Raw genomic sequence first — 115,343 nt, forward strand, 5'->3', positions numbered from 1 at the left:
CACCGGCAGGACGGTGGTCCCGATCGCGGTCAGCTCGCGGACGATGGCGGTGAGGTCCGCGGCGACGTTGTCCGGGTTGAAGTCCGGGCGGAGAGTGTCGTTCATGCCGACTACGACCAGGGCGACGTCCGGGCGGTGGGCGATCGCCAAGGGGAGCTGCTCGGTGCGGACGCAAGCCATGCGGGCACCGGTGAAGGACGGGTTGAGGTAGCCGGTTTCGTCGATGCCGAGTGCTTCCGCGACCAGCGGGCCTACGCCGCGCCATCCGCCGCGGTTGGGGAGGGGATCGCCCAGGCCTACGGCGGTGGAGTCGCCGAGGATCACCAGGCGTTCGGCTCGGCGAGGGGACGGCTGAGGGCGGACGGGGGCCGGGATTGGCTCTGGGGCCGGGGTGACTCCGACGCTGATCACGGTCACGCCCAAGACCATCCGGTATGGAGGCTCACCGCTGGTGATGGGGAGGTAACGCGGTATGGACGGAGGTGGGAACTTCCGGTACTCGGGGTCTGGTTTGGGTGGTTGGGGCGGGTCTGGGCCTGGGTCTGCTCGTCGCCTGGCGGCGACGTTGCAGGTGGGTGGTGCGGTGGGGCACCCCGAAGCTGATTGTGCTGACGGTTCGGGGGTGCTTGTCAAGGCGGGAAAGATGCCTTGACAAGCACCCCCGAACCGCAGGGAGGCTTCGTATCGGGGTGCAGGGCGGGGGCTGGCTGCCTGGATCGGTGGGTGCGTTGGTTGCGGTTGGTGGTGGGTGTGCGCGGCTTGAGTAGGTGGTTACGTCGGGTTCGCGAGGTGCGGTTAGCGGCGATGGGGCCGGTCCGTGAAGGGGCCCTTCACGGACGGCGGAGGGCGGTGAGGTCTCAGCGGAAGGCTGGGTAGAAGGCCAGGTCAGCGTGCGGGCCCAGGCGGGCGGCTAGGGCGGCGGCGACTCGGGTGGAGTGTTCGGCGACTTCGGTCAGGCGCGAGTAGCCGGCGTGCCTCGCCAGTTCGCGCCACCAGGTGACCAGGGCGGCCTCGCGGCTGACTGGGGTGGCGTGCCTGGTCAGGTCCAGGTGCGGCAGCAGGTCTCGGGTGATTTGCCAGACTTGCAGCATTTCGCTGATGGTGAGTTGCTTCGCCAGTTCGACGTCGTCGGCGAAGGAGGGCCATACGTCGACGATTTCGGCTCGCCAGGCGGCGATCATCGCCTCGCTCATGCCTGCGGGCAGCGCCATCGCGCGCGGGTCCGACACGAACGGCAGCCGGAGGCAGGAGGCGTCGACCAGTGCCGTCCGGACCCGGCCGCGTTCGAAGTCCAGGAAGCGGACTCCGGAGCCGGTGACCAGGTTGTTTTCCGGGGACAGCTCGACCGGGCTGAACGCGCGGAAGGCGGCCGACCGGGCTTGGGCGATGGCTTCGGCGACGCGTTCGCGCACTGCTTCGGGGACCGGCACGTCGAGCAGCTCGGAGAGGAGTTCTTCGACGTCGTCGGCCAGACCCGCCAAACCGTCGTTGTCGGTTCGGACCGGGCCGCCCAGGCGGCGCAGCAGGGCGTTGAAGTCGGCTTCGCGGCTGGCGGTGCTGGCGTGCAGCCGGCCCAGCGAGCGAGCCCAGGACAGGAGTGCTCGTTCGGCTGCCCGGGAGTCGCGGGCGGTCAGCTTGTCTTGCAGGGTGGGTGCGCGGCCCAGGTCTTCGATCACCAGCACGCGGTGGCCGCCGTCGTGGGCGAGGAGCTCCGGGCACATCCGCTCGTCCGGAGCCAGTGCGGTGAAGAGCTGGTAGCTCACCGCTTCCTGGGCGAACGGATCGGGCCGGCCGGCTTCCGGCGGGTCCGGATAGTGCTTGACCACCAGCGTGCGCGGCAGCGCGAACGAGGACGACACGACGCGTGCCCGGACGACCGTCGCCGGGCCGCTTCCGGAGAGGTGCTCGGGCGAGACCAGCGTGATCGCGCTCCCGAACCGGCGCGTGAGCACCGCCTCGCCCGCCGCGACGGCCGCGGCGACGGCGAGTTCCCCGGCTTCCGCCCGGACTCCAGCGTCGCCGGCGGAGGAGGTGTCGACTGTCATTGTCACCGACCCTACTCGTGACTGAGCAACCATGACCACAACGTTCCGGGCGCCGGGACGCGCCCGGAATCACCCACGGGAAAGCGGACGCAACAACGCCGCGGAACGTTGCTTGCGTCGGCGAAGGATCAGCACAATGGCCGCAGCAAGAACGATTCCGAAGAGGTTGACCAGCAGCTGCAGCACCGAAAAACCGGCCCGGTCCCAGCGCCCGGCGACCGCCGCGACCATCGCGTAACCGGCCGCGGGCACCGTCGTCACCGAAATGAACACGCCGACGAGCGCGGCCGATTTCGCCGACGTCATCGCGAGCATTCCGGCTGCCCCGGCGAGCAATGCCACCACGAACGACGCGGGTCCGACCTGATACACGAAATCGACCTGATGATTGTTGACGATCGCGTGCGGGTCGAAGAGGCCGGCCCAGCTGCCGAGCAGCACGCCGAGCAGCGTGATGGCCATGGCGACCGGGAACCCGCCGACCAGCGCGACCGCGGCCCGGCGCACCAGGTCCCAGCGGCGCAGCACGACGCCGACCGCGATCGCGGCGAGCGGGCCGAACTCGGGGCCCACCACCATCGCGCCGACGATCGTGACCGACGAGTCGGTGAGCACGCCGACCGCGGCGAGCAGGCACGCGAAGGCGAGGAACGCCTGGAAGGTGGCGTTCCACCGCGATTCTTCGCCGGTGCGGCCGAGCAGCTCCTGCCACACGACCGCGTCCGCGCCTTCGCCGGGAGCGGCTTCCTCGGCCGCGTCGGCGGCATCGGACAGCGCTGTGTCCAGCGATTCCATGGTGATGCCGCCGCTGCGGTCGAGACCGAGCTCGCACAAGGCGTCGACGATGTCGTCGGCCGCTTCCCGCGCGACGTCCGCCTCGATGAGGTCGCCCTCCGGCGAGACGGACGCCCCGCGGTGCACGATCAGGTGGGCCGCGCCCGGGTGGGTGCGCAGCAGCTCCAGCGTCTCGACAGTGTGCTCCGGCGGGCAGATTGCCCTGAGGTGCAGCACTAGCCCACCCCGCCCCGCCAGCCGCCCTCAACGGACATGCTGCGCGTGGCCACTACTTTTCCTGTGCAGCAGCCGGTTTGTTCTGCGGGACAGCCGGTTTCGCGTCGATCCCGGCTTCCTTGCGCTGCTGCGCGGTGATCGGCGCGGGCGCCGCGGTGAGCGGGTCGTAGCCACCGCCGGTCTTCGGGAACGCGATCACGTCGCGCAGCGAATCGGCCTTGGCCAGCAGCATCACGATGCGGTCCCAGCCGAACGCGATGCCGCCGTGCGGGGGCGCGCCGAACTGGAACGCTTCGAGCAGGAAGCCGAACTTCTCCTGCGCTTCCTCCTCGCCGAGGCCCATCAGCGCGAACACGCGCTTCTGGACGTCCTCGCGGTGGATACGGATCGAGCCGCCGCCGATCTCGTTGCCGTTGCAGACGAGGTCGTAGGCGTAGGCGAGCGCGTTGCCCGGGTCCTGCTCGAACTTGTCGATCCACTCCGGGGTCGGCGAGGTGAACGCGTGGTGCACGGCGGTCCACTTGCCGGAGCCGACCGCGACGTCGTCGCCAATGTCCTCGACCGGCGCGAACAGCGGCGCGTCCACGACCCACACGAACGACCAGGCGTCCTCGTCGATCAGGCCCAGCCGGCGGCCGATCTCGTCGCGCGCGGCGCCGAGCAGCGGCTGAGCGGCGGAAACCTTGCCCGCGGCGAAGAAAATGCAGTCGCCCGGCTTCGCACCTGCGGCTTCCGCGACGTTCGCGCGCTCGGTCTCGGACAGGTTCTTGGCGACCGGGCCGCCGAGCGTGCCGTCCTCGTTGACCAGGACGTACGCCAGGCCCTTGGCACCGCGCTGCTTCGCCCACTCCTGCCAGGCGTCGAGCTGACGGCGCGGCTGCGAAGCGCCGCCCGCCATGACGACCGCGCCGACGTACGGGGCCTGGAACACGCGGAACGGCGTGTCGGAGAAGAAGTCGGTGAGTTCGGTGATCTCGAGGTCGAAGCGCAGGTCCGGCTTGTCGGAGCCGTACTTCGCCATCGCCTCGCGGTAGGTGATCCGCGGGATCGGGGTTTCGATCTCGTGGCCGATCAGCTTCCAGAGCGCCTTCACGATGGCTTCGCCGACCGCGATGACGTCGTCCTGCTCGACGAAGCTCATCTCGATGTCGAGCTGGGTGAACTCGGGCTGCCGGTCGGCGCGGAAGTCCTCGTCGCGGTAGCAGCGGGCGATCTGGAAATAGCGTTCCATGCCGCCGACCATGAGCAGCTGCTTGAACAGCTGCGGCGACTGCGGGAGCGCGTACCAGGAGCCGGGCTTGAGCCGCGCGGGCACGAGGAAGTCGCGGGCGCCTTCCGGGGTGGAGCGGGTCATCGTCGGGGTCTCGATCTCGACGAAGTCCTGCGCGTGCAGCACCTCGCGCGCCGTGCGGCTGACCTCGCTGCGCAGCCGGATCGCGGCCGCCGGACCGCTGCGGCGCAGGTCGAGGTAGCGGTACTTGAGCCGGACCTCCTCGCCGACGTCGACCCGGTCGTCGATCGGGAACGGCAGCGGAGCGGCCTCGGACAGCACTTCCAGCTCGGTGGCCAGCACCTCGATCTCGCCGGTGGCGATGTCCGGGTTCGCGTTGCCCTCGGGACGCCGCGACACCTCGCCGACGACCTTCACGCAGAACTCGGAGCGCAGCGCGTGCGCGCGCTCGGCCATCTCGCCCTCGCGGAACACGACCTGCGCGACGCCGCTGGCGTCCCGGAGGTCGATGAAGATGACTCCGCCGTGATCGCGCCGCCGCGCCACCCAGCCGGTGAGGGTGACGGTCTGACCGGCCTGTCCGGCACGCAGAGTGCCGGCTTGATGAGTGCGGAGCACTGCGACTGCTCTCCCTAGGTCCACGAGGTTCGGGTGCGGCGGGTGTGCGGGGTGAGCCGAACACGCATTTCGCCGGATACAGAGGCTAACGAACCCGGTGCTGAGGGGTGCGGGCAGGTTTGGGTCGGGGGCGACGGGGGTTCGGTTCGGGAGGGCTCGGTGGTGGGTGGCGGCTCGGTGGTGGGCTGGCTCGAGCCGTGGCGCGGAACGACGGCGGGTTCGGGCGGCAGTGCGGGCTGGCGAGTGCGGGTTGCGGGCTGATTCAGCGGCCGTTGCTGAGATGCAGCCCGACGATCGGTCGCGCGACGGGTTGGGGGGCATCGAGGGCTCGCCTCACCAGGCGCTCCCTGGACAGTTGCAGTCGGGCGCTTCCCGCTTCCGACGGAAGTCTGGCCGCTGCGGGTCACAGCAACCGCAGCTGTTCTGCCTCCTCCGTTCGTTGCGCTGGTACCTCAGTCCCCGCCTCCCCTGACGGGTCCGGGTCCGGGTTCGTCCGGGTTTCCGAATGCGCTCGAGGCGCCCGAGGGTCCAGGCCGTGCCGCCGCAGCAACGGGCCGACCACTGTGGCCAGTCGTTCTCGGTAGCCGCGGTCGACGTAGCTTCCTCGGGCGTACAGGCGTCGGTAGCGCGGCGCCAGTTCCGGGTACTCCCGTTTCAGCCACGCGGCGAACCACTCCCGCGCGCCTGGTCGGAGGTGCAGGGGCAGCACCGTCACCCTGGTGGCTCCGGCTTCGGCCAGTTGGGCGAAAAGCGGGTCCAGGGCCTCGGGCGAATCGGTCAGGTACGGCAGCACCGGTGCGACCATCACCGAGCACGGCAGACCCGCCGCAGCGGCCTTGCGGATCAGGTCCAGCCGGGCTCGCGGGGTCGGGGTGCCGGGTTCGAGTCGCCGTTGCAGGTCGCCGTCCAGCAGGGCCAGCGACACGGCCAGGTGGACCGGGACGTCCTTTCCCGCCGACTCCAGCAGCGGCAGGTCCCGGCTCAGCATGGTGCCTTTGGTGAGGATCGACAGCGGCGTCCCGGAGTCCGCGAGGGCGCGGATGATTCCGGGCATCAATCGATACCGCCCCTCGACGCGCTGGTACGGGTCGGTGTTCGTGCCCATCGCGACCGGTTCGCGTTGCCAGCTCGGCCGTTTCAGTTGCGCCGCCAGCACTTCCGGCGCGTTGACCTTGACCACGACCTGGGTGTCGAAATCCCGGCCGGCGTCGAAGTCCAGATACGTGTGGGTGTTCCGGGCGAAGCAGTTGTGCGACACCATGCCGTCGGCGATGAAATCGCCGGTGCCCGTCGTGATGTCGAACAGCGGCAAGTCCACCCCCGTCGGCGCGACGCTCGTGACGGTGCGCCGGACGCCGCCGATCACGGTGCCGTCCAGTGAGCGTTTCCATGCGACCGCCGGGTCGACCAGGTGCAGGAACCGCAGCACCTCGCCGGTGCCGCCGGTGAGCCGCGCTTGCCTGCGGCCGGGGTGCTGACGGTGGCCGACGGTGTCGTAGCTGAACGAGAACCGGTCCAGTGCGGCGAACAGCATGTCCACCACTTCGTTCTCGTCGTGCGCGATGGAGAGCGTGCCGCGCCGGTAGCCGCCTGCGAGGTCAAATAGCCCGGCCAAAAATCCACGAGCCCAGTGGGCGTCCGGCTCCCGGGGGATCCGCATGAAGCCCACTGACGAGCCGAAGTCGGGCAGGTACGTCAGTGCTCGCGTGGCGGCGTCGGATTCCGCGGCGAACCCGCCTGAGCGCAGCATGCCGCACAGATACCCGGCCCGGTAGCCGAGCGTGTCGTCCGGCGTGCGGACGAACCGGCCGCCGCCGACCAGTTCTGTGCCCGGTTCCAGATGCGGTCGCTGCGCGGTGCCGAGTATGCTGCCGGTGACGTACTTCCAGCCGCGCGCGCTGAGGAACCGGTGGTCCGGCCCGGCGACGATCCGCGTGCCGTCCTCGAGCGTGACGCGGTACGCCGGGCGCACCGTGGTCCAGTGCGCGAGCACCTCGGTGGGCACGAGCCTGCGCGCGACGCCGTGTCCGCGCGTGCCCATGATCCGATCGCCCACGCGCAGTTCGGCGATCGGCTTCGTGCGGCCGTCCGCCATCAGCACCGGCGTGTCGCCTTCGAGGCAGTACGTGCACGCGTGCGAGCACCCGCGATACGGGTTGACCGACCACCGGAACGGCACCGCGGACGATTCGGGCACCCGGTTCAGGACGGACCGGGCCCGCACCTCGTGAAAGGTGACGCCGTCGAACTCCGGCGGCCGCACCGAGCGCACGAAATCTCCGAAGGCACCGAGACCCGGGAGTGCCGGCTCCTCCTTCCCCGCTCGCAACTGTTCCCAACGCACCCCTACAGTCGAACACATGTTCTAAAGCACTGTCAAACATATGTTCGAACACCCCTCGAACGAGCGAGGCCGGACTCAGCCGGAGAACCGCTCCAGCGCCCGGATCTTGTTCGTCGCGTCGAGGGCCGCCACCTTGTACGCCTCGGACAGCGTCGGATAGTTGAAGACCGCGTCCACCAGGTAATCCACCGTGCCGCCGCAGCCCATCACCGCCTGGCCGATGTGCACGAGGTCAGTCGCGCCGGTGCCGAAAACGTGCACTCCCAGCAACTTCCGGTCCGTCGTCGACACCAGCAGCTTCAACATCCCATAGCTGTCCCCGGAAATCTGGCCGCGCGCGAGTTCCCGGTACCGCGCGATGCCGACCTCGTACGGCACCGACGAAGACGTCAGCTGCGCCTCGGTCGCGCCGACGTACGAGATCTCCGGGATCGTGTAGATCCCGATCGGCTGCAACGCGCCGATGTCGTTCGCCGGTTCGCCGAACGCGTGATATGCGGCGAGGCGGCCCTGGTCCATCGACGTCGCCGCCAGCGCCGGGAATCCGATCACGTCACCGACCGCGTACACGTGCTCGACCGACGTCCGGTAGTGCTCGTCGACCTCCAAGCGGCCGCGCCGGTCCGCGCTGAGGCCCGCGTTCTCCAGCGCCAACGCGGCCGTCATGCCCTGCCGTCCCGCCGAGTACATCACCGCGTCCGCCGGGATCCGCTTGCCGCTGACCAGCGTCGTCACCGTGGCGTCGTCGGAGATCGCGACGTTCGCGACCTTCTCCCCGAACCGGAACGTGACGCCGAGGTCGCGCAGCTGGAACTTCAGCGATTCCACGATCTCCGGATCGCAGAAATCGAGCATCTGGTCGCGCTGCTCGACCACGGTCACCCGCGAACCGAGCGCGGCGAACATCGACGCGTACTCGATCCCGATCACCCCCGCGCCGACCACGACCAGCGAGGACGGGATCGCCTCCAGCGCCAGGATCTCGTCCGAGTCGAGCACCCGCGCGGCGTCGAAGTCGACGTGGTCCGGGCGGGCGGGACGGGTGCCGGTCGCGATCACGACGTAGTCGCCGGTGATGGTGCGCCGGTCGCCGCGGTGTTTGCCGTCGACCAGGACGGTGTGCGGATCGGCGAACGAACCGACGCCGCCGATCAGATCGACGTGGTTGCGCAGCAGCTGCGCGCGCACCACCTGGACTTCGCGCCCGATGACGTGCTGCGTGCGCGCCATCAGGTCGGCGATGGTGATGTCCTGTTTCACCCGGTAGCTCGCGCCGTACAGCTCGCGCTGGTTCATCCCGGTCAGGTACAGCACGGCTTCGCGCAGCGTCTTCGACGGAATGGTGCCCGTGTTGACGCACACGCCGCCGACCATGTCCTGCCGGTCGACGACGGCGACTTTCTTCCCCAGTTTCGCCGCCGCGATGGCGGCTTTCTGCCCTCCCGGGCCCGAGCCGATGACGATGAGGTCGTACTCGTATTCGCTCACGGCCCTGAGCCTGCGCACCCGCGCCGGTCAGCGCAAGTCCTCACGAGCGCAGGGCGCCCCGGCGGCGGTGCAGATCGGTGACCGATCCGAGCGCGGCGTCCAGTTCCTCGCGCAGCAACGCGGCCTGCTGCGCGGCGACATCCTCCCCCAGCAACGCCGCGAGCCGTCCCTCCCCAAGCAACTCCAGCGCCTCCCACGGCGACGACGCCAGCTGTCCGCTCAGTGCACCCGCGTCAGGTGGCGACAGCTGTTCGGCCAGGCCAGCGGTACCGGCGGCGAGCAGCGCGGCGACGACGAGGTGCGGCTGCGCGTCCGCGCCGGCGAAGCGGAACTCCAGCCGCGGCGCGGACGACGTCCCGCACAGCCGGATCGCGGACGTCCGGTCGTCCGGCCCCCACCGGAGTTCGCGCGGCGAGAACGGCGCGGTGCGCAGCCGGACATAGCTGTTCCACGTCGGAGCCCACACCGCCGACAACGCACGCGCATCCCGCAGCACTCCGGCCAGAAAAGCGCCCAGCGCGAACGGAAATCCCACCGGACCATCCGAAGTGGACAATGAGAGATGGACGTGGCACGAATTCCCCTGACCAGGTTCCGGCGCGGCGAGATAGTCGGCCTGGACACCGTGCTGGGCGGCCGCCTGCCGGGTCGCCATCTGCAGCAGCAACGCGTCGTCGCAGGCCGCGAGCGCGTCACGATGCCGCAGGACGACCTCGTACTGCCCCGGATGGCACTCCGCCCGCGCCGACTCCACACCGAGACCGGCCGTCGCGGACCGCAGGTCCGCCAGCAGCGGCGCTAGGCGTTCAGTGCCGCCGACCGCGTAGTCCACGCCGTGTCCGGTGAGCGGGTCCCCTTCCTGCGTACGAAAAACCACCTCGTGCTCGATCCCGATCGACGGAACCAGCCCGTGCTCCTCCAGCCGCGCCAGCTGGGCCCGCAACACCGTCCGCGGCGCGAGCCCGGCCGGTTCTCCGGTCGGAAACTCCGCGTCCCCGACGACCGCCCACGTCTGGTCTCCGAGCGGAAACGCGGTCGCCGCGTCGAGCCGCACGCGCAGGTCGCCGAACCCGCCGAGGTACGGCTTCAGCGGGCCGACCTCCGGCAACGGCTCGCGCTCGGGCGTCCACGCGAAGACGTAGCTGCACACGCCGTATCCGCTGTCCAGAACCTCGGCGGCGAACGGTGCGGCCAACTCGACCGCCGCGAACCGCGCGTGCGGGTCGGGCACCAACAGCACCAGCCGAGCACCGTCCTCGGCCAGCACTCGACGCAGCACCTCCGCGGCCGCCGAGCCCGCTTCGGCCCGTACGGCCAGCGACCGCGGCCCGACCGGACGGTCGAAGGGGCTCACCAGGCACCATCCGGATCGGGCGCGTGCAACGGGTTCGGCACCCGGCCCCAGCGCACATCGAATTCGTCGTCGCGTTCCACCTTGTCGAACCCCTGTCCAGCGAGATGCTCGCGGTTGAGCGTGACGCGCTCGACGTCCGGCGCGAACAGCGGGCAGGCGTCGAATCGCTCGGCCACCTCGGGGTTTTCGTCGCGGTATCGGCCGACCACCTCGCGTACCAACGTCCAGAAATCTCCGCGCGCCAGGTCGAGATCGTCCAGCAGCAGTTCGGCCCAGAACCGCAGCTGGCCGGAGAAAACCGAGCTGAACAGCGACTGCGCGAGCAGATGCGCGGGCCAGCGCAGCATGTCGGCCGCGGCGTCCGGCGGAAGATCCGCGTAGCAGGGCAGTTCCTCGTCCAGCAGGTCGACGCCCTGGGCGAAGTCCTTGATCGCGACGCGCAACGGACGGCCGTCCGCGTCCACCACGAGCACGAGGTTCTGGCCGTGCGGGCAGAAGCCAACGCCGTACTGGAGCAGCCAATGCAGCAACGGCGTGAGCAGCAAGTCGAACAGCCGTGACAGCCACGCCTGCGCGCCCTCGCCGGACTGCGTGATCAGCCTGGTCAGCACGGACTCGCCAGCGGCGTCGCGGTACGGCAGCGCGGCGAACGAGATCGCCTGCTCTCCCTCGGCGAGCCGGGCGACGAGCGGCTCACGCCACAGCGCACCGAGCGTTTCGTGGAAACGGTACGGCAGTTCCTCCAGCGAGCCGAACAACGGGTGCCGGACCGACACGCTCGCGACCTCGCCCGGGAGCTCGAAGCGGTACTTCTCGGACAGCAACGGATCCGCCGCGTCAATGCGGCGCAGCCATTCGGTGACCGACGGTCCGGCAAGCGTCGCGGCGGAGTTCAGGCCGCGGTAAACGAGCGTGTTCCGGACGGAGACCGCGGTTTTCACATCGCGCCGGTCCGGGCGCGAGCGGTTGGCGAGGGTCCGGACTGTCTGATGTGGACGGTAGACGTCGCTGCTCTCCCCCAGTTCGGCCATCCGGCCGGTCGCCAGCTCGGCAGCGTAGAGCGTGCCGATGATTTCGTCGGCCTGCCAAGGATGCACCGGAACCCAGACGTAGTCGTCGAGAGCGCCGAGTTGTGCTGCGCGGGCAGTGAATTCCGCACGGGTCTGGTCGTCCAGTTCCTCGCGCAGCAAAGTCTCTGCGTCGAGCCCGGCCACGCTGCGGAACTGCGCGAGATCGCGGTGCACGGCATACCAGCGCAGCCGGATGTCGGCACCGGACTCGGGCGCGTAGCGGGCGCGGTCGCGAGCGGAAAACCCGACACGGCCCTTGTTCAGCACTAGCCGGAGGTGGCCGGTGAGGTGACCGTCGGCGACGTTGTAGTCCATCGTGGACAGTGCGGCGGCGGTCGGTGCGCGCCGGAGTCGGGTCGCCTCGTTGGCGACCGTCGAGGTCAGCTCGGCGAGGACGTCGGCCAGCCGCAGGCCGGTGAGCCCAAGCTGTTCCCGCGCGTCGACGATCAACGTGCGCGGGTCGTCCGCCGGAGCTTCCACACCGTCAGCGGTCCGGATTGCGCTGCCGGGCAACACTGTCCACGACTCGAACGCGCCTCGGCGTGCTTCGAAGCGGTACGAAACGTCGCTGGGCAGGTCGAGGTGCCAGCTGCGGTGTCCGGACCGCGTGGGTTCGCCGGGCTCAGGTGCCAGCAGCGCTTCATAGGACAACTCGCCGAGCATTTTGTGCGTGACGAGCGAGCCAGCGGCCCGCCAAGCGGCGTCGTCGGTCAGGGTCACTGGTCCTCCGTCTGGTCGAGGCCGAACGTGGTGAATGCTGTCCGTTCGGGCAGGTCGTACACCGGTTTTCCGCATACCGCGTTGAGAATCGCCGCCGCCCGCCACGCGCCGAGCCCGAGATCCGGCGCGCCGGGACCGTGCGTGTGGCGTTCCGCGTTCTGCACGAACAACGGCCCCGGAACGTCGAGCTCGACGCGATAGTCGGCACCGATCACGAGCCGACCTCGCGCATCGCGGCGGACCGCTTCGCCGAGCCCCTGCAGCAAGGGTCCGGTCGGCGTTTCCGCGTAGCCGGTGGCAGCCACCACGGCCGACGTCCGGTGCGTCGCGGTCGTTCCTTGCTGGACGTGCCGCAGCCCCAGCTCGATCCCGTCGCCGACGGTCGCGGACACCACCTCGACACCCGGCGTCAGCACCGCGCCCGGCCAGCCGCCGCCGACGCTTCGGCGGTACAGCTCGTCGTGGATCTCGGCCATGGTCTCGGCATCAATGCCTTGGTACAGCTGCCATTGCGCTGGGAGAAGCCGATCCCGCACCGTTTCGGGAAGGCCGTGGAAGTACGCCGTGTAGTCCGGGGTGAACTGCTCCAGGCCGAGCTTCGAGTACTCCATCGGCGCGAACGCAGGCGTTCGCGCGAGCCAGCGCAGACCGTCCACAGTGGATCGCGAACGCAGCAGATCGAGAAAGACCTCGGCTCCCGACTGTCCCGAACCGACCACCGTCACCGACTCCGCGGCGATCAGCTCAGCGCGCCTCGTGAGGTAGTCCGCGGAATGCAGGGCGAGCACGTCGGGCGCGGACACCAAGGGCCGCAACGATTCCGGCACGCTCGGCTGGGTGCCGACCCCGAGCACGACCGCCGCCGCCAGCACCGGTTCCGCACCGTTGACAGTCAGCTCGAACGCCTCTTCCTGTTCGATCCAGTGCAAGCCGGTGACCTCGTGCCCAAACCGGCACGACGGCAGCCGGGACGCTGCCCAGCGGCCGTAGTCGTCGTACTCGGCGCGCGGCGGATGGAACCGCTCGGCGAAGTAGAACGGCAGCAGCCGGCCGCGTTCGCGCAGGTAGTTGAGGAACGAATGGCGGTTGGTCGGGTCGACGAGCGTCACCAGGTCGGCGAGGAACGGCACCTGCAGCGTCGCGCCGTCCAGGAGGAGCCCGGGGTGCCAGCGGAACTCGGGACGCGCGTCGAACAGCACGACCTCCAGCTGGTCGAGCGGATCCGCCAATGCGGCCAGCGACAGGTTGAACGGCCCGATCCCGACCCCGGCGACGTCGTAGCGCCTCACGACGCGATCGGGCTTTCCCGCGTGACGCTCGCGCGCAGGTCAGCCGCGACCGCGGCCACCGCGTCGAGCAGCGCGCGGTAGTCGGCGGGCTTGGTGTGCGGGTGCAGGAGGGTGAGCTTGAGCCAGAGCTGCGCCTCGCCGTCCGGTCCGGTCGGCAACGCACCGCGACCGATCACCGCGGTGCCGTCCTCCAGAAGCGTGCGGCGCACCTGCGCGACCAAGTCGTCCCCGGCGGTTCCCGGCAACTCGTCCGCCACCGTGGGACGGAAGACCACTGTGGACAGTTCGGGTGCACCCCACGACCGCAGTGCCGGATGGTCCTCGACCATCGCGTGCACGCCGGAAGCGTTGGCACAGCAGCGTTCCACGAGCGCACCTATCCCGGACGTGCCGAGCGCGCGGAGCGTGACCGCCATCCGGAACGCGTCCGGACGCCGGGACGTGCGCAGCGAACGGCCGAGCAAATCGGGCAGTCCGGCTTCGGTGTCGTCGTCGGCGTTGAGGTACTCGGCACGGACGGTGAGCGCCTCCAGATCAGCCTCGGCGCGTGCGGCGAAGACGCCTGCGGCAACCGGCTGCCAGCCGAATTTGTGCAGGTCAAGCGCGACCGAATCGGCCAGTTCCAGCCCAGCGACGCGGGAGCGGAGGCTTTCGCTGCAGAGCGCGAGACCGCCGTACGCCGCGTCGACGTGCAGCCGCGCTCCAGTCCGGCGGCAGATCTCGGCGATCTCTGGCAACGGGTCGATCCGGCCGGTGTTGGTGGTGCCAGCGGTCGCGACGACGACAGCCTGCGCACCGAGCGGAGCCAACGCCTCAGCGAGCGCGGACGGGACCATCCGGTCGTCCGCGCACGGCACCACGACCGGCGCGGGCAACCCGAGCAGCCACGCCGCGCGAGCGACACTGTGGTGCGAATTGGCCCCGCACACCGGTCGCGTGACTGCGGATTCCCGGGCGAGCAGGAGGCCGAGAAGATTCGATTCGGTGCCTCCGGAGGTGATGACGGCGTCCGGGCGGGCAGCGTCCGGGTAGCAGAGCCGGGCGATGCCGGTGGTGAACTCGCGCTCGATCTCGCTCGCAACCGGGGCCTGGTCCCAGGAGTCCATCGACGGATTCAGCGCGGAAGCTACGACGTCAGCGGCGACCGAGACGGCCAGCGGTGGGCAGTGCAGGTGCGCGGCGCACGCGGGATCGGCTGGATCGGCCGATCCGGCGGCGAGCAGGGCGGAAAGCTCTTCCAAGGCTTGTTCGGCGCCCACTCCGTGCCGCGGGAGCCCGGATGATTGCGCCCGGGCGAGGGCTGCCGCCACCGCGGCCGGGCCGCCAGCCGGAACCGGACCGCCGCGTTCGGCCGTGCCCGCGGCCATCCCGCGCAGCGCCGCGGGGAGAAGCTGGGCCAGCCGGTCCGCTCCGCCGGAGCCGCCGGCCAGCCACTCCGCCGAAGCCACGCCGGACCTGGGCCTGGGGGCCGTCGGCGCTGAGGGCGCATCCGCCATGGAACCGCCTTTCTTAGGGTAACCTTGCCTTACCCTGCGCAACAATACGGACACCCACCGACAGCCCGCGCGCGGGGCCAGCATGCTGGGCGAACCGGGCCTGACGGCTCGTGAAGGGCTCCTTGAGGGAATCTGATTCCCTCAAGGAGCCCTTCACGGACCTTCGCCGCAGCACAACGGCCGGTGTCCCGCCAAGGGGAGCACCGGCCGTTCCGGAAAGGTCAGCGCGCCGGGGCCAGCCCGCGCACCTGCTCGAAGACGTCGCCGCCGGTCGGCAGCACCGCGAGCACAGGCGTGGTCAGCCCGTTGTCCACATAGGACTGGATTTGCTCGCGGCACGATTCGACGCTGCCGTGGAGCACCAGCGAGTCCACGACCTCGTCCGGGATCACCTCGTTCGCCTTCTTCCGCTCCCCCGCGGCCCACGCCTCGTGCATCGGGCGCAGCTGGTCGCCGCGGCCGAGCCAGTCGTGGAACGCCGCGTACGCGGGCACCGTGAGGTACGACGAGATCAGCATCCGCCCGAGCCCGCGCGCGGCCGCCGCGTCCTCGGTGGGACACACGAAAATCCGGGCCGCCAGCTCGAGATCCGGGCCGACGACCTCGCGCACCTTCGGTACGTCCGAAGCGGCGAGCCAGTTCGTGATCGCACCGTCGGCCTCTTCCGCGGCGAAGCGCAGCATGCCCGGCCGCAACGCCGCCAGCATGATCGACGGTGCCGGATCAGCGGCTCGCTCCAACCGGAATTTGCTGACCGAGAACGTCTCGTACTCCTCGGTCACCTTCTCCCCCGCCAGCGCCGAACGCAGGAACCGCAGCGTGTCGCGCGTCCGCTGGTACGGCTCGCTGAACTCCGCCGCGTTCCAGCCTTCCACGATCACCGGCGACGAAGCTCCGATGCCGAGCACGAACCGGCCCGGCGCGAGTTCCGCCAGGGTCGACGCGCTCATCGCCAGCAGGCCCGGACCGCGCGTGTACACCGGCACGATCGCGGTGCCCAGCCGCAGCTGCGGTGCCCACTGAGACGCCAGCGCGAGCGGCGTGAACGCGTCGGTACCAGCGGTTTCGGCGCTCCAGACGTCGGTGTAGCCCAGATCCGGCAGCTCCTCGATCAGCGCCCGGTGCTCGACGAGCGGGACGCCGGTGAGCGGAATCGTCAAACCCCAACGAGACATCAGCTCTCCTTCCCGGCAGCGGCCAGTTCCCGGTGGATCCATTCGACCTGGAGGCGCATGAGGTTCTCCGCGACCTCCTCGGCCTGCGGCGTCATGTGCGTCGCGCCGGCGAGCGGCAGGAAAACGTGCGGACGGCCCTTCGCCAGCAGCGCCGAGGAAAGCCGCAGCGCGTGCGCTGGGAAGACGTTGTCGTCGGCCAGACCGTGCACGATCAGCAGCGCCCGCTCGAGCGAACCGGCGCTCGCGATGAGCGAGTTGTGCTCGTAGCTTTCCGGGTCGTCTTCCGGCTTGCCGAGGTAGCGCTCGGTGTAGTGGGTGTCGTACAGCGACCAGTCGGTGACCGGTGCGCCCGCGACCGCCGCGTGGAACACGTCCGGCCGTCGCAGCACGGCGAGCGCGGACAGGTAGCCGCCGTAGGACCAGCCGCGGATCGCGACCCGGTCCAGGTCCAGTTCGGGACGCGCCGCGGCGGCCGCGTGCAGGGCGTCGACCTGGTCGGCCAGCGTGACGTCGGCGAGCTTGCCCGCGATCTCCTTCTCCCACACCGGTCCGCGGCCGGGCGACCCGCGACCGTCCACGACCAGCACCGCGAAGCCCTGGTCGGCGAGCCACTGCGGGGTCAGGAAAGCGTTGCGGCTCTGGAGAACCCGCTGCGCGTGCGGCCCGCCGTACGGGTCGAGAAGGACGGGCAGCTTGCCCTCGTCCGCCTCGTATCCGCGCGGCAGCACCAAAGCCGCGCGCAGCCGGCGTTCGCCGAGGGTGAGCCAGGTCAGGTTCGGCACGATCTCCGGGTCCACAGTGGACGATTCGATCGAGCCCACCTCGATGCCGTCCCGCAGCACGGTCACCTTCGGGCCGCTGTGGTCGAGGCTCCACGAGGAAAGCACGGTCAGAGCCGCGCTGCCCGAACCGACGTGCACGCCGTCCGTCGCCGACAGCCGGCGCACCGTGCCGTCTTCGGTGCGGTACAGGTGCACCTGCGTCGGGTCATCTTCCGAAGCGGTGAACAGAACTTCCTCGCCGACGTGCAGCACCTGCCGCAGCTGCATCCCCGGCGGCGTGACCGGCTTGCCGTCCACCAAGAGCCGGTGATCGCCGTCGGCCGCGCTTTCCACGACGAGCTTGCCGTCCCCGGTCCACGCCGGAACGCCCTGGAAGATCTCGACCCAGTGCTCGTCGGTCTCGCTGTGCACTTCGGCGACCGAACCGTCGGACGGGTCCAGTGCCAGCACGGTGAGCCGCTTCTGGTCCCGCGGCTGCACGGCCAGCAGCGGCCGCCCGCCCGCCGACCAGTGCACGGTGACCAGGTACTCCCAGTCTCCTCGCTCCACATCGACGCGGCTGCCGTCGAGCCCCAGGACGGCCAGCGACACCTCGGCGTTCGGCGAACCCGCCGACGGATACGCCACGACGTTCGCCGGCTGCTGCGGGTTCGCCGGGTCGCCGATCGTCCAGCGCGGCACCGGACCGCGGTCCGCGCGCTCCACGATCAGGCTGCGCCCGTCCGGCGCCCACCAGTAGCCGCGCGTGCGGTCCATCTCCTCGCCGGCGATGAACTCCGCGAGCCCCCAGGTGACGTCCTCGTTGTCCTCGCCGGCGAGCACGCGGTCCTCGCCGGTCGCCAATTCGATCACGCGCAGCCGCCGCTCGCGCACGTACGCGACGTGCGTGCCGGTCGGGTTCGGCCGCGGGTCGATCACGGACCCGTCGACGAGGATCCGCGTCTCGCCGCTCGCGAGGTCGAGCGTGTACAGCTTGCCCGACAGCGTGAAGGTGACGACGGTGAACGCGTCGTCGACGCCGAAGGCCACGACGCCCCCGCCGGTCTCCCGGGCCCGTTCGCGGCGCGCCCGCTCCTCCGGCGGCAAGTCCTCGTCGCCGGACACCAGCTCGGCCGCGTCGACCAGCTTCGCCTCCTCGCCGGTCGCGAGGTCGAACGACCACAGGCTGTGCCGCGGATCGGTGCCGGTGGCGCTGCGCAGGAACAGCACCCGCGAACCGTCCGGGGCGACCCGGAACTGCTTGGGCGCGCCGAGCGTGAACCGCTGGGTGCGGGCCTGCTGGCGGAGGAACGGAACGTCGTCGAGTGCGAAATCGGTCACGACCAGCACTCTTTCAGATCATCAGGCGGGCACGCCAACACCCTGCAGCGCGGCCCGCTGCTCGTCGACGTCGAAGGCGGGCTCGGGAAACTGCGGGTCCATCTCGGTCAGCGTCTCGACCAGCAGCTCGGCGACCGCCCAGTTCCGGTACCACTTGCGGTCGGCGGGGACGACGTACCACGGAGCGTGCGCGGTCGAGGTGCGCTTCAGCACGTCGGCGTACGCCTTCTGATACGCGGGCCACTGGCGACGCGCATCGATGTCCGACGGGTCGAACTTCCACCGCTTCTCCGGCCGGTCCAGCCGCGCGGTGAGCCGGCGAAGCTGCTCCTCCGGCGAGATGTGCAGGAATACCTTCACCACCGCGGTGCCGTTGTCGGTCAGTTCCTTTTCGAACGCGTTGATCTGCGCGTACCGCTGCCGTCGCTCGGCCGCCGGGAGCTGACCGAGCACGCGCGGCACCAGGACGTCCTCGTAATGCGAGCGGTCGAAGACCCCGAGGTGGCCCGGCGACGGGAGCTTCTTGCGGATGCGCCACAGGAAGTCGTGCTTGCGTTCAGCGGCGGTGGGTTTCTTGAACCCGGCGTACTGCACGCCCATCGGGTTCACGAGGCCGAGCACGTGCCCGACGGTGCCGCCCTTCCCGGAGGTGTCCATGCCCTGCAACACCAACAGCACGCTGCGCTGACCGCCGCCAATGCCCTCCGCATACAGCGCCTCCTGCAACCCGGCGAGCTGTTCCCCGGCGGACTCGAGTTTCTTGCCGCCTTTCGCCTTCTTCTCCGGCCCCACGGGCGACGAAGCCGGGTCCGGCAGCTCGTCGCCCGCACGGAGCGCGTCGCGGACCCGGTTTCCGTTCTGCTGCTTCTTCGCCATCCCGGGACGATAACCGGACAGCAGCCGATCCCGGGGACCTCTCCGGCGTTCGGCCGGGTGTCATCCGGTCGAGCGAGCGGCGCATCGAATCGCCGGTCAGCCCCCTCGATTGCGCAACGAACGACGGGGGAAAGCAACGTTTCCCGGCTGAACTCCCCGCGAACGGCCTCTAGCCTGAACGCATGACAGCGTCCGTCCAGCCTGCCGGCACCGCGCGTCCCACCTCCTCCGACGGCTTCATCGCGCTCGACGAGCAATGGAGCACGCACAACTACCATCCGCTGCCGGTCGTGATCGCCGAAGCCGAGGGCGCCTCGGTGACCGACGTGGCCGGCAAGTCCTACCTGGACTTCCTGTCCGGCTACTCCGCGCTCAACTTCGGCCACCGCAACCCCGAGCTGATCGCCGCCGCGACCGAGCAGCTGGGCCGGGTCACGCTCACCTCCCGCGCGTTCCACCACGACCAGCTCGGCCTGTTCTGCCGTGAGCTGGCCGAGCTGACCGGCACCGAAATGGTGCTGCCGATGAACTCCGGGGCCGAGGCCGTGGAGTCCGCGGTGAAGGTCGCGCGCAAGTGGGCGTACCAGGTCAAGGGCGTTCCGGCGGGCACGGCGGAGATCGTGGTCGCCCGGTCGAACTTCCACGGCCGCACCACCACCATCGTCTCGTTCTCCGACGACGAAACCGCGCGCGCCGACTACGGGCCCTTCACGCCGGGCTTCGTCCAGGTGCCGTACGGCGACGCGGAAGCGTTGAAGACGGCCATCACGCCGCGTACGGCAGCCGTGCTGATGGAGCCGATCCAGGGCGAGGCAGGCGTCGTCGTGCCGCCCGCGGGATTCTTCGCCGAGGTACGACGGCTGTGTGACGACAACGGCGTGCTGATGATCGCCGACGAGATCCAGTCCGGTCTCGCACGCACCGGCACCGTGCTCGCGCTGGAACACGAAGGCGTCCGCGCTGACCTGTACACGCTGGGCAAGGCCCTCGGCGGCGGCATCGTCCCGGTGTCCGCTGTGGTCGGCAGCCGGGACGTGCTGGGCGTGCTGAAGCCAGGCGAACACGGCTCAACTTTCGGCGGCAACCCGCTGGCTTGCGCCGTCGGCCGCGCGGTGGTGCGGATGCTCCAGACCGGCGAGTACCAGAAGCGGTCCACCGAGCTGGGCGCACACCTGCACGAGCGTCTCGCGAAGCTGGTCGGCGACGGGGTTTCGGAAGTGCGCGGACGCGGCCTCTGGGCAGGCGTCGACATCGCGCCGGACGGTCCGACCGGACGAGCGGCGTCCGAGGCATTGGCCGGATTGGGCGTGCTGTGCAAGGAAACGCACGACCGCACGCTGCGCGTCGCGCCGCCGCTGGTGATCACCGAAGCCGAACTGGACCGCGGCGTCGACGCGATCGCTCAGGTCGTCCGCGGCTGACCTACTCGGTGACCGCCGTTTCTCCGGGCGGCGGTCACCGGATGGGCATCGCCGCGACCGTCGACCCGTCCGGCGGAGGCGGTCACCTCCATGCCGCGGCCGGTGACCGCCGTTTCTCCGGGCGGCGGTCACCGGATGGGCATTACCGCGACCGCTGCTCCGTCCGGCGGAGGCGGTCACCTCGATGCCGCGGCCGTAGTCGTCCTCGACGGACGTGGTCGGGCTCCACGTTCCGTCGTTCGCCGCCGACTGTCTCGGTGCCGTCCGCGATAAGTCCTGTGGATCTCGATGTCCCCCATTGCTTTGTGTCCCTCCGCTCTTCAGTGCCGAACCGAGGACCCGCACGCCGCCAGGACTGTGACTAGGCTTCGCCTTGTGACCGCCAGGCGAAATCTCGCCCTCTTCGCCGCGCTCAGCGCGCTCGCCACCCTTGTGTTAGGGCTGCTCGTCGCGCCGTATGCGCCCGGCGCAGTGGACCGATGGGCTGACAGGTCCGCCTCGACGCTAAGCCCGCACCTGCTCAACCTGCTGGTGCTGCCCACCGAACCGTATGTGCTCATCCCGGCTGCCGCCGTCATCGCCGGAATCTGCCTCTACCGGCGCAACCGGGTCGACGCATTGCTCGCCGTGGCAGGCCCGCTCGTCGCCATCGCGCTGAACAGCTGGGCGCTGAAACCCGCTTTCGACCGGTGGAAAGGCGGCACGCTCGTCTACCCAAGCGGCCACACCGTCAGCCTGATAGCCGTGCTCACCGTCGTAGTCCTGCTGGTCCGATTCAAAGCGGTTGCCATTGCGGTGGGCGCAGTGCTGGTCTGCTGCGCAGCCGTGGGCATGATCGGCCTCGGCTACCACTACCTCACCGACATCGCCGGCGGCGCGTGTTTCGCTCCAGCCGTCGTCACCGCGATGCGGGCGGCGCTGTCACCGCGTCGCGCGCGAGAGCCGTCAACCGGCTGATCGCGCGCAGATACTTCTTGCGGTAACCGCCGTTCAGCATCTCCTCGCCGAACAGCTCCGGCAGCGGCACGCCGGACACGACCACCGGAATCGCCCGGTCGTACAGCCGGTCCGCCAACGCGACGAGCCGAAGCCCGACCATCTGGTCCGGCACCGGCGTCACGTGCTTGAGGTGCACCCGCCGGACCCCGTCGAGCAGCTTCCCGTACCGCGAGGGATGCAGGCGCTCGAGATGCTTCGTCAACGCGCCGAATTCGTCCACAGTGGACCCTTCATGCGCGGCCGCGGAGGCATCGATCTCGTCGTCCCCGACCGGCGGCGGCGCGTCCGGAAGCCCGCGGTGCCGGTAGTCCGGCCCGTCGACGCGGACGACGCCGAACCGTCGCGACAACGCCTGGATCTCGCGCAGGAAGTCTTCCGCCGCGAACCGCCCCTCGCCGAGCTTGTCCGGGAGGGTGTTGGAGGTCGCCGCGACGTAGACGCCCGCGTCGGTCAGTTCCTGCAGCAACCGGCTGACCAGCGTGGTGTCGCCGGGATCGTCGAGCTCGAACTCGTCGATCGCCAGCAGCCGATGCTCGGACAGCCGCGCGACCGCGTTGGCGAACCCCAGCGCGCCGACGAGGTGCGTCAGCTCGACGAACGTCCCGTACGCCTTGGGCCCCGGAGTCGCGTGCCACGTCGACGCGAGCAGGTGGGTCTTGCCGACGCCGAACCCGCCGTCGAGATAAAGCCCCATCGGCCCGTCCGGAATCGCCGCGCCGCCGCCGAAAAGCGACCGCAACCGGGACTTCTTGGCCTTCGCCGCCCCGATCCGCGAAGCGAACGCCGAACACGCCTCGACCGCGGCCGCCTGGCTGGGCTCGTCCGGGTTGGGAATGTAGGTGGAAAACCGAGCCTCGCCGAACCGCGGCGGCGGCACGAGGGACGCGATCAGCTCGTCGGCCCCTAGCTCGGGAAACCGGTCGGTCAGCGCAGCGGCGGGCATGGTCGAAGAGCCTATCCGGACGACCCCGGCCGCTTCGGCGCGCCTCAGCGGGGTCAGGAGCGGCAAATCCGCCGGTCGGAGCCGCCTTTCGCCGGAGAAGGGACGGGCGAGCCGGGATGCGTGTGGCGACTGTCACCGGGCTGCGGCGCTGGTCAGGCGCTCCGGTGCCAGGCCAGGACTGCGCCGCTGCCCTGGCGCGAACGGCGAAGTGGCTCGGCCCTGCAGTACCGGATCGAGCCGCGTCGCTAGCCCGGTACTAGCGGCGGAGCAGATCGGCCCGACGCTGTCGCCCGGCAACGAGCCGCGTCGCAGGCCCCGGTGCGAGCCGACGGACTCGGCCGAGCGAGGCCGACGCTCGGCCAGCGGCCGAGGCAGCACTGTCGCCAGGCAGCCACCGCACGAGAGCCCGAATCCCGCCGACCACGGTCCGCCACGTTGCCGCGCAGCTGGAACGAGCCTCGCCACCAGCCCGACACGAGCAGCGGACCCCACCGAGCAAGGCCGGTCATCGGCATGCAGACCAGCACTGGTGCCAAACAGCTGTCGCACGACAGCCCGAATCCGCTGATGGCCGATCAACCCCGCCACGGTGCCGCCTGACCAGAACGAGCCGCGTCACCGGCCCGACGCCAGCGGCGGACCGCAACGAACAAGTCGATCGTCGGCGAACGGACCAGCAGGACTTCTGCCAAGGAGCCATCACGACGGCTCTGATCCGCTGGCCGCCGATCAAGCCCCCACGCACATCGCCGCGAGGACTGCCAGCGCCGTGGCCCGCCTACTCACCCGTTCGAGGGATGCCGCGTGAGTTTTCGCCCGGTCGGGAGGTCTTTCGAGCGGGCACGTCTCCGGCGCCGCGGGCCGCTCGCGGTGACACTGGACGCGCCATGTCCGCATACAGGGAGCGAGGAACCATGCCGAGCACGAACCGGCCCGATGTGCCCACCGCTGTCCCGACTTCCGCGCTGTCGTCGGTCGAGCCGACGGACACCGCTGGGCGCACCACGATCTCGTCGCTGGTCGTGCAGAAGATCGCGGCACTCTCGACGCGAGAGGTCGCCGGGGTGCACGCGCTCGGCGGCGGGGTGTCGCGGGCGATCGGGGCTATCCGGGACCGGATCCCGGGCTCGGGCGCGACCTCCACCGCGGGCGTCGCGGTCGAGGTCGGCGAGAAGCAGGCCGCGATCGACCTCGACGTCGTCGTCGAATACGGAGCACGGATCGCGGAAGTCGCCCGCGACGTCCGGCGCAACGTCATCACCTCGGTCGAGCAGATCACCGGGCTCGAGGTGATCGAGGTCAACATCGCGGTCAACGACATCCACCTTCCCGGCGAGGAGGACGAGCCCGAGTCGAGCCGGGTCGAATGACCGGGTCCGAAGGGCTCGCTGGCTGAGCAGCGCTGCGACGCTTCAGCCGGAACGCCTCGGGCCGCAACGGACCGGCGTCAGTCAGGCCAGGCGGTTCGAGTTCCGTAGAAGACCCAGCAGCGGCAGTCCCGAAGCGCCGCGTAAGCCGCAGCACGCGCAACGCCAAACCGAATACGAACGCACCTCACAACAGGCACCACCTCAACCGCGCAGCACGCAAATCCCAGGAGGGCGCACGTTGAACGCTACGCAGACCGGGATCCTCGCCGGGCTGATTCTCGGCTTGGCCGCCACGCAAGGGTTCACCGCCTTCCTGGTGACCTTCGCGGTCGGCATCATCGGGCTCGTGGTCGGCCGGGTCCTCGACGGCGAACTCGACCTCGGCGACCTGTTCGGGAAGGGCCGAGACAAGTGACCCGGGCGGTCGAGGCAGGGCCGTCCCGCAGCGACCTTCCGGAGCCCGCCGAACGCGGTTCGCTGACCATCGCGCACGCCGTGGTGCGCAAGGTCGCGCAGCACGCCGCCGATCAGGTTCCCGGCACGATGCTCACCGAGCGCCGCGTCGCGGGAGTCAGCACCGGGATGTCCGGCGCGTCCGCGAAAGTCGGCGGCTCGGACAACGATGTCGAGCTGTCCCTCGATCTCGCGTTGCGCTATCCGGCACCGGTGCGGGAAGTGACCGGGCAGGTGCGCGCGAAGGTCGTCGAGGAGGTCGAACGCATCACCTCCTATCACGTGCGTTCGGTCGCGGTGACGGTCACCGCGCTGCTGCCGGACGTGCCGCCGAGGGTGCGATGATGCGCATCCTCGTCCGTCTTCTGTCCACTCTGCTCGGGCTGGCAGTCGCGGCCGGCGGCGCGCTGCTGGCGCTCGAAGTCGGGTGGGCTTGGTGGCAGCCTGACAAGGAACCGCTGCTCGTGCCGTGGCCGCGGTGGAAGTCCGCGATCGCCGAACTGGACTGGACCAGCACGCCGGTGCGGATCACCGCCGGGGTCGCCCTGCTCGCCGGGCTTGTGCTCTTGCTGCTAGCGCTCGGTGCGGGCGACCGCGCGGTGCGGATGACCGATCCCGCTGACGGCATCACGGTGAACACCTCGCCGCGCGCGCTCGCGCGGCTGATCGGGCTGGCGGTGCGCGCGGAGGACAACGTGCGCGGCGCTTCCGTGACGGCCAGTTCCCGCCGGGTGCGCGTGCGCGCGACAAGCCGGCTGGAAACCGAGGAGCAGCTGCGGCCGCGGCTGTTGGAAACCGTCGCGGGGGTGCTGGACGACCTCCCGCTGCAGCGTCGTCCGAAGGTGTCCGTGGTCGTCGACTCTCCGAAGGACCGGTGATGAGCGCTTCCGCGGCGCGTCGCGCGCAAGGCCGTTCGTACAGTGCCGAGCGCACGCTGACCTCCTTGGTCGGCGTGCTCGGAGTGCTGGCTGGCGCGGGCGCACTGGTCGTCGGCATGGGATGGCTCGGGCAGTTCCGCGGGCACCGACCCGTGCTCGACCCGATCGCGCTCGGCTGGCTTCGCGACCACGCGCTGTACGCGCGGATCGGTGCGATCGTGCTCGGGGTGCTCCTGCTCGTGTTCGGGCTGTGGTGGTTTTTCCGTTCGCTGCGCCCGGAACGCCGTCCCGACCTGAAGCTCGACGAGACAATCGGCGCGGAGCTGACCGTCACGGCCAGCGCGTTGGCCGGGGCCGTGCAAACCGACGCGGAGAGCGTCGAGGGAGTTACCCGGGCTCGCGTCCGGTCGGTGGGCACGGTGGCCGAACCGGCGTTGCGGATCACGCTCTGGCTGGCCGAGGGCACGGAAGTCCGGCGCGTGTGGGAGGACCTCGACGCGTACGTGCTGACGCGCGCCAGGGAGTCGCTCGGCGTCGAGACGCTGCCGGCCGCGGTGCGGCTCGAACTCGACACGACCGGCCCGGCACGCGTGCGCTGATCCCGCGTTTCGCCCAGAATGCCCGCATGGCCCTCCCTCTGCAGGCACCGATCAAACCCATGCTGGCGAAGCCGGCGAAAGCCATTCCCGATTCCGGCGGCCTGCTGTTCGAGCCGAAGTGGGACGGGTTCCGCTGCCTGGTTTTCCGCGACGGCGACGAGATCACCCTGCAGTCGCGCGCGGAGAAGCCGCTGAACCGGTATTTCCCGGAAGTGCTCGCCGCGCTGCGGGAATCGTTGCCGGAGCGGGTCGTGCTCGACGGCGAACTGGTGGTGGCCCGCGACGGCAAGCTCGATTTCGACGCGCTGACCGAGCGCATCCACCCGGCGGACAGCCGGGTCCAGCTGCTCGCCGAGCAGTCGCCCGCGCAGTTCGTGGCTTTCGACGTGCTCGCGCTGGGCGACGAGTCGTTTGTGGACGAGCCGACGGCGGCTCGCCGGGAACGGCTCGAGGCTCTGCAAGGCATCGCGCTGACGCCGGCGACGACCGATCCGGACACCGCTCGGCATTGGTTCGAGCTGTTCGAGGGCGCCGGGCTGGACGGTGTCATCGGCAAGCCGCTGAACGAGCCGTACTCGCCGGGCAAGCGGGTTTTGTTCAAGTACAAGCATTCCCGCACCGCGGACTGCGTGCTGGCGGGCCTGCGCTGGCACGTGGACGGCGCACCGGGCGAGGCGGTCGGCTCGTTCCTGCTGGGCCTGTACGACGAGAACGGGCTGCTGCACCACGTCGGCGTGGTCGGTTCGTTCCCGGTCGCCCGCCGCCGCGAGCTGGCGCAGGAGCTCGCCCCGTTGATCACGGACGGCGAAGGGCACCCGTGGCTGGGCGACGCGGTCCGCGAAGGGCAGCGGATCCCGGGCGGTATCACGCGCTGGCGGTCTAAGGAACAGCCGTGGGTGCCGCTGCGGCTGGAGCGCGTGGTGGAGGTCTCGTACGAGCACACGGAGGGCGGCTATCCGTCGCGCTTCCGGCACACCGCTCAGTTCGTGCGCTGGCGGCCGGACCGGGAGCCGTCGTCGTGCGGCTACGCACAGCTGGACGAGCCGGCGCGGTACGACCTGTCGGCGGTGTTCCGGGGCGAGGTCGTGCGCACCCGCTGACCGGCCCCGGGCCGCCTGGACCAGCGTGGACCGGACACGCCGCACGACCCGCTCACTGGCTTCCCACACCAGGCGTGCCAAGCTCGTCCGAGAGTTCCGCCGAGCAGACGTGAGGACCAGCCCGTGCACCGCCGTTCCCCCAGCCGTTTCCGTACGCGCGCCCGGCTGGTGGCGGCGACGCTGGGAGCGCTCATGCTGGCCGGGTGCACCAGCGGGCCCTCCGTGCGGCCCGCGGTGATCGACAACGACGGGCACAACACCACCGCGCCGCCCCCGAGCAGTGCCGCGGTGCCGTTGCCGCCGCTGGCCGAGCCCAAGAAGTCCAGCCTGCGGTGGGCCAACTGCGACGCGGACACCCGGCAGCGGATGGCCGCTCCGGCGCTGCCCGATTCGCTGCACGTCAGCTGTGCGCGCATGACGTCTCCGCTCGACGCGCCCGAGGACACGCAGCATTTGCTCGCCCGCATCTTCGTGCTCAAGGCGGGCGACGGCCCGATCCCGCTCGTGGTGGTCAACGACGTCGGCGGCGAGCCCGGCTCGCTGTTCGCCGCGCGCCTGGCGACCCGCCTTCCGCCGGAATTCCTCAAGAAGTTCTCGCTGATCGGCATGGACCGGCGCGGCACCGGGCTGTCCGGCGGAGTGCAGTGCGTGCCGCTGGAAGTGCGCTCGGACCTGCTGGGCGCGGACCCGGCGGAGGGCGGCCTCGGCGAGGTGCTCGACGCGGCTCGCCGCGCCGGCCAGCAGTGCGCGCTGGACCTCGACACCGCGCAGACCGCGCTGGACAGCTGGCGCACGGCCGGGGACCTCGACCAGCTGCGCACGCAACTGGGCCTGGACCGGCTGAACGCGCTCGGCCGCGGTGACGGTTCGAAAGTGCTTTCGGAGTACACGGTGCGTTACCCGGCGCAGGTCGGCCGCATGGTGCTGGACGGCATCCCGGACCCGGGTGCCGACCGGGCCGCCGTGCTCGACGCGGTGGCCGCTGGCGCCCAGGCGACGTTCGACGCCTTCTCCGCGGACTGCGCCGCCCGCAACTGCCCGATGGGCGACGCGAAGGTCGCGCTGAAGGCGGTGACCGACCGACTCCGGACGTCCCCTGTGGACACTGACGACGGCGTGACGATGAGCCCGGGCGTGGCGACCTACGCGGTGTACCAAGGGCTCGCCGACCGTTCGAACTGGCCTGCCCTCGCCGACGCGCTGAACGCCGCGAAGAACGGCGACGTCACCGCACTGGCCGGCTTCGCCGACCCGATCGTCGCGGACGTCCGCGGCCGGACGTCGCGCATCGGCGGCACGATCGCGACCCGCTGCAACGACACGACCACCCGGCTGCCCGCCGATCAGCTGGACCGCACGGCGGCGGGCATGCGCGCGAAGTACCCGCAGTTCGGCGCGGCCGTCGCTCAGGAACTCGCGTGGTGCGGCGCTTGGCCCGTCCGCCGCGAGCCGCTGCCTCCCGCCGGTGCGCCAGGTGCGCCGCCCATTCTGGTGGCCGCTACCGCCACCGATCCGGTGACGCCGCAGGTCGGCACTACCCGGGCGGCGGACCAGCTGCCCAGCGCCGTCACTGTCACGTGGCAGGGCGTCGCGCACGGCGCGGTCGGCCAGTCCCCGTGCGTCACCGCCGCCGCACAGTCCTTCCTGATCGACGGCAAGGTCCCGGACAACGGCACTCTCTGCCCGGCCTAGGGATCGACCCGGCGAGCGAGCGCTGTTCCGCAAGCGCCTTGCGGTTTCCGCGGCGCATCGGTCTAACGGTTCCCTCTCGCCGAGAAATCGCCGCCATCCGCCCAGCAATCGGCTGATCCGGCCGAGCAATCCCCGCTGAGGTCTGAGGTGGCGGGACCGGGGCTGCCCCGCCGAAGTCGTTGCGAACACTCACCCAGTATCTCGAACACGTGTTCGAAAGCGCATCACTCGACCCAGTGGGATCCACTCCCTCATCTGAGACCGGAAATCTCACGAGGAGTGCCGAAAACCTCAGCAGCGCACCGAATTCCGCCATTCGCAATCCGGGCCGCACGCGCGTCCGAGAAACGCGGCCGGCACAGCGGCAGCCGAACCGGACCGTCCTAACGCGACACAGCGGGGCGGGCAGCTGTCCAAGCCGCCTCGATCATCCGGAAAACCTCGTCCACCGCGGCCTCCGGATCAGCCGCCTCGCGAGCCACCGAATAGGCGTCGACCACGAACCGCGCGATCGCCCGGCACGCCGTCGGAGTCCGCCCGAGCCCGGGGTCGGCCGCCATCGCCGACGCGAGCGACTCCGCGTGCCGCAGCCGCATCGATTCCTCGTACTCCCGCAGCGCGGGCGACCCGTCGATCATGCGCCAGACCGGCGCGACGCTGTCCGCGGTGCAATGCCTCACCAGCGCCTGGATTTCCTCCCGCAACGCCGGGATCAGCGACTCCGCCGACGCCTGCCGCTCAACCGCTCCCCGCAGGCTCTCCTCGAAATTCGAGTCCTGTTCGAAGACCAACGCTTCCTTCGAAGCGAAGTGCGAAAAGACCGTGGTCACCGCGACGTCCGCCTCCGCCGCGATGTCCCGGATTCCCACCTCGTCGTACCCGCGTTCGAGGAACAGCCGAAGCGCGGTGTCGGCGATCTTCCGGCGGGTCGCAGCCTTCTTGCGCTCGCGCCGCCCGGACGGCTCAGTCATCCGCGGATGCTATCAGCCACAAAACCTGGCCGGTTACCAAAAGCTAACAGTTAGCTTTTGATGGGTGCGGGAGGCTACTGCCGGTAGCCCTCGACCTCGCTCACCGGCCGGACGGAAGCCTCGTCCGGGTCGTCGTCGAACTCGACCCGGGCCCGGCGCTGCCGCAGCAGGTCCCAGCACTGGTCGAGCTCCTCCTCGGCCCGGCGCAACCGCTCCCGGTCGTCCGAGGACAGACCGGTCCCGATCGCCCGGTCCCGCAGCTGTTTCTCCTCCGCGATCAGCTCGTCGATCCGTCCCAAGATCCCGTCAGCCACGTCAACCTCCATAGAAGCGTCGGACACCCACCAGGACGCTACCGTGGCCCGGGGAATTCCCCACCTGACTCGTTCGTTGGACCAGTCATGAGCACAGTGGAACTGACCGCGGACAATTTCGACCAGACCGTGACCGACAACGAGTTCGTGCTGATCGACTTCTGGGCGAGCTGGTGCGGCCCGTGCCGCCAGTTCGCGCCGGTGTTCGAGAAGGCCTCGGAGAAGCACAGCGACATCACCTTCACCAAGGTGGACACCGAAGCCGAACAGCAGCTCGCCGCGGCGTTCGACATCCGCTCGATCCCGACGCTCGCCGTGATCCGCGACAAGACCCTCATCTACTCCCAGCCGGGTGCCCTTCCGGAAGCGGCGCTGGAGGACCTCATCCGCCAGGCCCGCGAGGTCGACATGGACGAGGTGCGCAAGGCCGCCGCCGCGCAAGAAGCCGAGCAGGCCTGAACGAGCTTCTACAGGCGCACACCCCGGGGAACACGAAGGCCCGGCACCCACCAGGGTGCCGGGCCTTCGCAGTGGTTCAGGACCGGGTGACGAGCCCGCGCAGGAAGAACGCGAGGTTCGCCGGCCTCTCGGCCAGCCGTCGCATGAAGTAGCCGTACCACTCGTCTCCGCAGGGCACGTACACGCGCATCGTCTTGCCTTCGCCGGCGAGCCGCTTCTGTTCCTCGGGCCGGATGCCGTAGAGCATCTGGTACTCGTGGTCGTCGGCCGTGCGGCCGGCGTCGGCGGCGAGCTTGCCGGCGATCGCGATCATCCGCGGGTCGTGCGAGGCCACCATCGGGTAGCCCTGCCCGGCCATCAGCACGCGCAGGCAGCGCACGTAGGACTTGTCCACCTCGGACTTGTCCTGGAACGCCACCGATTCCGGCTCGGCGTAAGCGCCCTTGCACAGCCGCAAGCGCGATCCGGGTCCGGACAGCTCGCGGCAGTCCTGCTCGGTGCGGTGCAGGTAGGCCTGCAGCACCGCGCCCACCCACGGGTACTCGGCGCGCAGCTCGCGGAGGATGCCGAGCGTCGAGTCCGTGGTGGTGTGGTCCTCCATGTCGAGCGTCACCGTCGCGCCGACCGCTTCGGCCGCCGCGCAGATCTTCCGCGCGTTCTCGAGCGCGACGTCTTCGCCGTCGCCCGGCAGGAACTGCCCGACCGCGGACAGCTTCACCGAGACGTCCGCGCCCTTGGCCAGGCCCTGTTCGGACAGCGCCGTCAGCAACTCCTCGTACGCCTGCACGGTGGCGGTGGCCTGTGCGGCGTCAGTGGTGTCTTCGCCGAGGTGGTCGATGGTGATCTTCCGGCCGTCGGCGGCCAGTTCCCGTGCGACGCGCACGGCGTCGGCGGTAGCCGAGCCCGACACGAACCGGCGCACCACGGACCGGGTGACCGGCACCGCTTCGATCAGCGCACGCATCCGCTGCGAACGAGCAGCGGCGAGCAACGGGGCACGCAGCATGGCGGTGTCTCCTTCTCAGCCCTGGTGCGGGTAGCGCACGGAGGTCGGCGGCACGAACGTCTCCTTGATCGAGCGCGGGCTCGTCCAGCGGAGCAAGTTGAAGACCGAACCGGCCTTGTCGTTCGTGCCCGAGGCGCGCGCACCGCCGAACGGCTGCTGGCCGACGACCGCGCCGGTCGGCTTGTCGTTGACGTAGAAGTTGCCCGCGGCGAACCGCAGCGCCTGCGAAGCCTTCGCGACGGCCGCGCGGTCGTTCGCGATAACGGCACCGGTCAGGGCGTACGAAGCGGTCTCGTCAACCAGCTGCAGCACGGAGTCGAAGTCAGCGTCTTCGTACACGTACACCGAAAGAATCGGACCGAAGTACTCGGTGCTGAAGATCTCGTGCTTCGGGTTCGTGGACACAAGGACGGTCGGCTGCACGAAGTAGCCGACACTGTCGTCCGCTTCGCCGCCGACGAGGATCTCGACCTCACTGTCGTTCTTAACGCGCTCGAAGAGGGCAGCGTGCTTGTCGAAGGCGCGACGGTCGATCACTGCGCCACCGAAGTGCGACAGGTCGGTGACGTCGCCGTAGCTGAGCGCGGCGGTCTCGGACGCAAGGCCGTCCTTCAGCTGCTCCCACACGCTGCGCGGCACGTACGCACGCGAAGCAGCGGAGCACTTCTGGCCCTGGTACTCGAAAGCCCCGCGGACAAGGGCGGTGCGAAGCACGTCGATGTCGGCCGACGAGTGCGCGAGCACGAAGTCCTTGCCGCCGGTCTCGCCGACGAGACGCGGGTAGCTGCGGTAGCCGGCGATGTTCGCGCCGACAGTGCCCCACAGGTGCTGGAAGGTCGCGGTGGAGCCGGTGAAGTGGATACCCGCCAGGTCGCGGTGCGTCAGCGCGACTTCGGAGACGGCCTTGCCGTCGCCCGGCAGCAGGTTGATCACGCCCGGCGGCATGCCGGCCTCTTCGAGCAGCCGCATGGTCAGGTGTGCGGCGAAGCTCTGCGTCGGCGACGGCTTCCACAGCACGGTGTTGCCCATCAGGGCGGGCGCGGTGGGCAGGTTGCCGGCGATGGCGGTGAAGTTGAAGGGCGTGATCGCGTACACGAAGCCCTCGAGCGAACGGTGCTCCATCCGGTTCCACACGCCGGGCGAGCTGGCCGGCTGCTGGTCGAGGATGCTGCGGCCGAACGCGACGTTGAAGCGCCAGAAGTCGGCGAGCTCGCACGCGGAGTCGATCTCGGCCTGCGTCGCGGTCTTCGACTGGCCCAGCATGGTGGCAGCGTTCAGCGTCGCGCGCCACGGGCCGGTCAGCAGGTCTGCGGCACGCAGCAGGATGGCCGCACGGTCGTCATAGGACAGCGCACGCCACTCCGGAGCGGCCTTCGCGGCGGCGGCGATCGCGTCGGTCGCGTCCTGCTTCGAAGCGCTCTGGATGGTGCCGAGGACGTGGCTGTGGTTGTGCGGCTGGACAACGTCGATCTTCTCGCCGCCGCCCGCGCGCTGCTCGCCGCCGACGGTGACCGTCAGGTCGACAGGAGCGGCCTGACCCAGTTTCTTCAGCGCACCCTCCAGCTCGGCGCGCTCGGCGCTGCCCGGCGCGTACGTCAGCACCGGCTCGTTCTTCGGGGCGGGGGTCTGGGTCACGGCGTCCACGGCGGCTCCCTCGTTGGCTTACACGTCGGTTGCCCGAAAGATAACTCCGCGCGGCGTTCAGGGGTTTGTTCAAGCGGCTAGAATCGACCATATGGTTTTGTCCGATCGGCCTACCCGATGACAGCCGCCGAACCGTTCGCCGGTGCCTCGCTGCGGCACGTGCTCGCCACGCTCGGCGAACCGCTCGTGCGGGTGCTCGTCGCGCCGCGCGGACTGGGCGTTCCGGTGCAGGACGTGGTGATCCTCGACCCCGAGGACCCGCCCGAACCGCACCCCGGCGACCTCGTCCTGGTGATCGGCGCGCGGGGCCGGTCGGCGGCCGCGGCGATCCGGGCGGCCGGACGCGCCGGTGCGGCTGCGGTGGCGGTGAAGGGCGAAGGCGGCACGGACGTCGCGGCGGACGCTGGCGTCGCGCTGCTCACCGTCGGTGCGGAGGCGCGGTGGGAGCAGGTCGAGGCGCTGGCGCGCGGGGTGGTCGACGCGGCCCGAGCAGGTGGCGAGGCGGAAACCGGCGAGGTGCTCGGCGACCTGTTCGCGCTGGCCCAGACGGTCGCGACACTCACCGGGGGCCTGGTCAGCATCGAGGACACCGCGAGCCGCGTGCTGGCGTATTCACGAGCCGGGGACGAGGTCGACGAGCTGCGGCGGTTGTCGATCTTGGGCCGCGAAGGGCCGGAACGGTACCTCGCCATTCTCCGCGAATGGGGCGTCTATCAGCGATTGCGGGCCGGCGAAGGAATCGTGCGCGTGGACGAACGCCCGGAGCTGGGCATTCGCCGTCGCATCGCCGCCGGGATTCACGCCGGATCGCAACCGCTCGGCACGATCTGGGTGCAGGAAGGCGCGCAGCCGCTGACCGAGCAGGCCGAGGTCGCGCTGCTCGGCGCGAGCAGAACGCTTGCCCCGCAACTGATCCGCGCACGAACCCTGCCCGATCCGCAACTTCGGCTGCGCGAGGATCTGCTGGCCGGGTTGCTGGAAGGACGCGTCGACGCCGAGTCCGTCGCGGACGACATCGGTGCGGATCCGGCGCGCCCAGCGCAGGTTTTGGCGTTCACGCTCTCTCGACAGCAGTCGGCCGCGGCTTCGGACCGGTTGCTGCGCCGGGCCGAATTGGTGCACCTGATCGCCGTGCACACGGCGGCTTACCGGCGGACCGCGCTCGTGAGCGTGCTCGGCGGCCGGGTGTATGCGTTGTTGCCGGATCTGCCGGAACACTCGGATGCCGCGGTGCTCGCGTTGGCGAAGGAAATCGTTGGTGCGGCACAGAAACATCTAGACACCCCGGTCCGCGCGGCGCTCGGCGGCATTGTGCCGAGCCTGTCGGACGCGGCGTTGTCGCGCGGCGACGCGGACCGGGTGCTCATGGCGATGACGCGCGGGCATTGGCCGTCCGATGTCGCGTCGCTGGCTGATGTCCGGGCTGACGTGCTGTTGTCGGAAGTGTTGGCCTACTTGGGAGATCAGCCCCGACTGCGCGATCCGCGGATCGCGGAACTGCGCGCGCACGACGCCGATCACGGCGACATTCTGGTGCCCGCAGTACTGGCGTACCTGAACGCTTTCGGTGACGTCCGCACGGCCGCGCGCTCGCTCAACATCCACCCGAACACCGTGCGCTACCGGGTGCGGCGGGCCTCGGAAGTGTCCGGCATCGACCTGACTGATCCGGCTCAACGGCTGCTCACCGAGTTGTTGCTGCGACTATAAATCAGGTGCCGCGAGGGTTCGTGCTCGCTAAGGTGCCGTCGTGGACCTCTTTTTCCGCTCCTGGAACGCACTTCAGCACGCCGTCAAGTCGCTGGAAGGCGGGCAGTGGCTCGCCCCGTCCGGCTGCACTGGCTGGCTGGTGCAGGACCTGGTGTTCCACCTCGTCATCGACGCGCAGGACATCCTGATCACGCTCGCGACCCCGTCGGAAGCAGAGCCGACGCACACTGCCGCCGAATACTGGGAGCTCAGCACCGACCTGCCGACCGGCACGGAACCGGAAAGCCTCTTCACCCGCCGCGCGGCGGTCAGCTACGGCACCACCGCGTGGCTGGCGCACCACTTCGACGACCTGGCCCAAGCAGCAGGTCGCGCCGCCGCGCTCGCGGACCCGGCGTCGAAGGTCGAAACCCGCGACTACGTGCTCACGGTCGCGGACTGCTTCGAGACCTACGTCGTGGAAGCCACGTTGCACCACCTGGACCTCGTCCGGAATCTGTCTGAAGTGGACGGTCCGGACGCAGACTGCCTGGCAGCGACCCGACGGACGGTGGAGACCGCACTGGGTTCACCGCTGCCGTCGGCATTGGACGACAAGAGCGCGCTCCTGGTAGCGACCGGCCGCCGTGCCGCGACCGACGAGGAGAAGGCGGCGCTGGGGTCTCTGGCAGAAAAGCTGCCGATCGTCCTCGGCTAGACCGAAAGCCGTTCCGCCGCAGGCAAATCAGCCAGCCGAGCGAGCTTAGCGAACGATTCGACGCGCGCGGCCGGGTCGTAGGTGCTGGTGCTGATGAGCAACTCGTCCGCCCCCGTCGCGGCGACCAGGTCCGCGAGGCGTGCGCCGACTTCGTCCGGAGTGCCGCTGATCTGCCCGGCCAACGTGTCGTCGAGACGGCGGCGCTCCCGATCGGTCATCGGCAGGGCCAAAATCTCGTCCGCAGGCGAAAGCGGCGGGAACACGCCGTGGCTGCGCGAGTACACAGTGGACCAAGCCTCGGGAACCAGCAGCCGCCGAGCCTCCTCCGCGGTGTCCGCCACCGCGACCGCTGTCGACACGACGACATAGGGATCGTCCACATCGGACCGGAACGTTTCGCGGTACCGCGCGATCGCCTCCGCCATCGCACGCTGGCCATGCGCCGGAGCGATCACCAGCGGCAATCCGAGCCTGGCAGCGAGATCCGCGCCCGCACCGGTCGCGAGCAAGAACACCGGCAGCGACAACCCTTCGGCCGGGATCGCGTGCACCCCGTCCTGCTCGCCGCGGAAGTACGCGAGAAGCTCGCGAACCTGGCCGTCGAAGCCGTCGGCCGCGTCCTTGCCCTGCCCGAGCGCGCGCCGCACCGGCTCGATGAACCCGACCGAGCGGCCGATCCCGAGATCGATCCGCCCGGGGAACAGCGACTCCAGAATCCCGAACTGCTCGGCAACCACGAGCGGCCGATGATTGGGCAACATCACGCCCCCGGACCCGACCCGGATCCGGGATGTCGCGGACGCGACGGCCGACGCGAGCACCGCAGGCGCGGAGCCGGCGACGCCAGGCACGCCATGGTGTTCGGAAACCCAGAACCGGTGGTAGCCGAGCGCTTCGATGTCCCGCGCGAACGCGACGGTGTCCCGGATCGCCTGCGCGGTCCCCCGCCCTCGCCGCACGGGCGACCTGTCCAGCACGGAAATCGGAACGTCCACGCTCACGGCAACGTCAACCGCACAGCCCGAATTCCCGCCCCGCTGTCCGTGAAGGGCCCCTTCACGGACTTAGATTCCCTCAAGGAGCCCTTCACGGACCGCCACCGCCGCCGCGACGCACCCCACGCGGCGTTCGGCGCGTCAGATGCACCCAACGCCAAAACCCAGCCCGCGAACCCCACGCAACCGCTCACCCGAGCCGCGCCCCCACTCACCAAACCGCAGCCAACGCACCCAACTCACCAGGCACCCACACCACCCCCGCACCCCGATACGAAGCCAAAAACACGGCGCGGGGGTGCTTGTCAAGGCATCTTTCCCGCCTTGACAAGCACCCCCGCGCCGTAGTCACACTCAGCTTCGGGGTGCCCCCACGAGACCCACCGCAATGTCGCCGCCAGGCGACGAGCCGATCAGGGCCTCCACCGCTCGCTGTAATCCGGATGATCCGCATACGGCAACGCCAGCAACCGCAACGTCAAACACCAATTCGACCCCGCCTCGTCCGCGGGCACATGACACGTCTCGCACCAATACTCGCTGCCGTACAGCGGAAACCCGGGCACCTTCTCCGACACCGTGGTCCGGTGCGCGAGCATGATCCGCCGGGTCGCCTCGATCTCGTTGATCATCTGGTTGACCACGTCGAGCTCGAGGTCGCCGAGAGAACGGACGCGCTCCTCGAGCCCGACCTTGGCCTCGCCGCGGGTGAGCGGCTCTCCGGCTTTGCCCTTCTGCACCGCTTGCATGATCAGCGCCTGCCGCTGTCCGACGCGCGCGGCGAGGAACGCGATCAGGTCGTCCACGACGTCTCCCTCCTCCGGTCCCGGCAATAGTCGCACCTCGACCCCGGCGCGTTACCAGCCAGCGGTGCCCTCCATGGTAATCGGCGGCGGAAAACTCGGCTTGAACTGCGGAAACGTACACAAAACCCGGTACCATGTTGATCACCCAGAGTGATCACACCCGGCGATCGAACGGTCACGCCTGGTCCGGTCGGGCCTTGCTCGGCTGCACCCGCTTCGGCTCGCCGGGCATCTTGGGATAGTCGGGCGGGTACGGCAGTTCCGCGCCGCCGAGGTCGCGGTCGTCGCGCTCGTACCACTCCAGCAGCGTCTCCAGGCCGAACGCCTTCTCGTCCATCGGCGCGTGCAGGTCGCCGTGCTCGGCGAGGAAACCGGGGACGGTCAGCACGTCGAAGTCGTCGGGGTCGACGTCGGCGAGCAGATCCCAGGTCAGCGGCGTCGACACGGTCGCGCGCGGAGTGCCGCGCACCGACCACGACGAGGCGACCGTCCGGTCCCGCGCGGCCTGGTTGTAGTCCAGGAAGACGCGCCCGCCGCGTTCCTCCTTCCACCACGACACCGTCGCCTTGTCCGGGATCCGCCGTTCGACCTCGCGGCCGAGCGCGATCACCGCGTGCCGGACCGCGATGAAGTCCCATTCCGGGCGGATCCGCACGAGGACGTGCACGCCGCGGCCGCCGGAGGTCTTCGGGTAGCCGGTGAGCCCGGCGTCGGCGAGCACCTCGCGGACGACGCCGGCGACCTCGACCGCGTCGGCGAATCCGGCGCGTTCCGGCGGGTCGACGTCGATCCGCAGTTCGTCCGGGTGGTCCACGTCGGAGCGGCGGACCGGCCACGGATGGAAGTCGAAAGTGCCGAGGTTGGCCGCCCAGGCGAAGACCGCGGGTTCGGTCGGGCATACCTCCTCGGCGGTGCGGCCGGACGGGAAGGTGATCCGCGCGGTCTCGAGCCAGTCCGGCGCGCCTTTGGGCACGCGCTTGGCGTAGAACCACTCTCCGGCGACTCCGTCGACGTAGCGTTTCAGCGTGGTCGGCCGCTCGCCGATCGCGCGCAGCAACGGGTCGGCCACAGCGAGGTAGTACTCTACCACCTGCCGCTTCGTGATGCCGCGTTCGGGGAAATAGACCTTGTCCGGGCTCGACACCCGGACGGTGCGCTCCCCCACCTGGTACTCGACCGGATCGCCGTTTTTGGCCATGCGGTCACCGTAGCCGCGAGTGCCGTACCGTGGCGGCGTGTCCGGGAGAACCAAGCTGATCGTCGCCTTGGCCGTGCTAGCCCTTCTCTGCGCCGCCGCGCTGTGGCTGCCGATCCCGGGACCGGCGCAGCTGCGCACCTGGGCCGCGGCGACCGGATCGATGACTCCGCTGGTACTCCTCGTGGCTTATTCGTTGCTCACCGTTGCGCCTATCCCTCGCACGGTGTTCAATCTGGCCGCCGGTTTGCTCGTCGGCAGCGTCGCGGGAGTGCTCATCGCCTTGGCGGCCACCACGATCGCCGCCGCCCTGGCGTACGGGCTGGCCCGGCTGCTCGGCCGGGATCTGATCCTGCGGCATCTGCACCGCGCGCCAGTGCGGGCCGTCAACGACCGGCTCGCCGACGGCGGCGTGCTCGCGATCACGTCGCTGCGGTTGATCCCGGTCGTCCCGTTTTCGGCGATGAACTACCTGTGCGGCGTTTCGTCCGTGAAACTCCTTCCGTACCTTGCCGGAACGGCGCTCGGGAGCGTCCCCGGCACCATCGCGGTGGTCGTTTTCGCGGACGCGCTGACCGGCGACACGCCGCCCGCTTTGCTGGCTTGCTACGCGGTCTTCGCGGTGCTCGGTGCGGCAGGATTGGTGCGGGTGCTGCGGAAGCGCGTCCCCGCCGCCGAGCCGGAGGCTCCCGTGCCGTCGGCACCGGCTGGCTGACGGCGGGCAGGTACTTCCGACCGCTACACTCGTTCGGGTGCGCGAGGGGTATCCGCGCTGCGCATGACCACGATCACGGGACTTTCGTCAGGAGCGGGCGTCATCGACACCGGGCAGCTGATCGCGGGGCACTACCGCCTCGTCGAGCACATTGGTAGCGGTGCCATGGGCGTGGTGTGGCGCGCCGTGGACGTGCGCCTGGAGCGGTCCGTGGCGATCAAGCAGATCCTGCCGCAGCCGGGCGTCTCCGAGGCCGAACGCGACAACATGCGCCAGCGCGCCATGCGCGAGGCGAAGAACGCCGCCCGCTTCCAGCACCCCAACGCGATCGTCGTGTTCGACGTCGCCGAGCACGGCGGCGACCCGTGCCTCGTGATGGAGTACCTCAACGGCCCGAGCCTGTCCGCCGTGCTGGCCGAAAAGGGCACGCTGCCGGTCGGCCAGGTCGCGCGGATCGGCGAGCAGGTCGCCGCGGCGCTCGTCGCCGCGCACCGCGCCGGGATCGTGCACCGGGACGTCAAGCCCGGCAACATCCTCATCGACGAAACCGGCACCGCGAAGATCACCGACTTCGGCATCTCCCGCGCGGCCGGCGACATGACGCTCACCCAGACCGGCCTCATCGGCGGCACCCCGGCCTACCTCGCGCCCGAGCTGGCCCGCGGCGCCGACCCGGTGCCCAGCTCGGACGTCTTCGCCCTCGGCGCGACGCTCTACCAGGCGATCGAGGGGCAGACCCCGTACGGCAACACCACGAACCAGCTCGCCCTGCTGTACGCGGCGGCGAACGGCCAGGTCAACCCGCCGACGCAGGCCGGGCCGGCGACCGCGTTGCTGATGAGCCTGCTGCGCAGCGAAGCGTCCGAGCGGCCGAGCATGGCCGAGGCACGGGAGCGGCTGGCCGCGCTGGCGACCGGGGAACCGGCTCCGCCACTGCAACTGCTGTCGGGCAATCGCAGTCCGGGGAGCAACGGGTCCCGTCCGCCGTGGGCGCGCACAGCGGCTCCGGCAGCCGCTGCCGCGGCTGCGCCGAAGACACCGTCGAACCCGCCGCGCACGCCGACCGCGGCGTTCATGCCGATGGGCGCGCCTTCGCGTCCCGCACCCCAGCCGAACACTCCGCCGCGTCCGCAGCCCGCGGTGCGGCCGACGCCTACCGCTGCCGCGCCGAACTACTCCGGCGCCGGGTCGGGCGAGCGGGTTTCGGCTGCCGCGGCGCGGAAGAAGAAGATGGCGTTCCTCGCCGGCGGGGCCGTGGCGGTCGTCGCGGTGGCGTTGGTGGTGTTCCTGGTGCTGAGCAGCAGCCGGGACAAGGGCGGGGCTTCGTCGAACGCGCAACCTCCGGCACCGGCCTCTTCCGCTCCTGCGACTCCGTCGAGCACGCCGAGTTCCTCCGCGCCGCCGGTCAAGTCCAGTGGCAACGTCGAGTGGGGGCCTGCGGGCCAGCTGGCCGTGAACTTCTACCAGAACGCCGGGTCGCCCTCTGCATGGGCGATGCTGACACCGTCGGCGCAGGCGGCCTTCGGCGATCAGGCCGCTTTCGCCTCGTACTGGGACCAGAACAAGCTGAGCGGTTACAAGAACGCCAGCGTTTACAAGCGCCAGAACAATCCGGACGGTTCCGCCGACGTCCAGATCACCCTCACCCCGGAGGGCGGCGCATCGATGCAGAAGGTCGTGCAGGTCATCGCCGGACCCGACGGCACGCTGATGATCAATTCCGATCCGCGCCTCGGGGGCGGTACTCCCGCCCAGTGACACTCGCCGCAGAGGTGGGTACGGCAGGCCGAATAGCCTACCGTTGAGGCATGGCCGAGAACGGAGCTCTGCCGCCGGGCTGGAATCCTCGGTTCCACGAGGATCTGGTCGGGCTGGATCCGTACGACCCGGAGGCCCGCGCGTTCGCCGCCCATCTCGACCGGATGGAGCGCACCGGGCCCACCTTCACCGTCGAGGCGTGCTTGGACCAGGTCGCCGACTTCGCCGAGTCCAGCAGCCGCACCGGCGGGCTCCGCTACTGGGTGTCCGCGCTGGTCGCGGTGCTGATCGTGCTCGGGCTGCTGGTCACGGCCTGGGACATCGCGCTGCACACGGTCGCTTTTCTCTCCAGGTAACGTGGGAAGGGTGAAAGGTATGAAACCCGTCGTCGGCACCACTCCGCGCGTGGTGAAGTCCGACCAGGAATGGCGGGAGCAGCTGGCCCCCGAGGAGTACGCGGTGCTCCGGCAAGCCGGCACCGAACGGCCGTTCACCGGCGAGTACACCGACACCAAGACCACCGGCGTGTACGAGTGCCGGGCTTGCGGCGCGGAGCTGTTCCGCAGCGACACGAAGTTCGAAAGCCACTGCGGCTGGCCGTCGTTCTACGACCCCGCGGACTCCGACGCGGTGCTGCTGCGCGAGGACCGCACCATGGGCATGCGGCGCATCGAGGTGCTGTGCGCCTCGTGCCACAGCCACCTCGGGCACGTGTTCGAGGGCGAGGGCTACCCGACCCCGACGGACCAGCGGTACTGCATCAACTCGATTTCCCTGAAGCTCGTCCCGGAATCGGGCGACTGACGCCCGGGTCCCCGGAAACCGCCCTTCCCGTCCCGGGGAGGGCGGTTTTTCGTCCGGCGGCAACCCTGGGCGGGCGGGTAGCGTGGACTCTTCATCCGGAGGGGGTCCGTGATGGAGTGGACGATCGAACGCGCGATGCCTGCCGCGCTGATCCTGGTGCTGGCGCTGACCTGCTGGTGGTTCGGACGGCGGACGGCCGCCCGGCTGCACCAGGGCAGGCATCCGGAAACCCGGCTGACGTCCGCGGCTCAGGTCGCGCTGCTGACGAACGGCCCGATCCGCGTCGCCGAAACGACGGTCGCCTCGATGCTGGAACGAGAGCAGTTGCGCGCGGACTCCGTGGGACGGCTGTACCGCACGCCGACCCAACCGTCGGACGCGCTGACACGGGAAGCCGCCGAGCTGACCGGGACGGGCGTCGGGTCCGGCTGCGGCGGCGGGAACAGCTGAACCGGGAACGAACCGGACATCAGCTGCGTCAGTTCTGCCGACAGCCGCCGTCGACCGGCCGGTTAGGGTTCCGCTAACGCTGAGAAGAGGGGGAAGCCGTGGACGAACCGTGGGGCATTTCGGGCCCGCAATTCCTGCTGATCTACGGTCTGGCGCTGGCCGTCGTGCTGCTCGTGCAGCTGAGCTGGCCTGCCATCGCGCGGTCCCGGCAGCGAAACGCGCCCGCCACCGTCGAGCCGCCGCCGGTGCAGCCGGACGTCTACCAGCTCGCCTACCTGGCCGGCGGTGCGGACCGCGCGATCGACACCGCGATCGCGACGCTGCTGGAACAGGAACTGCTGCGGGTGAGCAGCAAGGGCAAGCTGAGCGCGATCGGCAAGCGACCGGCTCGCAAGGGGCTGGAGCGAGCAGTGCACGACGCGGCGCAGGGCGGCACGTCGACTGTCGCCATGGTGCGCAAGTCGCCGTCGGTCCGGCCGGAAGCAGACAAGATCCGCGAGGACCTCGAACGGCGTGGGCTGCTCGCTGCTGGCGACGGACTGGACGGCTTCCGCGTCGGCATTGTGGTCGCGTACGCGGCGCTGCTGCTGATCGGCATCGTCCGCGCGGTCAACGGAGCACAGCTGGGCCGGCCGATCGGCGGGCTGGTCGGCCTGCTCTTCGTGGCCGGGATCCTGACATTGATCGCTTACACAGCCCGAAAGGGCTCGAAGACTTCCCATCCGACCGACGCGGGCCGCGCGATTGTGGCGCGGGCCCGCGAAGACGCGAAAGCTGCTGAGGAACGCCCTGAGGAGTTCGCCGCCACGAACCGGTACGGCGGTGGAGCGTTGCTCGTCGGGGCCGCGGCGGCGGTCGCGCTCGGCGGGATCGCGCTGTACCCGGACGAGGAGATGAGCACGGCGCTGCTCAGCGGCGGCGGGAGCACCTGGGCCGGGGGCGGCGGTTCGAGCGGCGGGTCGTCGTGCGGCGGTGGTTCCTCGTGCAGCAGCGGGTCTTCGTGCGGCGGAGGCAGCAGTTGCGGCGGCGGGGGCGGCTGCGGCGGATAACCGGGGGCGTTAGTTACCCGGACTGAGGAGGGAGACGTCGTGCATGAACCGTGGGGAATCTCCGGCCCGCAGTTCCTGGCGATCTACGGATCCGCGCTGGCCTTGACGCTGGCCGTGCAGCTGGTCTGGCCGCGCATCGGACCGAGAGCGCCCGCGGACGTGCACCAGCCGCTCGACGTCTACCAGCTCGCCTACCTCGCTGGCGGCCACCACCGCACGGTTGACACGGCGATCGCGGCGTTGCTGGAGCGCGGGCTGCTGCGGGTCGACACCCGGGGTCAGCTCACCGCGGTCTCCGGATCGCCGACAGGACCGGTTGAGCAGGCGGTCTACACCGCAGTGCGGAACCGGCCCCAGACGACCGCCAGGCTGCGCGCGGCGGAAGCGGTCTCCGCGCCGGTACGCGGCATCGGGAACGAACTGCGCCAGCGCGGCCTGGTCACGGTCGCCTCCGCTCGCTTCGCGATGGGAGTGTTTTTGGTGTACGCCGCGCTGTTCGTGATCGGGTTGGTGCGCTCCGCGAACGGCTCTGCGCTGCACCGGCCGACCGCTGGGTTGAACGTGCTGCTGGTGGTCACTGCGATTCTCGCGGTACTGACGGTGGCCAGCCGAAAGCGGCCGAAGGTCCAGCTGACCAAGGCCGGGCGCGCGATGGTCGCCGCGGTGCGGACGGACCCCGTGGCACAACGGGCGCAGGCCGGTGCGCTGCTGGTCGGTGCTGCGTCGCTGGTCGCGCTGGGCGGGTTCGCACAGTACCCGGACCATGCGACAAGCTTGGCGTTGAAGAGCGGCGCGGGAACGTCGTCCGGCGGCGGATCGTCCTGCGGCGGTGGCGGCGGTGGATGCGGAGGCGGAGGCGGGTGCGGTGGCTGACCGGCTGGGAATCGGCATCGGCTGGCGGCCGGAACTGGACCTGTCGATCGCGCGCCTGCCGGGCGTCGACTGGGTCGAGGTAGTCGCGGAGAACCTGCACGCACCGCATCTGCCGGAAAGCCTGCTGGCACTGAAGGATCGCGGGATGCCAGTGCTGCCGCACGCGGTGTCGCTGTCGCTGGGCGGGGCCGAGCCGCTGGACACCGCGAGGGTGGAGCACCTGGCCGAACTGGCGAGGGCCCTCGACGCGCCGCTGGCCAGCGACCACGTGTGCTTCGTCCGCGCGGGCGGGCTCGACTCCGGGCATCTGATGCCGCTGCCGCGCACGCGCGAGGCGCTGGACGTGCTGGTGGACAACGTCCGGCTGGCACAGTCCATTGTGGACGTCCCGTTGGCGCTGGAGAACATCGCGGCGCTGCTGGAGTGGCCGGAAAGCGAGCTGACCGAGGAACAATTCCTCACCGAGCTGACCGAACGGACCGGCTGCCTGCTGATCGTCGACGTCGCGAATCTGTACGCGAACGCGCGCAACGTAGGCACCGATCCAGTGGCGTTCCTAGACGGGATTCCGTGGGAACGGCTCGCGTACGTGCACATGGCGGGCGGGGTGGAGCGCGACGGCGTTTACCACGACACGCACGCGCACCCGGTGCTGCCGGAGGTGCTGGAGTTGCTCGCCGAACTACGCCGGCGCACGGATCCGCCCGGCGTTCTCCTGGAGCGCGACGACGACTACCCCACCGATTCCGAACTCGCTGCCGAACTGGTCGCGCTGCGGACCGCGGTGACGCTGTGAGCCGGGAAGAACTGGCGGCTCGGCAGGCTGCGTTGCTGGACAGCCTGTTGGCCGGGGCCGAGGCACCGTCCGGGTTCGATGCCTCGCGGTTGCGCATCGAGGCGGACGTGCTGCTCTCGAAACGGCGGCGGCTGGTGGCGTACCTGCGGCCAGACCTGCCTGAGACGCTGGGCTCGCGGTACCGGCCGCTGTTCGACGCGTATGCGGCGGAGCGTCCGAAGACGACTTCGATCCGGGCACGCGAGTATGCCGACGCGTTCGCGGAGTGGCTCGTCGCCCGCGGTGACCTGCCCCAACCTCGCCGCAGGTGGTTCCGGCGCTGAGCCCGTCCGGTTTTTGTCGGTGGTGCTGGCTACGCTGACGACATGTCCGGTTACGGCGGTGTTATCACATACGGACCGGGGCGCGCAGGAACTGGCTGACTCACCGAACTGGAGGGTGCCCACACGAGACTCGTGCAGCACTCGCGCACCTGGTGGCGCTCACGCGAGACCCGGTGCGGCTGTCGCGAAGCCGACAGCGCTCATCTGACTGGCGAGACCACACGAGACCGGCGCGGCACTCCCGCCCATACGGCTCCCGCGAGACCAGCTCAGCCCGTGGGTATCCGCGCTGCCAGCGTGGCCACCCACAACCCTGGCGACGCCTACGAAACCGGCTGGGGCACGACCGGCGACCACACCGCGGTGTCCGCGCCGGGCTGGTGCGTCGGGTGGTCCCAGTGCGGCTGCGCGCCCGGCAGCTCTCCGGCCATCCGCACGCGGGTCATCCGGCCGAAGTCGCTGTCGACCGTCTCCATGAGGTCCGTGTAGTCCACTTCGGACGGTTCCGGGTCCTTGCGGCCCAAGGAATCCAGCCACCGTCCGGTGCCGGCGAGGGAAAGCCGGGCATGCCAGGTGCCGCCGTCGGTGACTGTGCGGCGGATCGCCGTCATGATGGCGGCGGCGGTCAGCCAGCCGGTGGCGTGGTCCAGCGCTTGCGCGGGGAGCGGAGCCGGTGCATCCGTCGCGTACTCCTCGGCGATGCCGGACGACATCTGCACGAGGCTGTCGAAGCCGCGGCGGCGGGCCCACGGGCCGGTCCAGCCGTAGGCCGACACGTCCGCTACCACGAGGCCGGGCCGGAGTTCGGCGAGTTGTTCCGGCCCGAAGCCGATCCGGGCGAGTGCGCCGGGGCGGAACGTCTGGAGCAGGACGTCCGCGCGGGCGATGAGCTTCTTCAGCTTCGCGCGGCCGCCTTCGGTGTCGAGCGCGATGAACGCCGAGCGCTTGCCCTGGCCGGTATCCATGGTCAGCACCGGGATCCGCGGCAAGTGTGCGGCACCGACGTGCAGCACATTCGCGCCGTGCGCGGCCAGCACGCGACCTGCGACGGGTCCGGCGAGCACGTGCGTCAGCTCCAGCACGCGGACGCCGCCCATCGGACGGTCCGAGTCGAACAGGGTCCGCTTCGGCGCGTCCCCGATGCGGTTCAGCTCGACCAGCGGCAGTTCCGCGACAGCCTGGCCTTGCGGGTGCGCCAGCCAGTCCTCGCGCGAGCGCATCAACGCTGCCGCGCCGCCAGCGGTCACCACGGCGGATTCGACCTCGGCCGTGGTTTTCCCGGCCACGGCCTTCGTGACTGCTTCACGGGTGGCCGGGACGCCGAGCGCCCAGCAGACCGCCGCCTCGTGCCGGGTGGTGTTGCAGTGCAGCTTGATCCAGCCGTCGGCGGCGCGGTAGTCGCCCGCGATGCGGCCCCACGGGCTCGGGCCGGGCTCGCCGTCGATGCGCAACAGCTGCTCGCTGCGGAACGCGGCTGCGGCGTGCCGGGTGTCGACCGACACCGTGCCCGGGTCGATGCCGCGCAACCGCAGCAGTTCACCGGCGGACAGGGTGGCCGCGGCGATGCTGGCGCTCGCCATGGCGGGTACCCGGAAGTGTCCGGGCAGCACGGATTCGTCGCCGGTCAGGGACACGGCGGGCAACGGTTCCCCGGCGAGCGACTGCCAGGCCCCGGCGAGTACGTCCTGCACCGGCGGTTACGGCAGAGCCGCGACGAGCTCGGCGGGCGGCACCTTCGTGCCGGTGTAGAACGGGATTTCGACGCGCACGTGGCGACGGGCCTCGGTGTTGCGCAGGTGGCGCATCAGGTCGACGATCCGGTGCAGCTCGTCGGCTTCGAAGGCGAGGATCCACTCGTAGTCGCCGAGCGCGAACGACGCGACGGTGTTGGCGCGCACGTCCGGGTAGTCCCGCGCCTCCTTGCCGTGGTCGGCCAGCATCTTGCGGCGTTCCTCGTCCGGAAGCAGGTACCAGTCGTAGGACCGGACGAACGGGTACACGCAGATGTACTTCCGCGCTTCCTCGCCGGCCAGGAACGCCGGCACGTGGCTCTTGTTGAACTCGGCGGGCCGGTGCAGCGCGGTCTGGCTCCAGACCGGCGTGGACGCGCGGCCGAGCGGCGTGCGCCGGAACCCGGTGTAGGCGGCCTGGACCTGCTCGATCTCCTCGGCGTGCCACCAGATCATGTAGTCCGCGTCGGCACGGAGGCCGGACACGTCGTACACGCCTCGGACGACGACGCCCTTGGCCTCGAGCCCGTCGAGGTACTCGGCCGTCTCGCGGCCCGCGGCGCCGCGGTCCTCCCCCAACTTCCCCGGTTCGATCCGGAAGACCGACCACGTGGTGTAGCGGATCGTGTCGTTGAGTTCGTTGTAATTCAGCCGCGCCATGACTCCATCCTGGCACTGTCCGCCCGGCGATCGCCATGGGGCTCCGTCACACGAAGAGCTGCTCCGCGATCCGCCGAGCGGCAGCATCGGCCGTGGCCACGCACGCGGGCAGTCCGACGCCGTGCAGCGTGGCGCCTGCCACAGCCAGGCCCGGGATCTCCGACACAGCCGTCTCGATCCGCGTCACCCGCTCCAGGTGCCCGGTGCCGTACTGCGGGAGGCCGCCTCCCCAGCGCGTCACCAAGGTGTCGATCGGCTCCGCGGTGACGCCGGCGAGCCGGGCCAGATCCGAGCGGACCGCCGCGACCAGCGAATCGTCGTCGCCGTTCAGAGCGCCGGGCTCGCCGAACCGGCCGACCGAACCGCGCACCAGCACCGGTCCGGCTTCGCCAAGGTGCGCCCATTTGTTTGACGAAAACGTGAAGGCCTTGGACGCGTACGGCACGCCTTCCGTGTCCCGCTCCCCCGCGCCGATGAGGATTCCGGACGCGTCGGGCAGCTCAGTACCCGGCGGGAACGCGAACGCGACGACCGCCATCGACGCCAGTTCGACCTCGGCGAACGCCGTCGAAGCCACCGGGACCACGCCGTCGAGCAGTTTCCGGGCGGCCGGCGCGGGCACCGCGAGCAGGACCGCGTCCGCTTCGACCGGGCTGTCGGCAGGTGCGTGCGCAGGCGCGGCAGCCCCGAACTCGAGACGCCAGCCGGACGGTGTCCGCGTCAGCGCGCGGACCGTCGACGAAGTACGCAGCTCGGCTCCGGACAGCTCGAGCAACCGGTCGAGCAATCCCCGCAGGCCGCCGGTGAGGCTGCCGAAAACCGGTGCGGTGCCCGGCGTTTTCGGCAGGAGCGACGACGCGGCCTCGGTGAGCGAACCCGCGCCGCCCTCGATCGCGTTGGCCAGGCCAGGCATCGTCGCGCGGAGGCCCAGACCGTCGGCACCGCCCGCGTACACGCCGCCCAGCAGCGGGTCGACCAGCCGGTCCACCAGCTCGTCTCCGAACCGCGTGCGCAGCAACGGACCGAGCGGCACATCGCCGTCGCCAAGATCGACCGGGCCGAGCGAGCGCTCCTTCTCGACCGCGCGCCGCCCGTCTTCGGACAGCACACCCGCGACCGAGTCCGCGGACGCCGGGACTCCCATCACGGTGCCGGGCGGCAAGCTCTGCACTGAACCGCCAGCGTGGATTTTGGCGCGCGCCTTCGTCGGATGCACCAGGCGATCCGCGAGGCCGACCTCCTCGACCAGCGAAACCATCTCGGGCCGCCGGGCGAGGAACGCTTCGGCCCCGACGTCATAGCTGACGCCGCCGACCTCCGCCGTGCGCAGCTTCCCGCCGATCGCCGCCGTGCTCTCGAAAACGGTGATCCGCGCCCGGTCCCCGAGCAGCCGACGCAGCCGGTACGCAGCGGCCAGCCCGGAGATCCCGCCGCCGACGACCGCGACGTGCTTCACAGCGAGTGCACCAGGTCGACGACCCGCTTCAGCACCTCCGGGTCGACGCTCGGCAGCACGCCGTGGCCGAGGTTGAAGACGTGCCCGCGTGCGGCGCGGCCCTCTTCGACGATCCGGCGCACCTCAGCCTCCAGCACCGGCCACGACGCGTACAGCAGCGCCGGATCGAGGTTGCCCTGCACCGCCACGTTGCCGCCGAGCCGCTGGACCGCGACGTCGAGCGGGATCCGCCAGTCGACGCCGACCACGTCCGCGCCCGCCTCCCGCATCGCGCCGAGCAGCTCGCCGGTGCCGACGCCGAAGTGGATCCGCGGCACGCCGTACTCCCCGGCCACGGCCAGCACCCGGCTCGAATGCGGCAGCACGAACTCGCGGTAGTCGCGCTCGGACAGCGCACCGGCCCACGAGTCGAACAGCTGCACCGCGTCGACGCCAGCCTCGAGCTGGGCGCGCAGGAACGTGGCGGCGATGTCGGCGAGGCGCGCGGCGAGGTCGTGCCAGACCTCGGGCTGCGAGTGCATCAAGGCCTTGGTGTGTTCGTGGTTGCGGCTCGGGCCGCCCTCGATCAGGTAGCTGGCCAGCGTGAACGGCGCGCCGGCGAACCCGATCAGCGGCGTTTCGCCGAGCCGCTCCACCAGCAGCCGGACGCCCTCGGCGACCTGCCCGACCTGCTCCGGTTCCAGCTTCGGCAGCGCGCGCACCGCGGCGGCGTCGCGGACCGGCGAGGCCACGACGGGGCCGGTGCCGGGCACGATGTCGATGTCGACGCCCGCCGCCTTGAGCGGGACGACGATGTCGCTGAACAGGATCGCCGCGTCGACGCCGAGCCTGCGGACCGGCTGCATCGTGATCTCGGCGAGCATCTCCGGGTCGAAGCACGCGTCGAGCATCGGCACGCCCTCGCGCAGCGCGCGGTATTCCGGCAGCGAACGACCGGCCTGGCGCATGAACCACACCGGGACGCGCGCGGGCCGCTCCCCGCGCGCGGCGGCGAGGAAAGCCGAGCCGGGCAGGGCGCGACGGGGCGAAACGGACGGAGCGCCGGCGGGCGCGGACGAAACCTGAGGCACGAACCCCATGGTCCCACGCGGGTCCGACAGTCCCGGGCCACCCCGTGCCCAACGAGCCCAGCCCCGGATCCGCGGCGTCGGCGTCCCGCGCGCGTCGCTGCGGATTCGGCAGGGTGCAGCCGGTCGCCATGCCGCATTCGTTGCGTGCCGCACCGGATGCGGCATTGGGGCGGGCCGGGAAGGGGGGCGGAGACAGGGTAGCCAGCGTGGCGGGAGGGCAAGGCGGCGGACGGGACAGGCGGCGCGAACCAGTCGGGGAGGCCAAGGCCCGAGGGAACGGGACAGCCGCGGTGGGATGGACGGCGCGGCGCGCACGAGGCGAGAGGCCAAGGGCGAGGGGGCAGAGTGCCCCGCGGACGGGGTGCCCAACGGACGGAGCGCGAGCCGGGGCGGGCGCGCGGCGGGCAGGGTGCGCGGGGGCAAAGCGCGAGGCGGGCCGGAGTGCGAGGGCCGGTGTGCGCGGGGGCGGAGTGCGCGGAGGGCGGAGCGCTTGGCCAACGGCGGCCGGAACCGCTCCGCGGGTCGCGGGTGGGTCTCGCTCGGCGCGCCTGCGTCCGCAACGGGGCGTCGCCGCCCTACAGTCGGTGCGTGACCGCGATGACGCCAGTGCCCGATCTCTTCCGCGAAGCCGTCGCGGCGCTGCAAGCCGTCCGGCCGCGCCCGGAGATCCGCCTGGAGACGATGCGCGCGCCGCAGCGGCTCGCGCCGTGGTCCTACGCGTTGAGCTGCGACGTCTCCGGACCGGCCGACGTGCTGGCGTCCGGCAGGCTGGTGCTGCTGCACGACCCGGACGGCCAAGAAGGCTGGGACGGCGTGCTGCGGCTGGTCATGTACGTGCGAGCCGAGCTCGACCGCGAACTGGCCACCGACCCGTTCCTGCCCGCGGTCGGCTGGTCGTGGCTCACCGACGCGCTCGAGGCCTCCGGCGCGTCGTGGAAGGCGCTCGGGGGCACGGTCACCGAGACGTCCTCGGCCCGGTTCGGCGACATCTCCGGCCCGGCCCGCACCGACGACCTCGAACTGCGGGCGTCCTGGACCCCCACCGACGCCGCGCTCGGACCGCACGGGCTCGCGTTCTGCCAGGTGATGGCGAGCGTCGTGGGGTTGCCTCCGGTGGGCGTCACGCTGTTCGAGCAGCGGCAGAGCTCCTGATTTCCTAAGTTCACCCGGTCGGGCAGCGCCTTCGGGGCGCTTGCACGCGCACGAACGCGCCTTCGCGGGCGGATCCGGGCCCCCGGAGCGCTCCGCGGAGATCTTCGAGGGCGCTTCCGGGCGTCTGCCGCCGACCGTCCATCGTGGACCGCGGCACCCGCTGCTCCGGATGCCGCACGTTCGTGGCCGGGCGCGATCACAGCCAGTGAACCCCCGGTAACCAGCTCCGACGCCGTTCCAGGGCCCTTTCGGACGCCTCCGACGGACGTCCGACGCCGGGAAGGTGCGCGCGGCAAAACATGAAAGAAAATGATCTTGCCCCGGCCGAGGCGCATTTCCGGGTCCGCGTCGACGGCGCGGCGGCCCGGCTCCGGCAGCACCCGCAGGTGCACGGGCCATCTGCACGCCCGTTTCGATACCGATAACTCTGGTGCATCGCGGCCCGGTCGTCAGTCGTTAACAAGACTCCGATCCTTAGTCCGATCGTGTTACAACGAACTCGCTGAGTGACGAACTGTTTCGGATAGATACCCATTCGATCCCCCCGCAACGGCGTCCGGACGGCTACAGTGCCTGGGACGACACCACTTTCGGTCTAAAGCTGGCGCGGCTGAACGGCCGAAGGTCCCGGTGCCGGTCGGGGGGCACGACCGACTCCAGGGAGGTAGTGACGTGGCTACCGTCGGCTTATCTCAGGCCGTCCGATCCACGCCAGCCGGTGCTTTGCCGGCGAGCATGGTTCCGCACCCGCGGGAAGAACTTTTTTCCGTGTTGGTGGTCGATGACCACCCGCTGTTGAGGGAGGCAATCGCAGCACGACTCGCACAGATGGGTGCGGGCACTGTCCACGAGGCCGCCACGGTGGCCGAGGCGAGGGCGCGAGCACAGGCCACCGGCCCGTGCGACCTGGCGATCCTCGATCTCGGACTGCCGGACGGCAGCGGCATCGAACTGGTTACGGAACTCCGTAGCCACGGCTGGCCGCGCGTGGTGGTCCTGGCATCCTCCGACGACCCGTACGCGGTGCGTTCCGCGTTCCAGGCCGGCGCTCAGGCGTACCTGCTGAAATCGGCATCGCCGGTGGTCGTCACCGACGGCGTGCGCCGGGTTCTCGAAGGCGGCGTCTACGCCGACCCGAGCGTGGCCCCGGTCCTGGCGACTGGCACGCGAGTGGCGGGCACCGACAACACGCCGCGCGAGCTGTCGGCTCGCGAGGTGGAGGTGCTCCAGCTCGTCGCGGACGGGCAGTCGAACAAGGAGATCGGGGAGGAGCTTTCCCTCTCCGCGCTCACCGTCAAGTCCCACCTGTCCCGCATCGGGCGCAAGCTCGGCACGGGCGACCGGGCTCAGATGGTCGCGCTGGCGATGCGAGCCGGCGTGATCCGCTGACGACGACGAACCACGTCCCCGCGGGGCGGGCGGACCAGGCGCGGTCCGCCCGTCCCGTAGGGTCGTCGGACATGGGAACTGCACAGGCGGACGGAGCCCGGACCGGAGACGAGACCACCGACACCTCCGGGGCCTCCCGAACGCCGGTGCTGCTCCGGGAACCAGCGGAAGGCACCCCGCCGGTCGTGGCCGATCCCGACGCGCTCGCCGAGGCGTGCGCGCGGCTCGCCGAGGGCACGGGCGCCGTCGCCGTCGACACCGAACGGGCGTCGGGCTACCGGTACTGGCCCAAGGCCTATCTCGTCCAGCTGCGCCGCGAAGGCTCCGGCACGGTGCTGATCGACCCGATCGCGCTCGCCGACGACCTCGCCCCGCTGCGGGACGTCCTCAACGACACCGAATGGGTGCTGCACGCCGCGTCCCAGGACCTGCCGTGCCTCGCGGAACTGGGCCTGCACCCGCGGTCGCTGTTCGACACCGAGCTGGCCGGACGGCTGGCCGGATACGAACGCGTGGCGCTGGGCACGCTCGTCGAGCTGCTGCTCGGGTACACGCTCGAAAAGGGGCACAGCGCCGCGGACTGGTCGAAACGTCCGCTGCCGGTCGACTGGCTCAACTACGCCGCGCTCGACGTCGAGTTGCTCAATGAACTGCGCGCGAAGCTCGAAGCCGAGCTGGCGGCGCAGGGCAAGCTGGAGTGGGCGCAGCAGGAGTTCGAGGCCGTCCGCACCGCTCCCCCGCCCGCGCCGCGCGCCGAACCGTGGCGCCGGACCTCCGGAGTGCACAAGATCCGCAGCCCGCGCGGCCTCGCCGCGGTGCGGGAAATGTGGCAGGCACGCGACGAACTGGCCCGCAAGCGCGACCGCGCGCCGAGCCGGATCCTGCCCGACAGCGCGATCGTCAACGCGGTGACCTCGGACCCGAAGACAGTCGAGGAACTGCAGAAGCTGCCGGTGTTCAGCGGACGCGTGCAGCGCAAGTACACCGCCAGCTGGCTGCGGCACCTGCAGGCGGCCAAAGCACTGCCTGCGAGCGAGCTGCCGAGCCCGAACCAGCCTTCCGACGGCCCTCCGCCGGTGAACCGCTGGGCGGACAAGGACCCCGACGCCGCTGCCCGGCTCACCGCCGCGCGTGCCGCGCTGGCCACGATCGCCGAGGACCGCAAGCTGCCGGTGGAGAACCTCCTGCTGCCGGACCTCGTCCGGCGCACCTGCTGGCGACCGCCGGCCGACCTCTCGGAGGACTCGGTCGCGGAAGCGCTGCGAGCAGGCGGGGCGCGGCCGTGGCAGGTGGAGCTGACGGCGGCGGCGTTGAGCAAGGCGTTGGCCAGCACGGCTTCCTGACCTGCTTCGGATGGTTCAGACCTCTAGGTGAGGTTGAGACCTTCGGATCCTTGGCTGAGTCTGTCCCAGAGCAGTACCGCCCTCTCGGCAAGCTTCGGCGGTTCATCCCGGACGACGTGAAGACCAGGATCAGACGCGGCGACGGGCCGGTCGGCGATATCCGAGCGACCGCGCCACGCCAGTCGCCGTAGTGACCACCGCGGGCACCAGGTGGGCCACTGACGTTGTCTCCCGGCGGCCCACGACCGCGACCGCGGCGGCGACCCGGGCGGACGCGTCGCGGATCGGGGCGGCGACGGCGACCGCGTCGTCAGCGAGCTGGCGGTCGGCGACGCAGTATCCGGCGCGCGCGATGTCAGCGAGTTCGGCGCGCAGGGTCTCCGGGTCGGTCGTGGTGTGCTGGGTTTCCGCCGCGATCGGGCTGGTCAGCGCGGATTCGCGGACGTCCGCAGCGGCGTGCGCGAGCAGGACCCGGCCGGTGGCGGTGGTGGTCGCGGGCAGGCGGCTGCCGGTCGTGGTCAGGATTTCGACCGAGCGGTGTCCGGCCAGCCGGGCCAGGAACACGACGTCCGTTCCGTCCAGGACGGCCAGATGCACGTTTTCACCGGTCGCATCGAACAGGTCGCCCAGATACGGCAGGGCGATTTCGCGCATCGACGCCCGGGCCAGCGACAGCGAGCCCAGTTCCCACAGTTTCAGGCCGAGATGGTAGCCGCCGTGTTCGTCGCGGGTCAGCGCGCCCCACTCGGCCAGTTCGCCGACCAGCCGGTGCGCCGTGCTCAACGGGAGACCCGCCGCCTGGGCGATTTCGGTCAGGGACCGCACCGGTGTCTGGGCGCTGAAGCAGTCCAGCACCGACAGCAGCCGCGCCGCCGAGGTGGGCCTGGCTTCCATGTGGCGGAAGTCTGATTGAGGCCGGGCCGCGGCGCAAGCGACACTGCGGGCGTGGGTCGGCCGAGCGAGTCAGTGGTGATCACCGGGGCGGGGTCGGGTCTCGGGCTCGGAGCGGGAGTGACGCTCGCCGTGCATGGGCACCGGGGGTTCGGATTTCCTCGCAGGCAGCGCGATCCGGGCCCGGCGATCGAGACGATCGCCCGGGTTGCGCGAGCAGCGAGATCGGCTGTGGGCCGAGACCGGCCTTGGCGACCCGTGAGAAGGTGCGGTCGGCGGGACAGTAGAGAAACACTAGACAGGAGCACATGAAAGTGAAGATCGCGGTGCTCGGGGGCGGGCACGGTTCCTGGGCCACGGTGGCGGAACTCGCCGAGCACGGCCACGAAGTGCGCTGGTGGCGGCGGAACGCCGAGGCACTGGAAGCGGTGCGCGCAGCCGGAGCGGTGGAGGTCCGGGATTACCGGGGTTCCCGCTCGGTGCCGGTGGGCGACGGCACGGGGAAGATCAACCCGGTGACGGACCTCGCCGAAGCGGTGCGCGGCGCGGCCCTGATCGTGATCCCGCTGCCGTCGACCACGCACGACGACCTGGCTCCCCGGCTCGCACCGCTGCTGACCGAGGGCCAAGTGGTTCTCCTGCCGCCGGGCACGTTCGGTTCGATGGTGTTCGCGAAGGCCGTCGCCGCGGCGGGCGGAAGCTCGGAGATCGCCTTCGCCGAAGCCGGGACGCTGCCTTATCTCGCGCGTCGGCACGGTGACGCGGAAGTGGTGATCAGCGGGTACGCGACGCGTCTGCCGACCGGGGTTTTCCCGCTGCGGCTGGCGGAAAGCGCGTTCACAACCCTGCGCGAGGCCTACCCGAGCATCGAGGACGCGGGCGACGGGCTCAGCGGCGCGCTGATGAACGCGGGCCCGATCATCCATCCGCCGCTGATCACGATGAACGCCGGTCCGCTGGAGCATTTCGCCGCCTGGGACATCCACAACGAGGGTACGCAGCCGTCGATCCGCCGGGTCACCGACGCGCTCGACGCCGAGCGGGTCGCGCTGCGCGAAGCGTTCGGCTACGGCGCGCCGCACTTCCCGCTGGCCGACCACTACGCGACTGACGGCGAGGAATGGATGTACGGCCGGGCGGCGCACGAGCGGCTCACCGACAGCGGCGACTGGCGCGAGAAGATCGACCTCCACACGCACCGCTACATGGTGGAAGACACACGGCTCGGCCTGTCGCTGCTGGTGTCCGCGGGCCGCTGGGCCGGCGTGCCGACGCCGGTCGCGGCGGGTCTGCTGGCTCTCGGTTCCGCCGTCACCGGCCGCGATTTCTACGCCGAGGGCCGGACGTTCGAGAACCTCGGACTGGCGGATCTCGACCGGGCCGGTCTGACCGAACTGCTGCGGGACGGAGTCCAGTCGTGATCGCCATCGTCGGCGCCGGGAGGATGGGCGAGGGCATCGCGCTGGCCTTCCTCGCGGCGGGACATCCGGTACTGCTCGCGGACGTCAAGGACCGCACCGAGGAGGAACGCCAGCTCCGGCGCGACGAGGTCCGCAAGCGCCTCGCCGACCGGCTGCGCGCGATGTCCGGCCACGCGGACGCGCTGGAAAGCCTGACGCTGGGCGACCGTTCGGCGAAGGAACTCGCCGACGCGACCGTGGTGTTCGAGGCCGTGCCGGAGGTCATGGAGATCAAACGCGAGGTGTTCGGCTGGCTCGGCTCGCAGGTGCCGGAGTCGGCGGTGCTGGCCTCGACGACGTCGACCTTTCTGGTCACGCAGATCGCGGAGCTCGCCGACCGGCCGGAGCGGGTCGTCAACGCGCACTGGCTCAACCCGGCCGAATTGATGCCGCTGGTCGAGGTCAGCCGGAGCGACGGCACCGATCCGGCCGCGGTCGACCGGCTCGTGGAGCTGCTGCGCGAAATCGGCAAGGTGCCGGTGGTGTGCGGACCTGCCGCCGGGTACATCGTGCCGCGGCTGCAGGCGCTGCTGATGAACGAGGCCGCGCGGATGGTCGAGGAAGGGGTGGCCGGAGCCGCCGAGATCGACCTCGCGGTCCGCGCCGGGCTCGGGCCGCGGTTTTCGGTGCTGGGGCCGCTGGAATTCATCGACTGGGGCGGCGGCGACATCCTGTACTACGCCTCGCGCTACCTGACCGGCGAACTCGGCGAACGGTTCCAGGCGCCCGCGATCGTCGAGGAGAACATGACCGGCCAGCGGCGAGGCCTCCAGGACGGGACCGGGTTCTACCGCTTCGACCCGGCCGGAGTGCCGGATTACCGGGCGGCGCGGATACGGGAGTTCGAGGAGATCTTCCGGCTGCGCGAACCGCATTTGCGAGACGGGACACCGGTTCCGGTGCGCCCGGAGGACGGTTCGGAGGAGTGATCCTCGGCGGCGGCCGCGGGTTCGGGCCCGCGGCCGTCAGCACTCCTCAAGCCATCCGGCTGCCTGGACAGTGAGCGGATGAGTGTCGCCGAAGACTGCGGCAAGCCCGGCGACCACGGACTCCAGCTCCGCGGCGGCACTCACCCGGTCGCCCCGTCGGGCGGCGGCCCGGGCCAGCGTCGCGCGGAGGCCGAGCACGATCGGATGTCCTGCCGGCCAAGCACCGGCGGCCAGCACGGTTCGCGCACAGTGCTCGGCTTCGTCCAGCTCGCCGCTCTCTACGCAGGCACGCGCGAGCGTGCTGCGGACGACCAGCGCGCCTCGGCCTCGTGCCTCGGCCAGGACCTGGCGGAGCAGGACGGCTGCCTCGGAGGCTTGCCCTGCTTTCAGGAGCACGGCCGCCAGGGACTCCGCCAGCTCTGGCCGCTTCCCGAACAGTTCGCGCATCGGTGCGATCGCCGGCTCCGGATCTCCGGTTTCGGCTTGCACGACCAAACGGAGTCCGCGGATCGCGTCTCGTTGCTCGTCGGTCGCACAGAGCGAATCCTCGTCCGCCAGCAGTTGTCCGACCGCCTCATAGCGGGTCAGCGTGCGCAGCATGGTGATCTTCCGGCGGCGTCCGGCTTTCGTCAGCGAGTGTGCCGGGCCGAGTTCGGCCGCGCAGTAGTCGACGTGCGCGTCCACCACGGCCAGCGCGTCTTCGTACTGCGCCGCCACGCCGTAGGCTTCCGCGAGGAACAGCTGGGTCTTGAACGTCGCGGGCTGGCGCGCGCCCCACGTTTCCTCGAACAGCTCCGCGGTCCGTTCCAGCAGCGGGATCGCTTCCGCCGGACGGCCCTGCGAGGTCTGGCAGTGCGCCAGATTCGCCCACGCGGCAAGGGTCTCCGGCCCGCGCGGACCGAAGGTTTCGGTCAACGCGGGCACGAGGTCCGCGTAATGCCGCTCCGCCGCCGACCAGTCCTCGTTCTTGACCAGCAATTGACCCAGCAGGAACCGCCGGCGCAGGTTCGGCACGCTGTTCGGGTTGCGCGCCTTCGCGAGGGCGGCCCGCAGCGCGGCGACCTCGTCAGCGGGCTCTGGCTTCGGGCGGAGGAATCTCACCTGGACAGTCTGCCCTGGCCAGCGGTTCAGTCCTCCTTCAGCCGTCCGGCAGCTCCCCGGGAGTGTGCCGTCCCCCACTCGACTGGGCCACTCCCCTGGTTACCCACCGGTAACAAGGGCTAGGGTGCGGGACAGGAACACTCTCGACTTCAGGAGCATTCGTGGCCGCACCAGCTACGCCGCCGCTCGCGCCCGCCGCGCGAGGGGTGCGCAATGTCGTCTTCGTCGAAGGGGTACGCACGCCCTTCGGCAAGGCGGGCGACAAGGGCATGTACGCCGGGACCCGGGCGGACGACCTCGTCGTCAACGCCATCCGCGAGCTGCTGCGGCGGCATCCGGAGCTGCCGCCCGAGCGCGTGGACGAGGTGGCGATCGCCGCGACGACGCAGACCGGCGACCAGGGCCTGACCATCGGCCGCACCGCCGCGCTGCTCGCCGGGCTGCCGAAGTCCGTGCCGGGCTTCGCGATCGACCGGATGTGCGCGGGCGCGATGACCGCGGTGACCACCACCGCGAGCGGCATCGGCTTCGGCGCGTACGACATCGCCATCGCCGGCGGCGTCGAGCACATGGGCCGCCACCCGATGGGCGAGGGCGTCGACCCGAACCCGCGGATCGTCGCGGACAAGCTGGTCGACCCGACCGCGCTCGTGATGGGCCAGACCGCGGAGAACCTGCACGACCGGTTCCCGGAGATCACGAAGGAGCGCACGGACGCGTTCGCCGCGCGCAGCCAGGAGCGCTACGCCGAGGCCGTGAAGACCGGCAAGATCGGCCCCGAGCTGGTTCCGGTCGCCACCCGCAGCAAGGAACTCGGCTGGGGACTCGCGACCGAGGACGAGCCGCCCCGCCCGGGCACGACCGTCGAGCAGCTGGCGAAGCTGAAGACGCCGTTCCGTCCGCACGGCCGGATCACCGCGGGCAACGCGGCCGGTCTCAACGACGGCGCGACCGCGGCGATCCTCGCCGACGAGGACACCGCGCGCGAGCTGGGCCTGCCGATCGGGATGCGGCTGGTCGGCTACTCGTTCGCCGGCGTCGAGCCGGAGGTGATGGGCATCGGCCCGGTGCCGGCCACCGAGAAGCTGTTCCAGCGCACCGGTCTGTCCATTGAGGACATCGGCCTGTTCGAGATCAACGAGGCGTTCGCGGTGCAGGTGCTCGCGTTCCTCGACCACTTCGGCATCGCCGACGACGACCCGCGAGTCAACCAGTGGGGCGGCGCGATCGCGTGCGGCCACCCGCTGGCCTCGTCCGGCGTGCGGCTGATGACGCAGCTGGCCCGCCAGTTCGCCGAGCGCCCCGACGTGCGCTACGGCCTCACCACGATGTGCATCGGCATCGGCATGGGCGGCACCGTGATCTGGGAAAACCCGGCCTACAACGGCTCTGAGGGGGCGAAGTAAATGACTTTCACCGCTGAAGAGGCGAAGGCGGCGTTCCCGGACGAGGTCGTGACCAACGCGGTCACCAACCTGGTCAAGGTGCCGGGGCTGGACAAGCCGGTCGCACTGATCACTTTGGACAACGGGCACGACCACACCCGGCCGAACACCTTCGGCCCGCAGGGTCTCGTCGCGCTGAACACCGCGCTGGACGAGGCGTTCGCCGCCGAGCCCGCCGCGATCGCGGTCACCGGCAAGCCGTTCATCTTCGCCGTCGGCGCGGACCTGTCCGGCGTCGAGGCGGTGTCGGACCCGAAGCTGGCGCGGGAGATCGCGCAGACCGGGCACGACGTGTTCCGGCGGCTCACCGAGTCGAAGATCCCGACGTTCGGGTTCGTCAACGGCGCGGTGATGGGCGGCGGGCTCGAGCTCGCGCTGTCCTGCCACTACCGGACGCTGTCGGAGAACACCGCGGCGATCGCGTTCCCCGAGGTGTTCCTCGGCCTGTTCCCGGGCTGGGGCGGCACGCAGCTGCTGCCGAACCTGATCGGCCCGGACGCCGCCGTCACCGTGATCATCGAGAACGCGCTGGCGCAGAACAAGATGCTGAACGTGCGCAAGGCCGCCGAACTCGGCATCGTCGACGAGGTCTTCGGTTCCGCGGACTACCTCGAGCAGTCGCTGCTGTGGCTGGCCAAGGTCGTCAACGGTGAAATCACCCCGGCTCGCCGGGAAATCGACCGCGGCGCGGAGTGGGACGCCGCTATCGCGCGCGCCAAGTCCATCGTGGACGGTCGCACCCACGGTGCCTCGCCGGGCGCGACGAAGGCTGTCGAACTGCTGGAACTGGCGCGGGAGAACGACCTCGACCGCGGTTACGCGGCGGAGACCGACGGGCTCGCCGAGCTGCTGATGTCGGACGTGCTTCGCGCCGGGCTGTACTCGTTCAACCTGGTCAACAAGCGGGCCAAGCGGCCGGCCGGTGCGCCGGACAAGTCGTTGGCGCGCAAGGTGAACAAGGTCGGCATCGTCGGCGCGGGCCTGATGGCCAGCCAGCTAGCGCTGCTGTTCGTGCGCCGCCTGAAGGTTCCGGTGGTGCTCACCGACGTCGACCAGGCGCGCATCGACAAGGGCGTCGGCTACGTCCATGAGGAGATCGACAAGCTGCTGGCCAAGAAGCGGGTTTCGCCGGACGGCGCGAACCGGCTGAAGGCACTCGTCACCGGCTCGCTCGACAAGGCCGCGTTCTCCGACGCGGACTTCGTGATCGAGGCCGTTTTCGAAGAGCTGGGCGTGAAGCAGCAGGTGTTCGCCGAACTGGAGCAGCACGTCTCGCCCGAGGCGATTCTGGCCACGAACACGTCCTCGCTCTCGATCACCGCGATGGCCTCGAAGCTGCAGCACCCGGAGCGCGTGGTCGGCTTCCACTTCTTCAACCCGGTGGCCGTGCTGCCGCTGCTGGAGATCGTGCGCGGCGAGAAGACCGACGACGCGACGCTGGCGACCGCGTTCTCGGTCGGCAAGCAGCTCAAGAAGTCGAGCGTGCTGGTGAAGGACGCGACGGCGTTCGTCGTGAACCGGCTGCTGCTGCGTTTCCTCGGCGAGGTGCTGGTCGCGGTGGACGAGGGCACGCCGTTCGACGTGGCCGACTCCGCGCTCGAGCCGCTCGGCCTGCCGATGTCGCCGCTGAACCTGATGCAGCTCGTCGGCCCGGCCATCGCGCTGCACGTCGGCGAGACGCTGCACGGCTCGTTCCCGGACCGCTTCACCGTGAGCGAGAACCTCGAGAGGTTCGTGAAGGCGGGCAAGAAGGGCGTCTGGACCTGGGACGCGAACGGCACGCCGTCGGTCGACCCGGAGGTCGCCGAACTGTGGAAGCAGGGCGACCAGCCGTCCACCGCGGAGCAGGTCCGCGACCGCGCGCTGAACGCGATCGCCGAGGAGGTCCGGATCATGCTCGACGAGGGCGTGGTCGCGGAGGCCCAGGACATCGACCTGTGCCTGATCCTCGGCGCGGGCTGGCCGTTCTGGCTGGGCGGCATCACGCCGTACCTCGACCGGTCGGGCGTCTCGGAGCGGGTCAACGGCAAGCCGTTCCTCTCCCAGGGCGTCGCTTCGGTTCCGGCGTAACGCCTCGGCGGAGCCGCCCCGCGCAGGGCGGCTCCGCCGTGAACCCGGACACACCGAGCACTTCGTGACCTTCCGGGCACCAGCCGTTCACCGCTGCCCCATAGCGTCCTGCCGAATCTTTCGAGCAGGTCAGGAGCAGGATGAACAGCACGAACCCGGACGGCCTCGGCCGTCGCGGATTCTTCAAGCGCGCGGGGCTGGTCGGCGCCGTCGCGGCCGGGGCGCCGGTCCTGGCTTCGGGCCGGGCCGACGCGGCAGACCTGGATCTGGGGCTGGACCTCGACTGGCTGTTCGGCCGCCGTTACCAGTGGGTCGTCGGCGATCACCACACGCACAGCCAGTATTCGTACGACGCGATGTACACCATCGACCGGATCGCGGCCGGCGCGCGCGAGCACGGCGCGAAATGGGTCGTCTTCACTGACCACGGGCACGCGACACACGAGAAGTCGTCGGTGGAGCCGACCAGCCGTGACGTGCTCGCCGCGCAGCGGAGGCATCCGGATCTGCTGCTGTGGCAAGGCATGGAGTGGAACGTGCCGGGCGCGGAGCACGCGACGCTGTTCTTCCAGGCGGGGCGCGAGCAGGCGAGCGTGCTGCGCGAGTTCGAGCGCAGTTTCGACTGGCGGCTGACGGGTTCCGAATCCTCCAGCCCGGAGCACGAAACGTTGGCGCTCAACGGTTTGCGGTGGCTCGCCGAACAGGAACGCACGCGTCGGATCCACGCGCCGGTCGTGCTGATCAACCACCCGCTGCGCAACGGCCGGGTGTCGCCGCACGAACTGCGCAACTACCGCGACACCGCGCCCGGAATCGTGATCGGCATGGAAGGCGCTCCCGGCGCACAGGCCGACGGATTCCCAAAGCCGCAAGGCAATGGCGGCGCGCGGGGCGGCTACGCCAACAACCCCGGTGCGAACTCGTGGCCCGGCTTCCCGGCCGAAGCGTACCGCACGTTCGGCGGCTGGGACTGGACCACCGCGAAGGTCGGCGGACTGTGGGATTCCCTGCTGGCCGAAGGAAAACCGTGGTGGATCACCAGGAACTCCGACTCCCACTACAACCGCGGCGACCAGCTCGTGCGGCCCGCGGTGCCGGACGGCTGGTACGAGCAGACCGGCAAGTACCCGGACCCGGTCGACAGCGGGGTCCCGCAATTGTCCGCGCCGTACGCCGATTTCTACCCCGGCGAGTTCAGCCGCACCGTGGTCGGCGTGCGGCGGCCGGGTTTCGAGGGCGTGCTGGAGGGCCTGCGCGCGGGGCGAATTTGGCTGTCTCACGGCGATTTGGTGCAGCAGCTGGAAGCCGGCGTCCACGGCGATGGCGACTGCGCGACCTTCGGCGGACGACTGCGCGTGCGCCGCGGCTCGACGGTGACGGTCGTCGTGTCGGCGGTGACCGCGTACCGGCCGAACGGGTCAGGTTCAGTGCCGCGGCTCGGTCGGCTGGATGTGATCGCGGGCCCGGTCACCGGCCCGGCAGCGGATCGCGACACGATGACGGCGCCGGGTACGCGAGTGGTGGAGTCGTTCACGCCTTCGCGCGGATACGCCGGTCGGCGGGTGACCTTTAAGCACACGTTCCGCAATGTGCGGGAGCCGTTCTACGTGCGAGTGCGCGGAACGGACGGGAATCGGCAGGTCGCTGGCGGGATCGAACCGGCGATGGACGTGATCGGGCAGGCGAATCCGTACGAAGACCTTTGGCTGTACGGGAATCCGACGTTCGTCGACGTCTACTGAGGACAGTTAAGCATCAGGTCAGGCGCGGTTCCGGCCGCGCCTGCCCGGCCGGAGTCAGATGCCGACGACAGTGAGCAGCCGGTCGAGCCCGACGAAGTCCTTCGGGTTTCTGGTCAGCAATGGGATCCGCTGCACGGCCGCCGTCGCGGCGATCTGCAGGTCCATGCGGCGGGGGCGACGATCCCGCCCGAACCGGCGGACCAGTGCGGCAGCCGTGCCGTACATCTTCGCCTACGGCGAACGGCAGGGCGCGAAACTGTTCGAGAGCAGTGTGGTAGCGCTCGACCCGTTCCGCGAGGCGGAGGGGATCATCGGTGGCGAGGCCATAGGCCAGCTCCGCGATGGTCACCGAACTGACGGCAGCCGCCGCGGACGCGAACGAACCCAGGTCGAGGCGTTCGAGATCGATGACCACCGAGGTGTCGAGCAGCACCCGGGCAGGAACTGTCACCGTTCTTCCCCGGGCTCGCCCAGGCCGTCCGGGCCGAAGACAGCGTCGTCGGCCTCTCGTTCGCGGTGCCATTCTGCGCTGTCCATGGGCGGGAGCCCGCGGAAAGCTTCCTGGATCTCGCCGAGGGTCCGGTTTCGCCGCGGTTCTTCCTGGACGCGGTGCGGCACCAGGTCGGCGACCGGTTTTCCATTGCGGGTCACGATGAACATCTCGCCCGCTTCCACCCGCCGCATGATCTTCGCATTGTAGTTGCGCAGCTCTCGCTGACCGATGGAATGCGCCATGACAAATCTGTAGCACCTTTTCAGCAAGAGTGCTACAGGCGTGCTACGTGGCAGGCAACCGCACCGTCACCGCCAGTCCGCCACCGACCACCGGCTCCGCGGACACCGTTCCGCCGTGTGCCTGCACCGCCGCGCGCACGATCGACAATCCCAGCCCCGCACCGGAACGCGCCGTCCGGGCGACCCCCGCGCGGCGGAACGGCTGGAACAGTTCCGGCACCGCCGCCGGGTCCAGCAACCCGCCCGACGAGCGCACCCGCAGCGTCGACCAGTGCGCGCCCGGCTCGGTCGACACTTCGATCCAGCCGCCGTCGACGTTGTGTCGTACCGCGTTCTCGACCAGGTTCCCGGCAATCCGTTCCAGCAAAGCCGGATCCCCGATCGCGGGCGACGGTTGCATCGAGAAATCCGCGCGCAGGCCCCGCTGTTCAGCCTCGCCTCGCACGGCGGACCACGCGCGTTCCACGAGCACCGTCAGGTCGACCAGTTCGCGCGTCGCGAGCCCGGCCCCGTCGGTTCTGGCCAGCAGCAGCAACGAATTCACCAGCTGCCCCGCCCGGTTCGTCGCGTCGAGGACCACCCCGGCCATCCGGCGGAACTCGGCCTCGTCGGCGTGTTCGTCGGACAGCGTGACGTCCAATTCCGTGCGGATCACCGACAGCGGCGTGCGCAATTCGTGGCTCGCGTTGGCCACGAAATGCCGCTGCGAATCGAACGCGTCCTGGAGCCGGTCGAGCATGGCGTCGAACGTGCGGGCCAGTTCGGCCAGTTCGTCGCGCGAGCGGATCTCGCCGATGCGCTCCCCCATCGACTCGATCGACAGCCGTTGCGCGGTCCCGGTGATCTCGCGCAGCGGCCGCAGCACGCGGGAGGTGAACGTCCAGGCCAGGATCGCCGCCGCGGCGACCACGAAGAAGAACGCCAGCGAGCCGAAGATCAGCACCCGGGTGACCGCGTGCGTGCGCAGGTGCTGCGCGAGCGTGGACGCGTCCACGTCGACGCCGTCAACCCGCACGATAGTGCCCGGCGGCATGTGCGGCACGGCGTCGACCGCATCGCCGACGAGCGTCCAGGCCAGCCACAGCAGCAGCAACCCCGCCGCGGCGACCAGTACGGTCGCCAGGACGGTAACGCGCACCCGCAGGCTGCGGGCACCGGGAAGCTTCACTCGGAACCGGCGACCGACACCCGGTAGCCCGAGCCGACCACGGTCTCGATGATGCCCGGTTCGCCGAGCTTCTTGCGCAAGGTCATCACGGTGACCCGGACCGTCGTGGTGAATGGATCGGCGTTCTCGTCCCACACCCGTTCGAGCAGTTCTTCGCTGCTGACCACGGAACCGCCGGCGGACAGCAGCACCTCGAGCACGCCGAACTCCTTGCGGGTCAGCTCGACCGGCCCGCTCGCGCGCCGCACGGTCCGCTTCGCCGGGTCCAGCTCGACGTCGCCCGCGGTGAGCAGCGGCGGCGCGGCGGGCGTCGCGCGGCGGCCCAGTGCCCGTACGCGCGCGACCAGCTCGGGGAAGGCGAACGGCTTGGCGAGATAGTCGTCCGCGCCGAGGGACAGCCCGTCCACCCGGTCGGACACCGAACTGCTCGCGGTGAGCATGAGCACACGCGTCAGCTCGCCGGACGTCACGATCTCGCGGCACAGGTCGTCGCCGGACATCCCGGGCAGGTCGCGGTCGAGCAGCACAACGTCGTACCGCGTGACGGACGACTTCTCGTGCCCGTCGTCGCCCGTGAGCGCGATGTCGACGGCCATGCCCTCCCGCCGCAGCCCGCGGGCGATCGCGTCGGCCAACGGCTCTTCGTCTTCGACTACCAGAACTCGCACGAGACCACAATCCCATAGTTTCCTGAGAGCACCTGAGAGACCTGAGTGGACACTCGGCTTCACCCCCACCGCAACGCGAACCACAGCCGCATTCGCGTTTCCGGATCCGCCAGCCGGACGTCCAGCGCCCGTTCCACCTGTCCGATCCGGTGGCGCACGCTGTTGCGGTGCACTCCGAGTTCGGCGGCGGTGCGGTCCCAGCTTCCGTGGTGCGCCAGCCAGGTCCGCAGGGTCGGCACCAGCTCTCGGCCGTGCGCGCGGTCCAGTTCCCGCAGCGGGGCCAGCAGGCGTTCGGCGAACGCGCCGGCCGCGGCGGGCGGGATCAGTGCGTCGAAGCCGAGCGGGTCGGCGCTGGCGGTCAGCGGACGGGCCAGTGCGCGGGCGCGGGCCAGCAGCAGTTCGGTTTCCGCGACGGCGGCGGGCAGGTCCGCGGCGGGGTGCGGCTGACTGGCGACGACGAGCCAGCCGTGGTCGAGGAGGCCGTCCAGGTCGCCGAGCTCGCCGGCGATGGCGTAGAACCGGGGGCCGGGCAGGACCTGGACCAGCGGGGTGTCGAGCCGGGCGCGCAGCCAGTCCGGTCGCCGGGCGAGTGCGTCCGGGCCGCGCCGGTGGGCGACCCCGGCGACGAGCCGGGCCTCGTCGCTGCCGACCACTCCGGCGAGCGCGTCCGCGCCGGGACCGCCGAGCAACAACGCAGTGGCTGCGGCGCCGAGTTCCGCGCTGTCCGATCCGGCACGGCCGACGAGCCCCAGCAGCGCCGCGCCGACGGCCAGGATCGCCCGGTCTCCGCTGTCGAACCGTTGCACCCGGCCGGCCACGACCAGGTGCGCGGCGGTCGCTTGCGGATAGACCGGTTGCGCGACGACGTGCGTGCCGTCCGGCAATTCCGTCGAGGCGATGCGGATTCCGGAGCGCGAGCGCAGGGTCGCGAGCAATTCCGTGACCGGCGACGGCAGGGGTTGCGGCGCGTCGTAGCCCGCCGCCAGCACGTCCCCGGCGCTGACCATCGCGACCCACCCGTGCAAGCGTCCGGCGAGCGCGGCGACCAACTCCCCCAGGCCGCCGCCCGCGGCTCGCGTCAACGCCTCGCGACCCTCCGCCAGCCGCCGCTCTTCGTGCCGTCCCGCCTCGGCCAGCGCGACCGCGACGGCGCGGTTGATCGCCAGAAACGGTGTCGCGGGCGGCACCACCAGCAGCGGCAGACCGTGCTCCGCGCAGGCGTCACGCAACGAGGACGGCAGGGTTTCGGAGACCGTCCGGGTGAGGCCGAAGCCGAGCGCGGTCACGCCCGCGTCGCGCAGCCCCCGGACGTAGCGGTCGGCGTCCTTCGGCAGGTTCACGCCCGCGGTCAGCACGAGTTCGGCACCGACCAGGTACGGCGCGGGGTCGGCCAGTTCGCTCACGTGCGCCCACCGCACCGGCCGGTCCAGCGCGCCCGGGCGCAGCGTTTCGGGCACGACGTCGAGCGCCAGGTCCGGGTTGCCGGCGACGGTGCGTAGTGGAACTGTCACCTCCGCGGGCAACAGCACGTCCTGCTGGGTCATTTCAACCAATCTTCGGCGAGGTCCTGGATACATCGTCCCATGCCGTCGCGGGGTCGCCCGACCCTACGGTGTCCCGCAAGAACCCCACCCCGTTTCAAGGAGGACCCGTGGGCGGCGACTATGCGGTGATCGCGCTGTACATCGCGGGCATGATCGGGGTCGGCTGGATAGGCCTCCGGCTGGCCAAGACCAAATCCGACTACCTGGTCGCCGGACGGCGGCTCGGCTGGTTCATGTACTCCGGCACGATGTCGGCCGTCGTGCTCGGCGGCGCGTCGACCGTCGGCGGCGTGAAGCTCGGCTACACCTACGGCATTTCCGGCGCGTGGCTGGTGATCACCATCGGCGCCGGGATCCTGGTGCTGCACGCGGTGTTCGCGCGGCGGCTGGTGAAACTGCGCGTCTACACCGTCGGCGAGATGCTCGACCTGCGCTACGGCGGGCGCGCGAGCGCGGTGTCCGGCGTGGTGATGTGGGGCTACACGCTGATGCTCACCGTCACCTCGACGCTGGCGTTCGCGTCGATCTTCAAGGTGCTGTTCTCGATCCCCAGCTGGGCCGGGATCGCGATCGGCGGGTCGATCGTGGTGCTGTACTCGGTGCTCGGCGGCATGTGGTCGATCACGCTGACCGACATCGCGCAGTTCGTGATCAAGACGATCGGCATCCTGTTCGTGCTGCTGCCGGTCGCGCTCGTCTCGGCGGGCGGCTTCAGCGGGATGGCCGAGAAGCTGGACGCGTCGTACTTCGAGTTCACCTCGATCGGCGGCGAGACGATCCTGACCTACTTCCTGATCTACACGTTCGGACTGCTGATCGGGCAGGACATCTGGCAGCGCGTGTTCACCGCGCGCACGCCGCGCGTCGCGACCGGCGGCGGCGTCATCTCCGGCGTGTACTGCCTCGTTTACGGCATCGCGGGCGCGCTGATCGGTACGGCGGCGAAGGTGCTGTACCCGGATCTCGGCAGCGCGCAGGACGCCTTCGCGACCATCGCGGAGCGCCTGCTGCCCACCGGCGTACGCGGTCTCGTGCTCGCTGCGGCGCTGTCGGCGCTGATGTCGACTTCGAGCGGCGCGCTCATCGCGTGCGCCACCACGACGACTTCGGACCTGTTGCGCAGGGTCGGCCTTAAGAGTGGCGAGGTCTTGCGTAACCGAGTGACGACACTTGTGCTGGGCATCGTGGCCATCGGTATCGCAATGCTCGTGGACGACGTCGTCAACGCGCTCACCATCGCGTACGACATCCTCGTCGGCGGCCTGCTCGTGACGATCATCGGCGCGCTGTTCTGGAAGCGCGGTACTCGCGAAGGCGCGTACGCGTCGATGGTGGCCGGCACGGTATCCGTGATCGCCTTCATGATCATCGACGGAGTCGCGGCCAACAGTCCGATTTATTGGGGCCTCGGCGTCAGCCTGATCGTGTACGTCGGCGTCAGCCTCGCGACACCGCGTACGCCGGACAGCATTCTTTCCGTGTGGACTCAACGTCTGCATGGCTCCGACAACCCCACAGCCGCTGAAGATCTCAGCGCATCCGAAATCCGACAGGAGTTGCCCCAGTGAGTGAACAGCGTCCGGTCGGCCCGCTCGACTCGTCGCAGATCCCGCGTTTCGCCGGCTTCGCGACCTTCGCGAGGCTGCCGCGGATCGACGAAGTGCCGAGCGCCGACGTAGCCGTGGTCGGCGTGCCGTTCGACTCCGGCGTGTCGTACCGCCCCGGCGCGCGGTTCGGTCCTTCGGCGCTGCGCGAGGCGAGCCGGCTGCTGCGGCCGTACCATCCGGGCCTGGACGTTTCGCCGTTCGCGGAAAAGCAGGTCGTGGACGCGGGGGACATCGCGATCAACCCGTTCCACATCGGCGAAGCGATCGAGAAGCTGCAGCAGGAGGCTGAAGCGCTTACCGCGGGTGAGACGAAGCTGGTGACCGTCGGCGGCGACCACACCATCGCGCTCCCGCTGCTGCGCGCGGCGGCGAAGAAGCACGGTCCCGTTGCGCTGCTTCACTTCGACGCCCACCTCGACACCTGGGACACCTACTTCGGCGAGCCATACACCCACGGCACGCCGTTCCGTCGTGCGGTCGAAGAAGGCATCCTCGACACCAGCGCCGTGTCGCACGTGGGCACGCGCGGCCCGCTGTACGGCAAGCGTGACCTCGAGGAGGACCGTCGTCTCGGCTTCGGCATCGTCACCTCCGGCGACGTGCTGCGCCGCGGCATCGACGAGACGGTGGACGCCCTTCGGCAGCGCATCGGCGACCGTCCGCTGTATGTGTCCGTCGACATCGACGTGCTCGACCCCGCGCACGCTCCCGGCACCGGCACCCCGGAAGCGGGCGGCATGACCAGCCGCGAACTACTGGAGATCCTGCGCGGCCTGCGCGGGCTCAACCTGGTCGGCGCGGACGTCGTGGAGCTGGCCCCGGCCTACGACCACGCCGAGATCACCGCGGTCGCCGCCTCGCACGTCGCCTACGACCTGGTCAGCCTGCTGGCGCTGGGGCGCGGCGCATGACCCGGATCGGCGGCGACGTTGTCGTAGAGACGCTGCGGGCGCTCGGTGCGGACACCGTGTTCGGCCTTCCCGGACAGCACGCGCTCGGCCTGTTCGAGGCGCTGCGCCGGGCGGACGACCTGCGTGTGGTCAGCTCGCGCGTGGAGAACAATCTCGCCTTCGCCGCGGACGGCCACGCACGCGCCCGGCTCGCCGCCGATCCGCACGGCCCGGTGCCGGTCACGCCGATGATCGTGTCGACCGGTCCCGGCGCGCTGCTCACCCTGGCGTCGCTGCAGGAAGCGCGCGCGGCTTCGGTGCCGGTGCTCGGGATCTCCAGCCAGATCCCGGTCGCCGGGCTCGGCGGCGGACGGCACGGCTACCTGCACGAATTGCCCGACCAGCAGGCCAGCTTCCGCGATGTCGTGAAGTCGGTGCACGTGGTCCGGTCGATCAGCCAGATCCCGACCGCGCTGCGCGAGGCGTGGGAATCCGCCGCGACCGCGCCGTACGGGCCGGTCTGGGTGGAAATCCCGCAGGACGTGCTGCTCGCCACGGCGAACCTGCCGCGGCTGACGTCGGTAACCGCGGCTCCGGCACCGCTCGAACCGCTGCCCGAGCTGGTGGCCGAAGCCGCGAAACTCCTTGATGCAGCGAAGAATCCGGTGATCCTCGCCGGTGGCGGCGCGCTGCGGTCCGGGGCGCACGACGGACTGCGGCGGCTCGCGGAAACCCTGCGCGCGCCGGTGGTGTCGACGTTCGGCGGCAAGGGCGTTTTCGCCTGGGACCACGAGCTGTCCGCGCAATCGTGGATGGAAGACTGGCACACCACCGAATTCCTCTCCGACGCCGACGTCCTGCTGGTGCTCGGCTCCGGACTGGGCGAGCTGTCCAGCAACTACCGCGAGTTCGCGCCGAACGGGCGGATCGTGCAGGTGGAAGCGGATCTCGGGAAACTCGAGTCGAACTACCCCGCGCTCGCGCTGCACGCCGACGTCCGGCACACGCTCCGCGCGTTGCTGGATCAGCTCACCCCGCGCGCTGCGGACGGACGAGCCGAAGCGGCGGTGAAGGACCTCCTCGCGCGCGTGGAGTCCAGGTTGGACAGTCAGCCGCTCGCCGCGGAACGGAAGCTGATCGACGACATCCGCGCCGCGCTTCCCGAAGGAACGCAAACCTTCTGGGACATGACGATCGCGGCCTACTGGGCGTGGTCGGCGTGGAATCCGGACGGCGCGCCGATCCACACCGCGCAGGGTGCGGGCGGTCTCGGCTACGGCCTTCCCGGCGCGCTCGGGGCCGCCGCGGCAGGCGTGCGGTCGCTGGCCGTGTCCGGCGACGGCGGCGCGATGTACGGACTGGCCGAGCTGGCCACCGCCGTGCAGCATCAACTCGACGTGACTTGGCTGGTGATCGACGACGGCGGCTACGGCATCCTGCGCGAATACCTGACCGGCGCGTTCGGCCAGACCACCGCGACCGAACTGCCGCGACCGGATTTCGTCGCACTGGCCGAGTCGTTCGGCATCCCCGCCCGGAAGACCACTGTGGACACTGTCCGCACCGATCTCGCCGACGCGCTGCGCGCCCCGGGCCCGTCCGTCGTCGTGCTTCCCGCGCTGCTGAAGATGTTCGCCCCCACCCATCTGGAGCACTCGTGACCCACATCCGCAACTTCGTCGGCGGCGCTTTGGTCGATGCCGAGGCGACCCTCGAGCTGACGAACCCGGCCACCGGCAAGGTCTTCGGCACCAGTGTCCTTTCCGGACGGAACGAAATCGACCTCGCCATGGAGTCGGCGGCGCGCGCGTTCCGGTCGTGGCGGCGCAGCACGCCCGCGCAGCGCCAGGAAGCGCTGCTCAAGCTCGCCGACGCGCTGGAAGCCCGCGCGGAAGAGTTCGCCGACGCCGAGGTCCGCGAGACCGGCAAGGTCCGTTCGGTCATGCTGGACGAGGAAATCCCGGAGTGCGTAAGCACGTTGCGGTTCTTCGCCGGTGCCGCCCGGCAGCTCGAAGGCACTGGCGCGGGCGAGTACCTGCCCGGGCACACGTCGGTGATCCGCCGCGAGCCGATCGGTGTGTGCGCGCAGATCGCGCCGTGGAACTACCCGCTGATGATGGCGGTCTGGAAGATCGGCCCCGCGCTCGCCGCGGGCAACACCGTGGTGCTCAAGCCCGCGGAAACCACGCCGTCCACCGCGGTGCTGCTGGCCGAAACCGCGGCGGAATTCCTGCCTCCGGGCGTGTTCAACGTCCTGTGCGGCGACCGCGAAACCGGCCGCGCGCTGGTCCGGCACCCGAGTACCGACCTCGTGTCCATCACTGGCTCGACGCGCGCCGGCATCGACGTGGCCACCGTCGCCGCGGCCGATCTCAAGCGCACCCACCTGGAACTGGGCGGCAACGCTCCCCTGCTGGTCTTCCCGGACACCGACCTCGCCGACACCGCGGAGCGGATCGCCGACGCCGCGTTCTACAACGCCGGACAGGACTGCACGGCGGGCAGCCGCGTGCTGGTGCACGAGAGCATTCACGACGAATTCGTGGCCGCGCTGGCGAAAACGGCCGAAACCCGTCGTCCGGACGTCGACTACGGCCCGCTCAACAGCCGTGCCCAGCTCGACCGCGTGCTCGGCCTGCTGGAGCGATTGCCGTCGCACGCCCACGTCGAAACCGGCGGCACCGCGACCGGACCGGGCTTCCAGCTCGCGCCGACCGTCGTGTCCGGCCTCCGCCAGGACGACGAACTGGTCCAGGAGGAAATCTTCGCACCGGTCATCACCGTCCAGCCGTTCGCCGACGAGACGGAAGCGCTGGAGCTGGCCAACGGCGTCCCGTACGGCCTGGCTTCTTCGGTCTGGACGAACGACGTCGCCCGCGTCGCACGAGTGTCGCGCGACCTCGATTTCGGCTGTGTGTGGGTGAATACGCACGGCCCGCTGACCGCCGAAATGCCGCACGGCGGGTTCGGCCATTCGGGGCACGGCAAGGATCTCTCGGCGTACTCGTTCGCCGAGTACACCCGCGTCAAGCACGTGATGACGAGGTTCGAGTAATGAGCGACAAGGTCACCGAGGTCGAACAACACGGCATCGCGCCGATCCCGCCCGCCGAGCAGACGTCCCGGCCGCGCGACCTGTTCCGGCTCGCGTTCGGCGGGGCCAACACGTTCGCCACGATCATCCTCGGCACGCTGCCGATCGCGTACGGGCTGAGCTTCTGGGCGGCACTCGCGGCGACGGTCGTGGGCGTGGTGCTCGGCGCGCTCGTGCTGTCCCCGATGGCTTTGTTCGGGCCGACCACCCGCACCAACAACGCGGTTTCGTCCGGCGCGCACTTCGGCGTGGTCGGCCGGTGCGTCGGTTCGTTCCTGTCGCTGCTCACCGCGATCACCTTCTTCGCGATCTCGGTGTGGGTGAGCGGCGACGCGGTAGCCGGTGCGGCACAACGGCTTTTCGGCATCCACGGCGGGCCGGTCCTGCGCGCGGTCGCTTACGGCGTGATCGCGATCGCCGTGCTCGTCGTGTGCATTTACGGCTACCGCTTCATGCTGCTGGTCAACCGCGTCGCGGTGACCCTGGGCACGCTCATCATGCTGATCGGGATTTTCGCCTACGGCGGCTCGTTCGACCCGTCGTTCGCCGGCAGCGGCCACTTCGCCCTCGGCACCTTCTGGCCGACGTGGATCCTCGCCGTGCTGACCGTGATGGCGAACCCGATCTCGTTCGGCGCGTTCCTGGGCGACTGGTCGCGCTACATCCCCGCTATCCACTCGCGGCGCTCGCTGCTGGCCGCGCCGTTCCTCGCGCAACTGGCGACGCTGCTGCCGTTCGGCTTCGGCATCGCGACCGCGACCCTGGTCGCCGACCCGGCCGACTACGTCACCGGACTGACCGCGATTTCCCCGCTCTGGTACGCGATCCCGCTGATCGTGGTCGCGCTGATCGGCGGTTTGTCCACCGGCACCACCGCGTTGTACGGCACCGGCCTGGACTTCAGCTCGATCTTTCCCCGGCTGTCCCGGGTCCAGGCGACGCTGCTCATCGGAACACTGAGCGTGCTGTTCATCTTCGTCGGCAATTTCGTGCTCGACATGGTGTCCAGCATCAACGCGTTCGCGACGCTGATCGTGCTGTGCACGTCGCCGTGGATGGTGATCATGATGATCGGCTACGTGCAGCGCCGCGGCTACTACGACCCGGCTGACCTGCAGGTGTTCAACGAAGGCCGCACCGGCGGCCGGTACTGGTTCCACCGGGGCGTCAACTGGCGCGCAATGGCGGCCTGGATCCCGGCCACCGGACTGGGGTTGCTGTGCGCGAACACGCCGATGATCACCGGCCCGCTGGCGGGCATCGCGGGCGGCGTGGACATCAGCCTGGTGGTGACGCTGTGCACGGCCGCGGTGGCGTATCCGGTGCTGGTGAAGGTGTTCCCGGAGCCGCGGGAGGTCTTCGGGCCTTCTCCGGCTGTCGCTGAGGAAGCGGTGTCCGCCGAGGCGTGAACGGAGGCTTCCCGCCAGTCACAGGGAGACGCGAGCGACGCGGTACGCGCACGGGCGGGCTGTGGGACGATCCTGTCCCCGAAACCCGTTGTCCGGGAGGCAATTCGTGACGTTCGCAGTCGGCATCTTCGACTTGTTCAGCTTCGCCGTGCCCGGAGCCGTCCAGTTGTCGCTGCTGGTCTACGTCCTCGACCGGTTGGGGATCCTGCACGTCGCCGCGCTGACCTCCGCCCCGGGAGCGCTGTTGGTCGCCGGTGCGGTGGTGGCCAGTTATCTGCTCGGACATCTCTTCCACCCGCTGGCCGCGCTGCTGGAGCGGGTGCGCCCCCGACGCGACGCGGAGGAGGCCCGACAGGAGTTCGTCGCCCAGGTTCCGCAGGCTCGCGACCGTGCTTACGTCCAGGCCAACCCGGCGCTGCTGGTCGCAGCGGCGGAACTGCACGACAAGGACGCCGCGGGAGAAATTCTCCGGATGCGCGCACAGTCGGTGATGCTGCGCAACATCGCCTTCGCGTTCACGCTGGCCGCGGTGGTCGCGCTCGTGCAGACCGCGACCGGGCCGCATCGGATGGTCGCCGCCGGGGCCGCCGCGCTCGCAGTGCTCGGCGCGGCCGGGGCGCTGGGCAGCGGTCGGAAGGTCTGGCACATGTCCCGGATGAAGACGCTCGAGATCTGCTACTGGATTCCGGACATCGACCAGACCTTCGCCGCCCAAGCTCCGGCGGCGGGCTAGCGGGTAGGCCCCGCCGAGGCAGGAAGAGGGCGGGTCCCCTTTGCGGGAACCCGCCGGTTCAAGCGCTCAGCTGCGGAGCTTCCGCTCAGGCGCGCGGCTTCTGCCCCGCAGTCTCGTCCACCTCGGCACCCAGCCGCGTGCCTCGCCCGGTCCGTCCCGCTCAGCCGCGGAGCTTCCGTCAGGCGCGGCTTCTCCCCTGCGGTCTCATCGATATCAACGCCCAGCCGCATACCTCCGCGCGGCTCGCGGAGCTTCGCTCAGGCGCGCGGCTTCTCCCCCGCAGTCGCCTCCACGTCGGCCCCCAGCCGCGCGGTTCCGCGCGGCCCGTCCCGCTCAGCCGCGGAGCTTCCGTTAGGCGCGGTTTATCCCCTGCGGTCTCATCCATATCAACGCCCAGCCGCATGTTTCCGCCCGGCTCGCGGAGCTTTCGCTCAGGCGCGCGGCTTCTCCCGCGCGGTCGCCTCCACCTCGACACCCAGCCGTATGGTTCCGCCCGGCCAGTCCCGGTCAGGCGCGCGGCTTCTCCCCCGCGGTCGCCTCCACGTCGGCGCCCAGCCGTCCCGAGGCCCACTCCGTGATTCGCCGCGCTACGTCTTGGGCGGTCAGGCCGATCCGGTCCAGCACCTCGGCCCGCGTCCCGTGGTCGTGGAACGCCTGCGGCACCGCGAGATCGCGCAACGGGACGTCGCATTCGGCGTCCCGCAGCACCGCCGCCAGTGCCGAGCCGAAACCGCCGTGGCGGCCGCTGTCCTCGACTGTCACCACGAGTTTGTGCTGCTCCGCCAGCGCGACCAGCTCCGCGGGCACCGGCACCACCCAGCGCGGGTCGGCGACCGTCACGCCGATGCCCTGGTCCGCCAGGCGGTCCGCAGCCGACAGCGCCAGCTGCGCGAACGGGCCCACCGCGACCAGCAACACGTCCGTCGAACCCGAGGGACGGCGCAGCACGTCGACCGTGCCAATGCGTTCCACCGCTGGCACGTCCGGGCCGACGCTGCCCTTCGAGAACCTCAGCGCGGTCGGGCCGTCCTGCACCGCGACCGCTTCGCGCAGCTCCTCGCGCAGCGTTCCCGGGTCGCGCGGCGCGGCGACTCGCATGCCCGGCACCATACCCAGCAGCGACAGGTCCCACATGCCGTGGTGGCTCGGGCCGTCCGGACCGGTGATGCCGGCGCGGTCCAGCACGAACGTCACCGGCTGGCGGTGCAGCGCGACGTCCATCAGCACCTGGTCGAACGCCCGGTTCAGGAACGTCGAGTACAGCGCGACGACCGGGTGGCAGCCGCCCATCGCGAGCCCGGCCGCGGACGTCACCGCGTGCTGCTCGGCGATGCCGACGTCGAACCAGCGGTCCGGGAACCGCTCGGAGAACTTCTCCAGCCCGGTCGAGCGCAGCATCGCGGCGGTGATCGCCACGACGTCCTCGCGCTCCTCGCCGATCTTCGCCAGCTCGTCGCCGAACACGCCGGTCCAGCTGGGGCCCTTCACCGGCGGCAGGCCGGTCTCCGGGTCGATCGGGTCGGTCTGGTGCATCTGGTCGGCCTGGTGGTTCACCGCGGGCGCGTAGCCGTGGCCCTTCTCGGTGACCACGTGCACGATCACCGAGCCGCCGAACGCCCGCGCGCTCTGGAACGCCTTCTCCAGCGCGACGAGGTCGTGTCCGTCGACCGGACCGAGGTACTTCAGGCCGAGATCGGAGAACATCACCTGCGGGCTCAGCGCGTCCTTGATGCCCGCCTTGGCCGCGTGCAGCGCGGCGTAGATCGGCTTGCCGACGACCGGGGTGCTGCGCAGCAGCTCGCGCCCGCCGTCCAGCAGCCGCTCGTAGCCCGGCTGCAGCCGCAGCGACGCCAGGTGGTCGGCCATCCCGCCGATGGTCGGCGAGTACGACCGGCCGTTGTCGTTGACCACGATCACGACCGGACGGTCCTTGCGGCCGGCGATGTTGTTGAGCGCCTCCCAGCACATGCCGCCGGTGAGCGCACCGTCGCCGACGACCGCGACCGCGTGCCTGCGCGGGCCGCCGGCCAGCTCGAACGCCTTCGCCATTCCATCCACATAGGACAGTGCGGTGGACGCGTGGCTGTTCTCGACCAGGTCGTGCTCGCTCTCGCCGCGGCACGGGTATCCGGTGGGGCCGCCCTGCTGGCGCAGCTTGTCGAAGCCGCCGTGCCGCCCAGTGACGATTTTGTGCACGTACGCCTGGTGCCCGACGTCCCACACGATCGCGTCGCGCGGCGAATCGAACACCCGGTGCAACGCCAGCGTCAGCTCGACGACGCCCAGGTTGGGGCCGAGGTGCCCGCCGCTGCGGCGGACCTTGTCCACGAGGAAGTCCCTGATCTCGGCCGCAAGCTCGCCGAGGTCCTCGACGCTCATGCGCTTCAGGTCCGCCGGTCCGTGCACCGAGTCCAGCATGGTCACCGCTCCACCCCGTCCGTTTCTGCCTCCGCCGGTTCCGGCCAGTCTACGGACGGCCGCCACTCCGGTCCGGCCGCCCGCGTCCCGGATCACAGCTCCGGCGCGAACGCAACTCCACGAGCGGGCAAGATCACGAGTCCGGTCAGTCAAGTCGCGGTCACCCCGAGTGGCCGTGATAATCCCGGACGGACCCCCGAGCTCGAGAGGACCCCATGGCGGACTTGTACATCGGCGGCGAATGGGTGGACGCGCGTGCGGGAGGGCGACGCGAGATCCGGTGCCCCGCGGACGGCAGCCTCGTCGCCGAGGTCGCCGAAGCGACCGCGGAAGACACCGAGGCCGCCATCGCCGCCGCGCGCCGGGCGTTCGACACCGGCCCGTGGCCGGGCACCCCGGCCGGCGAGCGCGGCAACCTGCTGCTCCGCGCGGCCGACCTGCTCGACCGCGACGCCGAGGAATTCGCTCGCGCCGAATCGCTCGACACCGGCAAACGCCTGGTGGAGAGCCGCTACGACATGAGCGACATCGCGGCTTGCCTGCGTTATTTCGGCAAGCTCGCGGGCAACGACGCGGGCCGGGTCGTGGACACCGGCAGCGCGGACTCGTTCAGCCGGATCGTGCACGAACCGGTCGGCGTATGCGGCCTCATCACCCCGTGGAACTACCCGCTGCTGCAGACGGTGTGGAAGATCGCCCCAGCCTTGGCCGCGGGCAACACCTTCGTGCTCAAGCCGAGCGAGCTGACGCCGCACACCTCGATCCTGTTCATGCGGCTGCTCGCCGAGGCCGGGCTGCCCGGCGGCGTCGCGAACCTCGTGCTCGGCGCGGGTCCGACGGCCGGTGCGCCGCTGTCCGAGCACCCGGACGTCGACCTCGTGTCGTTCACCGGCGGGCTGGCCACCGGACGGGTGATCGCGGCGAACGCGGCTGCGACGGTGAAGAAGGTCGCGCTGGAACTCGGCGGCAAGAACCCGAACGTCGTATTCGCCGACGCGGACTTCGAGACCGCCGTCGACTACGCGCTCACCGCGGTATTCCTGCACTCCGGGCAGGTTTGCTCGGCTGGCGCGCGCTTGATCATCCAGCGGGAATGGCACGACGAGTTCGTCGACGAACTCGTGCGGCGCGCGGAGCGGATCCGCCTCGGCGGACCGTTCGACGAGAACGCCGAGACCGGGCCGCTCATCTCCGCCGCGCACCGCGAGAAGGTGGAACGTTACGTCGCCACCGCCCTCGAGGAGGGCGCGGTCCTGCGCACGGGCGGCAAGCGTCCGGACGACCCGGCACTGCAGGACGGCTTCTACTACCTGCCGACGATCCTCGACAACGTCAAGCAGGGCAGCACCGCGGTCGTCGAGGAGTCCTTCGGCCCGGTGCTGACCGTGGAGACGTTCACCGACGAGGACGACGCGGTCCGCATCGCCAACGACACCCACTACGGCCTGGCCGGCGGCGTGTTCACCCAGGACGCCGCCCGCGCCCAGCGGGTCGCGAACCGGCTCCGGCACGGCACGGTGTGGATCAACGACTACCACCCGTACCTGCCGCAGGCCGAATGGGGCGGCTACAAGCAGTCCGGGTTCGGCCGCGAGCTCGGCCCGACCGGGCTGGCTGAATACACCGAGGTCAAGCACATCCACCAGAACCTGAAGCCCGGCCCGCAGCACTGGTTCTCCGGCTGATCCCCGCCTCCCACCGAAAGGATCTCGTGCACTTGAGCGACGCTGGCGATCGCGAACTCGGCGAATTCGGCTACACCAACCAGCTCAAGAGAACGCTCGGCAGTTTCCACACCTTCGCTGCCGGCATCAGCTACATCTCCGTGCTGACCGGGGTGTTCCAGCTGTCCTATCTCGGCCTGTCCGAGGGCGGGCCCGCCTACTGGTGGTCCTGGCCCTCGGTGTTCGTCGGCCAGCTGATGGTGGCTCTCTGCTTCGCCGAACTGGCCGCGCAGTACCCGGTCGCCGGATCGGTCTACAACTGGGCGAAGAAGCTCAGCAACCCGCACATCGCGTGGATGGCCGGCTGGATGATGCTGCTGGCCTCGATCGTCTCGATCTCCGCGACCGCGCTCGCCTACCAGCGGACGCTGCCGCAGATCACGTCGTTCTTCCAGTTCATCGGCGACGGCACGGGTACCAGCGACGCGGCCAACGGCGTGCTGCTGGCCACCGTGCTGATCGTGATCACGACACTGGTCAACGCGTTCGGCGTGAAGCTGATGGCCCGGATCAACAGCGCGGGCGTATTCGTGGAGCTGCTGTTCGCGGTGCTGCTGGTGGTGTTCCTGGCCTTCCACTTCGTGCGCGGCCCGTCGGTGGTGACCCAGACGAACGGCACCGAAGCCGGGCATTCGTCCGGCTACCTCGGCGCGTTCCTGATCGCCGGCATCGCCTCGTCGTACGTGATGTACGGCTTCGACACCGCGGCCTCGCTCGGCGAGGAATCGCTGAACCCGCACCGCAACGCACCGAAGGCGATTCTGCGCGCGCTGGTCGCCTCCTTCGTGCTCGGCGGACTGATCATCCTGTTCGCCCTCATGGCCGTGGGCAACATCAACGCACCGGAACTCGGCACGGTCGGTCTGCAGTACGTGCTCACCGACGCGCTCGGCCCGGCGATCGGGCGGGTGTTCCTGTTCGTCGTGTTCGTCGCCATCACCGTGTGCGTGCTGGCCGTGCACACCGCGGCGATCCGGATCGCGTTCGCGATGGCCCGGGACAACGCGCTGCCCGGCGGCCGGAGACTGGCACGGGTCAACAAGACGACCGGCACCCCGGTGCTGCCCGCGATCGTGATCGGCGTGCTCGCGATCGCGCTCCTGGTGCTGAACGTCAACTCCACGCAGATCTTCTCGGCGGTCACCAGCCTCGCCATCATCCTGATCTACCTGTCCTACCTCCTCGTGACTGTGCCCATGCTGATCCGCAGGCTGCGCGGGCGCTGGCCGCGCGAGGGCGCCCCGGCCGGCCGGTTCTCCCTCGGCCGCTGGGGTCTCCCGGTGAACGTGCTCGCGGTGCTGTGGGGCGGCGCGATGACGGTCAACCTGGCCTGGCCCCGCACCGAGATCTACAACGCTTCCCCGCCCTTCCACTGGTATCTGAAGTGGATTTCGGTGCTGTTCGTCGGCGTCTTCGCGGCCGGCGGCTTCGCCTACTACTGGTTCGTGCAACGGCACAAGGTCGGAGTGCTGGCGGACCACGCCGCCGCCCCCGCGCCTGAGGAGGAGGTTTCCCGGTGAGCGCAAGCGAGTTCGATTACGTGGTGGTCGGCGGCGGCACGGCCGGATCGGTGGTGGCCGCCCGGCTGTCGGAGGATCCGGACGTGACCGTCTGCCTCCTCGAGGCCGGACCGTCCGACACCGACGTGCCGGAGGTGCTGGAGCTGACCCGCTGGATGGGCCTGCTGGAATCCGGGTACGACTGGGACTACCTGGTCGAGCCGCAGGAGACGGGCAACTCCTACCTGCGCCAGGCCCGCGCGAAGGTGCTCGGCGGCTGCTCGTCGCACAACTCGTGCATCGCGTTCTGGGCACCGGCCGAGGACCTCGACGAATGGGCCTCGATGGGCCTGCCCGGCTGGTCGGCCGCGGACGTTTTCCCGCTGTACCAACGGCTGGAGACCAACGACGGGCCCGGCGACCACCACGGCCGCTCCGGCCCGGTCACCATCCGGTCGGTCCCGCCGAAGGACCCGGCCGGCGCGGCGCTGCTGTCCGCGTGCGCCCAAGCCGGCATCCCGACCACGGAGTTCAACTCCGGCAAGACCGTCACCCACGGCGCGAACTGGTTCCAGATCAACGCCCGCGAGGACGGCACCCGGTCTTCGGCGTCGGTGTCGTATCTGCACCCGATCATGGGCAAGCGCCCGAACCTGGAGATCCGCACCGGCGCACGCGCGAGCCGGCTGCTGTTCGACGGCCGCCGCTGCACCGGCGTCGAGGTGCTGGAGCCGGACCTCATCCACCACAGCCGGATCGCCGCTCGCCGCGAGGTCGTGGTCAGCTCCGGCGCGATCGACACGCCGAAACTGCTGATGCTGTCCGGGATCGGGCCCGCCGAGCACCTGCGCGAGGTCGGCGTCGAGGTGCTCGTGGACTCGCCGGGCGTCGGCTCGAACCTCGAGGACCACCCCGAGGGCCTGGTGATGTGGGACGCCCTGCAGCCGATGGTCACCGAATCCACGCAGTGGTGGGAAATCGGCATCTTCACCATGACCGAGGACGGCCTGGACCGCCCGGATCTGATGTTCCACTACGGTTCGGTGCCGTTCGACCTGAACACCGTCCGGCACGGCTACCCGACGACGGAGAACGGCTTCTGCCTCACGCCGAACGTCACGCGCAGCCGTTCCCGCGGCACGGTGCGGCTGCGCACGCGCGACTTCCGCGACAAGCCCCGCGTGGACCCGCGGTATTTCACCGACGAGTACGACATGCGCGTGATGACCTACGGCGTGAAACTCGCCCGCGAGATCGCCGCCCAGCCCGCTCTCGACGAGTGGGCGGGCGTGGAACTTGCGCCGGGCCGCGACTGCACGACCGACGACGAGATCGCCGACTACCTGCGCAAAACGCACAACACCGTCTACCACCCGGCGTGCACGGCCCGGATGGGCGCGGACGGCGACCCCGAGGCGGTCCTGGACGCGCGTCTCCGCGTCCGCGGCGTCGACGGCCTGCGGGTGGCCGACGCTTCGGTGATGCCGTTCCTCGTCACGGTGAACCCGTGCATCACGACGATGGCGATCGGCGAGAAATGCGCGGACCTGCTCAAGGAAGACCGGACCTGACCGTCCGGCGGGTGGTGGTGTCCCGGTGGGCGCAACCACCCGCTCTTCCGGGCCGACGGGATCGTCCGGCCCGCCGATTCTCCGCCGGGTACCGGTCCCGCGGCTCGCCAGCAGAACGACTGCCAGTGACCGCATCGCGCGCACAACCATGTCCGCCCCTCGCTTCGCCTTCCGGCCCGATGCCGGAGAACCGCGCATCTTCCGCGATGCACATCCGGTCAGTCGCCAGCGAGAGCGCTGAGGTTCTCGCGTGACCGAATCGTGACCAACGGAGCGACCGTGAGCCTGCCCCAATGCCGCACTCAGGGCACAGAAATCGTTGCGCGGCAAGCGATGGGCCGCCAGGGCGAGGCCGTGCAACCGCGGTTCCGCGCGGAGCCAGATCCACACCCCAGCCATCCGGTCGGCACCGGAAAAGCCAAGCCGCCGAGACGGACCCGCGACGTAGACTTCCTTGCGTGGCAGGGAATCGGGCGCTCGCGTGGGCCGGGGCGACCGCCGCGGTGGGCGGCGGCGTCGGGCTTGCCCTGCCGACCGCGCACTACCTTTCGTCGCGTCTGCCGCCGGGCACAGCGGAACCCGACCTGGATCTCAGCCTCCGCCTCGCCTGCGCCGGAGCGTTGGCGCTCGCGTTCGCGCTGGCGATCCTGACCCTCCGCCGACACCGCGCCGAACCCCTGGCCTTCACCACCCTGACCGGCATCGCGGTAACGGGAATCCTCTTGCGCTACCTCGTGATTACGCTCCCCGGCGCGGACCAGCTCGCTCCGTCCGCCAACGTGCAGCCAGCGTCGGGCGCGTGGGTGTTGCTGGCGTCCGGCCTGGTTTCCGCCGCGACGGGGCTCGCCGCGGCGGCTGGTGCGCAGCGAGCCCGATAGCTCACTGCAACAGCGCGACACACTCCACGTGATGCGTCATCGGGAACGCGTCGAAAGCCCGCAGATCCGTCAGCGAGTAGCCGTGCTCGGAGAAGAACTGCACGTCCCGTGCCAACGCCGCCGGATCGCAAGCCACGTAGACGATCCGGTCCGGCTCGCCCGCGGCGATCGCGTTGACGACATCACGGCCGGCACCCTTGCGCGGCGGGTCGAGCACCACGACGTCGACCGGGGTCGGGGCGTCCCCGATGAGGTGCTCCACCCGTCCGGAACGCCAGCTCACCTGCGGCAGGTCGGAAAGGTTGCGCTCGCCGTCGGACACCGCGCGCCGTCCGGATTCGATCGCCAGCACCTGGCCGTCCGGGCCGACCTGCTCTGCGAGCACCGAGGCGAACAGCCCGACCCCGGCGTACAGATCCCAGGCGACCCCGCCGCGCGGCGCGTCGGCCCACTCCCGCACGAGTTCCGCCAGCGTGTCCGCCGCGTGCGGGTGGACCTGCCAGAATCCGTGCGCGTCGAGCCGCCAGTCCCGTCCGGCCGCGTGCTGGATCGCCATGCCGCCGGACAGCTGCTTGCCCTGCGTCCGCCCCCGCACCGTGGCGAGTTCGCGCAGGTGGAGGTGGTTGTCGCCGTCGCTGGTCACTTCCAGTTCGGTGCCCGGCCGCCAGCGCTTGCTCAGCGCGGTGTCGAGCGAGCCCGGCACCGCGATCGGACAGTCGTCGATCGGGATGACGCGGTGGCTGTGGTGCGCCCGCAACCCGGCCTGACCGTCCCGTCCGGCGACCAGCCGCACCCGGCTGCGCCAGCCGAGCGGACCGCCTTCGAGCGGTTCCACGACCACCTCGCGCGTGATCCCGGCGAGCCGCTGCAGCTGCTCGGCCACGACCGCGGCCTTCAGCTCCCTCTGGTAGGCCGGTTCGGCGTGCTGCCAGTCGCACCCTCCGCAACCGCCCGGGGCAGCGAGCGGGCACGGCGGCGTCACGCGATGCTCGGACCCGCTGAGCACCTCGATCGCGTCGGCCCGGCAGAACGAGCCGCCCTTGTCTTCGGTCACTTCGGCCCGTACGCGTTCGCCGGGCAGCGCGTGCCGCACGAACAGCACTCGTCCGTCCACACGCGACACACAGTGCCCGCCGTGCGCGACTGGGCCGACTTCCAGTTCCAGGATCCGGCCTAGCCAGCTCTCGGTCATTCTGATGGTTCCTTTGTCGCAGGGGCCGGCTTCTTCGCGTCGGCAGGTCGAGGAGTGCCGGGGGTGAACCCGCGCCGGACGTCACCGGCGGACGGGCGGGCCTTGCGCATCCGCGCGGCCGCCTTCTGCGACGACGCCAGCTGCCACGGCACGCTCGCCACGACCACACCCGGCTGGAACAGCAGCCTGCCCTTGAGCCGCAACGCACTTTGGTTGTGCAGCACCTGCTCCCACCAGTGCCCCACCACGTACTCCGGAATGAACACGGTGACCACGTCGCGCGGGTTCGCGCCGCGGACGCGTTTCACGTAATCCAGCACCGGCTTCGTGATTTCCCGGTACGGCGATTCGACGACCTTCAGCGGCACCTTGAACTTGTGCTCTTCCCATTCCTGGGTGAGCGCCCGGGTGTCGGCGTCGTCCACGTTGACCGTGACCGCCTCGAGCACGTCCGGGCGCATCGCCTTGGCGTAGGCCACCGCGCGCAGCGTCGGCCGGTGCAGCTTGGACACCAGCACGATCGCGTGGTTGCGCGAGGGCAGCACGGTCGGCGCGTCGCCCATGTCCTTGAGTTCCTCGGACACCCGGTCGTAGTGCTTCCGGATCGCGGTCATGAGCGCGAAAATCGCCACCATCGCGGCGATCGCGATCCACGCGCCGAGCAGGAATTTGGTGATCAGCACGATCACCAGCACGGTGCCGGTCATGGTCAGGCCGATCGCGTTCACCGTCTGCGAACGGCGCATCCGCCGCCGCGCGGCCGGGTCGGTCTCCTTGGCCAGCAACCGGTTCCAGTGCCGGATCATGCCCGCCTGGCTCACCGTGAACGACACGAACACGCCCACGATGTACAGCTGGATCAGCCGGGTGACCTCCGCGTCGAACGCGATGATCAGCACCAGCGCGAAGGCCGCGAGGAACAGGATGCCGTTGGAGAACGCCAGCCGGTCGCCGCGGGTGTGCAGCTGCCGCGGCAGGTAGCGGTCCTGGGCGAGGATCGAGCCGAGCACCGGGAAGCCGTTGAACGCGGTGTTCGCGGCCAGCAGCAGGATGATGCCGGTGGAGAACGAGATGTAGTAGAACGCGGGCGGGAAGTCGGAGAACACCGCGTGCGCGATCTGCGCGACGATCGTCTTCTGCTCGTAGCCCGCGGGCGCGCCGGCCAGCTGCCGCGCCGGGTCCTCGGCGAAGTTCACCTTCGTGACGACCGCGAGCGTGATGATCCCGACGAGCATCGTCACCGCGAGCACGCCCATCAGCAGCAGCGTGGTGGCCGCGTTCTTCGACTTCGGCTTGCGGAACGCCGGCACGCCGTTGCTGATCGCCTCGACCCCGGTCAGCGCCGCGGCGCCGGACGAGAAGGACCGCAGGATCAGGAACACGAACGCGAAGCCCGCCCAGTTGCCTTCCTCGTGCAACGTGAAACCGGCGCTCTCGGCGCGCATCTCGGTGCCGGTGGCGGTGCGGAAAAGCCCCCAGACTACCATGATCAGAATGCCCGCGATGAACCCGTACGTGGGGATAGCGAAGGCTTTGCCCGATTCGCGCACCCCGCGGAGGTTGAGCGCGGTCAGCACCGCGACGATCACCACAGCGGTCAGCACCTTGTGGTCGGCCACCCACGGGATCGCCGAACCGATGTTGGCGACACCGGACGAAGTGGACACCGCGACGGTCAGCACGTAGTCGACCAGCAGCGCGCTCGCGACCGTCAGACCGAACTTCCCGCCGAGGTTGGTGGTCGCGACCTCGTAGTCGCCGCCGCCGCTCGGGTACGCGTGCACGTTCTGCCGGTACGACGCCACGACGACGAGCATGACCAGCGCGACCGCGACGCCGATCCACGGCGCGAAGGCGTACGCGGACAGGCCCGCGACGCTCAGCGTCAGGAAGATCTCCTCCGGCGCGTACGCCACGCTGGACAGCGCGTCAGAGGCGAAAATGGGCAGCGCGATGCGCTTGGGCAACAGAGTGTGGGAGAGACGGTCGCTGCGGAACGGACGTCCGAGGACCAGCCGCTTCAGCACTGTCGGGAACTTCGACACCTGCAGAATGTACAGCGGGGCGCGGCTCCTCCGCTGAGGGCGGTGGAGGGGAGGACGGTGGCGCTGACCGAGAGAGGGCAAGGTAGGTTCGGCGCTGGTGTCCGAGGGTACCCACCAACGGGTCATCCGCACCCCTGCGAGGAGGCTAAGCGTGCACGTGGTGATCATGGGATGCGGCCGCGTCGGCGCGTCTCTGGCCGCGGCGCTCGAGCGGCTCGGCCACGACGTGGCCGTCATCGACAAGAACCAGCAGGCGTTCCGCAGGCTGGGCAGCGACTTCCGCGGCCAGCAGGTCGTCGGGGCGGGATTCGACCGCCGGGTGCTCGTCGAGGCCGGGATCGAGCGCGCGGGCGCTTTCGCGGCCGTGTCGAGCGGCGACAATTCCAACATCATCTCCGCGCGGGTCGCGCGCGAGAACTTCGGCGTCGAGCACGTGGTCGCGCGGATCTACGACCACAAGCGCGCCGCGGTGTACGAACGGCTGGGCATCCCGACCGTCGCGACCGTGCCGTGGACGACCGACCGGTTCCTGCGCACCCTGCTGCCCGACGGCGTCGCCTCCGCGTGGCGCGATCCGTCCGGCAACGTCGCGCTGCTGCAGCTGCCGCTGCACGAGGGCTGGGTCGGCCGCAGCGTGCGCGAACTGCAGGAGGCCACCGGTGCGCGGGTGGCGTTCATGATGCGTTTCGGCACCGCGGTGCTGCCGGACGCGAAAACCGTCGTGCAGGCCGACGACGACGTGTGGGTGGCGGCGCGCTCGGGCACCGTCGGAGACGTGACGAGCCTGGCCGCTCGCGCCCCCGAGGAGGAGAACTGATGCGGGTCGCGATCGCGGGCGCGGGAGCCGTCGGGCAGTCCATCGCCGCCGAGCTCATCGACGCGCGCCACCAGGTGATGCTGATCGAGCGCGACGCCGACCAGTTCGAGCCGGAATCCGTTCCGCAGGCCGACTGGGTTCTCGGCGACGCGTGCGAGGTGTCGATCCTCGAGGAGTCCGGCATCGAACGCTGCGACGTCGTGATCGCGGCGAGCGGCGACGACAAGGCGAACCTCGTGGTGTCGCTGCTGGCGAAGACGGAATTCGCCGTGCGGCGCGTGGTGGCGCGGGTGAACAACCCGGCCAATGAATGGCTTTTCACCGACGCGTGGGGCGTCGACGTGGCCGTGTCGACGCCGCGGATGCTCGCCGCGATGGTCGAGGAGGCGGTGAGCGTCGGCGATCTGGTGCGGCTCATGACGTTCCGGCAGGGGCAGGCGAACCTGGTGGAACTCACCCTGCCGGAGGAGACGCCGCTGGCGGGCAAGCCGGTGAGCGAACTGGAGCTGCCGCGCGACGCGGCGCTGGTGACCATCCTGCGCGGCGACCGGGTGATCGTGCCGCAGCCGGAGGATCCGCTGGAGGCGGGCGACGAGCTGCTGTTCGTCGCGACCTCGGACGTCGAACCGGAGATCCGCACGGCGCTCGGCTACTGACGCAACGCGAAAAGGGGCGGCCCGCGGCGGGTCCGCCCCTTTTCGCGTACGTATGTCGGATCAGGTCTCGGGCGTCGGCGCCTGCGCGTATTTCTTCCGCAGCCGCGCCTCTATCTGCGCGTCGGTTTCCGGCTCCGGTTCTTCCTCGGCGAGCGCCTTCAGCCGTTTGTCGGAGCGGCGCACCGCCCAGACGACCACCAGCAGCCCGATCGCGTACAGCGGGTAGCCCATCGCGATCTTGGCGAACGCGAGCCAGCCGGTCTGGTCGCCGTCGTAGAGCCAGCGCTGCACCACGAAGCGGGCCGCGAAGATGACGGCCATCGCGAGCGTCGCGACGTCGTAGCCGTAGCGGGACGGCTTGTCCTTGCGCCAGGCGGTGCCGTTGCCGTTGAGCGCGTTCCACACGACGCCCGCCAGCGGCCAGCGCACCAGCACCGAGACCACGAATACGGCGCAGTACGCGAGGCTCGCCCAGATGCCGAAGAGGAAGAACCCCTTCGCGGATCCGGTGCGGAACGCGATGAACGCCGCGATCGCGACGCCGAAGAATCCCGAGATGGCCGGCTGCAGCGGCTCCTTGCGCACCACGCGCAGGACGGTGATGGCCACCGCGCTGCCGATCGAGCCCCAGATCGCCACGGTGAGCCCGAAGAACGCGTTCAGTAGGACGAACACGATGACCGGCACCGAGGAGTAGAACAGGCCGGAAACCCCGCCCATCTGCTCCATCAGCGTCGGCTGCCGCTCTTCGTCGTCGCCCGGTCCGGGCGCGTCCTTCTCGTCGCGGGGAGCAGCGGGTTCATTCACGAGCGTTGATCACCCTACCGGGCTCTGGAGTTCGTAATACGGGTTGTAGAGCACCTTCTGCCCGTCCCGTTCGGCCATCCGGCCGCGCACCTTGACAGTACGGCCGGGCTCGATGCCGGGAATCCGGCGCCTGCCCAACCAGATTAACGTCACGCCCTGCGTGCCGTCGAACAGCTCCGCCTGCAGTGAGGCGGGCCCGTCGGTCGGCGACAGCTCGACGCTGCGCAGCCTTCCGAGCACTGTCACCTCTTCGCCGGACCGGCAGTCACACGCGCGCTGCGCGCCTTCGGCACCCGACCTCTCGGACATCTCGTCGGCGTCGAGGTCCTCGACGTCGCTGGTCAGCTTGCGAACCAACCGGCTGAAGTAGCCGCCGTCCTTGGCGGACATGGTGTGCTCCTGTGCTCCGGGGCCCCCGACTTCGTTCGGCCCGTGCGTGTTCCAGCGTAGCTGCGGTCCCAGCTAGGGAAACGGGTTTGCGGCAAGATCGCAACGTGACGTCCGCAATCCGTCTCCCGGCCGCTGTCCTGTTGCCCGGGACTGGCTCTGACGAGGTCTTCGTGCGCTCGGTGTTCGGCGGGCCGCTCGCGGCGCTCGGCGTGCCGATGATCACGCCCGCGCCTTCTCCCGGGGCGGGTCTCGCCGAGGGGTTTCTGGCTGAGCTGGACCGTCTCGCTGACCGGTACGGGACCTTGCTGGTGGGCGGGATTTCGTTCGGGGCGCATCTCGCGGCGGAGTGGGCGGTGGCGAATCCCGGGCGTTGCGGGGGGCTGCTGGCGGCGCTCCCGGCCTGGAACGGGGAATCCGCGCAAGCACCCGCGGCGGTGGCTGCGACGGTTACAGCGGATCTGGTGGCTTCCTCTGGGGTGGAGGGGGCTTTGGCGCAGGCTGCCGGCGGGAGCCCGGGGTGGCTCGCGGAGGAGCTGGGGCGGGCTTGGCGGCGGCATGGGGCGGGGTTGGAGGCTGGGTTGCGGGTGGCGGCCGGGAGGGCGGCACCGACGGTGGAGGCGTTGCGGGGGGTGGGGGTTCCGGCTGGGGTCGGGGGGTGTGTGGACGATCCGGTGCATCCCGTTTCGGTTGCCCGGGAGTGGGCACGGGCGTTGCCTCGCGGGGTGTGCGGGGAGACGTCGCTGGAGGCGGTGGGGCAGGATCGGGAGACGCTGGGGAGGGTGACTGTTTTGGCGTTTTTGCGGGCGTTGTGAGGGCGTTTCGGCTCGTCGCCTGGCGGCGACATTGCTGTGGGTGGGGCGTGGGGCACCCCGAAGCCCAAGTGTGCTGACGGTCTGGGGGTGCTTGTCAAGGCGGGAAAGATGCCTTGACAAGCACCCCCAGACCGCAGAGGAGGCTTCGTATCGGGGTGCAGGGCGGGGGCTGGCTGCCTCGTGCGTTGGGTGTGCTGGCTGCGGGTTGTCGGGTGGGGTGAAAAAGGCCCTCACGGAGTGTGTCCGTGAGGGCCTTGGGGAGCTGGAGCTGCTTTTAGCCTTGCTGTTCGGCGATGTGCTGTGCCACTGCGTCGGGGAGGGTGATGGGGAGCGGGGTGCGCACCGGCATCGGGGAGTTGCCTCGGTCTACTACGGTGCGGCGCACGATCGCTCGCAGCACCTCGGGGGCTTGCGAGGCGGTCGATTGCGGGCCGGCGATTACGCCGCGCAGCATCCAGCGCGGGCCGTCCACTCCGACGAACCGCAGGGCTACGTCGCCGACGATCGCGGACAGTTCCATGCCCCATTCGCCTCGGCCGATGTTGACCTTCGCGCCGTCCGCGCGCAGCTGGTCGGCGAGTTCGTTGCTCACTTCGCGCCACAGGCCGCCGGATTTCGGCGCCGCGTAGGCGCTGACGGTGATCTGCCCGACTTCGGTCACGACGTGCACCGCGCGCACGCCGCCTTCCTCCGGGTCCATTTCGACCTGCACCTGCGAACCGTCGGGCACCGGTACGCGCACCGAGCCCAGGTCGATGCGCGGGATGCCGTCTTCCTCGGCCTCGGCGACGTCGAACGGGCCGTCGGTGGTCTCCGACAGCTGGTCCTCGGGTTCGAGCGCGTCGTCGGTGCCGGCTTCGGCGCTTTCTCCGCTCTGAGCGGCGACGCCCCCGGTCTCGTCGTCGCCGGACCGGCGCTTGCGTCCGAAAATCCCCACTATCGTTCCGTTCCTTCCCCGGTGCCCGCGCCGGTGTCTCCGGCGCCAGCTGCCAGTGTGGCGTGCCCGCCGGTCGAGCCGTAACCTCCCGCGCCGCGTTCGGTCCCGTCGAGTTCGGCGACCTCGACGAACTCCGCGTGCTCCACCCGCTGGATCACCAGCTGCGCGATCCGGTCGCCGCGCGCCAGCACGATTTTCTCGCGCGGGTCGTGATTGACCAGACAGACTTTGATCTCGCCGCGGTAGCCCGAGTCGATCGTGCCCGGAGTGTTGACCACCGACAATCCGACGCGCGCCGCGAGCCCCGAGCGAGGGTGCACGAACCCGGCGTACCCGGAAGGCAGCGCGATCGCGACCCCGGTGCCGACGACCCCGCGCTCGCCGGGCCCGAGCACGATATCCGAGGTGGTGACGAGATCGGCCCCGGCGTCGCCGGGCCGGGCATAGGCGGGCGGCGGGACTTGCGGGTCGAGCCGCTGAAGGAGGACCTGAACGCTGGACACGGGCGGCGAGACTACCCTTGTCGTGTGGCTGACCGCGTGAACACCGCCGCGACGGGCGTCGTCGCACACTCCGAACGGCTCTACCTGCCATGGTGGGGCTGGCCCCTGCCGATGGCCGGAGCGATCCTGCTGGGCGTCGAGGTCCACCTGGGCTACCCGTCGATCCCGATGTGGATCCCGCTCGCGGTCGCCGTGCCGGTCATGGCCGCGCTCCTGCTCTCGCTGGGCAGGGCGAAAATCAAGATCACCAGCGGCGACGACCCCGAACTCTGGGTCGGCGACGCCCACCTCCCGCTGCGCTACGTCGGCGAAATCACCGTCGTGGAAAAAGACGCCAAACGCCACGCCCTGGGCCGCGACGGCGACCCCGCCGCCTTCGTCCTGCACCGCGGCTGGATAGGCCCCGCCGTCCGGTTCACCCTGACCGACCCAGCCGACCCCACCCCCTACTGGCTCTTCAGCACCCGCAAGCCACAACGAGTAGTCGAACTCCTCCGCGGCGCCTGACAACCCGCCGCCAGCACACCCAACGCACGAGGCAGCCAGCCCCCGCCCTGCACCCCGATACGAAGCCTCCTCTGCGGTCTGGGGGTGCTTGTCAAGGCATCTTTCCCGCCTTGACAAGCACCCCCAGACCGTCAGCACACTCAGCTTCGGGGTGCCCCCACGCCCCACCCACAGCAATGTCGCCGCCAGGCGACGAGCCGAAACCACGACACAACCCCGAACACGAGTAAGGGGGCCGCCCCGAAGGCCGACCCCCTTGCTACCCGGTCACACCAGACCGCGAAAACCCCGTGATTCTCCCTGTGGTTCCCCTCGAAAATCCCCAGGTCAGGCGCAGTCGCGGCAGATCAGCCGGCCGCCGTTGTCCTCGGCGAGCCTGCTGCGGTGGTGCACCAGGAAGCACACCGAGCAGGTGAACTCGTCCGCCTGCTTCGGCACGACCTTCACGGTCATGTCTTCCCCGGAGAGCCCGGAGAGGTCCGCGCCGGGAAGTTCGAAGTTCTCCGCGGTCGCGTCCTCGTCGACGTCGACGACGCCGGACTGGTTCTCGTTCCGCCGGGCCTTCAGCTCCTCCAACGAGTCTTCGGCCAGCTCGTCGGCTTCGCTGCGGCGCGGAGCGTCGTAGTCGGTAGCCATTGTCCCTCACCCCTGCGATTCAGCATCTCGTCCTGCACCGGTTCCGGAGGCGCCCGATACCGGTCGTGCCGCTGGTCAACGTTCCAGCGCCCCTGTTTGTGCCCGGCCTGCGAGTGACCCAGGTCTCAACCCGGTTGACCTCGTCCGGCGGCCGGAGCCCGGGAAGGGTAGCTCACCGCCGGGCGCGCCTCGCACCGAGTCGGACATTGCTGTGCCAGCGTCACCCGGGAGGGGGAACGCGCAGGTGAGACGCCTGTCCTCCGATCGGGTTGCCCCGGCGTCGGTTACCTCACCTCGCGGCCGCGTCCGCTTGCTCCCGCGGAGGCGTCCGTGGTGCGATCGCCGCGGAGGGGCATTACGCGGAACGGGTGAAGGTGACCCGCGACACCGCGCGCCGCGGTCAGCGCCTAGGCTCACCGGCTACCACGCCGGTGCGTACGCTGGCGGTTACCGCGAGGCGCGGCGGGGCGACCGCGGCCGGTTCTGCGAGGGGAAGGGACGGGGCAGGTGGCGTCGGGGAACGGGTCGGGGAACCGTGGTGCGCGGCCTTATCGCAAGCACCGTCCGCTGCCCGCGTTGATCGTGATCGGCGTGCTCGCGCTCGGCGCGGTGTTCGTGTGGGTCCACGCCGTGGTCGGCCGCGGCGACGTCGACGAGGCGGTCCGCTGCACCCCGGAGCCCAAAGCGCCGCCGGGAGTCACCTACACGTCCGTCCCGCACAACGGCTTGGACGACCGCTCGCCGATGCCGCCGGACAGGATCGCGCTGAAGGTGCTCAACGCGAGCAGCACGCGCGGGCAGGGCAGCATCGCCACCAACGCGCTGCGGGAACTCGGCTTCACCGCGATCGGCAATCCCGACAACGACCCGGCGTACCCGAAGGGCGACGCGCGCTGCCGCGGCCAGATCCGCTACGGCGACAACGGCGCCTCGGCGGCCCGCACGGTCAGCCTGGTCGTCCCGTGCGCGGAGCTGGTCCACGACACCCGCAAGGACGCCTCCGTCGACCTGGCCACCGGGAAGCTCTTCACCGACATCCAGCCGCGTCCCGAGGCGGTCAAGATCCTCAAGCAGCTCACCGCCTGGTCGCAGGCGCACCAGGGCGGCGGCAGCAGCGAGCAGTCCGCCAGCCCCGGCGCGCCGGTGATCGACCAGGCGCTCCTGGCTTCCGCTCGCGCCGTCACCTGCTGACCCCGCGACGAGGTCAGCAGGCACGGCCCGCGGTCACACCTCTGCCGCACCGCCCGCGGACAGCGCCGCGCGCAGTTCCGCCGCGATCCCCGGCGACGCCGCGAACGTCGCGTCCTCCCCCAGATCGGCCGCTTCGCCCGGCAGCAGCACCGTCGCGCCCGCCTCCTGGGCCACCAGCGCTCCGGCGGCCCAGTCCCAGCGGTGCAGACCGTGCTCGAAGTACCCGTCCAGCCAGCCGGCCGCGACGGCGCACAGGTCCAGCGAAGCCGCTCCCCGGCGGCGGATGTCGCGCACGCGCCCGATCAGATCCGCGGTCAGCTTGCCCTGCCGGACGCGGCGGTCCTGCCCGTAGGCGAACCCCATCCCGACGAGCGCCAGCTCCAACCGGTCCGCCGCCGACACCGACAGCCGGGTGCCGTCGAGCCACGAACCTCCGCCGCGCACGGCCGTCCAGCGCCGTCCGCTCACCGGCTCCACGACCGCTCCCGCGACCGACACCCCGTCCACCTGAGCCGCGATCGACACCGCGAAGGTCGGCAGGCCGTACAGGAAGTTGACCGTCCCGTCGATCGGATCCACGACCCAGGTGACCCCGCCGGCGGCGTCGTTGCCTGCCCCGCCGCCCTCCTCCCCCAGCACCGGTTCCCCGGGCCGGATCCGCTTCAGCCGGGCCCGCACCAGTTCCTCCGACTCCCGGTCCACCGCGGTGACCACGTCGGTCTCCCCCGACTTCGTGTCCACCGCGACCTCGCCGCCGGACTGCATCCGCACCCAGGCCGTCCGGACCAGGTGCGCGGCCTCGACCGCGACCTGCTCGGCGGTGTTTTTCAGGTCGTTCAGCATCGCCTCGTCAACTCCCACGCCCGCCATGTCACCACATCCGGTTAAAGTCTCCGCAGCAGACTTCTGAATCGTGCGAGAAGGGACCACGTCAGTGACGGCGACCCGAGGCTTCGGAATCGACATCGGCGGCAGCGGGATCAAAGGCGCGCTGGTCGATTTGGAACAGGGACAGCTCATCGGGGACCGGCATCGGATCGAAACGCCGCAGCCGTCGACGCCGGACGCGGTGGCCGACGTCGTCGCCGAGATCGTGCGCGCGGCGGAGTGGGACGGGCCGGTCGGCGTGACGCTTCCCGCGGTGGTCAAGAGGGGGACCGCGCACACCGCGGCCAACATCGACCACAAATGGATCGGCACGGACGCCGAAGCGCTCTTCGCGAAGCGGCTCGGCAAGGGCGTCGAGGAGGTCACGATGCTCAACGACGCGGACGCCGCGGGCCTCGCCGAGATCCGCTTCGGCGACGCGGCCGCGCGCACCGGCGTGACCGCCCTGCTCACCTTCGGCACCGGCATCGGCAGCGCGCTGTTCCACGACGGCAAGCTCGTGCCCAACACCGAATTCGGCCATCTGGAGGTCGACGGCCACGACGCGGAAAAGCGCGCCGCCGCTTCGATCAAGGACAACGAGGGCCTGTCGTATCCGGAGTGGGCCAAGCGGGTGCACCGGTACCTCTCGGTGCTGGAGAACCTGATCTGGCCGGATCTGTTCATCGTCGGCGGCGGCGTCAGCAAGAAGGCCGAGAAGTGGGTGCCGCTGCTGGACATCCGCACGCCGGTGGTCGTCGCGTCGCTGCAGAACAACGCGGGCATCGTCGGGGCCGCGGCGGCCGCGGCAGAGGGCGCCGGGCACTGAACGACCGGTCCGCGCCGGGTCTCGGACCGGTCACCGCCAGGCGCCGGGTAGGGGGCCGGAGGGTGATCGCTTCGCGACGCAGTGGGCCGACGTCGTTACAATGGAACACGGCGCAGGAGCTGCGGAGGTAAAACCGCAGGCCGAGGCGTGTTCCCCGAATGTGAGGCAGCTGAGGTGGCGACATCTCGGCTCGTCATGATCGACCGCTGCGAAAGGGCGTAAGTGGCAGCCGCAAGAACCGCAACCCGAGGCGGGACGAAGACAGCGACCGAAGCCGGCGAGCCGGCCGACGAGGCAGCCACCGGAGCGGCGAAGTCCCCGGCGCGCAAGACCGCCGCGAAGCCGGCGGGCGCGAAGAAGACTCCGGCCAAGAAGGCTCCGGCGAAGAAGGCCGCCGCGAAGGGTCCGAAGACCGACGACGGCGATCCCGACGGCCCGGTCGACCTCGACGAGGCCGAACTCGACAGCCCGGACCTGTCCGATCTCGAAGAGGTCGAGGTCGACGTCGTCGACGAGACGGTCAACGACGAGGCCGACGACGACGAGGACGACTCCGACGACGAGGCCGAGGCGACCGACGGGGCCGCGGCCACGTCCACCGCCGCGCGCCGTCGCGCGAGCCAGGCGGACAAGGGCGGCAAGTCCTCGGACAACCCGGACTTCGTGTGGGACGAGGAGGAGTCCGAGGCGCTGCGCCAGGCGCGCAAGGACGCCGAGCTCACCGCGTCGGCCGACTCGGTCCGCGCCTACCTCAAGCAGATCGGCAAGGTCGCGCTGCTGAACGCCGAGGAGGAGGTGGAGCTCGCCAAGCGGATCGAGGCGGGGCTCTACGCCGCCGAGCGCGTGCGCACCGCCGAGGAGGAGGGCGAGAAGCTCGTCACCCAGATGCGCCGCGACCTCAAGTGGATCGTGCGCGACGGCGAGCGGGCCAAGAACCACCTGCTGGAGGCGAACCTCCGGCTCGTCGTGTCGCTGGCCAAGCGCTACACCGGCCGCGGCATGGCGTTCCTGGACCTGATCCAGGAGGGCAACCTCGGCCTGATCCGCGCGGTGGAGAAGTTCGACTACACCAAGGGCTACAAGTTCTCCACGTACGCCACGTGGTGGATCCGCCAGGCGATCACCCGCGCGATGGCCGACCAGGCGCGCACCATCCGCATCCCGGTGCACATGGTCGAGGTCATCAACAAGCTCGGCCGCATCCAGCGCGAGCTCCTGCAGGACCTCGGCCGCGAGCCGACGCCCGAGGAACTCGCCAAGGAGATGGACATCTCGCCGGAGAAGGTCCTGGAGATCCAGCAGTACGCGCGCGAGCCGATCTCGCTGGACCAGACCATCGGCGACGAGGGCGACTCGCAGCTCGGCGACTTCATCGAGGACTCCGAGGCAGTCGTCGCGGTCGACGCGGTGTCGTTCACGCTGCTGCAGGACCAGCTCCAGTCGGTGCTGCAGACGCTGTCCGAGCGCGAGGCGGGCGTGGTCCGGCTGCGCTTCGGCCTCACCGACGGCCAGCCGCGCACCCTCGACGAGATCGGCCAGGTCTACGGGGTCACGCGCGAGCGGATCCGGCAGATCGAGTCGAAGACGATGTCGAAGCTGCGCCACCCGTCGCGTTCGCAGGTGCTGCGCGACTACCTGGACTGAGCTTCTCAGGTTCCCGCGAGAAACCCCGCCCCGCACTACGCGGCGGCGGGGTTTCTGCGTTTACCGACAACAACGCGCGCGGAGCCGGCCGGGCATTTCCGCGAAATCCTTCTTTCGGCTGACCACAGTGGACCGGACAAGTCCCGAAAACTCGGCGGCGCGCGGGCCCGACGCGAATTACGCTGCGGCACAACGGAATCCGCGAGGCGAATCCCACGCAGGCGAACGTGCGACTCGGCCGAACCTCAAGCGAGGGGATCGAATGCCTGTCCGTTTCCCGTTCACAACCGTTCACGCGGAACCCCCGGAACCGTTCCGGAATACTCATCGCCGGTGCACGGCCGCGCACTTACCGCGACAATGGGGCGCGGACAAGATGCTAAAGTCGGTTGTTCTCCGCCAGAACGCGGAAATCGTGATTGTTTGGTTGCCTGGAAACGAAGATCGCAACGGCTGATCGCCATTAGGCTGCGCCCACAACGAGCGTCAGTATTGGAAGGCAGCACCGCCCAGTGTTTTCGACGAAAACTCAATCGCGAGCGAGCCAGGGATGTCCGGCGGCACGGAGCGGATCCTCCGTCCCCGGTGAAGCGAGGCACCTGTGATCGGGTTCCTCCTCCGCAGACTCGTCAATTACATCGCCCTGTGCCTCGTCGCGACCTTCGCGGCGTTCTCCCTGGCATCGCTGTCCTTCAGCCCGCTGGACGCGCTCAAGCTGCGCAATCCGCCCGCCCCGCAGGCGACGATCGACGCGAAGGCCGCCGAACTCCACTTGGACCAGGCGATCCCGCATCGGTTCATCACCTGGCTGGGCGGCGTCTTCCAAGGCAACTTCGGCCGTACCGTCGCCGATCAGGCGATCACCGACGAGCTGTTCCGCCGCGCGGGCGTGAGCCTGCGGCTGTTCCTGCTCGGCATCACGATCGGCATCATCATCGGCGTGCTGGTCGGCGTGGTCAGCGCGATCCGGCAGTACAAGATCAGCGACTACCTCGCCACCACGTTCTCCTTCGTGGTGCTGTCGACGCCGGTGTTCGTGATCGCGACGATCCTCAAAGCGGGCGCGCAGTCGGTCAATGACAACCTGCTCGACGGATACCAGTTCTTCATCGTGCAGGGCGAAGGCGGCGCCGTCGACGGCAGTTTCGGCGACGCTCTGCTCGACCGGCTGCAGCACATCATTGTGCCGACCCTGGCGATCGTGCTGACCCAGGTCGCCTACTACAGCCGCTATCAGCGCTCGGCGATGCTCGACGTGCTCGGCTCGGACTTCCTGCGCACCGCGCAGGCCAAGGGCCTCACCCGCAGGCGCGCGCTGTTCAAGCACGGCCTCCGCACCGCGCTGATCCCGATGGCGACGCTGTTCGCGTTCGGCTTCGGCCTTCTCATCACCGGCGGCGTTTTCACCGAGAAGATCTTCGGCTGGTACGGCATGGGCGACTGGCTGGTGACCGGCATCCAGAAGCAGGACACCAACATCGTGACCACCGTGACCCTGTTCATCGCGATCTGCGTGCTGCTCGCCGGCTGGCTCGCGGACGTGCTCTACGCCGCGCTCGACCCGAGGGTGAGGATCTGATGGCCGCCCCATTGAACGAGGCCGACCTCGCCGACTCGGCCGTCGCAGCCACCGAAACCCAGACCGAGCAGCAGACCGGGAAGTCCTCCAGCCGGGGAAGGCTCGTCGCCCGCCGGTTCTTCCGCAACAAACTGGCCCTGGCCGGTCTCGTCGTGATCCTGCTGTTCTACGTCCTGGCGTTCACCTACAGCTGGTATTCGCCGTGGGGCTACGACGAACTCGACCCGGCCTCGACGCTGATGCCGCCGGACGGCACGCACTGGTTCGGCACCAACCAGATCGGCGGCGACATGTTCGCGCAGACCATGCGCGGACTGCAGAAGTCGCTCACCATCGGCCTGCTGGCCGCGCTGTTCTCCACCGGCGTGGCCTCGATCGTCGGCTCCGCGGCCGGGTACTTCGGCGGCTGGACCGACCGGGTGTCGATGTGGGTCGTCGACCTGCTGCTGATCCTGCCGCCGTTCCTGATCATCTCGATCCTGTCGCCGGCCTTCCGCGGCAAGACGTGGCTGATCCTGGTCGGCCTGATCGCGCTGTTCCAGTGGATGATCACCGCCCGCATCGTCCGCGGCATGACGCTGACGCTGCGCGAGCGCGAGTTCGTCAAGGCCGCCAAGTTCATGGGCCAGTCCCCGTGGCGGATCATCTTCAAGCACATCGTGCCGAACATGGCTTCGCTGCTGATCATCGACGCGACGATCAACGTCGGCGTCGCGATCATCATGGAGACGTCGCTGTCGTTCTTCGGCTTCGGCGTGCAGGCTCCGGACGTTTCGCTGGGCACGCTGATCTCGGCGGGTTCCGACGCGGTCCGCACGTTCCCGTGGCTGTTCTACATCCCGGCCGGCTTCCTGGTGTTCACCGTGCTCGCGGTGAACTTCGTCGGCGACGGCCTGCGCGACGCGCTCGACCCGTCGTCCAGCCGTTCGCGGCGCAAGGAACGGAAGCGGATCGAAGAAAAGACCAAGTCGACTGCCTCGACGCAGACGCAGCAGACCGTGGGAGCAGAAGCATGAGCACCGCCGACGTACTTTTCACCGCGGAGGCGGCATGAGCAGGGCACTCGAGCTGACCGTGGACACCGAGAAGCCGACCGGCACCGTGCTGGAAGTCTCGAACCTCGAAGTGTCCTTCCCGTCCGAGTCCGGCCGCGTGCACGCGGTGCGCGGGCTGAACTACCAGGTCGCCGCGGGGGAGGTGCTCGGCATCGTCGGCGAGTCCGGTTCGGGCAAGTCGGTGTCGTCGCTCGCCGTGATGGGGCTGCTGCCGCCGCAGGCGCGGGTTTCGGGCTCGATCCGGTTCTCCGGCAGCGAATTGATCGGCAAGTCCGACACCGAGCTGTCGAAGATCCGCGGCAAGAAGATCTCGATGGTCTTCCAGGACCCGCTGTCCGCGCTGACCCCGGTGTACACCGTCGGCGCGCAGATCGCCGAAGCGCTCCTGGTGCACGGCAAGGGCACGATCACCAAGCAGCAGGCGAACAACCGCGCGGTCGAACTGCTCGACCTGGTCGGCATCCCGAACGCGGCGGCGCGCGCGAAGGCGTTCCCGCACGAGTTCTCCGGCGGCATGCGCCAGCGCGCGGTGATCGCCATCGCGATCGCCAACGACCCGGACCTGATCATCGCCGACGAGCCGACCACCGCGCTCGACGTGACGGTGCAGGCGCAGGTGCTGGAGGTGCTGAAGACCGCGCAGGAGGTCACCGGCGCGGGCATCGTGATCATCACGCACGACCTCGGCGTGGTCGCCGGGTTCGCCGACCGGCTGATGGTGATGTACGCCGGGCGCGCGGTCGAGCAGGGGCCGGTCGACACGATCTACGCCCAGCCGCGGATGCCGTACACGCTGGGCCTGCTCGGTTCGATTCCCCGCGTCGACGCGCGGGAGAAGCAGCCGCTGGTGCCGATCGAAGGTCAGCCTCCGTCGCTGGTGAACCTGCCGCAGGGCTGTCCGTTCGCGCCGCGCTGCCCGCTGGCGATCGACGCCTGCCGCACGGCCGAGCCGGAACTGTTCACGATCACGCCGGGCAACCCGAACGCGCCCGTCGACACGACGCACCGGGCCGCCTGTATCCGCACCGAGGAACTCGGCCGTCCCGAAGCGGACGCCGCCGAGGTCTACGGCGCCGAGGTGATCGAGGAGGCCGCCGTCGCGTCCGTGCCGCGCGAACAGCGCACCACCGTGCTGGACGTGCGGGACCTGCAGAAGCACTACGCGGTCAGCAAGGGCACCGTTTTCAAGCGCAAGGTCGGCACGGTGCGCGCGGTCGACGGGATCACCTTCGACATCGTCGAGGGCGAAACCCTGGGCCTGGTCGGCGAATCCGGCTGCGGCAAGTCGACCACGCTGATGGAGATCCTCGAGCTGGCGGCCCCGGCGCACGGTTCGGTCGCGGTGCTCGGCAAGGACGTGGCGAAGCTCGGGGGCAAGGACCGCAAGGCGATCCGCCGCGACCTGCAGGTGGTCTTCCAGGACCCGATGGCCGCGCTCGACCCGCGGCTGCCGATCGGCGACATCATCGCCGAGCCGATGGTGACGCACGGGTTCGCGAAGGAGCGCATCGACAAGCGGGTGCCGGAGCTGCTCGGGCTGGTCGGCCTGCGCCCCGAGCACGCCGACCGGTACCCGGCGGAGTTCTCCGGCGGCCAGCGCCAGCGCATCGGCATCGCGCGGGCGCTCGCGCTGGAGCCGAAGCTGATCGTGCTCGACGAGCCGGTGTCCGCGCTCGACGTGTCGATCCAGGCCGGCGTGATCAACCTGCTGGACGAGCTGAAGGCCAAGCTGGGCCTGTCGTACCTGTTCGTGGCGCACGACCTGTCGGTGGTCCGGCACATCGCCGACCGCGTGGCGGTGATGTACCTCGGCAAGATCGTGGAGATCGGCGACGTCCGCACGGTTTTCGACGCGCCGCAGCACCCGTACACGCAGGCGCTGCTGTCCGCGATCCCGATCCCGGACCCGGCCAAGGAACGCGAGCGCGGCCGGATCATCCTCACCGGAGACCTGCCCAGCCCGGCGAACCCGCCGTCGGGCTGCCGGTTCCGCACCCGGTGTTTCGTCTTCTCCCAACTGTCCGAACAGGACAGGAAGAAGTGCGTCGACGTCGAGCCGCCGCGCGAATCCCGCGCGCAGGACCACGACGTGGCGTGCCACTACGCCAAGACCCGCGAAGTCGTGTAGCCACGATCCGTTGGCACACCAGAAGAAGAAAGGTAGACACATGCGACGGAGAATGGCCGCATTCGTGGCCCCCGTTGCCGCTCTGGGGCTCCTGCTCGCCGCTTGCGGCGGCGGCAGCGGCGGCGGCGGCAATCTGCAGGACACCGGCTCGTCGGCCGTCAAGACCGCAGACATCAACGAGCAGCCGCTGGACAAGGTGAAGGACGGCGGCGACTTCAAGTGGCCGGTCGACCAGCTGCCGGACAACTGGAACTACTACGAGGTCGACGGCACCGTCCTGGACGGCGCCAACATGTTCGGCGCGATCCTGCCCTACCCGTTCCCGCAGAACGCGGACGCGACGGTCGGCATCGACAAGAACTACCTGACCTCGGCCGAGATCGTCAGCCAGGACCCGCAGGTCATCGAGTACAAGATCAACCCGAAGGCCAAGTGGAGCAACGGGCGCCAGTTCTCCTGGGAGGACTTCGCCGCGATGGCGAAGGCCCTGAACGGCAAGGACACCGCCTACCAGGTCTCGCAGACGACCGGCTACGAGGACATCGCCAAGGTCGAGAAGGGCACTGACGACCTCGACGTCAAGATCACCTTCGCGAAGAAGTTCGCGGAGTGGAAGTCGCTGTTCTCGCCGCTGTACCCGAAGGAGGCGATGGCCGACGCCAACACCTTCAACAAGGGCTGGGCGCAGAAGGCGCAGATCACCGCGGGTCCGTTCAAGATCAAGAGCGTCGACTACACCGCCAAGACCGCGGTGTTCGAGCGCGACCCGAACTGGTGGGGCGACAAGCCGAAGCTGGACACGGTGACCTACAAGGTCGTGGACCGTCCCGCGTTGGCGGACGCGTTCGCCAACGGGCAGATCGACTTCTACCCGCTGAACAACGACATCAACGCGTTCAAGCGGGCCCAGGCGGACCCGAACGCGGTCGTGCGCCAGTCGGCCTACCCCGACTACACACACATGACGCTCAACGGCGCGTCGTCCTCGATCCTCGCGGACAAGGACCTGCGGCTGGCGATCATGCGCGGCGTCGACACGGTGACCATCGCCAAGTCGATCCTCGGCCAGATGCAGAAGGACACCACGCCGATCGGCAACCACCTGTACCTCAAGGGTTCCAAGACCTACGAGGACAACAGCGGCCCGTACAAGTTCGACCAGAACGCGGCCAAGGCGGAGCTGGACAAGCTCGGCTGGAAGCAGTCCGGCGACCTGCGCGCCAAGGACGGCAAGCAGCTGAAGCTGCGCCTGGTGATCCCGTCGGGCACCCCGATCAGCCAGCAGACCGCGCAGATCCTGCAGTCGCAGCTGAAGGCGATCGGCGTGGGCATCGACATCGTCGCCGTCCCGTCGACCGAGTTCTTCAAGAACTACGTGAACGTCGGCAACTTCGACCTCACGCTGTTCCGCTGGATCTCGAACTCGTTCCCGATCGGCGGCAGCAAGGGCATCTACTACCTGGACCCGAAGAACATCAACCAGAACTACGGCCGGATCGGCAGCGACAAGGAAAACCAGCTGCTCGACACCGCCGCGCAGGAGCTGGACGACACCAAGCGGGCCGCGGACATCAACGCCGCGGACAAGGAGATCTGGGCGCTGGGCCACCAGCTTCCGATCTTCCAGTCGGTCGGCGCCTTCGCCGTCCGCAAGACGGTGGCCAACTACGGTTCGCCGGGCTACGCGAACAACCCGTACGACTACCCCAAGATCGGGTTCATGAAGTAATCCTCCCCTAGCGGGAAACGAAGGAGCGGCGCGGACTCCCCCGCGCCGCTCCTTCCATTTTGGACAGTTAAGGTGAGCGTTGTGCGGAATTTCCTGCGATTGCGGCCGGTGCGGCACATCCTGGTGACGAGTGCCGTCGTGTTCGTCGCGTGCGCCGCGGTGTTCGCGGTGCAGCTGCTGGAGTTCACCAGCACCCGCCCACGGCTGGAAGGTCTCACCGCGAGCGCGACCGGCGTGGTGGCGCGGGTCGACGAGTCCACCGTCACGGTGCGCTTCCCGGTGCCGAACCAACCGGAGGCGAGCGCGGCGGTCGAACTGGACACCACTCCCCCGCCGCTGGGCGCGAAGGTTCCGGTGCGCTACGACCCGTCAGCGCCTTCGCGGGCAGTCACGACCGGGGCTTCGGCTTTGGTGACCACCGACCGGGCTTCGACGTACGCGACGGTCACTGTGGTCGCGGTGCTCGCGATGCTTGCGGTGAACGGATTCCTGCTCTTCACGCGTTTCGTGCAGCCCTCTCGGCGCAAGGCGGGCTCTTCGGTGCCGATGCGCCGGGTGAAGGTGCAGCGCGGACTGCTCACGCGGTCGTGGCTGGAGACCGATACCGCGACGCCTCGATGGATCCCGGTGTACTTCTCTCCGACGCTGATCGGGCTGCCGTCACCCTCGCGGGTCGAGGTGCTGGGCGACCTGCGCACGGACCGTCATGTCGCCGTCCGCATCGACGGCGAGGTGCTGTACCCGGCGGGTTCGGTGCGCATGGGCGAGCCTCGCGGCCGTCGGCTGGACAACCCTTCCGAGCCGGACGAGGAACGCTCGCTCGCCGCGGCCACGCCGGTACGGCTTGCGCGGCAGTTCCGCGCTGACCTGCCGGTGCTGGCGGTCGCGCCGGTCGTGGGCGCGTTTTGGGCGCTGGTCGACGGCAGCGGCTTCGCCGGGTGGCTGACGGTCAGCGTGCTGATCGCCGCGTTCGGGTTCTGGTGGGCCGCTCTGCGCGGCTCCGACCCGTCACTCTGACTCCAGCGCCGCCAGGATCTCCGCCAGCTCCGGGTACGACTCCTCGACCTTCCCCTCCTTGCCGAGCCGGTGCCGTTCCAACCGCACCGCGCCGAGGTGCCGGGCTTCGTAGTACAACGCCCGCCGCCGAGCCGCCGGGGACGCGTCCAGAGGGCCATAGGTGTCCCAGAACGCGTCGCGCTTCGAGCCCGCTTTCATCGAGGCCATGCGGATCGTCCAGTCCGCCGCCGGGTCGCCCCACCAGCTGCGGTCGTGGTCGAACACCCCGACGATCTCCAGTTCCGGGGTCAGCATCACGTTCACGTGCCACAGATCCCCGTGCAGCAGGCGCGGTTCGGTGATCTCGTCGAGCAGCGCGGCGTCGCGCTTCGCCCACGCGGCCACCGCGCGCAGGTCCGAACCGTCCAGGCCCAAGTCCTCGACGTCAGCGGCGTTGTCCTCGAAGTACGCGATCAGCGCTTCGCTCCAGGTCGCGAAATGCGGCCCGGCCACGAGGCCGAAACCGGGCCCGCGCACGTCGTGGACGGCGCGGGCGATTTCGCCGAGCTGGTGGAAGTACGGCGTCCGCTGCTCCGGCTCCAGAGCAGACAGGATTTCCGGGCCGGGCTCTCCGGGCAGAACCGCCTGCAGCACGTAATCGCGGCCGATCACCTGATGCGTGAAATCGGCGGCGAGCGTGCGCGGCATCAGCGGCGCAATAGGCGCGAAGTACGGCGCGGCAAGGTATTCGTTGCGCATGAACTGGTGCTCGATCCGCGTCTGCCGCGCCGGTTCCGGGGCGACGCGCAGGATCGCCGGGCCGTCGGCCAGCTCCACCCGGTAGGTGTTGTTGTACCCGCCCCATCCGATTTCGACCGCGGACCGCACACCGCTGCCGAGCGCGCGGCGGCAGAGCAGTTCGATCTGGTCGGCGGTGAGGGGCTGCTGGAACGCGTCCGGGGGCCGGTCTTTCGGCTGGAAGTCCACCGGGGCATCTTGCCACTCCGCTCAGGAGAGCACGAATCCTTTACGGCTCAGCGCATCCTCGATCCGCAACCGTTCGAGATCCCGGTCCGCACCCTCCCGCAATCCGTCGAGCCGGTGCTCGACGCCGATCTCGCGGCAGGCGATGACGAGCAGTTCGTCGTACGCCTGCCGAGTGCCGATTCGGCGGGCGGCGGGCGTTCCGGAGGGAAGCTGCGCGAGGGTCCGGCGTACCCGGCGCAGGTCGGCGGCCACCTGCTCCACCGGCGGTTCGGACGGCACGGGAGCGACGCGTCGCCGACGCAGCCAGCGGCAAGCCGCCGGAACGCGGAGGGCAGCCCAGAACAACGCCGAGGGGGCAACGCTGACCACGGCGAACAGCAGAACCGGACCGGCCGCCATGCTCCCGAGTTTAGCCGCGACTGCGGCGTTTGCGTGCCTGATGTGCGAACAGCACCGCCACCCCCGCCCCGAGCAGGACGACGCTGGCGATGAGGTGCAGTTGCGGCGGCAGCACGTGCAACTGGACGAACCAGCTCGGATGCCCCTCCCCGGCGAGCCGGTTGATCAGCCCGCCCGAGCCCTGCACCACAAGGAGGATGCCGAGCAGCTCGATCATCGCGACGCCTCTTTCGGTGCGGAGGAGCCGAAAATCTCCTGCCACAGCGGTCCGAAGACGAACCACAGGCCGGTGAGCGTGCCCAGCCGCGGCAGCCACCCCCACAGCGGTTCGACGTGGCCGGAGCCGCCGACCACCGCGATCGCGAGCAACAGCAACCCGGCGCTGATCGCGGACGCCAGGACGCATTTACCCCATTCGCGCCATTCCTTGCGGGCCTTCGCGCGGCCGTACAGCTTCTCCGGCCGCGGCCCGCCGGCGAACCGGTGCGCGAACCGGACGTCGGCCCACCGCACCATCGACGGCCCGAACACCACCGAAAAGCCCAGATACACCGCCGCCAGCCCGTGCGTCACGTTCGGCGCCGCGCCGTTGAGCAGGTCGATCACGGTGGTCACCAGCAGCACCAGGTCGACTACCGGCACCAGCGCCAGCAGCACGGTGCTGGCCCTCTGCTTGCGCAACGCGTACCGGGTCAGCAGCCCGGCCGCGATGAAGACCCAGAACCCGATCTCGCACGCCACGATGGCGGCGGTCATCGGACTGTTCAGCAGCTCGTCCATGGCTTCATGATCTCGGGCGCGGGCGGCCGCGCGCGTCACCGGACGGCACGATCGAGGGGTCATCATTTCGTAGGACGACCGGGTCGCCGGGGTGTGCTGTCATGGTCGGGTGCGCCTGCGAGACCTGCGCTCGGCCCTCCCCCGGCCGCGCGAACTGCCGCCGTGGCAGCAGAACGGCCTCGTCGCGCTCGCGGTGTTCGCCGGCGGCACGATGCTGTACCTCACCGACAGCCACCGCCTGCTGCCGAACGGCGACCCGTTCCCGCTGTGGATCCGGTTCGCCGAACTCGGCGCGATCTGCCTCGCCGCGTTCCTGCGCCGGAAAGTTCCGTGGGGGCTGCTGGTCACCACCGGCATCGTGGGCGTCGACGTCGCGCTGGGCCTGTCGCTGCCGATCGCCATCGCGTACACGGATTTCCTGTACTCCGCCATGCTGTACGGCTCCCGCTGGACGACCCGGGTACTGGTCGGAGTGACCGCCACGATCACGCTCACCGTGCTGTTCGTGTTCCTGGCCGTGGCGGGCTGGCGGGCGGCGGCGCTCGGCGCGTTCAGCATGCTGTCGTTCTTGCTGGTCCCGGTGTGGTGGGGCGCGAACGTGCGCCAGCAGAGCGACATCGCGGCGAGCGAGCGCGCCAACGCCGAGCAGCTCGCGACGATCGCCGCGCTCGACCGGAAGGCGGCGGTGGCGGCCGAACGCTCGCGGATGGCTCGCGACCTGCACGACGTCGTCGCCGGGCATCTGTCCGCGATTGCCATCCAATCGGAGGCGGCACTGTCCATGGCGGACGATCCGAAGACCGCGCAGACCGTGCTCGTCGCGGTGCGGGAGAACAGCGTGCGCGCGCTGGAAGAAATGCGCGCGATGATCGGCCTGTTGCGTTCGGAAGCCGCGGAGGACGAGGTGACCGCCCCGGCCCGGCTGGCCGAACTGGCCCGGCTGGTGGAATCGGCGCGAGCGGCGGGCATGACGGTGACCGTGGATTCCACTGTGGACGAAGAACTCACGCTGCCGACAGCGGTCGACCTCACCGCGTACCGGATCGCGCAGGAGGCGCTGACCAACGCGGTCAAACACGCTCCGGGCAGCCGGGCGACCGTGCGGCTGCGAGTCGCCGACGGCACGCTGACCGTCGAGATCGGCAACGAGCTGCTCGGCGCGCCGGGCCGCTCCGACAGCGGCGGGCACGGTTTGCTGAGCATGAGCGAGCGCGCACACGCCGTCGGCGGCACCCTGCGAGTAGGTCCGTCCGGCCCGCGCTGGCTTGTCCACGCCGAACTTCCCCTCGCCGGAGAGCCGTCATGACCATCCGAGTCCTCGTCGCCGACGACCACGGCGCCATCCGCGCCGGGCTCGCGCTCATCCTCGGCAACGCCGAGGGCATCGAAGTGGTCGGCGAAGCCGCCGACGGCGAGGTCGCGCTGCGCCAAGCCCGCGCGCTGCGGCCGGACGTGGTCCTGATGGACGTCCGGATGCCCGGCACCGACGGGATCACCGCCACCCGGCGGCTGATCGCCGAGGGGCTCGCCGAAGTCCTGGTCCTCACCACCTTCGACCTCGACGAGTACGTGCACGCCGCGCTGCGCGCCGGGGCCGCCGGGTTCCTGCTGAAGTCGGTGGAGGCGCCGCGGCTGATCGAGGCCGTCCGGCTGGTCGCGGCGGGCGAGGGCGTGCTCGCCCCGCAGGTCACCAAACGGCTGATCGCCGCGTTCGCCAGCACCCCGGCCGGGCCGTCGCCCGCGCCGGCCGGGCTCGCGGACCTCACCGAACGCGAACGCGAGGTGCTGGGCTGCCTCGGCGCCGGGCTCTCGAACGCCGAAATCGGCACCCGGCTGCGCATCGGCGAGGCGACGGTGAAAACGCATGTTTCCCGCGTGCTCGCCAAGCTCAGCCTGCGTTCCCGCGTGCAGGCCGCGATCCTCGCGCAGGACCACGGCATCGAGCCACCCGGATAGCCGATCTGCGCATCCGGGCGTGACCTTCTAACGTTCCCCCATGGGCGAGCGGAGAACTCTCGACGTCGACGAAGTCCTCAAGCGGCAGGAATCCGGCGAGCTGAAGCGGCGGCTCAGGGGGCGCGACCTGGTCGGCTTCGGCGTCGGCATCATCATCGGCACCGGGATCTTCACCCTCGCCGGGGTCGAGGCGAAGACGCACGCCGGGCCGTCGGTCACGCTGTCGTTCGTGATCGGCGCGGTGGTCGCCGGCCTCGCCGCGCTCTGCTACGCCGAGCTGGCCTCGAGCGTGCCGACCGCGGGCAGCGCCTACACCTACGCCTTCGCCACGCTCGGCGAGATCTTCGCCTGGATCATCGGCTGGGACCTGCTGCTGGAGTTCGCGCTCGGCGCGGCCGTGGTGTCGCGCAGCTGGTCCGGGTATCTCGCGAACCTGCTCGGGCTGTCGCCGGAGTGGTTCGGGGAGGACGCGACGGTCAACGTCGGCGCGGTGCTGATCATCGCGGTGCTGACGGTCGTGGCCGTGGTCGGCATCAAGGAGTCCTCGTGGCTCACGAACCTGCTGGTGCTGGTCAAGGTCGCGGTCTGCGTGCTCATCCTCGCCGTGGGCGTGTTCTTCGTGAAGGGCTCGAACCTCACCCCGTTCGTCCCGACCGCGCAGCCGCCGTCGGGCAGCTCCAGCGCGTTGCACCAGCCGGTGGTCCAGGCCGCTCTCGGGCTCGAGCAGTCGGTGTACGGCATCGCGGGCATGGTCACCGCCGCGGCTGTCGTGTTCTTCGCCTACACCGGCTTCGAGGCGCTCGCCAACCTCGGCGAGGAGACCATCAACCCGCGCAAGGACCTCCGCGTCGGCATCCTCGGCGCGCTGGCCGTGTGCGCGGTGCTCTACATCGGCGTGTCGATCGTGCTCACCGGCATGGTCCACTACACCGACATCGACTCCGGCGCGCCGCTCGCGGACGCGTTCGACCGGGTCGGCCAGCACTGGGTCGGCGCGCTGATCTCGCTCGGCGCGGTCACCGGGCTGACGTCGGTGATGATGGTCGAACTGGTCACGATCGGCCGGATCGGCTTCGCGATGGGCCGCGACGGCCTGCTGCCCAAGGCGATCGGCACGGCGCACCCGCGCTGGGGCACGCCGCACCGGATGACCATCGGCGGGGCCGCATTGATCGCGGTGCTGGCGGCGTTCGTGCCGATCTCCGCGCTGGCCGACATGGTCAGCATCGGCGCGCTGTCGGCGATGATCATCGTCGCGGTCGCGGTGCCGGTGCTGCGCAAACGCCGCCCGGACCTGAAGCGGCCTTTCACCGTGCCGTTCTCGCCGGTCCTCCCCATCATCACCGCGCTGGCGTGCTTCTACCTGACGCTGAACCTCGACGTGATGACCTGGATCCGGTTCGCCGCCTGGCTGGTGATCGGCCTGCTGATCTACTTCTTCTACGGCCGAAAGCACTCCCGCTTCGCCAAGTAGGTTCAGGCCACCGCGAGGTGGACGCGGACGTGCCGCGGGTTCTCGACCTCGTCGAGCAGCGCCACGGCGAAATCGGCGTACGAGATCGTGACGGAGAGGTCGCCGTGCTCGCCGATTTCGTAGCGACCGGTGCGCTCGCCGTCGTGGTCGAAGTCGCCGACCGGGCTGACGTACACCCAGTCCAGCCCGGTGCCCTCGGTGCGCAACACTTCGAGCCCTGCCGCGTGTGCCAGGCAGAACGGCCGGAACTCGGCCGGAATCGCGTCCAGCACCGGGGTTCCGTCCGCGGCGGGCAGCAGCGCGGACAGCCCGACCGCGACCAGCCGGTCCACCCCGGCCTGCCGCAGCCCGGTGACGAGAGCGCGGGCGGCGCCGGTGAAGAAGGCGTCCGGGTCGGTGCCCTCGCCGTAGACCGCGGCCGCGTTGACGGCCGCGTCGTGCCCGGCGGCGAGCGCTGCGACGTCCACCGCGTTGGTGACATCGCCAGCGACGACATCGGCCAAGTCGCGGTAGCGCTCGGGATCGCGGACCACGGCGGTGACGTCGTGCCCGCGCCGTCGTGCCTCCGCGACCGCCTGGCGTCCGGCCCGGCCGCCCGCGCCGAAAATGACGATCTTGCTCATCGTGGGAATACCTCCTGGCGTGTCGATGCTCTGGAAGGTAGCCAGGGGGCCGGTTCCCTCCGGGATACTGAGAGGAGACCGCGATGACCGTCCGGCAGCCATTGCCTCCCGATCTGTTCGAGGAGCTGTGCCCGTCCTCGCTGGTGCCGTTCCGGTTCGGGGACAAGTGGTCGGCGCTGGTCATCCGCTGCCTGGAAGACGGGCCGCGCCGGTTCTCCGAACTGCGGGTTCCGTTGCCCCGGGTCACGCCGAAGGTGCTGACCCAGACGCTGCGCGGTCTCGAACGCTCAGGGCTGGTGTCCCGCACGGCGCACGCCGATCCCGCGTCGGGGGTCGAGTACGCGCTGACCCCGCTGGGCCGCAGCCTGCTGGAGCCGATGCAGGTGGTGTACGGCTGGGTCGCTGAGCATTGGGAGGAATTGCTGGACGCTCAGGAGCGCTACGACGCGCCGCCGCTGCGCAGCCCCGCGTAGGAAACCGCCTGCGCCAACGCCTCCGCGTGCCGGGCGTCCGCCACCAGCAGCACCGATTCCAGCCCCGCCGCGATCCATTCCACCGGCTGGTCGTGGACGCCGTCCTCGCCCAGCTCGCGATAAGTGTCCACAACGGACAGCAAGGTTCCCTCCGCGCCGAGCCGCACTCCGGCGATCAGCACGTGATGCGGCGCGGGCGGCCGCCACCGGTTCGTCCACAGTGGAGGGACACCGGTGTCGAGGTAGTCCAGCAGCGCGCGTTCCGGCGTGTCCGGCGACCCCAGTTCCGCCGGGTCGACCCGCGCCAGCACCGCCACCCGCGGCAATTCCCACAGGCCCAGCAACAGATCCGAGACGGTCGAAGGGTCCCACTCCCCCAGCGCCGGAACCACTGCCAGCCTCCCCGCCGACAGGGTCCGGATCGCTGTGGCCAAGCCGTCCAGCGAGGTGCCCGCCGCAGTCTCGTCGAAGGGCACTCGAAGGCGGAAGTCGGTGCGGGACAACGCGCCTTCCGGGCGGCTGGTCGATCCGCGCACCGTCCCGGCAGCGATCGCCACCTCGTCCTGGTCCGGCACCGCGATGTCCGCCGCTCGCAGTGTCACGAGTCCGGCGAAGGCCGCCGCCAAACCGTCCTTCTGCGGCAGTTCCGCTCTGGCTTCGGCGACCAGGCGCGCACCGCCGGGAAGCCAGTGGACGTCGGAAAGCCCCGTGTTCAGTACCGCCACAGATGCGCCGCCACGATCTCCTCGGGCGCCCGCTCGGCGGCCCACGTCGCGTCCGAGGCGCGCACCGCGCGGAACGCGCCGAGCAGCTCGTCCCCCAGCGCCCCGGACACGCGCGGATTCGCCAGCAGCGCGGTGTCCTGTTCGGACGGACTCGCCGGGAGCGGCAGCACGCCCGCGGTGTTCCGTTCCCCTTCGCTCCAGCCGCCCGGGTCCTCCGCGATCGGCTCGGGCAGGACGGCCGAATCCTTGATCCCGGCCATTCCGGCAGCGAGCACGACGGCCAGCGCGAGATACGGATTGGCCGACGCGTCCGACGTCTTCAGCTCGACATTCGCGTGCTCCACGCCGAGCAACGCCGTGCCCGGGATGTACCGCAGCGGCGCTTCGCGGTTCTCCACGCCCCAAAACGCGTACGCACCAGCGAAAAACCCGGGCCGCAACCGCATCGTCGAAGGCACGCTCGGTGCCGTGATCGCCGTCAGCGCAGGCAAATCCCGCAGCAGCCCGCCGACGTAGGCCGCGCCATCGCCTTCCGGCACGCCGTCACCGGCCAGGAGGTTGCGGCCCTTGCGACGGACCGAAGTGTGCAAATGCCAGCCGTTCCCGGCAGCCTCGAGGCCGATCATCGGCGCGAAACTCGCCACGAGTCCGTGTGCGTGCGCGGCCGCGTGGATGGTCTGGCGCGCCAGCAGCTGATCGTCCGCTGCGGAGACCGGATCCGTTGCGGCGAGCGACAATTCCAGCTGCGCCACGCCGTATTCCGCGTGCAGCTGGCCGATCTGCAGTCCGTTCGCGGCGAAATCGTGCAGCAGCGCGGCAATGAACTCGTCCAGGCCGATGAGCGCGTGCGGGCTGTACGCGGGACCGCGATGTCCGGGCGCGGACACGACGTCCTCGCTGCCCGCGGGAGCGACGGAGAACTCCAGCTCATACCCGGCACGGAATTCGAGACCACGCTTCGCCGCCTCGGCGACCTGCCGCTCCAGCACGGAACGCTGGCAGTACGACCACGGCGAACCGTCCGCCGCGAGCTGCCGCACCGGTGCCCAGGCGAGCGCGGGCTGCCCGGCGAGCCGGCGGAGCCGTTCCATGACTGGCACCAGCCGGATGTCGCCGGACGGGGTGCCGAGGCCGGAATGGGCGTAGGTGATGGCGTCGTGGCTGTCGAAGACAGCGAACAGCGAGGTCGCGCCCACGCCGCGGACGGCCGCGTCGGCCAGCCCGCCGATGGGGACCACGCGCGAACGCGGGATGCCGTTGTTGTCCGCCCAGGTCAGGTGGACGCCAACGACCCCCGCCGCGGCGAGGTCCTTCGCCGCCGCCGACGCCGCCTTGGTCATGGCAACCTCCTCGGGCTCGGGATCAGTATCGCGGGCCGGGCCCGCCCGGGCCATCCGCGGATGTTCACCCGGGCGGCTCAGTGACCGGTCCGGCGTCTTCCCTGCTGCGCAACGCCACCCCGGCGACGACCGCGAGCGTCCCGAGCGCTTCGACGACGCTCGGCACCTGCGCGAGGACCAGGAACCCGACGACCCCGGCCGTCACCGGCAGCAACGCCAGCAGCACGGCGAACCGGGCCTGGCCGAGCCGGCGCAGGACCACTTGGTCGAGTGCGTACGGCACGACGGTCGACAGCACGCCGACGCCGATCCCGAGCAGCAGCATGCGTGGCGAAGCCCACACTTCCCCGGTGCCGAGCGCGAGCGGCGACAGCACGACGGTCGCCACCGCGAACCCGACCGCCAGCGAATCCAGTCCGTCCCCGCCGATCGCGACCCGCTTGCCGAGCACGATGTACCCCGCCCACGCAGCCGCCGCGGCCAGCGCGAACACGACGCCGAGCGGACTGCCCGCGATCCGCACGTCCGCGATCGCGACCACCCCGACCGCCACCAGGACCAGCGCGATCAGGTCCCGCCGCGTACGCGACCCGACCGCCGCGACGACCACCGGACCGGCGAATTCCAGCGCGACCACCGTGCCCAGCGGCAACCGCGCGATGGCCTCGTAAAAGACCACGTTCATCCCGGCCGTCACGATCCCGAACGCGCCCGCGAGCAGCAGCCGCTTGCCCCGCCAAGCGGCCTTCGGCGGCCGCCGCCACAGCAACAGGACGACGGCCGCCCCGAGACAGCGCAGCCACGCAACCCCCGACGGCGTGGCGTGCCCGAAAAGGTCGACCGCGATGGCCGCACCGGCATACATCGAAATTCCGCTGAGAACGAACAAGACCGGTGCCGGAATCGCGTTCACGCGTTTCCAGGAGAGTGCAATGCCCACTCCCGCATGGTGCCTGACCACGGAAAACGCCCTGCGCCGGGTGGTCTGGTCCTACGGATTGGGACGCCGCTGCGGCATCCGGGCTAATTCGGCGTGACGCACCTCCCACCGGCGCGGGAACACTTGCGGGCCGCCAAACGTCTGCAAGAGTGGAAGCACGAACACCGCGGAGCCGGAAGCGATCCCCGCCGAAGGCATCGAGACCGAAGTGGGCGTAGCTGGATCGAGGCACCGGGCGACCGGTGCCGGGACGGAGGGAGACCCCCATGACAACACCCACGCTCACCCGCCCCGAATTGACCGCAGCCGACCGATGCGACCGGTGCGGAGCAGCAGCTCAGGTACGCGCTGTCCTCAGCTCCGGAGGCGAGCTGCTCTTCTGCGGGCACCACGCCCGCGAGCACGAGGCCAAGCTCAAGGAACTGGCCGCGGAGATCCAGAAGTAAGTTCGCTCACCGACAGATTCGCTCCGGAGGCGGCAGGCGCACGCGCTTGCCGCCTCCGGCGTTTTCCGGCCGGGCGACTGAGGCCTTCGCGCTCTCGACTTTGTGCGGCCCCGGTGCCCTGCGCACAGCTTGGGGCTGGCCTGACCGAGGTCTGGCCTCTCGCGTGCCGCTGGGCGCGCATCACGACTGCCGCCTCGACGCATCCCGGCCATCAACCAGGCGAGCGCTTTCTTCAGAGTCCAGGCGACCGCGGTCACGCTAGGCCAGCCTCCCCGGCAACGGCCCTAAACATGCACCAGCGCACTTCACCCAGCCGGGGCGCCCAGCCCGCTCCCAGCACCCCGATACGAAGCCACCCCCGGACCGTCAGCACAATCCGGCTTCGGGGTGCCCACCCGCACTGCCGGGAACAGCCTCACGGCCGCCGAGAAAAACCTCACACCGTATCCAGCACCACTTCGAACGCCACCTCAGCCGCCCCCAGCAGCTTCACATCCGCCCCCAGCGCCGAACTCACGATCCGAGTCCCGCCAGCGGCCCGCGACACCAGGCTCCGCCGCCGCACCTCGTCGGCGACCGACCGCATCACCGTCTCCGGCAGCACGGTGAGCAAATCCCCCAGCACCACCAGCTCGGGCCCCAGCAGATTGACCACGTTGACCAGC

The 115,343-nt window shown here is 70.2% G+C and carries 106 protein-coding genes (2 of these 106 running past the window's edge); 56 read left to right on the forward strand and 50 right to left on the reverse strand.

All coding sequences use genetic code 11. The features are described 5' to 3' along the window. From ATK30_RS05545 to ATK30_RS05605, 13 genes are all read right to left on the reverse strand, one after another. Positions 1-429, reverse strand: partial view of an SGNH/GDSL hydrolase family protein gene (locus ATK30_RS05545; RefSeq protein ID WP_101434615.1) — the 5' portion only. The gene continues 426 nt to the left of window position 1, outside the view; only the first 429 of its 855 coding nucleotides appear in the window; the start codon lies at positions 427-429; its stop codon lies beyond the left edge, outside the window. 428 nt (positions 430-857) lie between these two features. Next, complete coding sequence (locus tag ATK30_RS05550; protein ID WP_101434616.1) at positions 858-2,045, reverse strand: phosphotransferase; 1,188 nt, start codon at positions 2,043-2,045, stop codon at positions 858-860. Positions 2,046-2,114: 69 nt separating this feature from the next. Then, positions 2,115-3,056 carry a DUF389 domain-containing protein gene (locus ATK30_RS05555; RefSeq protein WP_101434617.1) on the reverse strand — a complete coding sequence of 314 codons (942 nt, stop codon included), beginning with the start codon at positions 3,054-3,056 and terminating at the stop codon, positions 2,115-2,117. Positions 3,057-3,108: 52 nt separating this feature from the next. Continuing rightward, entirely contained in the window at positions 3,109-4,905 is a 1,797-nt protein-coding gene (gene aspS, locus ATK30_RS05560) for an aspartate--tRNA ligase (RefSeq protein WP_101434618.1), read from the reverse strand. 403 nt (positions 4,906-5,308) lie between these two features. After that, entirely contained in the window at positions 5,309-7,267 is a 1,959-nt protein-coding gene (locus ATK30_RS05565) for an intein-containing Rv2578c family radical SAM protein (RefSeq protein ID WP_101434619.1), read from the reverse strand. Positions 7,268-7,324: 57 nt separating this feature from the next. Then, on the reverse strand, positions 7,325-8,737 hold the full coding sequence (gene sthA / locus ATK30_RS05570; RefSeq protein ID WP_167441838.1) for a Si-specific NAD(P)(+) transhydrogenase: 1,413 nt from the start codon (positions 8,735-8,737) through the stop codon (positions 7,325-7,327). A gap of 40 nt (positions 8,738-8,777) precedes the next feature. Then, a complete protein-coding gene (locus tag ATK30_RS05575; protein WP_101434621.1) occupies positions 8,778-10,091 on the reverse strand; it encodes a type I glutamate--ammonia ligase in 1,314 nt (437 codons plus the stop codon). Then, complete coding sequence (locus ATK30_RS05580) at positions 10,088-11,881, reverse strand: IucA/IucC family protein (protein ID WP_101434622.1); 1,794 nt, start codon at positions 11,879-11,881, stop codon at positions 10,088-10,090. Before ATK30_RS05580 ends, ATK30_RS05575 begins: the two co-directional genes overlap by 4 nt. Then, positions 11,878-13,170 carry a lysine N(6)-hydroxylase/L-ornithine N(5)-oxygenase family protein gene (locus tag ATK30_RS05585; RefSeq protein ID WP_101434623.1) on the reverse strand — a complete coding sequence of 431 codons (1,293 nt, stop codon included), beginning with the start codon at positions 13,168-13,170 and terminating at the stop codon, positions 11,878-11,880. The genes ATK30_RS05580 and ATK30_RS05585 overlap by 4 nt, the downstream gene beginning before the upstream one ends. Beyond that, positions 13,167-14,666: a pyridoxal phosphate-dependent decarboxylase family protein gene (locus ATK30_RS05590; RefSeq protein WP_101434624.1), complete on the reverse strand. Its 1,500-nt coding sequence runs from the start codon at positions 14,664-14,666 to the stop codon at positions 13,167-13,169. Before ATK30_RS05590 ends, ATK30_RS05585 begins: the two co-directional genes overlap by 4 nt. 221 nt (positions 14,667-14,887) lie before the next feature. After that, a complete protein-coding gene (locus ATK30_RS05595; RefSeq protein WP_101434625.1) occupies positions 14,888-15,841 on the reverse strand; it encodes an LLM class F420-dependent oxidoreductase in 954 nt (317 codons plus the stop codon). Then, positions 15,841-17,943 (reverse strand): S9 family peptidase, encoded by a 2,103-nt coding sequence (locus tag ATK30_RS05600; protein WP_101440647.1) that lies wholly within the window; start codon positions 17,941-17,943, stop codon positions 15,841-15,843. The genes ATK30_RS05595 and ATK30_RS05600 overlap by 1 nt, the downstream gene beginning before the upstream one ends. 21 nt (positions 17,944-17,964) lie before the next feature. Then, positions 17,965-18,819, reverse strand: coding sequence for a PPK2 family polyphosphate kinase (locus tag ATK30_RS05605; protein WP_101434626.1), 855 nt, complete (start codon positions 18,817-18,819; stop codon positions 17,965-17,967). 182 nt (positions 18,820-19,001) lie between these two features. Between ATK30_RS05605 and rocD the strand changes: the two genes are divergently transcribed. Both rocD and ATK30_RS05615 read left to right on the forward strand, forming a co-directional pair. Then, positions 19,002-20,240 (forward strand): ornithine--oxo-acid transaminase, encoded by a 1,239-nt coding sequence (gene rocD, locus ATK30_RS05610; RefSeq protein ID WP_101434627.1) that lies wholly within the window; start codon positions 19,002-19,004, stop codon positions 20,238-20,240. A 375-nt stretch (positions 20,241-20,615) separates the two neighbouring features. After that, entirely contained in the window at positions 20,616-21,197 is a 582-nt protein-coding gene (locus ATK30_RS05615) for a phosphatase PAP2 family protein (RefSeq protein ID WP_167441839.1), read from the forward strand. On the opposite strand, the gene zapE is transcribed toward ATK30_RS05615, so the two are convergent. After that, a complete protein-coding gene (gene zapE / locus ATK30_RS05620; protein ID WP_101434629.1) occupies positions 21,139-22,182 on the reverse strand; it encodes a cell division protein ZapE in 1,044 nt (347 codons plus the stop codon). The genes ATK30_RS05615 and zapE overlap by 59 nt on opposite strands. A 914-nt stretch (positions 22,183-23,096) precedes the next feature. Between zapE and ATK30_RS05625 the strand changes: the two genes are divergently transcribed. The 7 genes from ATK30_RS05625 (at position 23,097) to ATK30_RS05655 (ending at position 28,274) form a co-directional block, all read left to right on the forward strand. Beyond that, the gene (locus ATK30_RS05625) at positions 23,097-23,552 is read left to right on the forward strand and encodes an Asp23/Gls24 family envelope stress response protein (RefSeq protein ID WP_208637283.1); all 456 of its coding nucleotides are present in this window, start codon (positions 23,097-23,099) and stop codon (positions 23,550-23,552) included. Positions 23,553-23,790: 238 nt separating this feature from the next. After that, on the forward strand, positions 23,791-23,967 hold the full coding sequence (locus tag ATK30_RS05630; protein ID WP_009075692.1) for a hypothetical protein: 177 nt from the start codon (positions 23,791-23,793) through the stop codon (positions 23,965-23,967). Further along, positions 23,964-24,350: an Asp23/Gls24 family envelope stress response protein gene (locus ATK30_RS05635; RefSeq protein ID WP_101434630.1), complete on the forward strand. Its 387-nt coding sequence runs from the start codon at positions 23,964-23,966 to the stop codon at positions 24,348-24,350. Before ATK30_RS05630 ends, ATK30_RS05635 begins: the two co-directional genes overlap by 4 nt. After that, on the forward strand, positions 24,350-24,883 hold the full coding sequence (locus ATK30_RS05640) for a DUF6286 domain-containing protein (RefSeq protein ID WP_101440649.1): 534 nt from the start codon (positions 24,350-24,352) through the stop codon (positions 24,881-24,883). The genes ATK30_RS05635 and ATK30_RS05640 overlap by 1 nt, the downstream gene beginning before the upstream one ends. After that, positions 24,883-25,482 (forward strand): Asp23/Gls24 family envelope stress response protein, encoded by a 600-nt coding sequence (locus tag ATK30_RS05645; RefSeq protein WP_101434631.1) that lies wholly within the window; start codon positions 24,883-24,885, stop codon positions 25,480-25,482. The genes ATK30_RS05640 and ATK30_RS05645 overlap by 1 nt, the downstream gene beginning before the upstream one ends. 26 nt (positions 25,483-25,508) lie before the next feature. Continuing rightward, entirely contained in the window at positions 25,509-26,582 is a 1,074-nt protein-coding gene (locus ATK30_RS05650; RefSeq protein WP_101434632.1) for an ATP-dependent DNA ligase, read from the forward strand. A 192-nt stretch (positions 26,583-26,774) separates the two neighbouring features. Continuing rightward, entirely contained in the window at positions 26,775-28,274 is a 1,500-nt protein-coding gene (locus tag ATK30_RS05655; RefSeq protein WP_167442124.1) for an alpha/beta hydrolase, read from the forward strand. 383 nt (positions 28,275-28,657) lie between these two features. Here ATK30_RS05655 and ATK30_RS05660 read toward each other — a convergent pair whose 3' ends face one another. Both ATK30_RS05660 and ATK30_RS05665 read right to left on the reverse strand, forming a co-directional pair. Continuing rightward, complete coding sequence (locus tag ATK30_RS05660) at positions 28,658-29,245, reverse strand: TetR/AcrR family transcriptional regulator (RefSeq protein ID WP_101434633.1); 588 nt, start codon at positions 29,243-29,245, stop codon at positions 28,658-28,660. Positions 29,246-29,319: 74 nt separating this feature from the next. After that, a complete protein-coding gene (locus ATK30_RS05665; RefSeq protein WP_101434634.1) occupies positions 29,320-29,559 on the reverse strand; it encodes a DUF2630 family protein in 240 nt (79 codons plus the stop codon). Between the two features lie 87 nt (positions 29,560-29,646). On the opposite strand from ATK30_RS05665, the gene trxA reads away from it, so the two are divergent. Continuing rightward, a complete protein-coding gene (gene trxA / locus ATK30_RS05670) occupies positions 29,647-30,018 on the forward strand; it encodes a thioredoxin (RefSeq protein ID WP_101434635.1) in 372 nt (123 codons plus the stop codon). Between the two features lie 76 nt (positions 30,019-30,094). On the opposite strand, the gene ATK30_RS05675 is transcribed toward trxA, so the two are convergent. Together ATK30_RS05675 and pruA are read right to left on the reverse strand one after the other, a co-directional pair. After that, positions 30,095-31,024, reverse strand: coding sequence for a proline dehydrogenase family protein (locus ATK30_RS05675; RefSeq protein WP_101434636.1), 930 nt, complete (start codon positions 31,022-31,024; stop codon positions 30,095-30,097). Positions 31,025-31,039: 15 nt separating this feature from the next. Continuing rightward, positions 31,040-32,668: an L-glutamate gamma-semialdehyde dehydrogenase gene (gene pruA, locus ATK30_RS05680; protein WP_101434637.1), complete on the reverse strand. Its 1,629-nt coding sequence runs from the start codon at positions 32,666-32,668 to the stop codon at positions 31,040-31,042. A 117-nt stretch (positions 32,669-32,785) separates the two neighbouring features. On the opposite strand from pruA, the gene ATK30_RS05685 reads away from it, so the two are divergent. Both ATK30_RS05685 and ATK30_RS05690 read left to right on the forward strand, forming a co-directional pair. After that, positions 32,786-34,378 carry a PucR family transcriptional regulator gene (locus tag ATK30_RS05685; protein WP_101434638.1) on the forward strand — a complete coding sequence of 531 codons (1,593 nt, stop codon included), beginning with the start codon at positions 32,786-32,788 and terminating at the stop codon, positions 34,376-34,378. A gap of 40 nt (positions 34,379-34,418) precedes the next feature. Further along, complete coding sequence (locus tag ATK30_RS05690; protein ID WP_101434639.1) at positions 34,419-35,075, forward strand: maleylpyruvate isomerase N-terminal domain-containing protein; 657 nt, start codon at positions 34,419-34,421, stop codon at positions 35,073-35,075. Here the strand turns inward: ATK30_RS05690 and ATK30_RS05695 are convergent. The 3 genes from ATK30_RS05695 to ATK30_RS05705 form a co-directional block, all read right to left on the reverse strand. Next, complete coding sequence (locus tag ATK30_RS05695) at positions 35,072-36,076, reverse strand: LLM class flavin-dependent oxidoreductase (RefSeq protein ID WP_101434640.1); 1,005 nt, start codon at positions 36,074-36,076, stop codon at positions 35,072-35,074. The two genes, ATK30_RS05690 and ATK30_RS05695, sit on opposite strands and share 4 nt — an antisense overlap. Positions 36,077-36,483: 407 nt before the next feature. Beyond that, positions 36,484-36,876, reverse strand: a complete 393-nt coding sequence (locus tag ATK30_RS05700) for a DUF6221 family protein (protein WP_037713305.1) — start codon at positions 36,874-36,876, stop codon at positions 36,484-36,486. 175 nt (positions 36,877-37,051) lie between these two features. Then, the gene (locus ATK30_RS05705; protein WP_101434641.1) at positions 37,052-38,074 is read right to left on the reverse strand and encodes a DNA polymerase domain-containing protein; all 1,023 of its coding nucleotides are present in this window, start codon (positions 38,072-38,074) and stop codon (positions 37,052-37,054) included. Positions 38,075-38,111: 37 nt separating this feature from the next. On the opposite strand from ATK30_RS05705, the gene ATK30_RS05710 reads away from it, so the two are divergent. The 9 genes from ATK30_RS05710 (at position 38,112) to ATK30_RS05750 (ending at position 44,839) form a co-directional block, all read left to right on the forward strand. Continuing rightward, on the forward strand, positions 38,112-38,786 hold the full coding sequence (locus tag ATK30_RS05710; RefSeq protein ID WP_101440651.1) for a TVP38/TMEM64 family protein: 675 nt from the start codon (positions 38,112-38,114) through the stop codon (positions 38,784-38,786). Between the two features lie 165 nt (positions 38,787-38,951). After that, positions 38,952-40,544, forward strand: a complete 1,593-nt coding sequence (locus ATK30_RS05715; RefSeq protein WP_244194916.1) for a serine/threonine-protein kinase — start codon at positions 38,952-38,954, stop codon at positions 40,542-40,544. 50 nt (positions 40,545-40,594) lie between these two features. Beyond that, positions 40,595-40,900, forward strand: a complete 306-nt coding sequence (locus ATK30_RS05720) for a hypothetical protein (protein ID WP_101434643.1) — start codon at positions 40,595-40,597, stop codon at positions 40,898-40,900. Between the two features lie 19 nt (positions 40,901-40,919). Further along, positions 40,920-41,348, forward strand: a complete 429-nt coding sequence (msrB, locus tag ATK30_RS05725) for a peptide-methionine (R)-S-oxide reductase MsrB (RefSeq protein WP_101434644.1) — start codon at positions 40,920-40,922, stop codon at positions 41,346-41,348. 111 nt (positions 41,349-41,459) lie between these two features. Beyond that, positions 41,460-41,798 (forward strand): DUF2207 domain-containing protein, encoded by a 339-nt coding sequence (locus tag ATK30_RS05730; protein WP_101434645.1) that lies wholly within the window; start codon positions 41,460-41,462, stop codon positions 41,796-41,798. Between the two features lie 98 nt (positions 41,799-41,896). Continuing rightward, entirely contained in the window at positions 41,897-42,847 is a 951-nt protein-coding gene (locus tag ATK30_RS05735; protein WP_101434646.1) for a TIGR04222 domain-containing membrane protein, read from the forward strand. Positions 42,848-42,886: 39 nt separating this feature from the next. Further along, a complete protein-coding gene (locus tag ATK30_RS05740; RefSeq protein WP_101434647.1) occupies positions 42,887-43,720 on the forward strand; it encodes a TIGR04222 domain-containing membrane protein in 834 nt (277 codons plus the stop codon). Then, a complete protein-coding gene (locus ATK30_RS05745; RefSeq protein WP_167441841.1) occupies positions 43,713-44,516 on the forward strand; it encodes an MbnB/TglH/ChrH family RiPP precursor modification enzyme in 804 nt (267 codons plus the stop codon). The genes ATK30_RS05740 and ATK30_RS05745 overlap by 8 nt, the downstream gene beginning before the upstream one ends. Beyond that, the gene (locus ATK30_RS05750; protein ID WP_101434648.1) at positions 44,513-44,839 is read left to right on the forward strand and encodes a hypothetical protein; all 327 of its coding nucleotides are present in this window, start codon (positions 44,513-44,515) and stop codon (positions 44,837-44,839) included. The genes ATK30_RS05745 and ATK30_RS05750 overlap by 4 nt, the downstream gene beginning before the upstream one ends. A gap of 323 nt (positions 44,840-45,162) precedes the next feature. Here the strand turns inward: ATK30_RS05750 and ATK30_RS05755 are convergent, their stop codons facing one another. Genes ATK30_RS05755 through hemE form a run of 4 tightly spaced genes read right to left on the reverse strand, consistent with a single transcriptional unit; the run spans position 45,163 to position 49,764 of the window. Beyond that, positions 45,163-46,530 (reverse strand): CoA transferase, encoded by a 1,368-nt coding sequence (locus ATK30_RS05755; protein ID WP_101434649.1) that lies wholly within the window; start codon positions 46,528-46,530, stop codon positions 45,163-45,165. 6 nt (positions 46,531-46,536) lie between these two features. Then, positions 46,537-47,229 (reverse strand): hydrogen peroxide-dependent heme synthase, encoded by a 693-nt coding sequence (gene hemQ / locus ATK30_RS05760; RefSeq protein WP_101434650.1) that lies wholly within the window; start codon positions 47,227-47,229, stop codon positions 46,537-46,539. Positions 47,230-47,275: 46 nt separating this feature from the next. Next, a complete protein-coding gene (hemG, locus tag ATK30_RS05765; protein ID WP_101434651.1) occupies positions 47,276-48,685 on the reverse strand; it encodes a protoporphyrinogen oxidase in 1,410 nt (469 codons plus the stop codon). After that, the gene (gene hemE, locus ATK30_RS05770) at positions 48,682-49,764 is read right to left on the reverse strand and encodes a uroporphyrinogen decarboxylase (protein ID WP_101434652.1); all 1,083 of its coding nucleotides are present in this window, start codon (positions 49,762-49,764) and stop codon (positions 48,682-48,684) included. The genes hemG and hemE overlap by 4 nt, the downstream gene beginning before the upstream one ends. 579 nt (positions 49,765-50,343) lie before the next feature. Here hemE and ATK30_RS05775 point away from each other — a divergent pair. The 3 genes from ATK30_RS05775 to ATK30_RS05785 all read left to right on the forward strand — a co-directional run bounded on the left by ATK30_RS05775 (position 50,344) and on the right by ATK30_RS05785 (position 53,639). After that, a complete protein-coding gene (locus tag ATK30_RS05775) occupies positions 50,344-50,907 on the forward strand; it encodes a DUF3000 domain-containing protein (protein WP_167441842.1) in 564 nt (187 codons plus the stop codon). Between the two features lie 672 nt (positions 50,908-51,579). Beyond that, entirely contained in the window at positions 51,580-52,296 is a 717-nt protein-coding gene (locus tag ATK30_RS05780; protein ID WP_033291604.1) for a response regulator transcription factor, read from the forward strand. A gap of 71 nt (positions 52,297-52,367) precedes the next feature. Beyond that, positions 52,368-53,639: a ribonuclease D gene (locus ATK30_RS05785; protein WP_183122892.1), complete on the forward strand. Its 1,272-nt coding sequence runs from the start codon at positions 52,368-52,370 to the stop codon at positions 53,637-53,639. Positions 53,640-53,768: 129 nt separating this feature from the next. Here the strand turns inward: ATK30_RS05785 and ATK30_RS05790 are convergent, their stop codons facing one another. Then, complete coding sequence (locus tag ATK30_RS05790) at positions 53,769-54,533, reverse strand: IclR family transcriptional regulator (RefSeq protein WP_101434654.1); 765 nt, start codon at positions 54,531-54,533, stop codon at positions 53,769-53,771. Positions 54,534-54,838: 305 nt separating this feature from the next. Between ATK30_RS05790 and ATK30_RS05795 the strand changes: the two genes are divergently transcribed. Both ATK30_RS05795 and ATK30_RS05800 read left to right on the forward strand, forming a co-directional pair. Next, positions 54,839-55,951 carry an NAD/NADP-dependent octopine/nopaline dehydrogenase family protein gene (locus tag ATK30_RS05795; protein ID WP_220816449.1) on the forward strand — a complete coding sequence of 371 codons (1,113 nt, stop codon included), beginning with the start codon at positions 54,839-54,841 and terminating at the stop codon, positions 55,949-55,951. After that, positions 55,948-56,919 carry a 3-hydroxyacyl-CoA dehydrogenase NAD-binding domain-containing protein gene (locus tag ATK30_RS05800; RefSeq protein WP_101434655.1) on the forward strand — a complete coding sequence of 324 codons (972 nt, stop codon included), beginning with the start codon at positions 55,948-55,950 and terminating at the stop codon, positions 56,917-56,919. The genes ATK30_RS05795 and ATK30_RS05800 overlap by 4 nt, the downstream gene beginning before the upstream one ends. A gap of 36 nt (positions 56,920-56,955) precedes the next feature. On the opposite strand, the gene ATK30_RS05805 is transcribed toward ATK30_RS05800, so the two are convergent. After that, the gene (locus tag ATK30_RS05805; protein ID WP_101434656.1) at positions 56,956-58,020 is read right to left on the reverse strand and encodes a tetratricopeptide repeat protein; all 1,065 of its coding nucleotides are present in this window, start codon (positions 58,018-58,020) and stop codon (positions 56,956-56,958) included. A gap of 206 nt (positions 58,021-58,226) precedes the next feature. On the opposite strand from ATK30_RS05805, the gene ATK30_RS05810 reads away from it, so the two are divergent. The 3 genes from ATK30_RS05810 to ATK30_RS05820 all read left to right on the forward strand — a co-directional run bounded on the left by ATK30_RS05810 (position 58,227) and on the right by ATK30_RS05820 (position 63,277). Next, a complete protein-coding gene (locus ATK30_RS05810; protein ID WP_101434657.1) occupies positions 58,227-59,426 on the forward strand; it encodes a thiolase family protein in 1,200 nt (399 codons plus the stop codon). Next, complete coding sequence (locus ATK30_RS05815) at positions 59,427-61,535, forward strand: 3-hydroxyacyl-CoA dehydrogenase NAD-binding domain-containing protein (RefSeq protein WP_101434658.1); 2,109 nt, start codon at positions 59,427-59,429, stop codon at positions 61,533-61,535. A gap of 140 nt (positions 61,536-61,675) precedes the next feature. Next, positions 61,676-63,277, forward strand: a complete 1,602-nt coding sequence (locus tag ATK30_RS05820; protein ID WP_101434659.1) for a PHP domain-containing protein — start codon at positions 61,676-61,678, stop codon at positions 63,275-63,277. A gap of 54 nt (positions 63,278-63,331) precedes the next feature. On the opposite strand, the gene ATK30_RS46030 is transcribed toward ATK30_RS05820, so the two are convergent. The 5 genes from ATK30_RS46030 to ATK30_RS05845 all read right to left on the reverse strand — a co-directional run bounded on the left by ATK30_RS46030 (position 63,332) and on the right by ATK30_RS05845 (position 67,392). Beyond that, positions 63,332-63,502 carry a PIN domain-containing protein gene (locus tag ATK30_RS46030; RefSeq protein ID WP_244194529.1) on the reverse strand — a complete coding sequence of 57 codons (171 nt, stop codon included), beginning with the start codon at positions 63,500-63,502 and terminating at the stop codon, positions 63,332-63,334. Between the two features lie 222 nt (positions 63,503-63,724). Further along, positions 63,725-64,012, reverse strand: coding sequence for a type II toxin-antitoxin system Phd/YefM family antitoxin (locus ATK30_RS05830; protein ID WP_101434660.1), 288 nt, complete (start codon positions 64,010-64,012; stop codon positions 63,725-63,727). A 43-nt stretch (positions 64,013-64,055) separates the two neighbouring features. Next, positions 64,056-65,180 carry a sensor histidine kinase gene (locus ATK30_RS05835; protein WP_101434661.1) on the reverse strand — a complete coding sequence of 375 codons (1,125 nt, stop codon included), beginning with the start codon at positions 65,178-65,180 and terminating at the stop codon, positions 64,056-64,058. Next, on the reverse strand, positions 65,177-65,848 hold the full coding sequence (locus ATK30_RS05840) for a response regulator transcription factor (RefSeq protein WP_009075614.1): 672 nt from the start codon (positions 65,846-65,848) through the stop codon (positions 65,177-65,179). The genes ATK30_RS05835 and ATK30_RS05840 overlap by 4 nt, the downstream gene beginning before the upstream one ends. A gap of 59 nt (positions 65,849-65,907) precedes the next feature. Next, positions 65,908-67,392: a PucR family transcriptional regulator gene (locus ATK30_RS05845; protein ID WP_101434662.1), complete on the reverse strand. Its 1,485-nt coding sequence runs from the start codon at positions 67,390-67,392 to the stop codon at positions 65,908-65,910. 107 nt (positions 67,393-67,499) lie between these two features. Between ATK30_RS05845 and ATK30_RS05850 the strand changes: the two genes are divergently transcribed. From ATK30_RS05850 to ATK30_RS05875, 6 genes are all read left to right on the forward strand, one after another. Continuing rightward, the gene (locus ATK30_RS05850; protein ID WP_101434663.1) at positions 67,500-68,960 is read left to right on the forward strand and encodes a sodium:solute symporter family protein; all 1,461 of its coding nucleotides are present in this window, start codon (positions 67,500-67,502) and stop codon (positions 68,958-68,960) included. Continuing rightward, a complete protein-coding gene (gene speB / locus ATK30_RS05855) occupies positions 68,957-69,910 on the forward strand; it encodes an agmatinase (protein WP_101434664.1) in 954 nt (317 codons plus the stop codon). Before ATK30_RS05850 ends, speB begins: the two co-directional genes overlap by 4 nt. Continuing rightward, positions 69,907-71,550 carry a thiamine pyrophosphate-binding protein gene (locus ATK30_RS05860; RefSeq protein WP_101434665.1) on the forward strand — a complete coding sequence of 548 codons (1,644 nt, stop codon included), beginning with the start codon at positions 69,907-69,909 and terminating at the stop codon, positions 71,548-71,550. The genes speB and ATK30_RS05860 overlap by 4 nt, the downstream gene beginning before the upstream one ends. Further along, a complete protein-coding gene (locus ATK30_RS05865; protein WP_101434666.1) occupies positions 71,547-72,944 on the forward strand; it encodes an aminobutyraldehyde dehydrogenase in 1,398 nt (465 codons plus the stop codon). Before ATK30_RS05860 ends, ATK30_RS05865 begins: the two co-directional genes overlap by 4 nt. After that, on the forward strand, positions 72,944-74,392 hold the full coding sequence (locus ATK30_RS05870; RefSeq protein ID WP_101434667.1) for a purine-cytosine permease family protein: 1,449 nt from the start codon (positions 72,944-72,946) through the stop codon (positions 74,390-74,392). Before ATK30_RS05865 ends, ATK30_RS05870 begins: the two co-directional genes overlap by 1 nt. 106 nt (positions 74,393-74,498) lie before the next feature. Further along, a complete protein-coding gene (locus tag ATK30_RS05875; protein ID WP_167441843.1) occupies positions 74,499-75,125 on the forward strand; it encodes a hypothetical protein in 627 nt (208 codons plus the stop codon). Between the two features lie 507 nt (positions 75,126-75,632). Here ATK30_RS05875 and dxs read toward each other — a convergent pair. Then, positions 75,633-77,549 (reverse strand): 1-deoxy-D-xylulose-5-phosphate synthase, encoded by a 1,917-nt coding sequence (dxs, locus tag ATK30_RS05880; RefSeq protein WP_101434669.1) that lies wholly within the window; start codon positions 77,547-77,549, stop codon positions 75,633-75,635. A 209-nt stretch (positions 77,550-77,758) separates the two neighbouring features. Between dxs and ATK30_RS05885 the strand changes: the two genes are divergently transcribed. The 4 genes from ATK30_RS05885 (at position 77,759) to ATK30_RS05900 (ending at position 83,215) form a co-directional block, all read left to right on the forward strand. Beyond that, positions 77,759-79,228: an aldehyde dehydrogenase family protein gene (locus ATK30_RS05885; RefSeq protein ID WP_101434670.1), complete on the forward strand. Its 1,470-nt coding sequence runs from the start codon at positions 77,759-77,761 to the stop codon at positions 79,226-79,228. A 32-nt stretch (positions 79,229-79,260) separates the two neighbouring features. Then, positions 79,261-80,787: an APC family permease gene (locus ATK30_RS05890; RefSeq protein WP_101440655.1), complete on the forward strand. Its 1,527-nt coding sequence runs from the start codon at positions 79,261-79,263 to the stop codon at positions 80,785-80,787. Beyond that, positions 80,784-82,337, forward strand: coding sequence for a GMC family oxidoreductase (locus tag ATK30_RS05895; RefSeq protein WP_101434671.1), 1,554 nt, complete (start codon positions 80,784-80,786; stop codon positions 82,335-82,337). Before ATK30_RS05890 ends, ATK30_RS05895 begins: the two co-directional genes overlap by 4 nt. A gap of 458 nt (positions 82,338-82,795) precedes the next feature. After that, positions 82,796-83,215, forward strand: a complete 420-nt coding sequence (locus ATK30_RS05900; RefSeq protein ID WP_101434672.1) for a hypothetical protein — start codon at positions 82,796-82,798, stop codon at positions 83,213-83,215. Position 83,216: 1 nt separating this feature from the next. Here ATK30_RS05900 and ATK30_RS05905 read toward each other — a convergent pair whose 3' ends face one another. After that, a complete protein-coding gene (locus ATK30_RS05905; protein WP_101434673.1) occupies positions 83,217-84,407 on the reverse strand; it encodes a class I SAM-dependent RNA methyltransferase in 1,191 nt (396 codons plus the stop codon). Further along, on the reverse strand, positions 84,404-86,452 hold the full coding sequence (locus ATK30_RS05910) for an APC family permease (RefSeq protein ID WP_101434674.1): 2,049 nt from the start codon (positions 86,450-86,452) through the stop codon (positions 84,404-84,406). Before ATK30_RS05910 ends, ATK30_RS05905 begins: the two co-directional genes overlap by 4 nt. Positions 86,453-86,603: 151 nt before the next feature. On the opposite strand from ATK30_RS05910, the gene ATK30_RS05915 reads away from it, so the two are divergent. Both ATK30_RS05915 and ATK30_RS05920 read left to right on the forward strand, forming a co-directional pair. After that, a complete protein-coding gene (locus ATK30_RS05915) occupies positions 86,604-87,269 on the forward strand; it encodes a potassium channel family protein (protein WP_101434675.1) in 666 nt (221 codons plus the stop codon). Next, the gene (locus tag ATK30_RS05920) at positions 87,269-87,925 is read left to right on the forward strand and encodes a potassium channel family protein (protein ID WP_101434676.1); all 657 of its coding nucleotides are present in this window, start codon (positions 87,269-87,271) and stop codon (positions 87,923-87,925) included. Before ATK30_RS05915 ends, ATK30_RS05920 begins: the two co-directional genes overlap by 1 nt. A 60-nt stretch (positions 87,926-87,985) precedes the next feature. Here the strand turns inward: ATK30_RS05920 and ATK30_RS05925 are convergent, their stop codons facing one another. Together ATK30_RS05925 and ATK30_RS05930 are read right to left on the reverse strand one after the other, a co-directional pair. Beyond that, a complete protein-coding gene (locus ATK30_RS05925; RefSeq protein WP_376772086.1) occupies positions 87,986-88,732 on the reverse strand; it encodes a DUF3159 domain-containing protein in 747 nt (248 codons plus the stop codon). A gap of 9 nt (positions 88,733-88,741) precedes the next feature. Next, complete coding sequence (locus tag ATK30_RS05930) at positions 88,742-89,122, reverse strand: OB-fold nucleic acid binding domain-containing protein (RefSeq protein ID WP_009075573.1); 381 nt, start codon at positions 89,120-89,122, stop codon at positions 88,742-88,744. A 104-nt stretch (positions 89,123-89,226) separates the two neighbouring features. Between ATK30_RS05930 and ATK30_RS05935 the strand changes: the two genes are divergently transcribed. Further along, positions 89,227-89,934, forward strand: coding sequence for an alpha/beta hydrolase (locus ATK30_RS05935; protein WP_101434677.1), 708 nt, complete (start codon positions 89,227-89,229; stop codon positions 89,932-89,934). 274 nt (positions 89,935-90,208) lie between these two features. Here ATK30_RS05935 and ATK30_RS05940 read toward each other — a convergent pair whose 3' ends face one another. Next, complete coding sequence (locus tag ATK30_RS05940) at positions 90,209-90,871, reverse strand: DUF3710 domain-containing protein (RefSeq protein WP_101434678.1); 663 nt, start codon at positions 90,869-90,871, stop codon at positions 90,209-90,211. After that, positions 90,871-91,374, reverse strand: coding sequence for a dUTP diphosphatase (gene dut / locus ATK30_RS05945; RefSeq protein WP_101434679.1), 504 nt, complete (start codon positions 91,372-91,374; stop codon positions 90,871-90,873). Before dut ends, ATK30_RS05940 begins: the two co-directional genes overlap by 1 nt. Positions 91,375-91,398: 24 nt before the next feature. On the opposite strand from dut, the gene ATK30_RS05950 reads away from it, so the two are divergent. Then, positions 91,399-91,881 (forward strand): DUF3093 domain-containing protein, encoded by a 483-nt coding sequence (locus tag ATK30_RS05950; RefSeq protein WP_101434680.1) that lies wholly within the window; start codon positions 91,399-91,401, stop codon positions 91,879-91,881. Between the two features lie 327 nt (positions 91,882-92,208). Here ATK30_RS05950 and ATK30_RS05955 read toward each other — a convergent pair whose 3' ends face one another. After that, the gene (locus tag ATK30_RS05955; protein WP_013224476.1) at positions 92,209-92,517 is read right to left on the reverse strand and encodes a DUF4193 domain-containing protein; all 309 of its coding nucleotides are present in this window, start codon (positions 92,515-92,517) and stop codon (positions 92,209-92,211) included. Positions 92,518-93,024: 507 nt separating this feature from the next. Here ATK30_RS05955 and cei point away from each other — a divergent pair. Then, positions 93,025-93,708, forward strand: a complete 684-nt coding sequence (gene cei, locus ATK30_RS05960; protein WP_101434681.1) for an envelope integrity protein Cei — start codon at positions 93,025-93,027, stop codon at positions 93,706-93,708. 33 nt (positions 93,709-93,741) lie between these two features. Here the strand turns inward: cei and ATK30_RS05965 are convergent, their stop codons facing one another. Beyond that, positions 93,742-94,578 carry an inositol monophosphatase family protein gene (locus ATK30_RS05965; protein ID WP_101434682.1) on the reverse strand — a complete coding sequence of 279 codons (837 nt, stop codon included), beginning with the start codon at positions 94,576-94,578 and terminating at the stop codon, positions 93,742-93,744. Positions 94,579-94,642: 64 nt separating this feature from the next. Here ATK30_RS05965 and ppgK point away from each other — a divergent pair, with 64 nt between their 5' ends. The 7 genes from ppgK (at position 94,643) to ATK30_RS06000 (ending at position 104,556) form a co-directional block, all read left to right on the forward strand. Then, positions 94,643-95,404, forward strand: a complete 762-nt coding sequence (gene ppgK, locus ATK30_RS05970; protein ID WP_101434683.1) for a polyphosphate--glucose phosphotransferase — start codon at positions 94,643-94,645, stop codon at positions 95,402-95,404. A gap of 222 nt (positions 95,405-95,626) precedes the next feature. Then, complete coding sequence (locus ATK30_RS05975; protein WP_101434684.1) at positions 95,627-97,048, forward strand: RNA polymerase sigma factor; 1,422 nt, start codon at positions 95,627-95,629, stop codon at positions 97,046-97,048. A 601-nt stretch (positions 97,049-97,649) separates the two neighbouring features. Continuing rightward, positions 97,650-98,627 (forward strand): ABC transporter permease, encoded by a 978-nt coding sequence (locus ATK30_RS05980; RefSeq protein ID WP_101434685.1) that lies wholly within the window; start codon positions 97,650-97,652, stop codon positions 98,625-98,627. Then, entirely contained in the window at positions 98,627-99,643 is a 1,017-nt protein-coding gene (locus ATK30_RS05985; RefSeq protein WP_101434686.1) for an ABC transporter permease, read from the forward strand. Before ATK30_RS05980 ends, ATK30_RS05985 begins: the two co-directional genes overlap by 1 nt. 34 nt (positions 99,644-99,677) lie before the next feature. Beyond that, a complete protein-coding gene (locus ATK30_RS05990) occupies positions 99,678-101,810 on the forward strand; it encodes an ABC transporter ATP-binding protein (protein ID WP_101434687.1) in 2,133 nt (710 codons plus the stop codon). A 40-nt stretch (positions 101,811-101,850) separates the two neighbouring features. Beyond that, complete coding sequence (locus ATK30_RS05995) at positions 101,851-103,539, forward strand: ABC transporter family substrate-binding protein (RefSeq protein ID WP_101434688.1); 1,689 nt, start codon at positions 101,851-101,853, stop codon at positions 103,537-103,539. An 81-nt stretch (positions 103,540-103,620) separates the two neighbouring features. Next, complete coding sequence (locus ATK30_RS06000) at positions 103,621-104,556, forward strand: hypothetical protein (RefSeq protein ID WP_208637284.1); 936 nt, start codon at positions 103,621-103,623, stop codon at positions 104,554-104,556. On the opposite strand, the gene ATK30_RS06005 is transcribed toward ATK30_RS06000, so the two are convergent. Genes ATK30_RS06005 through ATK30_RS06020 form a run of 4 tightly spaced genes read right to left on the reverse strand, consistent with a single transcriptional unit; the run spans position 104,548 to position 106,701 of the window. After that, positions 104,548-105,522 carry a phosphotransferase family protein gene (locus ATK30_RS06005; RefSeq protein ID WP_101434690.1) on the reverse strand — a complete coding sequence of 325 codons (975 nt, stop codon included), beginning with the start codon at positions 105,520-105,522 and terminating at the stop codon, positions 104,548-104,550. The genes ATK30_RS06000 and ATK30_RS06005 overlap by 9 nt on opposite strands. Before the next feature lie 21 nt (positions 105,523-105,543). After that, a complete protein-coding gene (locus ATK30_RS06010; RefSeq protein ID WP_101434691.1) occupies positions 105,544-105,921 on the reverse strand; it encodes a hypothetical protein in 378 nt (125 codons plus the stop codon). 10 nt (positions 105,922-105,931) lie between these two features. Next, positions 105,932-106,138, reverse strand: a complete 207-nt coding sequence (locus ATK30_RS06015) for a hypothetical protein (protein ID WP_101434692.1) — start codon at positions 106,136-106,138, stop codon at positions 105,932-105,934. Then, positions 106,135-106,701 (reverse strand): hypothetical protein, encoded by a 567-nt coding sequence (locus tag ATK30_RS06020; RefSeq protein ID WP_101434693.1) that lies wholly within the window; start codon positions 106,699-106,701, stop codon positions 106,135-106,137. The genes ATK30_RS06015 and ATK30_RS06020 overlap by 4 nt, the downstream gene beginning before the upstream one ends. 124 nt (positions 106,702-106,825) lie before the next feature. On the opposite strand from ATK30_RS06020, the gene ATK30_RS06025 reads away from it, so the two are divergent. The 3 genes from ATK30_RS06025 to ATK30_RS06035 are packed head-to-tail and all read left to right on the forward strand — an operon-like array spanning position 106,826 to position 110,131. Continuing rightward, a complete protein-coding gene (locus ATK30_RS06025) occupies positions 106,826-108,007 on the forward strand; it encodes a histidine kinase (protein ID WP_101440657.1) in 1,182 nt (393 codons plus the stop codon). Continuing rightward, on the forward strand, positions 108,004-108,657 hold the full coding sequence (locus tag ATK30_RS06030; RefSeq protein ID WP_101434694.1) for a response regulator: 654 nt from the start codon (positions 108,004-108,006) through the stop codon (positions 108,655-108,657). Before ATK30_RS06025 ends, ATK30_RS06030 begins: the two co-directional genes overlap by 4 nt. 40 nt (positions 108,658-108,697) lie before the next feature. Continuing rightward, the gene (locus tag ATK30_RS06035) at positions 108,698-110,131 is read left to right on the forward strand and encodes an APC family permease (protein WP_101434695.1); all 1,434 of its coding nucleotides are present in this window, start codon (positions 108,698-108,700) and stop codon (positions 110,129-110,131) included. 2 nt (positions 110,132-110,133) lie between these two features. Here the strand turns inward: ATK30_RS06035 and ATK30_RS06040 are convergent, their stop codons facing one another. Continuing rightward, positions 110,134-110,754: an NAD(P)-dependent oxidoreductase gene (locus ATK30_RS06040; RefSeq protein WP_101434696.1), complete on the reverse strand. Its 621-nt coding sequence runs from the start codon at positions 110,752-110,754 to the stop codon at positions 110,134-110,136. An 83-nt stretch (positions 110,755-110,837) separates the two neighbouring features. Here ATK30_RS06040 and ATK30_RS06045 point away from each other — a divergent pair, with 83 nt between their 5' ends. After that, positions 110,838-111,227, forward strand: a complete 390-nt coding sequence (locus ATK30_RS06045; protein WP_101434697.1) for a winged helix-turn-helix transcriptional regulator — start codon at positions 110,838-110,840, stop codon at positions 111,225-111,227. Here ATK30_RS06045 and ATK30_RS06050 read toward each other — a convergent pair. The 3 genes from ATK30_RS06050 to ATK30_RS06060 all read right to left on the reverse strand — a co-directional run bounded on the left by ATK30_RS06050 (position 111,194) and on the right by ATK30_RS06060 (position 114,157). Continuing rightward, positions 111,194-111,952, reverse strand: a complete 759-nt coding sequence (locus tag ATK30_RS06050; RefSeq protein WP_101434698.1) for a DUF6885 family protein — start codon at positions 111,950-111,952, stop codon at positions 111,194-111,196. The genes ATK30_RS06045 and ATK30_RS06050 overlap by 34 nt on opposite strands. Beyond that, positions 111,940-113,292 carry a type I glutamate--ammonia ligase gene (locus ATK30_RS06055; protein WP_167441844.1) on the reverse strand — a complete coding sequence of 451 codons (1,353 nt, stop codon included), beginning with the start codon at positions 113,290-113,292 and terminating at the stop codon, positions 111,940-111,942. Before ATK30_RS06055 ends, ATK30_RS06050 begins: the two co-directional genes overlap by 13 nt. A gap of 64 nt (positions 113,293-113,356) precedes the next feature. Then, the gene (locus tag ATK30_RS06060; protein ID WP_101440658.1) at positions 113,357-114,157 is read right to left on the reverse strand and encodes an EamA family transporter; all 801 of its coding nucleotides are present in this window, start codon (positions 114,155-114,157) and stop codon (positions 113,357-113,359) included. A gap of 341 nt (positions 114,158-114,498) precedes the next feature. Between ATK30_RS06060 and ATK30_RS06065 the strand changes: the two genes are divergently transcribed. Further along, entirely contained in the window at positions 114,499-114,678 is a 180-nt protein-coding gene (locus tag ATK30_RS06065; RefSeq protein WP_037358805.1) for a DUF7455 domain-containing protein, read from the forward strand. Between the two features lie 436 nt (positions 114,679-115,114). Here the strand turns inward: ATK30_RS06065 and ATK30_RS06070 are convergent, their stop codons facing one another. Further along, positions 115,115-115,343: the 3' end of an ROK family transcriptional regulator gene (locus ATK30_RS06070; RefSeq protein ID WP_167441845.1), read on the reverse strand. 941 nt of this gene lie beyond the right edge of the window; 229 of the gene's 1,170 nt are visible here — the last part of the coding sequence; the start codon falls outside the window, past its right edge — the gene reads right to left on this strand; it ends in the stop codon at positions 115,115-115,117.

It is taken from the genome of Amycolatopsis echigonensis (assembly GCF_002846615.1).
Lineage (GTDB): Bacteria > Actinomycetota > Actinomycetes > Mycobacteriales > Pseudonocardiaceae > Amycolatopsis > Amycolatopsis echigonensis.

What these genes read in the sequence shown, in the direction of transcription:
- ATK30_RS05675 (WP_101434636.1), bottom strand. Translation starts at nt 31,024, where the DNA reads ATGCTGCGTGCCCCGTTGCTCGCCGCTGCTCGTTCGCAGCGGATGCGT.
- ATK30_RS06010 (WP_101434691.1), bottom strand. Translation starts at nt 105,921, where the DNA reads ATGGCGGCCGGTCCGGTTCTGCTGTTCGCCGTGGTCAGCGTTGCCCCC.
- ATK30_RS05820 (WP_101434659.1), top strand. Translation starts at nt 61,676, where the DNA reads ATGAACAGCACGAACCCGGACGGCCTCGGCCGTCGCGGATTCTTCAAG.
- ATK30_RS05565 (WP_101434619.1), bottom strand. Translation starts at nt 7,267, where the DNA reads ATGTGTTCGACTGTAGGGGTGCGTTGGGAACAGTTGCGAGCGGGGAAG.
- ATK30_RS05720 (WP_101434643.1), top strand. Translation starts at nt 40,595, where the DNA reads ATGGCCGAGAACGGAGCTCTGCCGCCGGGCTGGAATCCTCGGTTCCAC.
- ATK30_RS05590 (WP_101434624.1), bottom strand. Translation starts at nt 14,666, where the DNA reads ATGGCGGATGCGCCCTCAGCGCCGACGGCCCCCAGGCCCAGGTCCGGC.
- ATK30_RS05705 (WP_101434641.1), bottom strand. Translation starts at nt 38,074, where the DNA reads ATGGCCAAAAACGGCGATCCGGTCGAGTACCAGGTGGGGGAGCGCACC.
- ATK30_RS05685 (WP_101434638.1), top strand. Translation starts at nt 32,786, where the DNA reads ATGACAGCCGCCGAACCGTTCGCCGGTGCCTCGCTGCGGCACGTGCTC.
- ATK30_RS05815 (WP_101434658.1), top strand. Translation starts at nt 59,427, where the DNA reads ATGACTTTCACCGCTGAAGAGGCGAAGGCGGCGTTCCCGGACGAGGTC.
- ATK30_RS05860 (WP_101434665.1), top strand. Translation starts at nt 69,907, where the DNA reads ATGACCCGGATCGGCGGCGACGTTGTCGTAGAGACGCTGCGGGCGCTC.
- rocD (WP_101434627.1), top strand. Translation starts at nt 19,002, where the DNA reads ATGACAGCGTCCGTCCAGCCTGCCGGCACCGCGCGTCCCACCTCCTCC.
- ATK30_RS06015 (WP_101434692.1), bottom strand. Translation starts at nt 106,138, where the DNA reads ATGATCGAGCTGCTCGGCATCCTCCTTGTGGTGCAGGGCTCGGGCGGG.
- ATK30_RS05655 (WP_167442124.1), top strand. Translation starts at nt 26,775, where the DNA reads ATGCTGGCCGGGTGCACCAGCGGGCCCTCCGTGCGGCCCGCGGTGATC.
- ATK30_RS05730 (WP_101434645.1), top strand. Translation starts at nt 41,460, where the DNA reads ATGGAGTGGACGATCGAACGCGCGATGCCTGCCGCGCTGATCCTGGTG.
- ATK30_RS05990 (WP_101434687.1), top strand. Translation starts at nt 99,678, where the DNA reads ATGAGCAGGGCACTCGAGCTGACCGTGGACACCGAGAAGCCGACCGGC.
- ATK30_RS46030 (WP_244194529.1), bottom strand. Translation starts at nt 63,502, where the DNA reads ATGTACGGCACGGCTGCCGCACTGGTCCGCCGGTTCGGGCGGGATCGT.
- ATK30_RS05595 (WP_101434625.1), bottom strand. Translation starts at nt 15,841, where the DNA reads ATGTCTCGTTGGGGTTTGACGATTCCGCTCACCGGCGTCCCGCTCGTC.
- ATK30_RS05660 (WP_101434633.1), bottom strand. Translation starts at nt 29,245, where the DNA reads ATGACTGAGCCGTCCGGGCGGCGCGAGCGCAAGAAGGCTGCGACCCGC.
- ATK30_RS06060 (WP_101440658.1), bottom strand. Translation starts at nt 114,157, where the DNA reads ATGTATGCCGGTGCGGCCATCGCGGTCGACCTTTTCGGGCACGCCACG.
- ATK30_RS05885 (WP_101434670.1), top strand. Translation starts at nt 77,759, where the DNA reads ATGGCGGACTTGTACATCGGCGGCGAATGGGTGGACGCGCGTGCGGGA.
- hemQ (WP_101434650.1), bottom strand. Translation starts at nt 47,229, where the DNA reads ATGGCGCGGCTGAATTACAACGAACTCAACGACACGATCCGCTACACC.
- ATK30_RS06065 (WP_037358805.1), top strand. Translation starts at nt 114,499, where the DNA reads ATGACAACACCCACGCTCACCCGCCCCGAATTGACCGCAGCCGACCGA.
- ATK30_RS05985 (WP_101434686.1), top strand. Translation starts at nt 98,627, where the DNA reads ATGGCCGCCCCATTGAACGAGGCCGACCTCGCCGACTCGGCCGTCGCA.
- ATK30_RS05995 (WP_101434688.1), top strand. Translation starts at nt 101,851, where the DNA reads ATGCGACGGAGAATGGCCGCATTCGTGGCCCCCGTTGCCGCTCTGGGG.
- ATK30_RS05795 (WP_220816449.1), top strand. Translation starts at nt 54,839, where the DNA reads ATGAAAGTGAAGATCGCGGTGCTCGGGGGCGGGCACGGTTCCTGGGCC.
- hemE (WP_101434652.1), bottom strand. Translation starts at nt 49,764, where the DNA reads ATGGGGTTCGTGCCTCAGGTTTCGTCCGCGCCCGCCGGCGCTCCGTCC.
- ATK30_RS05905 (WP_101434673.1), bottom strand. Translation starts at nt 84,407, where the DNA reads ATGACCGAGAGCTGGCTAGGCCGGATCCTGGAACTGGAAGTCGGCCCA.
- zapE (WP_101434629.1), bottom strand. Translation starts at nt 22,182, where the DNA reads ATGCCCGCCGCTGCGCTGACCGACCGGTTTCCCGAGCTAGGGGCCGAC.
- trxA (WP_101434635.1), top strand. Translation starts at nt 29,647, where the DNA reads ATGAGCACAGTGGAACTGACCGCGGACAATTTCGACCAGACCGTGACC.
- ATK30_RS06040 (WP_101434696.1), bottom strand. Translation starts at nt 110,754, where the DNA reads ATGAGCAAGATCGTCATTTTCGGCGCGGGCGGCCGGGCCGGACGCCAG.
- ATK30_RS05965 (WP_101434682.1), bottom strand. Translation starts at nt 94,578, where the DNA reads ATGGCGGGCGTGGGAGTTGACGAGGCGATGCTGAACGACCTGAAAAAC.
- ATK30_RS05785 (WP_183122892.1), top strand. Translation starts at nt 52,368, where the DNA reads ATGGGAACTGCACAGGCGGACGGAGCCCGGACCGGAGACGAGACCACC.
- ATK30_RS05930 (WP_009075573.1), bottom strand. Translation starts at nt 89,122, where the DNA reads ATGTCCGCCAAGGACGGCGGCTACTTCAGCCGGTTGGTTCGCAAGCTG.
- ATK30_RS05645 (WP_101434631.1), top strand. Translation starts at nt 24,883, where the DNA reads ATGAGCGCTTCCGCGGCGCGTCGCGCGCAAGGCCGTTCGTACAGTGCC.
- ATK30_RS06030 (WP_101434694.1), top strand. Translation starts at nt 108,004, where the DNA reads ATGACCATCCGAGTCCTCGTCGCCGACGACCACGGCGCCATCCGCGCC.
- ATK30_RS05955 (WP_013224476.1), bottom strand. Translation starts at nt 92,517, where the DNA reads ATGGCTACCGACTACGACGCTCCGCGCCGCAGCGAAGCCGACGAGCTG.
- ATK30_RS06035 (WP_101434695.1), top strand. Translation starts at nt 108,698, where the DNA reads ATGGGCGAGCGGAGAACTCTCGACGTCGACGAAGTCCTCAAGCGGCAG.
- ATK30_RS05845 (WP_101434662.1), bottom strand. Translation starts at nt 67,392, where the DNA reads ATGACCCAGCAGGACGTGCTGTTGCCCGCGGAGGTGACAGTTCCACTA.
- ATK30_RS05605 (WP_101434626.1), bottom strand. Translation starts at nt 18,819, where the DNA reads ATGGCGAAGAAGCAGCAGAACGGAAACCGGGTCCGCGACGCGCTCCGT.
- ATK30_RS05640 (WP_101440649.1), top strand. Translation starts at nt 24,350, where the DNA reads ATGCGCATCCTCGTCCGTCTTCTGTCCACTCTGCTCGGGCTGGCAGTC.
- ATK30_RS05550 (WP_101434616.1), bottom strand. Translation starts at nt 2,045, where the DNA reads ATGACAGTCGACACCTCCTCCGCCGGCGACGCTGGAGTCCGGGCGGAA.
- msrB (WP_101434644.1), top strand. Translation starts at nt 40,920, where the DNA reads ATGAAACCCGTCGTCGGCACCACTCCGCGCGTGGTGAAGTCCGACCAG.
- ATK30_RS05625 (WP_208637283.1), top strand. Translation starts at nt 23,097, where the DNA reads ATGCCGAGCACGAACCGGCCCGATGTGCCCACCGCTGTCCCGACTTCC.
- ATK30_RS05715 (WP_244194916.1), top strand. Translation starts at nt 38,952, where the DNA reads ATGGGCGTGGTGTGGCGCGCCGTGGACGTGCGCCTGGAGCGGTCCGTG.
- ATK30_RS05790 (WP_101434654.1), bottom strand. Translation starts at nt 54,533, where the DNA reads ATGGAAGCCAGGCCCACCTCGGCGGCGCGGCTGCTGTCGGTGCTGGAC.
- ATK30_RS05920 (WP_101434676.1), top strand. Translation starts at nt 87,269, where the DNA reads ATGCGGGTCGCGATCGCGGGCGCGGGAGCCGTCGGGCAGTCCATCGCC.
- ATK30_RS06045 (WP_101434697.1), top strand. Translation starts at nt 110,838, where the DNA reads ATGACCGTCCGGCAGCCATTGCCTCCCGATCTGTTCGAGGAGCTGTGC.
- ATK30_RS05650 (WP_101434632.1), top strand. Translation starts at nt 25,509, where the DNA reads ATGGCCCTCCCTCTGCAGGCACCGATCAAACCCATGCTGGCGAAGCCG.
- ATK30_RS05830 (WP_101434660.1), bottom strand. Translation starts at nt 64,012, where the DNA reads ATGGCGCATTCCATCGGTCAGCGAGAGCTGCGCAACTACAATGCGAAG.
- ATK30_RS05870 (WP_101434667.1), top strand. Translation starts at nt 72,944, where the DNA reads ATGAGCGACAAGGTCACCGAGGTCGAACAACACGGCATCGCGCCGATC.
- ATK30_RS06055 (WP_167441844.1), bottom strand. Translation starts at nt 113,292, where the DNA reads ATGACCAAGGCGGCGTCGGCGGCGGCGAAGGACCTCGCCGCGGCGGGG.
- ATK30_RS06020 (WP_101434693.1), bottom strand. Translation starts at nt 106,701, where the DNA reads ATGGACGAGCTGCTGAACAGTCCGATGACCGCCGCCATCGTGGCGTGC.